64 protein-coding genes (1 of these 64 running past the window's edge) are annotated in these 115,343 nt (G+C 70.8%); 35 read left to right on the top strand and 29 right to left on the bottom strand.

Annotated elements, in window-relative coordinates:
- Window positions 1–170, top strand: partial view of a hypothetical protein gene (locus tag AC069H_RS12995; RefSeq protein ID WP_478232380.1) — the 3' portion only. Its footprint begins 85 nt before the window's first position; only the last 170 of its 255 coding nucleotides appear in the window; the start codon falls outside the window, past its left edge; its stop codon occupies window positions 168–170.
- On the opposite strand, the gene AC069H_RS12990 is transcribed toward AC069H_RS12995, so the two are convergent.
- Both AC069H_RS12990 and AC069H_RS12985 read right to left on the bottom strand, forming a co-directional pair.
- On the bottom strand, window positions 171–602 hold the full coding sequence (locus AC069H_RS12990; RefSeq protein WP_478229065.1) for a DUF6292 family protein: 432 nt from the start codon (window positions 600–602) through the stop codon (window positions 171–173).
- Window positions 603–702: 100 nt separating this feature from the next.
- Window positions 703–1,146: a MarR family winged helix-turn-helix transcriptional regulator gene (locus tag AC069H_RS12985; protein ID WP_478232568.1), complete on the bottom strand. Its 444-nt coding sequence runs from the start codon at window positions 1,144–1,146 to the stop codon at window positions 703–705.
- 104 nt (window positions 1,147–1,250) lie between these two features.
- Here AC069H_RS12985 and AC069H_RS12980 point away from each other — a divergent pair, with 104 nt between their 5' ends.
- Window positions 1,251–1,643, top strand: a complete 393-nt coding sequence (locus AC069H_RS12980) for a DUF5313 domain-containing protein (RefSeq protein ID WP_478232379.1) — start codon at window positions 1,251–1,253, stop codon at window positions 1,641–1,643.
- A 144-nt stretch (window positions 1,644–1,787) separates the two neighbouring features.
- Window positions 1,788–2,729: an RluA family pseudouridine synthase gene (locus AC069H_RS12975; protein ID WP_478232378.1), complete on the top strand. Its 942-nt coding sequence runs from the start codon at window positions 1,788–1,790 to the stop codon at window positions 2,727–2,729.
- Window positions 2,730–2,793: 64 nt separating this feature from the next.
- On the opposite strand, the gene AC069H_RS12970 is transcribed toward AC069H_RS12975, so the two are convergent.
- Window positions 2,794–3,399 (bottom strand): hypothetical protein, encoded by a 606-nt coding sequence (locus tag AC069H_RS12970; RefSeq protein WP_340682973.1) that lies wholly within the window; start codon window positions 3,397–3,399, stop codon window positions 2,794–2,796.
- 126 nt (window positions 3,400–3,525) lie between these two features.
- Here AC069H_RS12970 and AC069H_RS12965 point away from each other — a divergent pair, with 126 nt between their 5' ends.
- A complete protein-coding gene (locus tag AC069H_RS12965; RefSeq protein WP_478232377.1) occupies window positions 3,526–4,113 on the top strand; it encodes an ASCH domain-containing protein in 588 nt (195 codons plus the stop codon).
- Here AC069H_RS12965 and AC069H_RS12960 read toward each other — a convergent pair.
- Window positions 4,085–4,864, bottom strand: coding sequence for an alpha/beta fold hydrolase (locus AC069H_RS12960; RefSeq protein WP_478232376.1), 780 nt, complete (start codon window positions 4,862–4,864; stop codon window positions 4,085–4,087). The two genes, AC069H_RS12965 and AC069H_RS12960, sit on opposite strands and share 29 nt — an antisense overlap.
- 66 nt (window positions 4,865–4,930) lie before the next feature.
- Here AC069H_RS12960 and AC069H_RS12955 point away from each other — a divergent pair, with 66 nt between their 5' ends.
- Entirely contained in the window at window positions 4,931–5,557 is a 627-nt protein-coding gene (locus AC069H_RS12955; protein WP_478232375.1) for an alpha-ketoglutarate-dependent dioxygenase AlkB, read from the top strand.
- A 2-nt stretch (window positions 5,558–5,559) separates the two neighbouring features.
- Here the strand turns inward: AC069H_RS12955 and AC069H_RS12950 are convergent, their stop codons facing one another.
- Window positions 5,560–6,834 (bottom strand): cytochrome P450, encoded by a 1,275-nt coding sequence (locus tag AC069H_RS12950; RefSeq protein WP_478232374.1) that lies wholly within the window; start codon window positions 6,832–6,834, stop codon window positions 5,560–5,562.
- A 250-nt stretch (window positions 6,835–7,084) separates the two neighbouring features.
- On the opposite strand from AC069H_RS12950, the gene AC069H_RS12945 reads away from it, so the two are divergent.
- Window positions 7,085–10,210 (top strand): ATP-binding protein, encoded by a 3,126-nt coding sequence (locus AC069H_RS12945; RefSeq protein ID WP_478232373.1) that lies wholly within the window; start codon window positions 7,085–7,087, stop codon window positions 10,208–10,210.
- 312 nt (window positions 10,211–10,522) lie between these two features.
- Here AC069H_RS12945 and AC069H_RS12940 read toward each other — a convergent pair whose 3' ends face one another.
- The 6 genes from AC069H_RS12940 to AC069H_RS12915 form a co-directional block, all read right to left on the bottom strand.
- Window positions 10,523–11,374, bottom strand: coding sequence for an ABC transporter permease (locus AC069H_RS12940; RefSeq protein WP_340682979.1), 852 nt, complete (start codon window positions 11,372–11,374; stop codon window positions 10,523–10,525).
- Window positions 11,371–12,351: an ATP-binding cassette domain-containing protein gene (locus AC069H_RS12935; protein ID WP_340682980.1), complete on the bottom strand. Its 981-nt coding sequence runs from the start codon at window positions 12,349–12,351 to the stop codon at window positions 11,371–11,373. Before AC069H_RS12935 ends, AC069H_RS12940 begins: the two co-directional genes overlap by 4 nt.
- Window positions 12,352–12,373: 22 nt before the next feature.
- Window positions 12,374–12,946, bottom strand: coding sequence for an NADPH-dependent FMN reductase (locus AC069H_RS12930; RefSeq protein ID WP_478232372.1), 573 nt, complete (start codon window positions 12,944–12,946; stop codon window positions 12,374–12,376).
- Window positions 12,947–13,047: 101 nt separating this feature from the next.
- Window positions 13,048–13,947 carry an ROK family protein gene (locus AC069H_RS12925; protein WP_478232371.1) on the bottom strand — a complete coding sequence of 300 codons (900 nt, stop codon included), beginning with the start codon at window positions 13,945–13,947 and terminating at the stop codon, window positions 13,048–13,050.
- Window positions 13,944–15,353 (bottom strand): APC family permease, encoded by a 1,410-nt coding sequence (locus tag AC069H_RS12920; protein ID WP_478229054.1) that lies wholly within the window; start codon window positions 15,351–15,353, stop codon window positions 13,944–13,946. Before AC069H_RS12920 ends, AC069H_RS12925 begins: the two co-directional genes overlap by 4 nt.
- A gap of 573 nt (window positions 15,354–15,926) precedes the next feature.
- Window positions 15,927–16,760, bottom strand: a complete 834-nt coding sequence (locus AC069H_RS12915; RefSeq protein WP_478232370.1) for an alpha/beta hydrolase family protein — start codon at window positions 16,758–16,760, stop codon at window positions 15,927–15,929.
- 184 nt (window positions 16,761–16,944) lie between these two features.
- Here AC069H_RS12915 and AC069H_RS12910 point away from each other — a divergent pair, with 184 nt between their 5' ends.
- Entirely contained in the window at window positions 16,945–18,024 is a 1,080-nt protein-coding gene (locus AC069H_RS12910) for a J domain-containing protein (protein WP_478232369.1), read from the top strand.
- 154 nt (window positions 18,025–18,178) lie between these two features.
- Here the strand turns inward: AC069H_RS12910 and AC069H_RS12905 are convergent, their stop codons facing one another.
- Window positions 18,179–20,677, bottom strand: a complete 2,499-nt coding sequence (locus AC069H_RS12905; protein ID WP_478229051.1) for a M14 family zinc carboxypeptidase — start codon at window positions 20,675–20,677, stop codon at window positions 18,179–18,181.
- A gap of 235 nt (window positions 20,678–20,912) precedes the next feature.
- Between AC069H_RS12905 and AC069H_RS12900 the strand changes: the two genes are divergently transcribed.
- Together AC069H_RS12900 and AC069H_RS12895 are read left to right on the top strand one after the other, a co-directional pair.
- Window positions 20,913–21,602 (top strand): DUF998 domain-containing protein, encoded by a 690-nt coding sequence (locus tag AC069H_RS12900; RefSeq protein ID WP_478229050.1) that lies wholly within the window; start codon window positions 20,913–20,915, stop codon window positions 21,600–21,602.
- A 92-nt stretch (window positions 21,603–21,694) separates the two neighbouring features.
- Window positions 21,695–22,372: a class I SAM-dependent methyltransferase gene (locus AC069H_RS12895; RefSeq protein ID WP_478232368.1), complete on the top strand. Its 678-nt coding sequence runs from the start codon at window positions 21,695–21,697 to the stop codon at window positions 22,370–22,372.
- Here the strand turns inward: AC069H_RS12895 and AC069H_RS12890 are convergent.
- Entirely contained in the window at window positions 22,266–22,925 is a 660-nt protein-coding gene (locus AC069H_RS12890; RefSeq protein ID WP_478232367.1) for a hypothetical protein, read from the bottom strand. The two genes, AC069H_RS12895 and AC069H_RS12890, sit on opposite strands and share 107 nt — an antisense overlap.
- Complete coding sequence (locus tag AC069H_RS12885; RefSeq protein WP_478232366.1) at window positions 22,922–23,254, bottom strand: hypothetical protein; 333 nt, start codon at window positions 23,252–23,254, stop codon at window positions 22,922–22,924. Before AC069H_RS12885 ends, AC069H_RS12890 begins: the two co-directional genes overlap by 4 nt.
- A 362-nt stretch (window positions 23,255–23,616) precedes the next feature.
- On the opposite strand from AC069H_RS12885, the gene AC069H_RS12880 reads away from it, so the two are divergent.
- From AC069H_RS12880 to AC069H_RS12840, 9 genes are all read left to right on the top strand, one after another.
- Window positions 23,617–24,906, top strand: coding sequence for a helix-turn-helix transcriptional regulator (locus AC069H_RS12880; RefSeq protein ID WP_478232365.1), 1,290 nt, complete (start codon window positions 23,617–23,619; stop codon window positions 24,904–24,906).
- A complete protein-coding gene (locus tag AC069H_RS12875) occupies window positions 24,903–25,640 on the top strand; it encodes a hypothetical protein (RefSeq protein WP_478229045.1) in 738 nt (245 codons plus the stop codon). The genes AC069H_RS12880 and AC069H_RS12875 overlap by 4 nt, the downstream gene beginning before the upstream one ends.
- Window positions 25,631–26,227 carry a dCTP deaminase gene (dcd, locus tag AC069H_RS12870; RefSeq protein ID WP_340682993.1) on the top strand — a complete coding sequence of 199 codons (597 nt, stop codon included), beginning with the start codon at window positions 25,631–25,633 and terminating at the stop codon, window positions 26,225–26,227. The genes AC069H_RS12875 and dcd overlap by 10 nt, the downstream gene beginning before the upstream one ends.
- Window positions 26,211–27,293 (top strand): thiamine-phosphate kinase, encoded by a 1,083-nt coding sequence (locus AC069H_RS12865; protein ID WP_478229044.1) that lies wholly within the window; start codon window positions 26,211–26,213, stop codon window positions 27,291–27,293. Before dcd ends, AC069H_RS12865 begins: the two co-directional genes overlap by 17 nt.
- 365 nt (window positions 27,294–27,658) lie before the next feature.
- The gene (locus AC069H_RS12860) at window positions 27,659–28,471 is read left to right on the top strand and encodes an AfsR/SARP family transcriptional regulator (RefSeq protein ID WP_478232567.1); all 813 of its coding nucleotides are present in this window, start codon (window positions 27,659–27,661) and stop codon (window positions 28,469–28,471) included.
- A 750-nt stretch (window positions 28,472–29,221) separates the two neighbouring features.
- A complete protein-coding gene (locus AC069H_RS12855; RefSeq protein WP_340682996.1) occupies window positions 29,222–30,097 on the top strand; it encodes a helix-turn-helix transcriptional regulator in 876 nt (291 codons plus the stop codon).
- A 137-nt stretch (window positions 30,098–30,234) separates the two neighbouring features.
- Complete coding sequence (locus AC069H_RS12850) at window positions 30,235–31,044, top strand: 2-amino-3,7-dideoxy-D-threo-hept-6-ulosonate synthase (protein ID WP_478232364.1); 810 nt, start codon at window positions 30,235–30,237, stop codon at window positions 31,042–31,044.
- Window positions 31,041–32,144: a 3-dehydroquinate synthase II family protein gene (locus tag AC069H_RS12845; protein ID WP_478232363.1), complete on the top strand. Its 1,104-nt coding sequence runs from the start codon at window positions 31,041–31,043 to the stop codon at window positions 32,142–32,144. Before AC069H_RS12850 ends, AC069H_RS12845 begins: the two co-directional genes overlap by 4 nt.
- A 61-nt stretch (window positions 32,145–32,205) precedes the next feature.
- Window positions 32,206–33,549, top strand: a complete 1,344-nt coding sequence (locus tag AC069H_RS12840; RefSeq protein WP_478232362.1) for a class I adenylate-forming enzyme family protein — start codon at window positions 32,206–32,208, stop codon at window positions 33,547–33,549.
- Here AC069H_RS12840 and AC069H_RS12835 read toward each other — a convergent pair whose 3' ends face one another.
- A complete protein-coding gene (locus AC069H_RS12835; RefSeq protein ID WP_478232361.1) occupies window positions 33,550–34,344 on the bottom strand; it encodes an AfsR/SARP family transcriptional regulator in 795 nt (264 codons plus the stop codon).
- Between the two features lie 56 nt (window positions 34,345–34,400).
- Window positions 34,401–35,846, bottom strand: a complete 1,446-nt coding sequence (locus tag AC069H_RS12830; RefSeq protein WP_478232360.1) for an MFS transporter — start codon at window positions 35,844–35,846, stop codon at window positions 34,401–34,403.
- A gap of 295 nt (window positions 35,847–36,141) precedes the next feature.
- Between AC069H_RS12830 and AC069H_RS12825 the strand changes: the two genes are divergently transcribed.
- The 15 genes from AC069H_RS12825 to AC069H_RS12755 all read left to right on the top strand — a co-directional run bounded on the left by AC069H_RS12825 (window position 36,142) and on the right by AC069H_RS12755 (window position 53,850).
- Window positions 36,142–36,654: a flavin reductase family protein gene (locus AC069H_RS12825; RefSeq protein WP_478232359.1), complete on the top strand. Its 513-nt coding sequence runs from the start codon at window positions 36,142–36,144 to the stop codon at window positions 36,652–36,654.
- Window positions 36,651–38,237 (top strand): 4-hydroxyphenylacetate 3-hydroxylase family protein, encoded by a 1,587-nt coding sequence (locus AC069H_RS12820; protein ID WP_478229036.1) that lies wholly within the window; start codon window positions 36,651–36,653, stop codon window positions 38,235–38,237. The genes AC069H_RS12825 and AC069H_RS12820 overlap by 4 nt, the downstream gene beginning before the upstream one ends.
- Window positions 38,238–38,252: 15 nt before the next feature.
- Entirely contained in the window at window positions 38,253–39,905 is a 1,653-nt protein-coding gene (locus tag AC069H_RS12815; RefSeq protein ID WP_478232358.1) for a class I adenylate-forming enzyme family protein, read from the top strand.
- The gene (locus tag AC069H_RS12810; protein ID WP_478232357.1) at window positions 39,902–40,963 is read left to right on the top strand and encodes a methyltransferase; all 1,062 of its coding nucleotides are present in this window, start codon (window positions 39,902–39,904) and stop codon (window positions 40,961–40,963) included. Before AC069H_RS12815 ends, AC069H_RS12810 begins: the two co-directional genes overlap by 4 nt.
- Before the next feature lie 7 nt (window positions 40,964–40,970).
- Entirely contained in the window at window positions 40,971–42,950 is a 1,980-nt protein-coding gene (locus tag AC069H_RS12805; protein WP_478232356.1) for an FAD/NAD(P)-binding protein, read from the top strand.
- Entirely contained in the window at window positions 42,935–43,741 is an 807-nt protein-coding gene (locus AC069H_RS12800; protein ID WP_478232355.1) for an SDR family NAD(P)-dependent oxidoreductase, read from the top strand. The genes AC069H_RS12805 and AC069H_RS12800 overlap by 16 nt, the downstream gene beginning before the upstream one ends.
- A gap of 12 nt (window positions 43,742–43,753) precedes the next feature.
- On the top strand, window positions 43,754–45,412 hold the full coding sequence (locus tag AC069H_RS12795; protein WP_478232354.1) for an FAD-dependent monooxygenase: 1,659 nt from the start codon (window positions 43,754–43,756) through the stop codon (window positions 45,410–45,412).
- A complete protein-coding gene (locus tag AC069H_RS12790; protein ID WP_478232353.1) occupies window positions 45,409–46,830 on the top strand; it encodes a nitrosuccinate lyase in 1,422 nt (473 codons plus the stop codon). Before AC069H_RS12795 ends, AC069H_RS12790 begins: the two co-directional genes overlap by 4 nt.
- A 554-nt stretch (window positions 46,831–47,384) precedes the next feature.
- On the top strand, window positions 47,385–48,146 hold the full coding sequence (fabG, locus tag AC069H_RS12785) for a 3-oxoacyl-ACP reductase FabG (RefSeq protein WP_340683010.1): 762 nt from the start codon (window positions 47,385–47,387) through the stop codon (window positions 48,144–48,146).
- A gap of 3 nt (window positions 48,147–48,149) precedes the next feature.
- Entirely contained in the window at window positions 48,150–48,602 is a 453-nt protein-coding gene (locus tag AC069H_RS12780; protein WP_125674813.1) for a MaoC family dehydratase, read from the top strand.
- Between the two features lie 91 nt (window positions 48,603–48,693).
- A complete protein-coding gene (locus AC069H_RS12775) occupies window positions 48,694–49,716 on the top strand; it encodes a phosphotransferase family protein (RefSeq protein ID WP_478232352.1) in 1,023 nt (340 codons plus the stop codon).
- 136 nt (window positions 49,717–49,852) lie between these two features.
- Entirely contained in the window at window positions 49,853–51,076 is a 1,224-nt protein-coding gene (locus tag AC069H_RS12770) for an acyl-CoA dehydrogenase family protein (protein WP_478232351.1), read from the top strand.
- An 11-nt stretch (window positions 51,077–51,087) separates the two neighbouring features.
- On the top strand, window positions 51,088–52,269 hold the full coding sequence (locus tag AC069H_RS12765) for an acyl-CoA dehydrogenase family protein (RefSeq protein ID WP_478232566.1): 1,182 nt from the start codon (window positions 51,088–51,090) through the stop codon (window positions 52,267–52,269).
- On the top strand, window positions 52,266–53,381 hold the full coding sequence (locus tag AC069H_RS12760) for an acyl-CoA dehydrogenase family protein (RefSeq protein ID WP_478229025.1): 1,116 nt from the start codon (window positions 52,266–52,268) through the stop codon (window positions 53,379–53,381). Before AC069H_RS12765 ends, AC069H_RS12760 begins: the two co-directional genes overlap by 4 nt.
- An 82-nt stretch (window positions 53,382–53,463) precedes the next feature.
- On the top strand, window positions 53,464–53,850 hold the full coding sequence (locus AC069H_RS12755; RefSeq protein ID WP_478232350.1) for a DUF7715 family protein: 387 nt from the start codon (window positions 53,464–53,466) through the stop codon (window positions 53,848–53,850).
- A 3-nt stretch (window positions 53,851–53,853) separates the two neighbouring features.
- Here AC069H_RS12755 and AC069H_RS12750 read toward each other — a convergent pair whose 3' ends face one another.
- A complete protein-coding gene (locus AC069H_RS12750; protein WP_192745156.1) occupies window positions 53,854–54,471 on the bottom strand; it encodes a TetR/AcrR family transcriptional regulator in 618 nt (205 codons plus the stop codon).
- Between the two features lie 173 nt (window positions 54,472–54,644).
- Here AC069H_RS12750 and AC069H_RS12745 point away from each other — a divergent pair, with 173 nt between their 5' ends.
- Window positions 54,645–57,428, top strand: a complete 2,784-nt coding sequence (locus tag AC069H_RS12745; RefSeq protein ID WP_478232349.1) for an AAA family ATPase — start codon at window positions 54,645–54,647, stop codon at window positions 57,426–57,428.
- Window positions 57,429–57,636: 208 nt separating this feature from the next.
- Window positions 57,637–60,009, top strand: coding sequence for a BTAD domain-containing putative transcriptional regulator (locus AC069H_RS12740; protein WP_478232348.1), 2,373 nt, complete (start codon window positions 57,637–57,639; stop codon window positions 60,007–60,009).
- Window positions 60,010–60,084: 75 nt separating this feature from the next.
- Here AC069H_RS12740 and gntA read toward each other — a convergent pair whose 3' ends face one another.
- The 12 genes from gntA to AC069H_RS12680 form a co-directional block, all read right to left on the bottom strand.
- The gene (gene gntA, locus AC069H_RS12735) at window positions 60,085–60,789 is read right to left on the bottom strand and encodes a guanitoxin biosynthesis heme-dependent pre-guanitoxin N-hydroxylase GntA (RefSeq protein WP_478232347.1); all 705 of its coding nucleotides are present in this window, start codon (window positions 60,787–60,789) and stop codon (window positions 60,085–60,087) included.
- Window positions 60,786–61,544 carry a 4'-phosphopantetheinyl transferase family protein gene (locus tag AC069H_RS12730; protein WP_478232346.1) on the bottom strand — a complete coding sequence of 253 codons (759 nt, stop codon included), beginning with the start codon at window positions 61,542–61,544 and terminating at the stop codon, window positions 60,786–60,788. The genes gntA and AC069H_RS12730 overlap by 4 nt, the downstream gene beginning before the upstream one ends.
- A complete protein-coding gene (locus tag AC069H_RS12725) occupies window positions 61,541–62,287 on the bottom strand; it encodes a thioesterase II family protein (protein ID WP_478229019.1) in 747 nt (248 codons plus the stop codon). Before AC069H_RS12725 ends, AC069H_RS12730 begins: the two co-directional genes overlap by 4 nt.
- Window positions 62,284–63,342, bottom strand: a complete 1,059-nt coding sequence (locus AC069H_RS12720) for an HAD-IIIC family phosphatase (RefSeq protein WP_478232345.1) — start codon at window positions 63,340–63,342, stop codon at window positions 62,284–62,286. Before AC069H_RS12720 ends, AC069H_RS12725 begins: the two co-directional genes overlap by 4 nt.
- Entirely contained in the window at window positions 63,339–64,478 is a 1,140-nt protein-coding gene (locus tag AC069H_RS12715) for an acyl-CoA dehydrogenase family protein (protein WP_478232344.1), read from the bottom strand. The genes AC069H_RS12720 and AC069H_RS12715 overlap by 4 nt, the downstream gene beginning before the upstream one ends.
- A gap of 13 nt (window positions 64,479–64,491) precedes the next feature.
- Complete coding sequence (locus tag AC069H_RS12710; protein WP_007029786.1) at window positions 64,492–64,743, bottom strand: acyl carrier protein; 252 nt, start codon at window positions 64,741–64,743, stop codon at window positions 64,492–64,494.
- 129 nt (window positions 64,744–64,872) lie between these two features.
- The gene (locus tag AC069H_RS12705) at window positions 64,873–65,718 is read right to left on the bottom strand and encodes a 3-hydroxyacyl-CoA dehydrogenase family protein (protein WP_478232343.1); all 846 of its coding nucleotides are present in this window, start codon (window positions 65,716–65,718) and stop codon (window positions 64,873–64,875) included.
- Window positions 65,715–68,654: a type I polyketide synthase gene (locus AC069H_RS12700; protein ID WP_478232342.1), complete on the bottom strand. Its 2,940-nt coding sequence runs from the start codon at window positions 68,652–68,654 to the stop codon at window positions 65,715–65,717. Before AC069H_RS12700 ends, AC069H_RS12705 begins: the two co-directional genes overlap by 4 nt.
- Before the next feature lie 8 nt (window positions 68,655–68,662).
- On the bottom strand, window positions 68,663–77,395 hold the full coding sequence (locus AC069H_RS12695; RefSeq protein ID WP_478232341.1) for a type I polyketide synthase: 8,733 nt from the start codon (window positions 77,393–77,395) through the stop codon (window positions 68,663–68,665).
- A gap of 189 nt (window positions 77,396–77,584) precedes the next feature.
- Window positions 77,585–88,606: an SDR family NAD(P)-dependent oxidoreductase gene (locus AC069H_RS12690; protein WP_478232340.1), complete on the bottom strand. Its 11,022-nt coding sequence runs from the start codon at window positions 88,604–88,606 to the stop codon at window positions 77,585–77,587.
- A 33-nt stretch (window positions 88,607–88,639) separates the two neighbouring features.
- A complete protein-coding gene (locus AC069H_RS12685) occupies window positions 88,640–110,368 on the bottom strand; it encodes an SDR family NAD(P)-dependent oxidoreductase (protein ID WP_478232339.1) in 21,729 nt (7,242 codons plus the stop codon).
- Between the two features lie 24 nt (window positions 110,369–110,392).
- Window positions 110,393–114,730, bottom strand: coding sequence for a type I polyketide synthase (locus AC069H_RS12680; RefSeq protein ID WP_478232565.1), 4,338 nt, complete (start codon window positions 114,728–114,730; stop codon window positions 110,393–110,395).
- Window positions 114,731–115,343: the final 613 nt, after the last annotated feature.

The following is a 115,343-nucleotide window of genomic DNA, read 5'->3' as shown; positions in this document are numbered from 1 at the left end:
GCCCCCTGACGGTGACCGCGACCGGACCGGCGGACAACGGCGACGGCACCTGGCGAGTGGTCGCCGTCGCCGTCTTCGACCGGCGGGCGATCGGTCTCCGCGCGCCGAGGTTCCTGATCGGCAGGGAGATCACGATCGCGCTCGACGTCGTGCTCACCCCGCCGGGATGATCAGGCCCAGGCGGAAAGTTCCTTGGCGAGCGCGGACGGCCCGCCGGCGGTGCGCAACGTCGGCGCGCCGGGCCAGCAATCCTGGTGGTCGCCGGTGCGGAGGGTTTCGGCGAACCTGGCGACCAGCCGCGGCTGCGACGCCACCGTCCGGCCACCGAGGTAGGCGACGACGACGTGGTGATCGTCGTCCGAATGCGTCGCCACGGCGGCCGACCAGCCGTGTTCCTCGTGCCACATCAGGTCGACGTCGCGCTCGGGAAAGCCGGGAAGACGCCAATTCAGCCTCATCCTGGCGGTGACCGGACCGGCGAGGTCGACCGTGCACGCGTCCCTCCGTATCCCCAGTGCCGCGGCCACGTCCTCCAGGTAGGCGTTCAGCCTGGTCTTGAGCTCCAGACCTGCTTCCGTGGGCGCGGGGGTCGAGGTGGTCACGGTCCCTCATCTTCCTGTCACTTTGAGTTGGCGTGACGGGAATTACCCACCGCGGAGCGGCTTCACACCCTCATTTCGTCACACCACGGTTTCGGTTCGCTCAAGTCGTGGCTTCGATGACGCGGGTCAGTGCCTTGTGCAGCGCCTCCAGCTCGGAGACCTCCATACCGAGCTTCTCCACCACGCGATACGGGATCTTCTCCGCCTCCGCGCGCAACGCGCGACCGGATTCCGTCAGCTCGACCGTCAGCAGCCGCTCGTCCTCGGAGCTGCGCCTGCGCGTGACGTACCCGATCGTCTCCAGGCGCTTGAGCAGCGGTGACAGCGTCGCGGGCTCGGCACGCAGAGCGACACTCAGGTCCTTGACGGCCTGCGGGCCTCGCTCCCACAGCGCCAGCATGACCAGGTACTGCGGATGGGTGAGCCCATGGGGTTCCAGCAGCGGACGGTAGATGGCGATGACGCTGCGCGAAGCGACCGACAGCGCGAAACACACCTGACGCTCCAGCGCGAGCGGATCCTCGCCCAGATCGATCGACTTCATCTCCGGCCCCTCCGAGTTCATGCCGCCGATCCTAGCCGCGACGCTAACGTTTAGTGTGCTAATCATTAGTGTACTGTGGCAGCATCGACGGAAGGAGTCGCCCGATGCCCCGCAAGCGCCCGGACGTGTTCCGCTGGCTGTGGTACTCACTCGGCGGCAGGCTGCCCGAGCGCTACCAAGCCTGGATCCTCCACGACGCGACCACGGGAAGCTGGCGCTGGCGGCACGTCGCCCGCAGCACAGTGATGATCGCCCCGCTCTGCGCCGTATGGCTGCTCCTGCCCGGCCCGCTCACGCTGCGGCTGGCGATCGTGCTGATGGCCGCGCTCGTCGCGTACTTCTACTCGATGGCCTACATGGAGGAGAGCATCGAGCACCGGCTGGCCAAGAACGGCTTCCCGCCCGGTATCGGGCGCCGGACGCGCGCGGAGGCCGTCGCGGTCGCGGAAGCCGAGGTGACCGAGCGATACCTCGCGCGGTACCGGAACCAGACCTGATCTCCTGATACCTTCGGCGGGCGCCCGCCCCGGCACCGGCCCAGTGTTGCGACTGTGGCTTTCGCGACACACGCGCACAGCCGGCACCCCAGGAAGCCGCCCGCGACCAGGACGGACGAGCCGCCGCGGCTAGAGTGCGCGGTGATGAGACGCAAGCTCCGCCCGCCGCTCCCGCCCCGTCACGGGCTCGATCCCGCGAGGCTCAAGATGCCCGCCGAGGGCCCCTGGACGACGTTGCGGGAGCACCTCGTCGAGCGGCTCCCCCGGGTCGCGCCCGAGCGGATCGAGGAGATGCTCCGGGAGGAGCGCATCGTCGGGCTCGACGGGCCGCTGGGCGTCGATTCCCCGTTCGTGCCGGACTCGTTCATCTGGTTCCATCGCGACCTGCCCGACGAGGTCGAGGTGCCGTTCGAGGTCTCCGTCGTGCACCGCGACGAGCATTTCCTGATCGCCGACAAGCCGCATTTCCTCGCGACGATCCCGCGCGGGCGGCACATCCTGCAGACCGCGCTGGTCCGCCTGCGCCGTGAATTCGGCCTTCCCCAGCTCAGCCCCGCCCACCGGCTCGACCGGGTCACCGCGGGGCTCATCCTGTTCGTGATCACTCCCGAAGTCCGCGGCAAGTACCAGACGATGTTCCGGGATCGCCTGGTGCACAAGGAATACGAGGCGATCGCCCCCTACGACCCTGATGTCGTGCTGCCGCGCGAGATCAGCAGCCGCATCGTCAAGGAACGCGGAGTCATCGCCGCGCAGGAGGTCGACGGGCCGCCCAACGCGGAAACGCGCGTCGAGCTCATCGAGCACCGCGACGGCCTCGGCCGGTATCGCCTGATCCCCGCGACCGGCCGTACCCACCAGCTCAGGCTGCACATGAGCGGTCTCGGGTTGCCGATCCTCGGCGACGACTTCTACCCGGAGCTGACCGAAACCCCGCTCGACGACTTCACCGAACCCTTGCAACTGCTGGCAAAGGTCCTCGAGTTCACCGATCCGGTCTCCGGGGAACGCCGCCGGTTCGAGAGCAGGCAGACGCTCCAGGCGTGGACGGACCTCGACGCGTGGCGCCGCGGGCCCTTGCCGTGAAGGCCTCCTTACCTACCCTGAAGGTAGTGAAGGAGGCCTTCACGGACTTCGGCTCACGGAAGGCTTACTTCCGCCAGAACTTGATCCCGCTCCAGGTCACCTTGACCGGTCCGGCGCCACTCGCCGTCCGATAGGCGCCGAACTTGTCGTAGTAGCTCCCGCCGCTGCTGCTCACGGTCTGCTTCAGCGAACCGTTGATGTACACCTTGTGCGTGCTCCCGACCTGATGCACGGTGTTGACCCGCACGGACGTCCCGACGGTCGCCCCGCTCCCCAGCGTGTCCCCGCCGTGGACGGCGTAGAGCCGCCCGCCGCGTTCGACCGCGAGCATGAAGTACGGCCCGGCGGTCGGCGCGTCGCGGAAGGTCTGCTTCAGGCTGATCCGGGTGCCCGCCATGCTGGTGATCCGGAACGATCCCTCGAACTGCCGGGTCCCGCCGGTGTAGGTCGCGTAGCGCCGTTCCGCCCGCTGATCCCCGCTTCCGGTGGAGCAGGTCAGTTCGAAGTTCAGCCCGTCGACGGTGCCGCAGCCGCGTTCCTGGACGTTGAACGACGGGTTCTCCGCCGTCCACGGCCCGGTGCCGACCTGGGCGTTCGCCGGCATCGCCGACGCGATCAGGCCGAGCACGGCCGCCGCGGCCACCCCGGCGGTCCGAAGTCGTCTCCGCATCCTGCCTCCTGCACACTCAGGGCGGCGGTGATGGTCCAGACCAGGACCAGGCTGCGACTGTACGAGTGCGAGCCGTCATCGGACAAGACGTTGACGCCCCGGCGTCCCGCTGATTGGGTAACGACGGTGATCCTCTCCTTGACGGTCCTCGAAGGACTGGCGGCCGGGACGATCGACCTGGCCTTCCGGCGCTGGTCGAAACAGAACGTCCACCCTGGCGACGTGATGCGCCTGGAGGCCGGGGTGATCGAGGTCGTCTCGGTCGAGATCGCCGACCCCGCCGCCATCACCGACGCCGACGCCCGCCGGTCCGGCGCGGAGTCGGCGAACGCGGTGCGGGGCACGCTGCGCGGCCCCGCGGACGCCCCGGTGTACCGCATCGGCCTGCGCCACCTCGGCCCCGATCCCCGGCGCGCGCTCAGCGAGGACGCCGGACTGTCCGAAAAGGACTTCGAGGAGATCCGCCAACGACTGTCCAAGATGGACAGGCGACGCCCGTGGACGCACGAGACCTTGCGCCTCATTCACGACAATCCCGGACGCCGCGCCCAGGAGCTCGCCGATCTCCTCGGCCGCGAGAAGGATCCGTTGAAGGTCGACATCCGCAAGCTCAAGAACCTCGGCCTCACGCTCAGCCTCGAAGTCGGCTACCGGATCTCCCCGCGCGGCGCGGCGTACCTGCGTTTTACCGAGGATCCCGGTAAAACGCGCTGAGTTCCGGCGCGAGCCGTTCCGGCGGGACACTGTGGAACTCGCCGTCCAGCCCGACCTGCCGCGCCCCCGGCACCACCTTCGCGGCGACGAGAGCGGCGGCCTTCAGCCAGTCCGTACTGCCGTTGCTGTTCACCACCAGGACGGGTGTCGCGATCGACGCCAGCTCATCAGGCACATTCGAGTCCTTCATCACGAAGGCGTCGTAAACGAGCGTGGGCGCGAACGACCGCAGTTCGGGCCACATCGGCGTCTCCTTGGCCTCGGCGACAGCCTCCTCCGGGGAGCCGACCGCGGACATCATGAACAGGGCGACGGCGTCGTCCCACCGGTCCGCCGCGACCAGCTCGCGCATCTCGTCGGCATATCCCTCGGGGACTTCTTCCGTTTCGCCCCGATAGGGCGGCTCGAAAACCGACAACCGCGCAATCGGCACACCGGCCGCGGCGGCGAGGAGGGCAAGCGCGCCACCGGAGGAGATGCCGTGGACGATCACCGGCTCGCCGAGCGCGGCGACGACCGCGGCCAGGTCTTCGATCTCGCGCTCGACCGCGTACGGCGCGGTGTCCCCACTGCCGCCCCGGCCCCGGCGGTCGTAGGTCACCACGGAGAACTCGGAGGCCAGCTCCGCGACCAGCGGTTCGTCGCCGTGCCGGTCGTTGCCCGCGCCCGCGACGACGACCACGACGGGCCCCGCACCACGGCGTTCGAACACGATCGGCGTCCCATCGGCGGACTTCGCTGTGTGGATCATGTGAGCCATCGTGCCACTCGAACATCCGTTCGACAAATGGCCGGAACCGGGGTAGGTTCGGTTGCCATGACCCCCGCGCTTCAAGCCTCGCTGTTCGACGAGTGCGCCGCGCTCGGGCTGGGCTCGCTCGGCGGGCTCCGGCGCACCGAGCTGACCCGTGGCGCCTGGATCGACGTGCTCCCGGGCTGGCTCTCCGGCGCGGACGAGCTGTTCACCCGGCTCGCCGAAGACGTGCCATGGCACGCCGAAAGGCGGCAGATGTACGACCGCGTCGTCGCCGTCCCCCGGCTGTTGAGCTATTACCGCGAGGGCATGCCGCTCCCCCACCCGATCCTCACGGAGGCGAGGGAGACACTCTCCGCGCACTACGCGGAAGAGCTCGGCGAGCCGTTCGTGACGTCGGGCCTGTGCTTCTACCGGGACGGGCGCGACAGCGTCGCCTGGCACGGCGACGACACCGGCCGGTCCCGCACCGAGGACACCATGGTGGCGATCGTCTCGGTCGGCGCCGCCCGCCAGCTGGCCCTGCGGCCGCGTGGCGGGGGCGAGACCGTGCGGCACGCCCTCGGCCACGGCGACCTGATCGTCATGGGCGGCAGCTGCCAGCGGACCTGGGAACACGCCGTCCCCAAGACCGCCAAACCGGTCGGGCCGAGGATCAGCATCCAGTTCCGCCCGAGAGGAGTCGCCTGAGGTCAGTCCAGCAGCACGGGCAACGCGTCGACGCCGTAGACGATCGAGACCTTCCGGAAGCCCACCTGGTCCGGTTCGATCGCCAACCGCATCTCCGGGAACCGGCGCACCAGCGCGGGGTACGCGGTGCGCAGTTCCATCCTGGCCAGTTCGGCACCGATGCACCGGTGGATGCCCCAGCCGAAGGCGAGGTGCGACGTCGGCTCGCGGGTCGCGTCGAACTTCTCCATTTCCTCGCCGAGTTCGCCGTCTCGGTTCGCGACGCTGAGCGAGACCAGCACGATGTCGCCCTTCGCGATCCGGACGCCGGCGACCTCCATGTCCTCCTTGGCGAACCGCGGGAAGGCCATCTGCACGACGGTCAGGTACCGCAGCAGCTCCTCGACGAACCTGTGGACGGCCTCATCGTCGCCGCGGACGGTTTCGAACAGCGAGCGGTCCTTGAGCAGCACGAGCGCGCCGAGCGCGATCATGCTCGCCGTGGTCTCCAGCCCGCCGGTGAGCACACCGTCGGCGAGGCCCGCGAGTTCGCGGTCGTCGATCTCGTCGCCGTGCTCCTTGATGAGCATGCCGAGCAGGCCGTCGCCCGGGTTCTCGCGCTGTTTTTTGACGATCTCGTCCAGATAGGACAGTGACTCGGTCATCGCTCCGAGTGACGCACCCGCGCCACCGAAGAGGTCGAACCGGGCGGTGCTCAGCCGCTGGAAATCGTCGCGGTCCTCGTACGGGACGCCCAACAGTTCGCAGATCGTCAGCGACGGGATCGGCAGCGCGAAGGCCTCCCACAGGTCGACGGGACCGTCGGCCTTCGCCATCGCGTCGAGCTGATCGGCGACGATCTCGTCGATCCGCGGCGCCAGGCGCGAGAGCCGCCGCATGGTGAACTCCGGCGTGAGCAGGCGCCGAAGCCGGGTGTGCACCGGCGGATCGGCGAACCCGAGCCCGCCGGGGTTCTGGTCCTCGGTCACGCCCGCGTTCCCGACCAGGTTCGTGAAGTCGTTGCTGAACTCGCCCACCTTGCCGAGTACGGCCTTGGCCTCGTCGTAGCCGGTGACCAGCCAGCCGTTCATCCCGAACGGCAGGTCGAGCTTGCTGATCGGCTCCGTCGCGCGGATCCGGCCCAGCTCGGCCACCGGGTCGAGACCGTCGCGCTTGAGCGGCAGCAGCGCGTTGTCCGGGATGATCGACATCTTGGACAGGTCGAAACCGTTCTTCTGCTGACGCGCGAGGTAGCGGCGGCCGATCCATGCCAACACGCGCGAGCGAATGCTCCCCATACCCCGCACCCTACTCCAGCCGCTGACCACCTGACCTGGCACAACAGGCCGCCTTCGCCCGGCAGGACGCACGACGTCCTCACCCCGCCGTCCCACTCGATTAGTCACGTCCAGAAAGTCGGTTTTCCCGCCCGAGAGGTTCCCGGCGACCGGGAGACGTCCGTCACCGTCGGTCACGACGGACCGCGGGTAACGCCTGACATCGGGCGCGCGTCGTGAGATTGTCGGACCTTACTGGGAGGATTCGGACATGTCAGCCGCGCTCATCGGACGCGACCATCCCGCGGGGGTGCTCCGCGCGGAGATTTCCCGTGCCGCCGAAAGCCACGGCGGGCTGGTGCTGGTCACCGGCGAGGCCGGGATCGGCAAGACCACGCTCGTCACCGGCGCCGCCGAAGAGGCGAAGCGCCTCGGCGCCCTGGTGCTCAACGGGTCCTGCTGGGACTCGGCGAGCGCACCGGGCTATTGGCCGTGGACGCAGGTGGTCCGCGGGTTGCGGCGCGCGGTCGGGCAGGGCCGCTGGGCCGCGATGGCCGACAGCGAATTGGACGTCCTGCTCGGTGAGGCGCGCGGCGACGGCGCGGCCGACGGGTTCCGGCTGTACGACGCGGTGACGAGCGTGCTGGTGGCCGCCTCCCAGGACCAGCCGATCGTGGTGGTGCTCGACGATCTGCACTGGGCCGACGCCGCGTCGCTGCGGTTGCTCGAGTTCGCCGCGCAGCACACCTGGTTCGAGCGGCTGCTGCTGATCGGCACGTACCGGGACGTCGAGGTCGAGGCGACCGATCACCCGCTTCGCTCGCTCATGATGCCGCTCCTCACGAAGGCCACTTCGGTCACTCTCACCGGCCTCGAACCGGACGAGGTCGGCACGCTCATGACCAGGACGGCGGGCGCGGCACCCGACGACGCGCTGGTCGCCGAGGTCCATCGCCGCACCGGCGGCAACCCGTTCTTCGTCGAGCAGACGGCGCGGCTCTGGCACAGCGGCGGTTCCGCCGAGACCATCGCGCCCGGCGTGGCCGACGCCCTGCAGCGACGGCTTTCCCTGCTCCCCCAGCCGGTCCTCGATCTGCTGACCACCGCGTCGGTACTCGGCAGGGAGTTCCATCGCCGGCTGCTGGCGGGCGTGGCGTCGGCACCCGTGCCCCAGGTGGACCGGCTGCTCGACCAGGCCGTCGCGGCACGGCTGGTGGTGGTGCAAGGCCAAGGGCGCTTCGCCTTCGCCCACGACCTCGTCCGCGAAACGTTGTACGCGAGTCTGTCCGAGTCGGACCGCCGGAAGCAGCACGCCGCTGTCGTCGCGGCGGTCGGCGAGACGCCGGCGTCACGGGGCAGCCTCTTCGCCGCGGACCTGGCCCGCCACGCGCTGCTCGCCGGCCGGGAAGTCGATCCGGACGAGGCGATCGACCTGTTGCTGGCCGCCGCGGTCGACGCCACCGGCCGCATGGCGATCGAAGAGACGACCACGCACTACCGGCGGGCGATGGAGATCGCCGAAGACCGGCGGCGGAAGGCGGTCATCGCCCTCGAGCTGGGCGCGCATCTGACCCGTCACCACGAGACGGACGAGGGCAGACAGGTCCTCGACGAGGTCTCGGTGCTCATCCGTGAACTCGACGACGACGATCTCCTCGCCCGGCTGGCGCTGACCCTGGTCCGCGCCGACCACAAGAGCCTCCGGGTCGACGAGACGGTCGAGGTGCTCACCGAAGCACACGCGCGGCTGTGCGGCCGCGAGCCCGGACAGGAGCTCACGGTCGAGGAGATGACACAGGAACTCTCCGCGCACATCATGATGACCGCCCGCGACGACCACGACGATTCCGCGCTGTTGTTCGGTTTGTGGGCCCGGCACGACTCGATCTGGGGGCCGGGCAGCGCCGCGGAACGGGAACGGCTCACCGACGAACTGGTCGCCGTCGGCCGCCGCACGGCGAATCCGGAATTGGAGCACTACGCGGCGTCCTTCAAGTGGGTGGCGCAGCTCGAACAGGGCGATCCCCGGTATTTCGGGCAGTATCAGGAGTTTCTCGCCTTGGCGGCCACCGGCAGGGCCCCGAGTTCGCAGCTGGCTTCCCGGATCGACCAGGGCATCATCGCCACGCTTCAGGGCCGGTTCGCCGAAGCCGAGGCGTACATCCAGCAGGTGATCTCGTGCCACGAGGGGGACGAGCATCCCCATTTCGCCGATCTGAACCAGCTGCAGCTGTGGGTCCGGTGGTGCTTGGAGGGACGGTTCGACGAGCTCACCGGCCTGCACCGCGAGATCTCGCGCAGCGGGTACTCCTACGGCCGGATACTGGAGGCGATCACCGCGGCCCAGCGCGAGGACGCCGGGGAGGCCGTACGGCTCACCGATCTCGCGGCCGACGCGAAGCCGTATCCTCGCGACCTGGCGGCCTTGTGGTTGCGCTGCCAGGCGCATACGGCGGCGGTCTCGGGCGATCCCGAACGCTGTGAAGCGGCCCGCGCGCTGCTCGTGCCCTACAGCGGGGAGTGGCTGGTTTCCCTGTACGGCTGCGAGATCTCCGGCCCCGTCGACCTCTGGCTCGGCAGGCTCGACCTGGCGCAGGAACGCTGGAACGACGCGGTGAACCGGCTGCGCGGTGCCGTGCTCTCCGCGGATCGGCTCCGGGCCGCGGTCTGGGCGACCGAAGCCAAGTCCTGGCTGGCGAAGGCGCTGCTCGGCCGCAACCTCGAAGGCGACGCGGCGGCCGCGGCGGCCCTCCTGTCCGAGGTGACCGAAGAAGCCAGCGCGTTCGGCATGCGGCCGGTCGTGGCCAGGATGACGAGAGCACGTGAGGAGACGCGGGCTCCGGCCACGCCGAGGGCGGAGTTCCGTCGCGACGACGTCGTGTGGACCTTGCACTTCGACGGCGTCACCGCCCACCTCCCGGACTCGAAAGGCTTGCGGGACCTGCATTTCCTGCTCGGCAGGCCGGGTTCGGAGGTAGCCGCCGTCCGGCTGCTCGATCCCGAGGGTGGCGAGGTGGTCGTCGCCGCGAAGAGCCTCGGCGGAGACGCCGTCCTCGACGACGAGGCGAAGGCCCGGTACCGCGCGAGGCTCGACGAGCTGGACGAACTGATCGACACCGCGACCGGGATGGGCCAGGACGCACGCGCCGCGGCGCTGGACCGTGAACGGGACGCGCTGCTCGCCGAACTGCGGTCCGCGGCCGGGCTCGGCGGCCGCACCCGGCGGCTCGGGGACGAGGCGGAACGCGCCCGCAAGACGGTGACCGCGCGGATCCGGGACACCCTGCGCAAACTCGACGAGCAGCATCCGGCACTGGCGGCGCACCTGCGCGCGGCCGTCACCACCGGTTCCTCGTGCCGCTACGCGCCCGAAGACAAGGTTCCCTGGCGGCTGTGAGCGGCCAGGGACTCGTGAGTGGCCAGGACGGTTAGAGCCAAAGGTGTCTTAGGCACCTACGTGGATTCCGGCGGTGGTTGATCCCTGGCCCGGTCCGTGAGGGGCCTCCTTGAGGGACTCTGGGTTCCTCAAGGAGGCCTTCAAGGACTCGAAAGTCGCCACGTTCGCCCTACGAGTACCAGCAGTCACAGCGGCGGCGCGTGAAGGCCCCTTCACGTACTTGAGCGCGTAAGAACACCGGTACCGAGCCGGTCAAGCCTCGTGAGTGGCCAGGACGGTTAGAACCGTCCTGGCCACTCACGAGGCTGGGGCTCACTTGCGGTTGTAGAGCCGCATCGTCAAGGTGCCGAAGATCGCGAGGATGACCGCTCCGGCGATCAGCACCCAGGTGATCTCGCCGCCGTCCCAGTTGCCGTCCATCATCGAGCGGACCGCCGCGACCACGTGGGTCACCGGGTTGACGTCGACGAAGGCCTGCAGCCAGCCCGGCATCGTCTCCGGGTTGACGTAGATGTTGCTGAGGAAGGTCAGCGGGAACAGCACCATCATGCTGACCCCCATCACCGACTTCTCGCTGCGCAGCAGCAGGCCGAACATCGTCCAGATCCACGAGAACGCGAACGAGAACGCCAGCAGCAGGAGAATCGCGGCGGCCACGCCACCGAATCCGCCGGCGGGGCGGAAGCCCATGATCAGCCCGACGCCGAGGATCACCAGCGACGCGATGAGGTACCGCAGCATGTCGCCGAGCAGATAGCCGACCATCGCCGACGGCCGCCAGATGGGCAGCGTGCGGAACCGGTCGAAGACGCCCTTCTCGATGTCGGTGTTGACCGAAATTCCGGTGTACATGGTGATCATCAGGATGCTGCTCGCCATGATGCCCGGCAGCACGAACTGCAGGTACTGCGTCGGCGAGCCGGACAGCGCGCCGCCGAACAGGTAGGTGAACATCAGCGTCATCATGATCGGGAACGCCGTGACGTCGAACAGCTGCTCGGGCACGTGCTTGATCTTCAGCATCGCGCGCCACCCGAAGGTGACCGAAGTCGACAGCGCGCTGGGGCGCTGAGGACGGTTCTTCGCGATCAGGACGGCGGCGAGATCCTCCGCCTTCGGTGCCGCGAGAACGGGTTCGTTGTCTTTGACTGCCGTGGTGCTCAAGCTGCACTCTCCTCAGGCGTGGCGGTGCGGTCGGTCAGGGCCAGGAAGACCTCGTCGAGGCTCGGCTGGCCGAGGGAGAAGGTGTCGACGACGATGCCGGCGCGCGCGAGCTCGGACAGTGCGCGCGCGGCGTGCTCGGCGGCACCCTGTTCGGTGCTTTCGCCCGTGAGCCGCGCGGTGAGCGCGACCGGGTCCGGTTCCAGCAGCACCTGTGCCTCCAGGTTGCGGACGAGCAGCGCTTCGGCCTCGGCACGCTGGTCGGCCTCCCGAAGCCGGACGTGGATCGCGCCCGCGCCGACCGACGCCTTCAGCTGCCCCTTGGTGCCTTCGGCGATCACCTTGCCGTGGTCGATGACCGCGATCCGCGAGGCCAGCTGGTCGGCCTCGTCGAGGTACTGCGTGGTCAGCAGGACAGTGGTGCCGTGCCGCACGATCGCGCGCACGATGTCCCAGACCTGGTTGCGGCTGCGGGGATCGAGCCCGGTCGTCGGCTCGTCGAGGAAGAGCACGTCCGGGGTGTTGAGGATGCTCGCGGCGATGTCGATCCGCCGCCGCATCCCGCCGGAGTAGTTCTTCACCTGCCTGCCCGCGGCCTCGGTCAGGCCGAACGCCGCCAGCAGCTCCTCCGCCCGTGCGCGGGCGGCCGGTTTGCGGTGCCCGGTCAGCCTGCCGATCAGCACCAGGTTCTCGGTGCCGGTCAGGTCTTCGTCGACCGAGGCGTACTGCCCGGTCAGGCTCACCATGGACCGGACCGCGTCGGCCTCGCGGACGACGTCCTTGCCGAAGACGCGCGCTTCTCCACCGTTGGGGCGGAGCAGGGTCGCGAGCATCTTCACGGCGGTGGTCTTGCCGGCGCCGTTCGGCCCGAGGACGCCGTACACGGTGCCGGCGGGGACCTTCAGGTCGATCCCGTCGACCGCCCGGTTCTCCCCGAACACCTTGACCAGCCCCGAGGCTTCGATGGCCAGTTCACTCATTTTCGTTTCCTTTCAGAAGCATTCAGCAGACGTAGGGGCGAGCGGCGCGCGCTTCGCGCAGGGCGAGACCCCACCAGGCGAGCTCGTCGAGCAGGGTGGTCACGGCCTGTCCCTGCCCGTCGCTGTCGAAGGGGGTGCCGTCGCGGGCGAAGGTGCCGTCGAGGAGGTTGAAGGCCACGGTGTCGCGCATGGTCACCGTGTGCAGTTCGGTGAAGATCGTGCGCAACTGCTCCACGGCGTAGAGCCCTTGCGAGCGGTAGCCGTAGGAGACGAAACCGACCGGCTTCGCGCGCCACTCGTCGTAGGCGCAGTCGATCGCCTGCTTGAGCGACGCCGGGAAACTGCGGTTGTACTCGGGGGTGACGACGACGAACGCCTCGGCCTCGTCGACCAGCCTCGCGAACCGCTTCATGTCCGACGTCGGATGCTCCGGCAGCCCCGTGGGCAGGTCGAAGTCGACCAGGTCGAGCACTTCGGCGACGAGGTCTTCCCGGTTCTCCGCCCGGCCGGTGAACCACTTGCCGACGGCGTCCCCCACCCGCCCCTCGCGGGTGCTTCCGATGATCACCGCGACCCGCAGTGGACTGGTGTCCATGACCGACCTCCTCTCGCTTCACCCCTTGGGCGCGAGAAAGCCGCCGGACTTTCGCTAGATCGGATCTAGCGGGCGCCCGGCGGCTTCGGTCGGTGATCTCGCTAGGCGTCCAGCGCGATCGCGATCGCGCCCAGCAGGGACGCGTCCTGGTCGAATTTCGCCGAGACCAGTTCCGGCGGGAACGGCACGGCTTGCGCGAGCCGCTCGCGCAGCGCGGGCAGCAGGATGTCGGCCGAGCGCACCAGTCCCCCACCGACGGCGACGCGCTGTGGGTCGAGCGCGATGGCGAGGTTCGCGACGTGCATCGACAGTTCGTCGAGCGCAGCGCCGACCAGTTCCTTGGCCTGTGCGTTCTCCCTGGCGAGGCCGAACAGTTCACCCGCGGTCACCGGGCGGCCGAGCAGCACACTCGCCCGGCCGCCCAGCCCACGCCCACCGACGGCTTCCTCCAGTGGCGCCGCTCCACTGGCGAACCCGTCGGTGTCCTGCGGCGAGAGGAGGTTGTACCCGATCTCTCCCGCAGCGCCGTTGGCGCCGGCCAGCAGCCGGCCACCGACCAGGACCGCCGCGGCGATCCCGGTCCCCAGCGAGAGGAACACCGCCGGATCGGTGTCCGCCAGCGCCCCCCATCGCCATTCCGCGAGCGCCGCCGCCTTGGCGTCGGTGCCCACCTCGATCGGCACGCCCTCGAACTCGGCGGCGACGAGGTCGCGCAGCCGCAGTTCCTCCCAGCCCGGCACGTTGGGCGCGAGCAGGATGCGGTCCTCCAGCACGATGCCAGGGCTGACCACACCGATCGCGACGAGCCGGTCCGCGGCGCCTTCGTCGGCGAGCAGTTTCCGCGCGGCGGCGAGCGCGCGGCTCACCACCTGTTCGGCGCCCGCCTGCGCGTCGGTGTCCAGCCTCCGGGTGACCAGGAGGCTCCCGGACCGGTCGGCCAGCCCGATCGCGACCTTCGTGCCGCCGAAGTCGATCCCCAGGATCAGGTCTTCCCCCGTCACTTTCCGTTCCCCTCTGCCGCCCCCGCGAACGCTTCCTGAATTCCCTTGGGCCCGAACGGCCACACGCGCTCCGCCTTGGCATAGGCCAGGAACGCCGCCACGCCGAGCGCGATCCACCCCACCGAAAGCCCGATCGAAAGCCAGGTGGCGGAGAAGTAGATGTAGATCCAGCCGAGCAGCGCGATGACCGTCGGGATCGGGTAGAGCCCTTGCCGGTACGGCCGCTCCAGCTCCGGCCGCCGTCGCCGCAGCACGACGATCGCCGCGACCTGCGCGAGCGACTGGATGAGCACCAGCACCGTCACCGCCGCGTTGATCACCGCGGTCAGCGTGAAGAGCGAGCCGATCGCGGCGATGACGCCCATCGTCAGCACGCCGGCGGTCGGCAGGTTCAGCTTCGGGTGCAGCCTGGCGAACACCGGCAGGAACACCTTGTCGCGCGCCGCTTCGAACGGGACCCGCGAACCCCCGAGCAGGCCGGCGAACACCGAACCGATCGCGGCGATCACGATGAACACGGTGATGACCTTGGCCGCGCCCGTGCCCCACGCCTGTTCCAGCACGGTGGAGGCGACCGAAGTGGCGTTCTTCAGTTCCTCCAGCGGGATCGAGCCGAGCACCCCGAGCTGCAGCAGGAAGTAGAGGCTCATGATGCCGAGGATCGAGAGGATGATCGACCGTGGCAGCGTCCGGCCTGGGTCACGAACCTCGCCGCCGAGGTAGGCGCTGGTGTTGTAGCCGAGGTAGTCGTAGATGGCGATGATCAGGCCGGCGCCGAGCCCGGCCCAGAACGCGCCGCCGTCGAACGAGAACGCGCCAGGTGTGAAGGCGAACGCTTGCGCGCCGTCGAAATGGGTGAAGGCCGCGACGATCACCGAAAGGGCGGCGAACAGCATGATCCCGAACAGGACGGTGGTCAGCTTCCCGATCTCGCCGATCTTGCGGAACAACGCCAGCACGATCAGGACGATGACGCCGAGGCCGATGATCTTGCCGAGCGGCGTCGTCCCGCCGTCGTCGGCGACCCCGGGGACCAGGTACCCGAGGTACTGGACGAGCCCGATGATGCCGGTGGACATGATCAGCGGGATGAACAGCACCGCGCTCCAGGCGAACAGGAACGGCATGAGCCTGCCGGTACGGGAGCCGAACGCCTCGCGCAGATAGACGTAGGTGCCGCCGGCGCCGGGGAGGGCGGCGCCGAGTTCGGCCCAGATCAGGCCGTCGGCCAACGCGATGACCGCGCCGATGAGCCAGCCGAACATGGCCTGCGGGCCGCCGAGCGTCACCACCATCGCGGGGATGGTGACGAACGGGCCGATGCCGCACATCTGGGTCATGTTGATGGCGGTCGCCTGGAGCGGCCCGATCTTCCGCTCGAGCCCCGGCCGCGGGGATGAACTCAAAACGCGCCTCCCTGTTAGTTAGTAAAGTTTCTTAACATAATTTCGGGCGTGTCGGAAGGCCGGTCCGCAAAGTTGTCGTGCTCCGGTCCACCAAGCCGGGACGTATCAGGGAGCCGTCGGTCCGCGTCCTTGTCCGGAAGGACGTCTTCCCCAGGAACGGTGAGGTCCGTGAAACGGCTGTTCAGCGCGGCGATGGCGATCGCCGCACTCGGGTTCGCGGCGGCCTGCGGCGGGACCGACGGGCGGGCCGGACACCGGCCGCACTGAAGACACCCGTCCGCCTGGCGCCGTCGCCGGGAGCCCGATCAGGTAAAACAGCGACCTGCTCGGCACCGCCAAGAGCGCGATCGAGCAGAACCTCGAGCGTCTCCGCAAGAGTTCCGGCGGTGCGGCGTTTCGGTCGTGATCGTGGGCGAAGGGAACTGCATCCGCCCGAATCCGGTGAACCCGGGCGCGACGATCACGGTCCAGGCCAGTACGTCTTCGGCGTCGCGTTCGTGATCCCCAGACCGACGAGCTGCGCCTGGAATTCGGGCGTCCCGATGGGCCCCGCCGCCAGGCTGCTGACGCGGGTCAGCGCAGGTGGCGCTCCAGCCACTCGGTGACCGCTTCGTCGGCGACCTTCGCGATCGGCAGCTGCGGCGCGGGATCGATGCCCGGGTCTTCGGCGAGCGGGTGGGCGAGACCGGGGAGGCGACGTAACCGGACGTCTTCCGACACCGCGTACCGGGCACGCACCGCGTCGACGAGTTCGTCGGCGTCCGCGCGGAACGCGGGGAAATCCTCTTCGCCGCTGACGACCAGCAGCGGAACCTGCGGTTCCCTGGCCGAAATTTCACCCGATCGTGCGACGAAGTCGAGCTGATCCGCCGCCTGGTTCGCTTCGTCCGTCCACGTATAGGGCTGTTCCAGCATGGTTTCCACCACGCCGACCAGCGACCGCGCCCGGACGGCGGGGTTGACCAGCGCGGCGGCCCGCACCGGGATCTCCCTGGTGGCCAGGATCGTGAGCGCCACGGCACCACCGAGGGAACCGCCGACGACGGCCATCCGCGAGGTGTCGAAACCGAAGCGTTCCCGCAGTTCAGCCAGTGCGGCGGGGAATTCCAGCGCCGCCTGCCGGACGAACGGGTCCGCGTAGGCGAGCACCGCGTCACGGACGGCCCGTTCGACCACCGCGTCCATGCTGCCGTCGACCATTCTCGCGCCGCACAACGGCATTCCGAGATACACCCGCCACGCGGGCACCCCGGCCAGCGGCAGCGCGGCCGCGAACGCGGCGTCGGTGCGGGGCGCGTCGATCATGTGCCAGGCGACGACCACCGGCGCGGAGCCGCTGACCTCGGCCGATGGCGGCAGGACGGTGAACGGTACCCCCGCCGCCGTGCCCGTGACCGGTTCTCCCACCGCTGTCCCCCCTCGCGTGCTGTCGATCTCCACGATATCCAGGACGCAGCGGAGGCGGACCTCGTTCCGCCACAAGCGAAACAGTATGCCCGCGGGGTCACCCCGACGCGCCGCGGAGGTGGTTGCGGATGACCGGCGGCGGCCGAATAGTGTTGCGGCCCGGCCCTTTGGAGGTGAACCGCCCGTGCCCGATGTCGACTACTACGAGGTGCTCGGCGTGGGAAAGGCCGCCTCGGTCAACGAGATCAAGACCGCGTACCGGCGGCTGGCGAAATCGCACCACCCGGACACCGGCGGATCCGCGCTCACCTTCCAGCTGGTCCGCGAGGCCTACGACACGCTCAGCGATCCGATGCGGCGCGCCGGCTACGACGCGGGCGGCCGCTCGGTGCGCGCCCCGATCCGGCCGCGCCCGCGGCGTCGCTTCGGCGAAGAACCGGGCTACGAGCCCGAACCGGTCGTGATCGATCCGGACGACCTCGAATGGTGGGAATTCGCCGCGCAGGACGCGCGCGTGCGGCACGGGCGGCGGCGCGGGCCCGGGCACACCCCGGTGGTGGCGGCGGTCGGCGGGATGGTGCTGGTGCTGCTGCCGGTGCTGACCGGCGTCGGATTCTCGGCCCCCACGCTGATCGTCTGGCTGATCCTGACCGCCGGGACCGCGCTGCTCGTACAACGGCTCGCACGCGGCTACCTGGCGGCTTCCCGCGCCAAGACCCGGTTCGCCGCCGAATTCGGCGGGAAACGCGTGTTCGGCACCCCCGGCGTCGAGACCGACGAACTCGCCGAACGGCTCACCGCCGACCTGCTCGAGCGCTACCTGACCCGGCTGCCCGGCGCCCGGATCTTCCACGGCCTCTCGTGGCCGGATTCGGTGTTCGCCGACGTCGACCACGCCGTGTTGTGCGGAAAGCGGCTGGTGCTCATCGAATCGAAGCTGTGGCTGCCGGGGCACTACGAAACCGATGACGACGACCGTCTGCTGCGCAACGGCCGTGCCTTCCGCGGCGGTGGGAGCAGGCTGACCGAAAGCCTCGCCGAATACCGGCGGATCCTGCCGGGGGTCGCGTTGCGCGGGGCGATGATCGTGTACCCGAGCCGGACCGGTGAGATCACCACGGACCTCGAGGATCCCTCCCCCGCGCCACCCATGACGCCGGAACAGTTCCTGCACGAGATCGGCGGGTGGCTGGCGGCGGAGCCGTCCACTGTGGACTCGGCGACGATGCGGGTGGTGCGGGACCGGGTGGTCGGCACCGTCTGAGACAGCGGCAGCCCGCATTTCGTCCTCTGAATGCGGTAGTTGGCAACGTGAACTACCGCATTCAGAGGACGAAACGCATTCGGGGTCCAGCGCGTGAAGGCCCCCTTCCCTCGGCTGAGCCGAGGGAAGGGGGCCTTCACGCGCAAAAGAAGAACTACCGGACCGAGCGCTCCTTCTTGGCGCGCGCGGAACGGGTGCAGACCTCACCGACGTCGACCGTCTGGCCTCGGTCGATGTAGACGTCCGCCAGCCCGACGAGCTTGCCCTTCGGCGACGTACAGGTCAGCTGGTACGCCTCCTTGGGGCCGTAGGTCGGCGGGATCGGCGACTGGAACGACACTCCGCCGGTCCAGTCGTCCACAGCGGACGGATTCGCCTGCGAGTAGTTGACCAGCACGGCCGTGTAGTCCCCGGCGGGCGGGTCGTACAGGATCGCGTGCTCTTCCGTGGTCGAACCGTTCGCCGACGACGACACCATGTTGCCCGCGGAGTCGAAGACGTACAGGTCCCAGTCCGTGTCCTGGCTGGCCCACTTGACGTCGACGCTGAACTTCCCGTTGTCGACCTTGGGGAGCCCGTCGACGTGGAACGTGAAGCTCTCCGAAGCCGGGTCGGCCGGGTAGTTCGTGTTGATCGCCGGGACCCCGGCCGGGTTGACGGCCTGGATCGCGGGCTGCGCCGGACCCTGTGGCTCGCGGCCGTAGCGGCCCGCGACGTAGGGCCGGGTCGACGGGTTGATCGACCACGCGAACCGGCCGCCGGTGGAGGACAGCGACGAGTTCAGGTCGTCGGTGACGTAGATCGGCGGCTTCGTCGAGCCGTCCGGCTGCACCACCGGCGAGGTCGGCGTCTGGAACGTCTTGTGCAGCTTCAACTGGTAACCCTTCGGCGCCGTACCGATCAGCGTCGAATGGGCCGCCGGGTCGGCGGTGTTGGCCAGCATGTCGATGAACGCGGCCCGGTTGCCGCCCTTGCCCGCGCCCGCCGCGGGGGCGACACCGGTGTACTCGGCCACGACACCGTCGGCGAACGGCGGGTGGAACTCGTTCGGGCCGACCTCGAAGGTGAAGCCCCAGCCACCGGTGGCCCAGTACGACCAGTCCTCGGTCGAGCCGGTCGTGTCGTAGAGCGCCCACGACGGCTGGCTGGTGTACCCGTTGCGCGAGGCCATCTTGTCGCCGAGCGCCTTGTACGCCGGCTCGTCGAGCGGCGGGCGGACGGCGGCGACACCCGGGACACGCAGCACCAGGTTGGAGTAGGTGTGCAGCGTGATCAGGTTGGTCACCTGGCGGTTGGACACGATCGAGCGGATGTTCTGCGTCTCGGGCTCGGAGAACGGGCCGGAACCACGGAACGTGTCACTGCGCCACAGGGTCGACGCGCCGGCGCCGCCCCAGAAACCCGCGTAGTTGCGGTTCGGGTCGGTTCCGCGTTCGCGGCCCGCGGGGTTGGCCTTGCAGACACCGGTCGCGAATTCCTTGGGCGAGTCGTTGACGTTGCAGTTCTTGCGCTTCATTTCATAGTCGAACCGCGAGAAGTCACCCTTGGGCTCGGCCTCACGGGAGATTTCGAAGCCGTCGGGGTTGACGATCGGCACGATGATGTTGCGCGTCCGGCCGACCAGGCCGCGGATCTCGGCGTTGCCGCCGGTGTAGCCCTTGACCAGCTCGTGGGCCCATTCCATGGCGTGCTCGCCCGCCGGCCACTCCCGGGCGTGGTGCACGCCCATGGTGAAGTTGACGGGTTTGCCGTCCGCGATGTTCTTGACGTCGCTCGCGACCTCGAGGCCGATGACGTCACGGCCTTCCCAGGTCGGCTGCGGCAGCGTGAACGCCGTGACGAGCTTGGGGTTCTTGCGGGCCAGTTCCTTGACCTCGAACTGGTAGTCGTAGAGGTGCCGGTAGCTCGTACGCCCGGACGGCAGGGTGGAGCCCGGCGTCTTCGCGGCGTACTCACGGTCGGTCTTGGCGTTCTGGATCGACTTGGCCGAAAGGTCGGCCTCGACCACCTTCGACTTGAAGCCGTTGTCCGCCAGCGTCTTGCGGTCGGCGTCGTTGGCGAGGACGACCTCCACGCCGCTGGCGTCGGCCTTCTCGGTGACGTCGAGGCCGAGCCGGAGCAACTTGTCCTTGTCCTGCTTGGCCGGGGTTTCGACGCGGACCAGCTCGGCGCGCTGCGGCGCGTGCGCGGCACTGGTCGGTGTCCCCTGCGGCGTGAGGGCCAGGAAGTCGACCCCGAGCAGCGCGTCGCGCGTCTTGCCGTCGTACCGGCAGGTCTGCACGACCAGCTTCTGGTCCTTCTTCACGAAGCCTTCGGCGAGTTCGTGGCTGCGCAACGCGGCGGACGCGGCGACCACGGCGCCGGTGTCCTTGTCGAAGACCGCGAGGTCCCAGTCGCCCTCGGCGCCGCCACGAGGCGCGATCCGCGCCTGCAGCAGACCGTCCACTGTGGACGTGAACTCGCGCCGGTCGGTACCTGCCGTGCCCGGCTTCTGGAGCGCGGCGAAACAGGAACGCGCCACGGCCTGATTGGCCCGGACCACGTTGTCCGCGGCCACCGCCGTCGTGGCCGACGGAAGTGCCACGAAGGTGCCGGCGAGCACCAGGGTCGCCGCCGTCCATCCCGCTCTTCGCCGGTTTGGTGAATACCCCACAGACTGACCTCCTTGGACAGTCCGGTGACCGGGTGAGGTCACCGGTAGCGAGACCCTAGACCCGGGACACCGCCGGAGGGACCCGCCACAAGTCGCCTGCACCCCTTTCGGCCCAACGATCTCACCGACCGTGCCGGAACGATCACCGGCGTATGCGCCGCGGGTGGGGGTCATCCTGTCGATTCCGACAGGAAAGCCTAAGAAAACCTTCAGGTTGGGTGGTTACCTTTCAACCATGACGACGCCCCAGGTCACCACCAGGTCCCCGCTGGCCCTGCTGGCCGCCGTGGCCTCGGTCGCCGGCGGAGCGCTGCTGATCCTGCTCCTGCAGATCCTCCCCGCCACCAGCGACATCAGCCCGGTCCGCCGCACCATCAGCGAATACGCGCTCAGCGAGAACAAGTGGATCTTCGACGTCGCGGTCCTGCTGGTCGCGCTGGGCTCGGCGATCGGCTTCGGCGCGCTGATCCGCCGCAAGCACCTTCCCGTGCTGTCCGCGGCCTCGGTCTTCTGCGCTCTCTGGACGGTGAGCCTGGTGGTGATCGTGGCGTTCCCCAAGAACAACTGGGCGATCGGGCCGAGCATCGGCGGGACGGTGCACCGGATCGCGAGCGTCGTGGCCTTCGTCTGCCTGCCGCTGGCCGTGTGGTTCGCGGCGAAGGCCGTCTTCCCCTCCTCCCGCGCGCGGCGCGCCGTGACACGGGTGCTCGCGGTGGCGGCCTTGGCCTGGTTCGGTGTGATCCTCGGAGCGATCGTGATCTCGATGAACGGTGGCGAGCCCTGGTGGCGGGCGATCCCGCTCGGGCTGGTGGAGCGCGCGATGGCGCTGACCGGGCTGCTCGCGCTGGCGTCGCTGCTCATCCCCGCGCGTGTGGTCACCGCACCGGTGACCGAGCAGGCCGAAGCACTGGAGACAGCGTCCTGAACGCCGAACGCCTAGCCCGCGCCTGGGACGAAGCCGCCGACGGATACGAGGCGTACTACGTCCCCCGGTTCGCGCCTTGGGTCTCCGCGGCGGTGCGCGCCCTGCCCACCGAACTGCCCGACGGCCCCGTCTTCGTCCCGTGCTGCGGGACCTTCCCGGAACTCGACGTGCTCAGCTGGCACCTGCCCGGCCGCGAGATCGCCGGCATCGATCTGTCCGCCGGCATGGTCGCGAGGGCAAGGCGACGGGCCGCGGGCGATCCACTCGTACACGTCGTCGAGGGTGACGCCTCGGAACTCGAACCGGCCTCGGCCGCCGCGGTCGTTTCGGTCTTCGGCCTCCAGCAACTCCCCGAGCCCGACGCCGCACTCCGGTCCTGGGCGGCCGCGCTGCGCCCGGACGGCGTGCTTTCGGTCGTCTACTGGCCGCACAGCACCGAACCGGGCGGGCCGTTCACGGTGCTGTCCGACGTGCTCCGGGAACGTGTCCCCGCCGTCGACCGGTCCTGGGAGGAACGGCTCGTACCCGCGCTGGAGGGCGCCGTGCTCGAACGGGACGAGCCTTTGTCGTTCCCGATGGTCCACCCCGACGCGGACACGTTCTTCACCGCGCACACCCGGTCAGGGCCGATGCGGCCGCTGGCGGACGCGCGCGGCGAAGAGTTCATCGCCGAGCTGCGCGCGGAATTCCTGCGAAGGTCCCCGGCAGGGGAATGGCGGCACCGTCCGACTGCCCGGCATATCGTCGCGCGGGCGGCAGACCGGGCCTGACCTCGTCCTCTGCAGTGTCTTCGGCGTCCTTGCGCAAGCGTGCAGTACAGACCGAAAGGTGCACGACGTTGGCGCGCTTGTGATGGCGGTACACGTGGACGTCGGAGGCGAAGCACGCCGCGGCCAGCAAGGCCCGCCGCTGCTCGATGCGCTCGTAGCCGACGCCTGCCGGGCAGAACACGGTGACCTCGACCTCGTCGCCGCGCGGTTTGGTCCACAGGATCACCGGCAGCTTGCCGTCGAGCGTGCACACCCGGGCACGGGCGAACCCGGTCCGCAGCCGGTGCTGCACGACGATCGAGCGGAGCCGGTCGCGGAGGAATCGCCGCGCCGAGCGCCAGTAGAACAGCCAGTTCGCGGCACCGAACAGCACGACCGCGCCCCAGATCGGGCCGACCGCCTGGAAAAGCGAGATCAGCGCGTACGGGAGGACGAGTAGCGCGCCGATCTCGTATCGCCAGTGATAAAGGGCGGTGACCGGGTTCGGCCTCCTGACCACCGTGATCTCCCTGGCCAGCTCGGCGATCGCCTGGGGTTCCTGCCAACGGCTCATGGCCTTCCTCCTGTCCGTCCGGCGGTTTGCTCGGCGGCCACGGCCGCCGCGGGAATGGAGCGGACGACACCGGCACCGGCGCAGTCCGGGCAAACGGCGTCCTCATAGGGCCACCACCCCGTGCCTCCGCACGGCGCGCAGGCGTGGACGGTGTCCCAGCGGGGATCTCGGTAGACGCGGCGCCTGCTGTCCGGCACCCGCGTCACCTGCCAGCCGCGAGCGGCCGCGCGCGTGTCCTCGCCGGTCGCGAAGAGCCATTCGTGGAAGCGTTCGAGAAGTCGATCGAACCAAGATCGGGGCGCTGCCGTGTGGTTCTCGTGGTGGGACATGAGGTTCACCCCCGATACTGCGAAGCGCGGACTCGGGTCGGCACACACGACGCCTACTCGGGCATTCGTGTGGCCCGCAGGCGACGCGAACAGGTCAGATGCGCAGCGTCACATTCAGATGGCTGACAGCATCCGTTCTCCGGTCGTGCCCGGGTCGGACCGGTCCTCGTGGCCGGGTGGGTCACGCACACCAGGACCAGGTAGAACTGGGTCTGCCGCGACACTCGACACCTCGTGACACGACGTTGACCCACGCGCCAGCACGGTCCGATTCCCTTGCTGTACTCTCGCCGTTGTGTGCACGTTCAGTCACCGCCCTACATTGCCTACCAAAGGTAGGTAAGCCTGTGTCTAGTGCCTACATGAAGCCTACATCGGCCGGGCAGGGGCCGGTAAGCCCTGATGCGGAAACCGTTACCGCGTCGGGTGTCGGACGTGAGCTGCGGCGGCTGCGCAAGGCCGCGGGCGAAACGCAGGCGGAGACCGCCCGGATCATCGGCGTCACCAGGGCGAACCTGACCCAGTGGGAGACCGGGAAATACCTGCCGTCGGCGCACAACGCGCGTCAGCTCGACGATCACTTCCGCGCCGCGAACGCGCTGTTCACCCTGGTGGAGACGGCCCGTTCACCCCAGCACCACACTCCGCCCGCCCTCGGTGACGCCGCCGTCGTCGACACCTCGCGGTCACTGCTGGAGGTCTTCCACACCGTCGGCGCCAAACTCGCCGAGCGCCTGATCCGGGACGAGCACGGGAAACCGCTGGGCTGGCGGCACAACCTGCAGAAGAGCACCGGGCCGAAGGCGCTCAGCACCGCGTACGGGATCAACACCATGCTGGTGGTAGGCGATCCCTACATCGACCTACATACGCTTGCCGAAGACCTGTACCGGCTGCAATCCGCCCAGGGCTGGCGGGGCCGCGCGGGCGGCAAGCGGCCGGAGACGACCGCTTCCGTGGTGGATGCGCTCTTCCGCACCAGCACCATGTCCGCCGACGAAGGGCTGGAACAGCTCGAAGGGTCACTCGACCCGTACAGCAGGACCCGCCCCTACCTGTTGTCCGCCGTGTTGCACACGGCGGTCCGGCTCCGGCCGGACGCCCCGCTGACCGACCGGCTGATCGACGCCCTCCTGGCGGCCCGGCTCGACTTCGACGGCTCACAGCTGTGGCCGGAGAAGAACGAGGCCGGGCTCGTCGCCCCGGAGGCTTCGGTGGTGCACACCGCACGATCGGTCGTCGCCTTGCGGGAAGTCCTGCGCAGCCGCGAAGATCGCAATGACGTCCGAGAGGCGGCCGACGAAGCCACACAATGGCTCATCGACCGGTCGCATTCGGACGATGGCGTGGCCGAGGATCTCGAAAGGCCTCGTCCCGACGGAGAAGGAACGACCCGGATCATCATCCGGCACTTCACCGCAGCCTGGGTCGTCCAAGCGCTCGCCACCGCACCCTTCCTGCCACTCCCCCGGCTGAACCGGGCGCTCGGAACCCTTTGGGAGCGCTACGACGCCGATCAGGGACTGTGGGCCTGGGGAAGCGGCGACCTACCCATCTGGCAGACGTTGGACGCCGTCACCGCGCTCCGCGCGGCCGCCTTGGCCGCCGCCGGGCCCCCGCTCAGCCCTCCAGGAACTCCAGGAACTCCATGATCGACACCCCGCCCTCGACCCTCACGGCCGCGCCCGCGTTCCTCCGTAAGATCACCGGCAGCCGCCCCGGCCACGGCGACGCGGACCTTCCCTGGCTGCGCACGGTCGCGCACCGGGTACAGGACTCCCCCGGCACCTTCCTTTCGTGGCTCGAAGAAATCCTCGGCGACGAGGAAGCCGTCCGAGTCGCGGCGAAGCGTTCCTACTGGCATCCGAACGGATTCGCCAAAATGGTGCTCCACGCCTCTGCCGATTTCCGCATCCGGCTCCATGTCTGGCCGGAATCCGCGGAGCCGTCCCGCGGCGAGTCCAATCCGCACAGCCATCGGTGGGAATTCGCTTCGACCATCGTCGCGGGCGAAGGCCTGCACATGGTCGAGTTCCACGAAACGACCGAAGGCGGGAAGCCGTACGCCCGGTACCGCTACGGCGCCGATCCGGCGAATCCGGCCGCGTTGCTCGCGGACGGCGATGCCCGGCTCACCGCGGAGAAGACCCCGCACGTCCGGCTCGGCGACGTCTACTCGTGCGACACCGCCGTCGTGCACACCGTCCGGCCCATCGAAGCGGGATTGACCGCGACCGTGGTGGTCCAGGGACCGCACCGCACCAGCACCACGGTCGTGTACTGCGAGCCCGGCGAGTCCGACGACCAGCCCAACGGCGAACTGACCGAGACCGATTTCCGCGTCCTGGTCGGCGCCGTCGCGAAAGCGGTGGCGTCATGCCGTTGACCTGGCCCGCCCCGCGCCGCGGGATCCTGACCGACCGGGCCATCAAACGCGCGCACCGCACCGGGGAACTCGCGATCACCCCGTTCGAGCCCGGCCTCGTCCGTCCCGCCGCGATCAGCCTGCGGCTCGGACGTCAGGCGTTCGCGCTGGAATCGACCGGGACCGTCGACATCGCCGACCGGAGCACGTATCCGGAGCTCCGGCCGAAGGAACTCGACGCCGAAGGCAGGCTGCGCGTCGAACCCGGCGAAGTCGTTCTCGCCCCGACGCTGGAGAAGATCGGGCTTTCCGAGAAGCTCGCCGGGCTCGTCGACGGCACGAGCGACTACGCGCGGCTCGGCATCAGCGTCGTCCTGTGCGGTCAGGTCAGCCCTGGCTTCGGCAACGAGACCGGCGCCGTGCTGACCCTGGAAATCGTGAACCACCTGCGGCATCCCGTACTCCTGCACCCCGGAACGCGGATCTGCAACCTGATGCTGTTCGCTTCCACCGGAAGCGAACAGCCCTACGGCACGATGCCGAACAACTACTCCAGCGACCACAACGTCGCGCCGTCCCGATTGGCGGATCATGTCGGGCGTAACTGAACTCTCGCCGATCGGCGACGGCGTCCGGCTCGGCGACCTCGGCGAGCACGCGATCCTGGAGCACATCCTGCGGCCGCGCTACGGCGGTGTCCGCGGGTTCGGGGACGACTGCGCGGTCCTCGACGCCACGGAAGGGCTTCGCGGCGAGCTGGTCGCCACCACCGACAGCTGCCCGACGCCGCTGGTCACCATCCTGGGTGAAACGGACCCCTACCACGCCGGATGGCTACTGGCGACGATCAACCTCTCCGATCTGGCCGCGGCCGGGGCCACCCCGCTCGGCCTGGTCGTCAACTACACCCTGCCGAAGACGACCACCGCGGGCGAGTTCCGGCGGCTTCTCGACGGCGTGGACGACTGCACGAAGGTGCACGGCACCAAGGTCGTCGGCGGCGATCTCCGGGACGGCCCGGTCCGGCAGCTCACCGCGACCGCGATCGGCCGGTGCGTCCCCGGCGGGCGGCTCGGGCGCGCGGGCGCCGAAGCCGGCGACCGTCTGCTGCTGGTCGGTTCGCCCGGCTATCTCTGGGCGTACGCGCTGCTGGTCGAAAAGCAGGCACAGCTTCCCGGACCTCTCTTCGCGGACATCCGTGAGCGCGCCTGCCGTCCGATGGCCCAGGTGGCCGCTGGCAGGATCCTCGCCACGGCCGGGCTGGCACGCGCCGCCATGGACGTCTCCGACGGTCTCTTCCCGACCGTGCGAACCCTGTGTGGCGCCAACGGTCTCGGCGCGCGGATCACCACGGACTTCCGGCTGGACGACGCGCCCGCCGACGTCTGCGCGCAGTCGGGACTCGACCGGTTCGAGCTCGCGCAGGCCTGGGGCGACTGGACGCTCGTGGTCGCGGTGCGGGCGCAGGATGTCGCACTCGCCAAGAAGATCCTCGCCGGTGAAGGCGTCGCGGCACAGGAAATCGGCTCCCTCGTGCCCCGCGAGGAAGGCATTTCGCTGGACGACGGCGAACGCTGGGAAGGGATCGCGCAGGAGCGGTTCTCGCCCAGTTCCTGGCACGGCGGCGAGGTGCCGAAGCTGATCACCGAGGTTCTCGGCAGGCGCGCGGGCTGAGCCCCTGCGGGCGCGGAAACGATTGTTCCGCGCCCGCATTCACCAAAGGGCGCCTCAAAAGACATTGACAGTACCGGCGTCGATGCCGTTCCGTGAATACGGAAGATCACCGGGGTTCACGGTCGCCCGAAAACACGGGCGGCGCGGGTGTCACGCAAGGCCACGGTCGCCGCCATGAAGGAACGAATGGACCAGCCATCGGTAAATCCCACCACGCGTATGTCGCCGTGGGTCAGCGGGATGCCGCTTCTCCGCCCTTGGGAACACCCGTTCAGCCCAGAGCGTTCCTGCTAGGATAAAACGTAGGATGTTTGGCCGGTTTTTCGCCATGCGAGCATCATATCCATTGCGCATACGGGGGTACCATGAAGTTGCGTATACTTGGCCGTCTCTCAGTGACCGTGAATGGCGTCGACTACACGCCGACGGCACCCAAGTTACGACACCTTCTCGCATTGTTCATGATTAACTCCAACGAAGTCGTTTCGGTGGACTGCTGCATCGACGAATTGTGGCCGACGGACCCGCCCAAGAGTGCGTTGTCGACGCTGCAGACCTATACGCTGCAGTTGCGCAAGATCCTCCGGTCCATTCCGGCGAGCACCACCTCGCCGGACGCGACACTGGAACTGCGCACCCGGCACCAGGGGTATCAACTGGTGGCACCCCGGGAGAGCCTCGACAAGGAACTCTTCGACAGACTGGTCGAAACGGCGAGGGAAGAACTAGGACGGGACAACGTGCGCCGGGCCGCCACGCTCTTCCACTCCGCGCTGCGATTGTGCGAGGAGCCCGTTCTCGCCGACGTACGCCAGGGCCCCTCGATCGCCGCCTACCGGCTGGAAATCAAGGAGACCAGGTTCAGCGTCCTCGGCGAGCGCATCGACGCCGATCTCAGGCTGGGAAGGCACCGCGCGGTGATCGCCGAACTGCGGCAGCTCATGTGCGCCCATCCGATGGACGAGAACATCCACGCCCAGCTGATGGTGGCACATTATCGTTCCGGCCAGCGCGCGGAATCGGTGATGGTCTTCCATCGGCTCCGCCGCACTCTCGCCGAAGACCTGGGACTGGAACCCAGCCCACAGACGAAAAGGCTGTTCGAGGCCATTCTCAAAACCGACAAACTGCCCACCGGCGAAGTGCCAGACAGCCTGTCCGGCCTGCGGCTCGCCTGATAATCGTCGACCCGATGAGGAGGCAGCGGACTCGCCAACGAGACCGACACCTTCCAGCTGTCCATAAGGGACCTTTCCCGAGGGGGACGGCGCCCGATTAGCCCGATTTGCATGATTTCGCGACGGGTTAGCGAGTGACAAAGAAAGTGAGAGCCCAATGTCACGTAGCTTAAGTTGATCTTGGGCGAGGTTGACAGGTGGGTGAAGGCTCCCCTCGCCGCATCTGATGCGACGAAGGGGGTGCCTTCGGCCCTGGTCGCGGGTCGGGTTGGTCGTGAGTGGCGTTTCGGGTTCTAACCCGAAACGCCACCCACGACCCCCTCGCGCAATTGCCCCTCCGGGCATCAATCGGACATTGAGTCAGCGAAAAGTGTCACCGCCTGTCAGTCGGGGCAACCGAGCGCGTGACCTGCGGCAACCCTCACCGCTTACGATCCAGGCCCCCATCCAAGATCAACTTAAGCTAAGTGACATTGGATTAGAGCCCCCCTTGCCACTCACGACCTCACGCGAACCCGCACATAGGCATGAAGCAAACATCCAGCCGGCCGAAATGGTCCTTTGTGGACACTCGGAGCACGGTAGGAATCCGCCGGCCGGTCAGAACCACGCCACAAGGCCTCCTCCCCACCTTGAAGGGGCCTTCGGCTCACCTGACCGCGGATCCCGGTAGTGGTAATCGTCAGCCTAGTACTGGCATTACCAGCTTACCGAGGTTGTCGGCCGCGACGGTTCCGCCATAATGGGTAGGTGCAGGCAAGGAAGGAACTCAGCGATTTCCTGCGGTCCCGGCGCGATCGGCTGCGGCCGGAGGACGTGGGACTGACGTCCGTCGGCCGTCGGCGCACCCCGGGCCTGCGCCGTACCGAAATCGCCCACCTCGCCGGGATCAGCGTCGATTACTACGTGCGGATGGAGCAAGGCCGTGACGGGCGCCCGTCGCCCACGGTCCTGGAGGCGCTGTCGCGGGTGCTGGGTCTCGACGAAGACGAACGCGGTCACCTGTACACCCTCGCCCGCTCGGAACCGGCGCCACGGCGCGAGAACTCCGACGAGGAGGTCCGGCCGAGCGTGCGCAGGCTGCTCGAGCTGCTCAACCCGAGCACACCCGCGTTCGTCGTGGGGCGGCGTATGGAAGTCCTCGCCTGGAACGATCTCGCGGTCGCACTGCTCACCGATTTCGAGGCCTGCCGTCCCCCGTTGCGCAATATGGTGTGGCACGGTTTCTGCGATCCCGCGGCCCGGCAGTTGTACGTGGACTGGGAACAGATGGCCCGGCAGGAGCTGGCGCACCTGCGGGTGGCGGTCGGCCGCTACCCGGACGATCCCGGCATCGTCGCGCTGGTCGGGGAACTGTTCCTGAAGAGCGAGGATTTCCGGCAGTGGTGGGAGAACCACGACGTCCAGGACCGGAGCCACGGCCTGCGGGAGTTCGATCACCCGTTGGTGGGCAGGCTCGAATTGCACTATGAATCCCTCGCCGTCCCCGGCGTACTCGACCAGAAACTCGTGACCTACACCGCGGACAAGGGCAGCCCCTCCCAGGCCGCTCTCGACACGCTCGCAGCGGCGGCTGCCGAGACGAAGCGTGCGCACGGGGAGCGCGATCCCGCGCCGAGCGGCTGACTTCCGTCGATTTTCGCCCGATTCTTCAGCGTGCGCTGCCAGCCTGGCTGCAGGGAGACTCCCGCACCGCTCGAATGCCGGATGCGGAGCCCGTAGCCAAAGGCAGGTACTTCGGACACGACACGCTAGGCGGGCAGATGTCAGTCACTCTTCTCACCGGGAAATCACTACGCATGGCGCGCCTTTCCCGGCGCGCCGACAACAGATACCTCTTCGTGCCGCTCGACCACTCGATATCCGATGGGCCCATCGGCACCGCGGCGGCTTTCAATCGCTTGATTGAAGACATCTCGGACGGCGGCGGCGACGCGATCGTCGTGCACAAGGGCCGCGCGCGAATGGTCGATCCGGCCTCGCTGGGCGATTGTTCCCTCGTGGTACACCTTTCCGCCAGCACCACGCACGCCAGCGACCGCGACGCCAAAGTGCTCGTCGGTGGCGTCGACGAAGCGGTGCGGCTGGGCGCGGACGCGGTCAGCGTGCACGTCAACATCGGATCCGAGACCGAAGCAGCGCAACTGGCGGATCTGGGCGCCGTCGCTTCGGCCTGCACGAACTGGGGCATGCCGTTGCTGGCCATGATCTACCCCCGTGGCCCGCGGATCGGCGATCCGGGCGATCCGGAACTGCTCGCGCACGTGGTCGGCATCGCGGCCGACCTCGGCGCGGACATCGTCAAAACGGTGCTCGCCTCCCCCGCCGAGCGGATGGCCCAGGTAGTGCTGAGCTCACCGATCCCGGTCGTGGTCGCGGGCGGTGCCGCCGCCGAAGGAGGCCTCGCCGAGTTCGCCACCTCGGCGCTGGCGGCGGGTTGCCGGGGCGTGGCCGTGGGCAGGCGGGTCTTCGAAAGCCCCGACCCGCGCCACGCCGTGCGTGAACTGGCCGCGGCGATCCACGGCCCTCAGATGACCGACTCCCTGCGCAAGGAACTGGTTGGTGCCCCGTGAAATTCGCCTGGATCGATCTCCGTACCGTGCCCGACGCCCAGCGAGAGGCGGTCGTCGACGCGGCCGTGCACGCGAGGGTGGACGCCTTGGTGCACGACGACGTGCGCCTCCTCGACACCCTTCCCGCGACAGTCAAACGCGTTCTGGTCCGGCCGGACCAGAACGGCGCAGGCGAGGGTTTGGTGCACCTCCGCGCCGTGGGCGGGGAAGCCGACCTGAACGCCCTCAAAAGCGCCTGGTACGACGAAAAGACCGACATCGCCGGACTGGTGCACGTGCGTGACGACGCGACGCTGACACTCGCCTGCGAATCCGCGCGCTCACTGCCCTACACGGTGGTGGAATTCCGCGACCCGACGAAGATCCCGCTCGAAATCGTCATCGCGGCCGCGGACGGCTCGCCAGGGCGGCTGATCTGCCAGGCCGCCGATCTCGAAGAGGCGCAGATCATCGTGGACGTCCTCGAAAAGGGCTCCGAAGGTGTGTTGCTGGCGCCTCGCGACGCCAACGACGTCTTCGGCCTGATGGAGATCTTGCGGGACAAGACACCACAGCTGAGCCTGACCAAGCTGACCGTCGAGTCGATCGAGCACTGCGGGCTCGGCGACCGGGTCTGCATCGACACCTGCACCCATTTCGGCGAGGACGAGGGCATGCTGGTCGGCTCGTACTCTCAGGGTTTCATCCTGTGCTGCAGCGAAACCCATCCGTTGCCCTACATGCCGACGCGGCCGTTCCGGATCAACGCCGGGGCGTTGCACTCCTACGTGTTCGGGCTGGACAACCGGACGAACTACCTGAGCGAGCTCAAGGCCGGAAGCACGGTACTCGGTGTCGGCGCCGACGGCCGGACCCGCCGCATCGTGGTCGGGCGGATCAAACTCGAGTCCCGGCCGCTGCTGAGCATCAAGGCCGTTTCCGAAGAGGGCGTCGTCGTCAACCTGATCGTCCAGGACGACTGGCACGTGCGGGTCCTCGGTCCCGGTGGCACGGTGCTCAACGTCACCGAGCTCACGCCGGGCACGCAGGTACTGGGCCACCTGGCCACCGACCAGCGCCACGTCGGCTGGCCCGTCGGCGAATTCTGTCTGGAAAAGTGACCTCCGCCGGTCCCGCCCGGACGGCGAACCGGGCGGGACCGGCCTTCGGACGGTGGTGGGCATGAAAACGCGATCCTGGTGGGGAGAGGACCTTCTCGGCCGCGGTGCCGACGACGAACTCTGGGCGTACGGGGAACATGCCGTCACCCGCGGCCGCCTCCGCGCGGAGGTGGCCTGGCTCGCGGGCGTGTACCGCCATCACGGCATCGGGGCGGGTACCACGGTCGCCCTGCACGGGACCCCCAGTTTCACCCAGTTGTGGTCCGTGTTCGCGTTGTGGGAGCTGGGTGCGCAAGTCGCCCTGATCGAGCAGAAGACCTGCCTCGCCGAGATGACCTGTCTGCTCGGCCGGTGGCGTCCGCGGTATTTCGTCACCTTCGGCGGCAGCGGGCGCAGGAGCCGCCCGTTCACCGATGAATGCGAAGTGCTGGTGAGGCGGCTGCCCGACGGCGAACCCGCCTCGACCGGCCACTGTCTGCTCCAGCTCTCCTCGGGTACCACCGGAACGGGGAAGCTCATCGGCCGGACGCCGGAGTCGATCCTCGCCGAGCTCGGGCGGATCGCGGCGGTGGAAGGCGTTCCCGGACCGGGGGAACGGGTGCTGCTGCTGAACTCCCTCGCGCATTCCTTCGGCATGGTCGGTGGTGTCCTGCACGGGCTCGACACCGGGGCTTCCCTGCTGTTCCCCGCCCGCTCGTCGGCGGTGCGGACAGCGGACGTCGTCCTCGGTGAACCGCGGGACTTCGCGCGGCTCAGCGAAGAAACCGTCGCCCCTTTCACCTCGCTGCGCGCGGCGGTCTCCAGCGGAGACGTCCTGCATCACGATGTCTTCGACCGTTTCCTGGACCGGCACGGTGTGCGCATCGGCCAGGCCTACGGCACCACCGAGACCGGCGTGATCGCGATGGACGTCGCGGGCCGGTTCGCGGTCTCCGGTGTCGGGAAACCGGTCCCCGGGATCCGGGCCCGCGTCGCGGACGGCGTGCTGGACGTGCATCTGGCCCGTTCGCCGTACGTCATCGAGGCCGATCCCTGGTTCGGTGGCTGGCTCTCCACCGGTGACCGGGTCCGGCGGGACCCGGTCACCGGCTCGCTGCAGCTCCTCGGCCGGACCGAACGCGCCGGCGGGGACCACCGGGATCTGGACCTGCTCGAGATCGAACGGGTACTGGCGGCGCACCGCGAGGTCACCGACGTGATCGTTCTCGGTTCCGACGTCATAGAGGCCCACGTGGCCGGAACGACGGCGCTGGACCCGGATCACCTCGGGTCGTGGTGTCGCCGGCTTCTGGGAGCGGAGAAGACACCATCGCGTTACCACGTCCTTCCCGCGCTCCCCCGCACCACCAACGGAAAGTATCTGCGGGACCGGAACGCGCTCCGGACCGCCGGACGGTCTCGGTGACTATCCGGCGGAGATGAGGTCCGCGGCGAGACCGGCCGGTGTCGCCGCGGGCCCTTCCAGCACCGGATCGGCGAGCAGGATGGCCGTCTGGAGTTCGCTCAGCGCGCGGGAGCCTCTCTCGGCGGTGGCCAGGAATCGTTGATACACCGCCAAGGCGTCGGCCTGCCTGCCGCTGCGGTAGAGCGCCGTCATCAGATACGCGGTGAGCTGTTCCTCCGCCGGATGCCGGTGTACCAGTGCGGCGAGCTTGCCGAGCACCTGGCGATGACGGCCCAGCCGGAGCGCCAGGTCGACGCAGATCACGACGGCCTCCATGCGCTTCGATCGCAACCCGACCAGCGTCCGCTGGGTCCCTGGCCCGGTCTTGACGTCGACGAGTGCCTCGGTGCGCCACAGATCCAGTGCCTCGGTGATCACCCTGGCCGCTTCGCCGAGTTTCCCGTCCGCGCGCCGGATCCGCGCGAGCGCCACGAGCTTGTCGAACCGGTCGAGATCGAGTTCCATCGGCTCGGTGGTGAACAGATAGCCCGCGTCGGGACCGGCTCCGGTGGTACGCAGACGTCCCGCCGCGGGGCCGAGAGCCTTGCGCAGCTGCAGGATGTGCGTGTGCACGGTCGACACCGAACAGGTCTTCGATGCCCCGTCCCCGAGCTCTCTGGCGCACTGGGCGACGCTCACCTCGTGGTTGGCGTTCAGCAACAGCAGCGCCAGCAGCGTCCGCTGCTTCGGCGCCGAAGGCACGATCGGCCTTCCGTCGTGAACCACCTCGAGCGGGCCCAGCAAAGCGATCCTCACGGTGACTCGACTCCCTTCGATCTCTGTACTGGCGGTGATCCGGCGGTCCACGCCGCTCATCCGGTGACCGGGGTGCTCACCTCCGGCGCCCGATCGTCGGTGCGGCGGCCGAACAAGGCGGCGGTGAAGAGCGCGCCCACGACCACGGTGCAACTGATGACCAGGTAGACCGCGTGATATGTGGACAGGCGTTCGGACTGCTCCCCCGACCCGGAGAGCGCCGAGGCGAACGCCACCAGTGCGGCGATGCCGACGCTCGAGCCGATCTGCTGCGCGGTGATGTTGAACGCGCCGGCGACGCCGTGCCGCGCACCGGGGACGCCGGTGAGCGACGCCGCGGTGAGCGCGGTGTAGGCCAGTCCCTGCCCGATGGCCATCACCGCGACTCCCGGCAGGATATGTGTCAGGTAGTCGCCGTCCAGCGGAGTGCGGAGCCAGAGAGCGACGCCCGCGGCGAGCAGGAGAAGCCCGACGACGAGGACCCGCCGCTGACCGAACCGCGACAGCAGGCGGCCCGCGACGTTCGACGACACGGCCACGAGCAGGCTCATCGGGAGCACCGCCAGCCCCGACTGCAGGGGGGTGTAGCCGAGCATGCCCTGCATGTAGAGCGGCGCGAAGAACAGGACCCCGTTGAGCGCGAAGAAGAACAGGCCACCGGCGAGGGTCGCCGCCCGGACCGGCCGGGAACGCAGGATGCCGACCGAGAACAATGGCTCCGGCGCCCGGCGCTCCCAGAGCACGAAACCGACGATGAGAAGGATCGCCAGCAGTGCCGACACGACCGTGCCAGTGTCCGCGACGCCGACTTCGCCCGCCCTGGTCACCGCGAAGATGCCCGCCAGCAAGCCGGCGGTGACCATCGCCGCGCCAGGCAGGTCGACCGGACGCCGGTCTCCGGTCGAACTGGGCAGCAACGGCCGGATGCCGAGCAGGACCAGCGCGCTCATCACCGCGCTGAACGCGAACACCGCGTGCCAGCCGAACGCGCTGGTGAGCACTCCGCCGAGCACCAGGCCCACGCCGAAGCTCGCCGCGCCCACGGCGGTGTAGACGCCCAGTGCGCGGTTGCGCAGGCGGCCCGGTGGAAAGACCTGGAACAGCAACGCCATCGCCGCGGGTACGGACAAGGCCGCGCCCATCCCCTGCGCCGCCCTGGCCGCGATCAGCACCTCCGCCGTGGGCACGACGACCGGAGCGAGCGCGCCCACCGCGAAGACACCGATACCCGCCGCCAGCACCAGCCGTCTGCTGAAGACGTCGGCCAGCCTGCCGCCGAACAGCAGACAGCCCGCGAACGTGATCCCGTAGCCGGTCATCGTCCACTGGAGCAGGGCTTCGTCCATCCGCAGATCCCGCCCGATGTCGGGCAGCGCCGGGTTGACCACCGCCACGCTGCCGACGTCGAGCGCCACCGCCGCCGCGAGCAGGATCAGGGTCCACCACAGGCGTGGCGTGAAACCGGCGCCCAGTTCCTCGACGCGCGGCACTTGCTTGGTCACTAGAACGCTCCTCGAATGGTGACTGACGCGACAGCCCGGACCGATGCCGATCGATTCGGGGATTCGGCCAGCCTCGCAGGCCACGCGCCCCGCAGATAGTGCTCTGTCTTTCCTAGTAATCGGCGGGCTAGTCAACGAAATACCAGGAATCGCCGACGGGGCTATAGCGGACCTTGCTCGATTTTTCATCGGGCGTCGTGAGCATGGGTCACGTACCAGTCCGGCCAAGGAGGGAGATACCGGTGTCCGGCCAAGAACCTCACCCGCCTTTTCCCCGGCGAACCGGAAGTGGGCGGTGAACCGGGCGATCCACGGGCTCAGGGACTGTTTGGGCCAGTTCGCCACCGGCGTCACCGTGGTGACCGTTCGCCACGAAGGCGCCGTCCACGGTGCGACGGTCAACGCTTTCGCCTCGATTTCCCTCGAACCACCGCTCGTGATGGTCTCGCTGGACCGCCGCAGCAGATTGTGCGGGCGACTGGCGGGAGCTTCATTCGAAATCAACATTCTTTCGTCGTGGCAACAAGGAATCGCCCGGCATTTCGCGGGTAACGGCACGGATCCGGCAGCCGAGATCCGCTGGGACACGCTTCCGCATTCCCTCCGCCTCGCCGGCTGCGCCGCGTATCTGACCTGCGCGCCGTGGGCCTCCTACGACGGTGGCGATCACGTGCTCTACCTCGGCGAAGTACGGAACTTCGAGATCCGCGGCGGACCCCCGCTCATCTTCCACCGCGGTGACTTCCACGAACTGCGCCAGACCGCCACGCTCGCCCCCACCACCGACGGGACAGGAATTCTTCGATGACACTGCAGCAGGAAACCGCCGGTACGGCGAACGGCAGCCGCCCGGTCCCCCGGCCGATGAACGGGAAGGAATACCTGGAAAGCCTGCGCGACGACCGGGAAATCTACCTCTACGGCGATCGCGTCGCCGACGTCACGAAGCATCCGGCGTTCCGCAATTCCGCCCTGATGACCGCGCGGCTCTACGACGCGTTGCACGATCCGGCCAAACAGGACGTGCTGACCACGGCGACCGACACGGGAAGCGGCGGGTACACGCACAGCTTCTTCCGCACCCCGCGGAGCCAGCAGGATCTCCTCGACGATCGCGAAGCCATCGCCGAATGGGCGAGGCTCACCTACGGCTGGATGGGGCGGAGTCCCGACTACAAGGCGAGTTTCCTCGGCACCCTCGGCGCCAACGCCGACTTCTATTCTCCGTTCCAGGACAACGCCCGCCGCTGGTACCGGGAGTCCCAGGAGAAGGTGCTGTTCTGGGACCACGCGATCGTGCATCCGCCGGTGGACCGGCATCTGCCGTCCGAAGCGGTGAAGGACGTCTTCGTCCACGTGGAGAAGGAGACCGACAGCGGCCTGATCGTCAGCGGCGCGAAGGTCGTCGCGACGGGATCCGCGATCACCAACCTGAACTTCATCTCGCATTACGGCATGCCCATCAAGGAACGCGAATTCGCGCTGATCGCGACCCTGCCGATGACGGCGCCGGGGCTCAAACTCATCTGCCGCCCGTCCTACGCGGCCACCGCCGCGGTGATGGGCAGTCCCTACGACCATCCCTTGTCCAGCCGGTTCGACGAAAACGACACGATCTTCGTGATGGACAAGGTGCTCATCCCGTGGGAGAACGTGTTCATCTACGGCGACGCCGGCAAGGTTAACGAATTCGTCGCCGAATCCGGTTCACTGGAGCGGCTGACCTTCCAGAGTTGCATCCGGCTGGCGGTGAAGATCGATTTCATCGCCGGTCTCCTGCTCAAGGCGATCGAGATGACCGGGACCAAGGATTTCCGCGGCGTGCAGGCCCGGGCGGGCGAGGTCCTCGCCTGGCGGAACCTGTTCTGGGCCCTCAGCGAGGCGATGGCCCGGAATCCTCGGGAGTGGCGGGACGGGTCACTGCTGCCACGGAAGGACTACGGGCTCGCGTACCGCTGGTTCATGACCCTCGGCTACCCGCGGATCAAGGAGATCATCGAGCAGGACGTCGCCAGCGGCCTCATCTACGTGAACTCGAGCGCGGACGACTTCAAGAACCCCGCGATCCGCCCCTATCTCGACAAGTACGTCCGCGGTTCGAACGGGCACGACGCGGTCAGCCGGGTGAAGCTGATGAAACTGCTGTGGGACGCGATCGGCACGGAGTTCGGCAGCAGGCACGAACTGTACGAGCGCAACTCCTCGGGGAACCACGAGTCGATCCGGACCGAGATCCTCGCGGCGCAGACCGAAAGCGGACAGGTCGACGGCTACAAGGGCTTCGCCGAGCAGTGCCTGCGTGAATACGACCTCGACGGCTGGACGGTGCCGGACCTCGACTCCTTCGACGAGCTGAAACACGTCATGCGCGGCCTGGGCCGTAGGTCTTGAGCCGGGAGGGACATCGTGTATCTGCTGGGAACGCACCGGTCCGTCACCGACCGGCTGAAACTTTCGACCCGTCGTGATCTGGGTGCGGGGAACTTCTTCTGGCACGTCTGCGAAATCGCCCGCGACCTCGACCGGCCGCTGCTCTTCCGGCACGAGGGCGGCGGGAAGACATCGGGCCATTCCCTAGGCGGACTGCGTGACCGGGTGCTGCGGTGCGCGCGGTGGTACGCCGAAGAAGGGGTGAAACCCGGAACACGGGTCGGCGTCCACCTGACTGACGGGATCGCCGGTTTCGTGCACCACATCGCGATCACCGCGCTCGGCGGGGTCACCACGCTCACCAACCCGCGGATGCCGCCGGAGACCGCGGCCCACTATTTCGCCCGCACGGACACCACGCTCGTGGTCACCGACCTCGAACGACCGGCCACGGACGGCACGCGGTTCGTCGGCGAGGAAGCGGTCGGCGTTCCCGGGGACGGCCCGGCTCCGCCGCTGCCGGATCGGCACCGGCACCGAGACGACGACCTGGTGCTGATCTCCCATTCCTCCGGCACCACCGGTGTACCCAAGCCGACGGCCTTCGCGCACCGCACGTTCTCCGTCGGCAAACGGGAACGGCTCTGGAAGTTCCCTTCCCTGCGAACGGATCGGATGCTCACCGCGCTGCCGCACAGCCACTCGTCCGGGATCAGCTACCTGAGCCTCGCCCTGATGCTCGGACTGCCGACCATGCTGGCCGACGGGACGTCGGGCGCGGCGGTCGCGGCGGCGATGAACGCGTTCGAGCCCACACTCGTGCTCGGCTTCCCCGGTACCCTCGCGGAGTTGCCGATCGGCGCGCTGACAACGGAAGCCGCCGACGCCGTCCACACCTGGATGGGCATGGGGGACGCGTCGCACGAACGCCACATCCGCCCGTTGGTGGCACTCGGTCATACCCGGACGAACGGCGCCGTGACCGCCGGTTCGACCTATGTGGACGGTCTCGGTTCGTCCGAAATGGGCATGGTGCTGTTCAAACACGCCTACACCGCCGACTCCACCACTTACGCGCGGGCGATCGGCAAGCCGGTACGGGTGGTCCGCGAGGCCGCAGCCCTCGACGACGCGGGCCGGGTCCTGCCGCCGGGCCGGGCCGGCCTGCTGGGGGTGCGCACGCCGAGCGTCACCCCGGGATATGTGAACGACGAGACGCTGAACCACCTGGCCCGCCGCGGCGGCTTCTTCCTCACCGGCGACGTCGTGCGCCACGACGAGAACGGGACCTGGTACCACCTCGACCGGACGCCGGATGTCATCGAGACCGTCGATGGCCCGGTGTACAGCCTGCCGGTGGAAGAGGTCGTGCTCAACGAGACGAAGGCCTTGGACGCCGCCGTGATCGCGGTGGCCGATCCCGCCGTCCCGGACCGGTCGCTGCCCGCCGCCGTGGTGCTCTTCGGACACGGCGATCCGCCGGGCGCCGAGGAGATCCGAGCCTCGTGCAACCGCGCGCTCGCGCGAGCGGGACTCGCGGAACTCGCCGCCGTGGTCGTGGCCGGCTCACGGAGCGATTTGCCGGTGGGGGTCACCGGGAAGGTGCTCAAACGCGAGCTTCGGGAAAGGCATCGGGAACTCCTCACCCGCACGTCGAGCAGTGCCGAACAGAAGGGACGGAACGGATGACCGTGGTCGACGCCGACGTGGCCGCCGGGAACGGGACGGACGAGACGGCCGCGCGCGCCGTGGTCGACATCGTCACCGGGACCTGGCGTTCACAGGCACTCTACGCGGCGGTCGCGCTCGGTCTGCCCGATCACCTCGCCGAGGGGCACGTCACGAGCGCTTCCCTGGCCGCACGCGCGCAAGCCGACCCCGACGGCGTGCTCAGGCTGATGCGGTTGCTCGTCGCGATCGGCGTGTTCGACGGCGACGACCGCACCGGCTACCGGCTTACCCCGATTTCCCGGCTGCTGCGCACCGGCACCTCGACGTCGATGCGCGAGATGTGCCGTCTCTACGGTGAGGAGTTCCATCAGGCCTGGGGTTCGGTCGTCACCGCGGTGCGAACGGGGCGTTCCGGCTTCGAGCACGCTTTCGACCGCACGCTCCACGAGTACCTCGCCGAGGTACCGGGGGCGGGGCAACGCTTCCTCGACGCCATGAACGCCGGGAGCGCCTTCTTCGCGGACGTCCCCAAGGCGTTCGACTTCTCGCGCGGGAAGACGGTCGCGGATCTCGGTGGCGGCAGCGGCAACCTGCTGTCCACCGTGCTGGAGACCCATCCCCATCTCCGCGGGCTGCTGGTGGACAAGGAGCACATGCTGCCGGTGGCCAGGAACCAGCTCGTCGCGCGCGGCTGCGCGGACCGCTGCGAAGTGGTGGCGGGAGACATCTTCCGTGCCGTTCCCAAGGGCGTCGATTTCTATCTGCTGTCCCGGATCCTGCAGGACTGGGACGACGGCGAGTGCATCACGCTGCTCACGCACTGCCGCCGCGCCATGGCGGACGAGTCCGCGCGGGTGCTGATCCTGGAGCGGGTCATCCCCGATTCCGGGACCGAGGTCCTGCCGCTGCTGTGGGATCTGCACCTGCTGATGATGGCGGGCGGGCGGGAGCGGACCCTGGCGAGCTACGAGTCCATTCTGGACGGTGCGGGTCTCCGGCTCGAGGCCGTCCATCCACTGGCACTGGAGACCAGGTTGCTGGTCGCGGCGCCGGTGGCGCCGGGCCGGTCCCGGTGACGACGTCATGCGGATCTGCATCATCGGCCTCGGCCCCCGTGGACTCTCCGTGCTGGAACGGTTGTGCGCCAACGCGTCCGTCCTGGCGCCCGCCGACCGAGAACTCGTGGTGACCGTCCTCGACTCGCATGTGCACGACGGCGGGCAGGTGTGGCACCGGCGCCAGGATCCGAAACTGCTGATGAACACCGTGGCAGCCCAGATCACCATGTTCCTCGACGACACCGTCGAGGCGGCGGGCCCGGTACTGCACGGCCCGAGCCTTCACGACTGGGCGAGGTCGATCGCGGCCGCGCCGTCGTCCGCCGACATCCCGGACGGCGTCCACCGGGAGGCCGCGCTGCTCGGGCCGGACAGCTATCCGTCGAGGGCCTTCTACGGCTCGTATCTGTACTGGACCCTGCGGCGGATCGTCAGGACCGCTCCGGCCTCGGTGCGGATCGTGCTGTGCGCGGAGAAGGCCGTCGACCTGCGGGACGCCGAAGACGGTTCGCAGCGCGTCTGGCTGTCCGGCGGAACCGTGCTCGACGGTCAGGACGCCGTGGTGCTCACCCAGGGCCATCTCGACACGCTCCCGGACCGTGAAGAGTCGGCGATGGCGCGGTTCGCCAAGCGGCACGGTCTGCGCTACCTCCCGCCGGGCAACCCGGCGGGCGCCGCGCTCGAAGACATCGGGCCGGGTGAAACCACCGTCCTCAGAGGAATGGGACTGGCCTTCTTCGACTATCTCGCTCTGTTCACCGAAGGAAGGGGCGGACGTTTCCTCCGCACCGCCGACGGGCTGGTCTACCGCCCGTCCGGCCGGGAGCCACGGCTGGTCACGGGATCCCGGCGCGGCGTTCCGTATCACGCACGCGGCGAGAACCAGAAGGGCGCGTACGGCAGGCACGAGCCGTTGTTCCTTACCCCGGCGGTGCTCGAACGGTTTCGCGGGCGCGCGGAGCCCGCCGACTTCCGCGTGGAAATCTGGCCGCTCATCGACCGCGAGGTCCGCACCGTCTTCTACGGCGCGCTGGTGCGCGACCGCGGATCACCGGAGAGGGCGCGGGAGTTCACTCGCGCTTTCGTCACGGCGGCAGGCGATCGGCCATCGCCGCCCGTGCTCACGGATCCGCTGGCGCCGGCACCATCGGCTCGGGAAGAACGAGTGCTCGCCGAATTCGGGCTCGAGGAACGGTGGGACTGGCGCCGCGTGGCGTATCCGATCCCGGAGGCCGGGCTCACCGGCACCTGCCGGTTCCGGCGATGGCTACGGTCCTATCTGGACGAAGACATCGCGGAAGCGAAGCGCGGCAATGTGTCCAGCCCGCTCAAGGCCGCACTCGACGTGCTCCGGGACCTGCGCAACGAGATCCGGCTCGTGGTCGATCACGGCGGCCTCTCCGGCGACTCCTACCGTGACGACCTCCAGCGCTGGTACACGCCGCTGAACGCGTTCCTCTCGATCGGTCCGCCGGTGCGACGCGTCGAGGAGATGGCGGCGTTGATCGACAGCGGCGTGCTGAGCGTCCTCGGTCCGCAACTGCGCGTGCGGGCCTCGCCGGACGCCCGCCGGTTCATCGCGAATTCGGCGCGGGTACCCGATGTCACCGAGATCGCCACCACCTTGATCGAGGCCCGCCTGCCCGAGGCCGACCTGCGGCGGACCCAGGACCTGCTGCTGCGGAACCTGCTGGCACGAGGCGAATGCCGCCTTCACCGGATCCCGATCACCCACGGCGGTTCCTATCCGACCGGCGGCCTCGCCGTCACCCGCCGCCCGTATCGCCTGGTGGACCTCAGCGGGAGGCCGCACGCCCGCCGGTTCGCCTTCGGGGTACCCACCGAGACCGTCCACTGGGTGACGGCGGCGGGAATCCGGCCCGGCGTCAACTCGGTCATCCTGACCGACGCCGACGCAGTGGCCAGAGCCGCTCTGCAGATCGCGCTGCCGAACTCACCGTCATCCCGACCGAAGGAATCAGGAGAATCATGGATCTACAGCTGACCGGCCGTGTCGCGGTGGTCACCGGTGCTTCCAAGGGGATCGGACTCGCGATCGCCCGGACACTGCGCGAGGAAGGCGCCCGTGTCGTCGCGGTGTCACGGAAGAGCAGCCCCGAACTCGACCTGCTCGCCGGGGCCGGGCTGACCCACGTCGCGGCCGACCTGATGGATCCCGACGCGCCCGCGGACGTCGTGGCGCGGGCGGCGGACCTCTACGGCGGCCTCGACATCCTGGTGAACAACGCGGGCGGGCCACCACCGGGGGTGATCCTGCCGCGCTCCTCGTTCCTGGACGCGACGGACGAGGAATGGCGGAAGATGTTCGAGTTCAACCTGTTCTCCGCCGTCCGCGCCATCCGGGCCGCGTTGCCGCTGATGATCGAGCGTGGTGGCGGATCGATCGTCAACATCTCCTCGTGCAACGCGCGGCAGCCCTCCCCCATCAACGTCGACTACGGCGCCGCCAAGGCGGGCATGAACAACGTGAGCAAGGTGCTCTCCGAGGAGTTCGGTCCGCAGGGCATCCGGGTGAACGTGGTCTCCCCCGGTCCGGTCCGCACGGCGTGGTGGACCGACGAGGGCGGCGTCGCGGACCTCTTCGCGGCCAAGACCGGGACGGACCCCGAAACCGTGATGACCGAGGTCGTCCCGGAGATGATGCGGCTGGCGACCGGCCGGATCGCCGACCCGGGCGAGGTCGCCGCCCTGGTCGCGCTGCTGGCCTCGCCCCTTTCCGCCAACACCACCGGGGCGGAGTTCGCGGTGGATTCCGGATTCGTCAAGACCATCTGAGGCGGAACGGCCATGAACTCTCCGGTGAGGACCCCGGTCGCCATCGTGGGCGGCGGACCGGTGGGCCTGTTGCTCGCCTTGTTCCTCGACCGGCACGGCGTCCGGTCGGTGGTGTTCGAACTCGCCGAGTCCACTTCGGACCAGCCCCGCGGCAGCACGCACAGCGCCCGCAGCATGGAGCACTACCGGCGGCTCGGCCTGGCGGGTGAGGTCCGCGAACTCGGCCTGCCTTGGGACCACTCGACGGACATCGCGTTCTACACCCGCTACAACGGGTTCCGGCTCGCCCGCAATCGCCGCCCGGCCGTGCGGGACCTGCTGCGCCAGGTCGCCTCGGGGCCCCGCACGGCGCAGGTGCCCGAGCCCATGCACCGCGCCAACCAGATGTACGTCGAACGGCTGCTCTACCGCCGGGCTCGCGCCGCGGCGAACATCGAGCTGCGGTTCGGCTGGCGGGTGACCGGGATCGCCGCCGACCCCGGCGGTGCCGACATCCTCGCCGAGGACGCCGGCGGCCGGGTCCAGGCCTGGCGGGCGGGCTATGTCGCGGGGTGTGACGGTGCCCGCGGCGTCGTACGGGGCCACCTCGGCGCTCGGTACGCCGGAGCGGACCGCGTCGAGCAGGAGGTCCTCGGCGGCCGCACGGTCGCTGCGCATCTGCGGATCCCCACGCTGTACCGGGACTTCCTCGTCGACGGCGGGGCGTGGAGTCACTGGGCGGTGAACACCGATCTGGTGCTGAACCTCATCGCGCTCAACGGCAAGGACGAGTTCTTTCTGCTCACCAGCTCGGTCGACCCGGACTCGGCACCCGACGACGCGCTGGTCTCGGCGGTACGGCGGGCGGCGGGCGCGCCGATCCCGGTCACCGTGCTCGCCAGACGGCCGTGGACGTCGGGGATGGCGCTCGTCGCCGACAACTTCGGCACCGACCGGGTGTTCCTCGCCGGAGACGCGGCACACCTGTTCACGCCGAACGGCGGGTTCGGGATGAACACCGGACTGGACGACGCGGCGAACCTGGCCTGGAAGCTGGCCGCCGCGGTACAGGGCTGGGGCGGACCAGGGCTGCTCGCGTCCTACCACCACGAACGACGGCCGGTCGCGATCCGCAACACCGGCGCCGCGCGTGAACTCAATCTGGGTCTGGCGAACGTCGCACGGCCCCACTGCGTGGAGCAGGACACCGCCGAAGGCAGGGCGGAACGCCGTCGGCTCGGCCGGATGCTGGCGGACTACGGCGACCGGACGCTCGACACCCTCGGTGTCCAGCTCGGCGCGCGGTATGACGGTTCCCCGATCGTCGACGGCCAGGACACCCCACCCGCGGACTCTCCCGACACCTACACCCCGAGCAGTGTGCCGGGCGGGCGGGCACCGCATCTGTGGCTGGACGACACACGCGTCAGCGGCAGCTCGCTCTTCGACCACTTCGGCGTCGGCTTCACCCTGCTCCGGCTGGGGCCGAAGGCGCCGCCCGCCAACGGTCTGCGCGCCGAGGCGGCACGGCGGAACATCCCCCTCAAGGTGCTCGACCTGCCCGATCCGCTGGCCCGCGACCTCTACGAAAGGGATCTGGTGCTGATCCGTCCCGACCAGCATGTGGCGTGGCGAGGCAACGGTCTCGACCGCCCCGACCGGCTCCTCACCACCGTGACGGGCGGACGATGAACGCCCTCGACTCCGGGCTGCTCGCCCCGGCGCGGGCCGGGACACCGGTGGAAGCGGCGACGTCCGACGAAGCCTGGCTCCAGGCGCTCTTGGACGCGGAGGTCTGTCTGGCCCGTGTCCAGGCCGGACTCGGCGTCGTCCCCGAGGAAGCCGCCGAACGGATCGGCGAGATCGCCCGGGCGGAGGCCGTCGACCTGGTGAGTCTTGCGAGGCGGAGCCGTGAATCCGCGAACCCCGTGGTGGCGCTGGTCGCCGACCTGAGCGCGCTGGTCGCCGAGAGCGATCCGGAGGCCGCCGAGTACGTCCACCGTGGGTCGACCAGCCAGGACATCGCCGACAGTGCCGCGATGCTGTTCGCACACCGGGCCACCGGCCTGCTGCTGGCCGAACTGGAGCGAGTGACCGAGGGACTGGCCAGGCTCGCGGAGGAACACCGGAACCTCGTCATGCCGGGGCGCACACTGGCGTTGCAGGCGGTACCGGTGACCTTCGGCCTGAAAGCGGCAGGCTGGCTTCAGTCGGTAGCGGCCGCCGCGGACGGACTCCGCCGGGTGAGGGACACGCTTCCCGCTCAGCTCGGCGGCGCCGCGGGCACACTCGCCGGCTACGTCGAGTTCGCCCGTCTGCGGTTCGGCGAGGACACCGGCGCCGCGCGCGTCGAACGCTATCCCGAAGACCTCCTCACCGGGTTCGCCGACGCGCTGGGCCTCGCCACACCGGTGCTGCCATGGCATACCGCCCGCGCCCCGCTGGCGGAACTGGGTTCGTCGCTGGCGGTGGTCTCCGGGGCGCTCGGCAAACTGGCCATCGACGTCCAGACGCTGTCCCGCACGGAAATCGGCGAGGTATCGGAACCCGCGGGCGCCGCGCGGGGCGTGTCTTCGGCGATGCCGCACAAACGAAATCCGGTACTGTCCACCCTGATCCGAGCGGCCGCGCTCCAGGTGCCGCCGCTCGCCCTGATCCTGGCCCAGTCCATGCTCGCCGAAGACGAGCGGCCAGGCGGCGCGTGGCACGCCGAGTGGCTGCCGTTGCGAGACTGCCTCCGGCTGGCCGGAGGTGCGGCCACCACCGCCGCCGAACTCGTGGAAGGCCTGGTGGTGCATCCGGACCGGATGCGGGAGAACCTGGACCGCACCGGCGGCCTGCTGGTGACCGAGCGGCTGGCCGCGGTGCTGACACCGTCGTTGGGACGGGTCGCGGCGAAAGCCTTGATGACCGAAGTGGCGGCCGAAGCCACGCGCACGGGCCGTTCGCTCCGCGAGACACTGCTGGCCGGCCCGCCCCTCGCCGCCCGCTTCGACGGCGAGGATCTGGCCGGGCTCTTGGCTCCGGAGCGGTACACCGGCGCGGCCGCCCGGCTGGTGGACCGGGCGCTGGCCGACTACCGGCAGCGCCGATCGAGTCTTCGTGAGTGACGTTATCGAGGGATGCGGCAAAGGGGCCGGCACCTCAGCGGTGCGCGTTCTTCCGCCTGGGCCCTGGTTCTCATGTCGCGAACGACTCGCGACAGAAACCCGGCCGCGGTCGTGTCGTCCATCCAGTCACGCGTGTCGTCCGCCGGATCACGAGTGTCGTCCGGTCAGTCACGCGAAACCGCCGCCGCCGAACGACGCTTCGGCGGTGACCTGCCGGACGCTCCCTCCCCCGGCGGCCGCTCGGGCACGGCCGAAGCGACCTGCGCGCTCGTCACTCCGAGCACGGTCACCAGGAGCAGACCGGTCAGGGCATGGCCTCTTCGGCGCGTGTGGCACCTCCGTTTGCGCTCATATCGGCGCGCCGAGGCTTTCGGAAGTGCAGGTCGAAGCGCTGGACGTCGGGACGATCAGGTTGTCCGGAGTATCCGTTCGGACACCGGCGGCATCCACAGTGATGACGATCACAGCGAGACTCCATGCCCGGCATCCCTACAAACCGACCGCTCAGTACGGCAGACTCGACGTCACTTCAACTCGACGACGAGGAGTCACCCGTGACCGAACACCCCTCCCGTGTAGCGATCGTCACCGGCGCCGGCCGCGGCATCGGCGCGGCCGTGGCCGAACGCCTCGCTTCCGACGGGTTCGCCGTCGGACTGCTGGATCTCGACGAGGCAGGCGTCAAGCAGGGGGCCGAAGCGATCGTCGCCGAGGGCGGCAAGGCCGTCGGTGTCGCGCTGGACGTCAATGACGCCGCACAGGTCGAAGCCGCGGTGACGCGGGTGGCCGAGGAGCTCGGCGCGCCGACCGTGCTGATCAACAACGCCGGCATCACCCGCGACAACCTGCTGTTCAAGATGACCGAACAGGACTGGGACTCGGTGCTGGGCGTGCACCTGAAGGGGTCGTTCCTGATGACCCGCGAGGTGCAGAAGTACCAGACGCAGGAGAAGTGGGGCCGCATCGTCAACCTCTCCAGCACCTCGGCGCTGGGCAACCGCGGCCAGGCCAACTACTCCGCGGCCAAGGCGGGCATGCAGGGCTTCACCAAGACCCTCGCGATCGAACTGGGCAAGTTCAACGTCACCGCGAACGCCATCGCCCCCGGGTTCATCGCCACCGACATGACCGCGGCGACCGCCGAGCGGATCGGCATGTCGTTCGAGGACTTCAAGGCGGCGGCCGCGTCGCAGATCCCGGTGCAGCGCGTCGGCACGCCCGAGGACATCGCCAACCTCGCGTCGTTCCTGGTGAGCGACGGCGCCGGCTTCATCTCCGGCCAGGTCATCTACGTCGCCGGCGGACCGAAGGACTGAGCCATGCGCGAATTCGCCTCCCTGCAGGAGTTCGAGAACGCCGTCGGCGAGCACTTCGGCCACAGCGACTGGCTGACGCTCACCCAGGACCGGGTGAACCTGTTCGCCGACGCCACCGACGACCACCAGTGGATCCACGTCGACGTCGAGAAGGCGGCCGAAGGGCCGTTCGGCGCCCCGATCGCCCACGGTTTCCTGACGCTGTCGCTCATTTCGGGCTTCGTCGGGAAGCTCTACCGCGTCAACGGGCTCAAAATGGGCATCAACTACGGGCTGAACAAGGTCCGGTTCCCCCAGCCGGTCAAGGTCGGCGCGAAGATCCGGGCGGGCGCCGAGCTGGTCGAGGTCACCGACGTGGCAGGCGGCAAGCAGGCCGTCGTCCGGTGGACGATCGAGATCGACGGCGAGCCCAAACCGGCGTGCGTCGCGGAGATGGTCGTCCGGCTGATCGCCTGAGAGGGTGAGGTCCGGCACCTCGCCGGACCACCCCTACCCGACATACCGACTGGTCGGTACTGTAACCGGAAAGCGAGCCGCTGGAGGCACCATGAACCAGTCCGACCTGCCGGGCCTCGACCTGGCCAGGCTCAAGGCCCATCTGGACGAGCACCGGCCGGGTCTCGTCCAGGGCGACCTGAGCGGCCAGGTCGTGGAAGGGGGCCGGTCCAACCTCACCTACATCGTGGGCGACGGCCGGTCCCGCTGGGTGGTCCGCCGCCCGCCGCTGGGCCACGTCCTGCCGACCGCGCACGACATGGGCCGCGAATTCCGGGTGATCTCCGGACTGCGCGGCACGGCGGTCCCGGTGCCGGAAACCGTGCTGCTGTGTGAATACACCGACGTCATCGGCTCGCGGTTCTACGTGATGGAGTTCGTGGAGGGCACCCCCTTCCGCTCGGACACCGAACTCGCCGCGCTCGGCCCGGCCCGGACCAGGGCGATCGCGGAGGAACTGGTCGACACCCTGGTCGAATTGCACGCCGTCGATCCGGAATCGGTGGGGCTGGGCGACTTCGGCCGCCCGGAGGGCTTCCTCGAACGCCAGCTGCGGCGCTGGAAGAAGCAACTCGACGGCAACCGCAGCCGCGACCTCCCCGGCGTCGACGAACTCCACGACCGGCTCGCCTCGTCGGTCCCCGAATCGGGCAGGCCGTCGATCGTGCACGGCGACTACCGCCTGGACAACGTGCTGGTGAACGCGGACGACCGGATCACCGCGGTGCTGGACTGGGAGATGTCCACCCTCGGCGACCCGCTGACCGACCTCGCGCTGCTGGTGGCCTACGCCGAACGCGACAAGGTCTCGCTGCAGTTCGTGTCCAACGCCAGCTCGGCGCCGGGCTACCCACGCAACGACGAGGTCATCGCGCGGTACGCCGAACGTTCCGGCCGCGACGTCTCCCGGCTCAACTGGTATGTGAGCTTCGCGTTCTTCAAACTCGCGGTGATCCTGGAAGGCATCCACCTCCGCTACAGCAAGGGACAGACCGTCGGCGCCGGCTTCGACGGCATCGGCTCGGGCGTCGTCCCGTTGATCGCGCACGGCAACGAGACTCTCAAGGCCGAATGACGGGACGTGCGATGACTTGCTCGAAAGGTGGCCAAGCGGCGCGCCGCTCTCGTCGCGAACGAGAGAAGTCATCGGAAGCCGCAGCCCGGCTACGCATTCGTCGACGCGCCCCTGAAAACAAGGAAGAGGGATAGAGATGGACTTCGCCTTCGACGCGAAAACCGAGGAACTGCGGAGAAAGCTCCTCGAGTTCATGGACTCGCACATCTACCCGGCCGAGGCCGTCTTCGAGCGGCAGCTGGCCGGGCGCGACAGCGAATGGTCGCAGCCGCCGATCGTCGAAGAGCTGAAGGCCGAGGCCCGCGAGCGCGGGCTGTGGAACTTCTTCCTCCCCGGTGACCACGGCGCGGGGCTGACGAACCTGCAGTACGCGCCGCTGGCCGAGATCACCGGCCGCAGCCTCCGGCTCGCGCCGACCGCGCTGAACTGCGCGGCGCCGGACACCGGGAACATGGAAGTCCTCACCATGTTCGGCACCGACCAGCAGAAGAAGCAGTGGCTCCAGCCGCTGCTGGACGGCGAGATCAGGTCCGCGTTCGCGATGACCGAGCCCGACGTCGCCTCCTCCGACGCGCGCAACATCGCCACCAGCATCCGCCGCGACGGCGACGAGTACGTCATCAACGGCCGGAAGTGGTACATCTCCGGCGCGATGAACCCGAACTGCAGGATCTTCATCGTGATGGGCAAGACCGATCCGGACGGCCCGCCGCACAAGCAGCAGAGCATGATCCTGGTCCCCCGCGACACTCCAGGCATGACCGTGAAACGCGGTATGCACGTGTTCGGCTACACCGACGGCGATCACGGCGGCCACGCCGAAGTGGTCTTCGAGGACGTCCGCGTGCCCGCGGAGAACCTCATCGCCGGCGAGGGTGACGGGTTCGCCATCGCGCAGGCCCGCCTCGGTCCCGGCCGGATCCACCACTGCATGCGTGCCATCGGCATGGCCGAACGCGCGCTGGAACTGATGTGCCGCCGGGCGCTTTCGCGCGAGACCTTCGGCAAGCCGATCGCCGAACAGGGCGTGGTGCAGGACTGGATCGCCGAGGCCAGGGTCAAGATCGAGCAGCAGCGCTTGCTGGTGCTCAAGACCGCGTGGCTGATGGACACCGTCGGCAACCAGGGCGCGCACACCGAGATCCAGGCGATCAAGATCTCCACGCCGATCACCGTCGAGTGGATCCTCGACAAGGCCGTGCAGCTGTTCGGCGCGGGCGGCGTCAGCCAGGACTTCCCGATCGCCGAGATGTGGGCGCAGGTGCGGACGCTGCGGCTCGCCGACGGCCCGGACGAGGTGCACAAGCGCTCGCTGGCGCACCGTGAACTGAAGAAATATCGCGGGGAGGCCTCACGGTGACATTCAAGAACATGACCACTGTGGACGATCTCAAGCGGCGCGTGGCCGATCTGCTGGCCGCGTATCCGCCGGAAAGCACGCCGCGTCAAGACTTCCTCGACGCGCGGTTCGACGCCGGACTGGCGTGGATCCACTTCCCCGAAGGTCTCGGCGGCCTGAACGCACCGCGTTCGCTCCAGTCCGTCGTGGACAAGGAGCTCGCCGCGGCGGGCGCACCGGACAACGACAAGCGGCGGATCGGAATCGGTCTCGGCATGGCCGCGCCGACCATTCTCGCCTTCGGCACACCCGAACAGCACCAGCGCTTCCTACGTCCACTGTGGACCGAGCGCGAGGTGTGGTGCCAGCTGTTCAGCGAGCCCGGCGCCGGATCCGACCTGGCCGCGCTGGGCACCCGCGCGGTACGCGACGGCGACGACTGGGTGGTCACCGGGCAGAAGGTCTGGACGTCGGGCGCGCACAAGTCCCAGTGGGCCATCCTGGTCACCCGCACCGATCCCGACGTGCCGAAACACCGTGGCATGACGTACTTCCTGTGCGACATGACCGCTCCGGGCGTCGAAGTCCGGCCGCTGCGCCAGATCACCGGGGAGGCCGAGTTCAACGAGGTTTTCCTCAGCGAGGTCCGCATCCCCGACGCGCACCGCCTCGGCGCGGTCGGCGAGGGCTGGAAGGTCGCGCAGACCACGCTGATGAACGAACGGGTCGCGATCGGCGGCACCGAGTTCCCGCGCGACGGCGGCATGGTCGGCGTCGTCGCGGAAACCTGGCGGGAGCGCCCGGAGCTGCGCACGTCCGAACTGCACGACAGGCTGCTGAAACTGTGGGTGGAGGGGGAAAGCCTGCGCCTGGTGAGTTCGCGGCTGCGGCAGCAGCTCGCCGCGGGCGCGCCGGGACCGGAAGGTTCCGCGGTCAAGGTCGCGTTCTCCGAACTGAACCAGGCCGCGTCCGGGCTGGAGATCGAGCTGCTCGGCGACGAGGGCCTGCGTTACGACGACTGGACGATGCGTCGTCCCGACGGCGTGAACTTCCTCGGCCGCGAGGCCGGTTACCGCTATCTGCGCGCGAAGGGCAACTCCATCGAGGGCGGCACCTCGGAGATCCTGCGCAACATCATCGCCGAGCGCGTGCTGGGGCTGCCGTCCGAGCCGCGGATCGACAAGGACGTCGCCTGGAAGGACCTGCCCCGATGACCGACCTGCTGTATTCCGAGGTCGAAGAGGACCTTCGCGCCAGCGTCCGGGCTCTGTTCTCCGACCGCGCGGAACCGGCGGCCCTGATCGCCAGGACCGAGACGGCGGAACCGTACGACCTGAAGTTGTGGCGCACGCTCGCCGCCGACCTCGGCGCGGCGGGCCTCGCCGTCCCGGAGGCGCTGGGCGGGCACGGCGCTTCGGCGCGGGAAGTCGCCGTCGTGATGGAGGAACTCGGGCGCAGCGTCGCCCCGGTCCCGTACCTCGGCAGCGCCGTCCTGGCGACGTCGGCCCTGCTGGCGGCCGACACGTCACAGGCGGAAGTGGCCGAAACGCTCGGGAAACTGGCCGCGGGCACGCTCATCGGCGCCCTGGCCGTCCCGCTGTCGGCCGCGCCCGGCGCCGAGTTCCCCTCGACGGTCACCGCGGCCGCCGACGGCACGGTCAGCGGCCGGGTCCGCAGCGTCGCCGACGCTTCGGTGGCCGAACTGATCGTCGTTCCGGCGGTGGGACCCGACGGCCCCGGCCTGTACACGGTCGACGCTTCGGCGGCGGGAGTGACGGTCGCCGAGGCGATTTCCCTCGACCTCACCCGGCGCATCGCCGACGTCACCTTGGAGAAGGTTGCCGCGAAGCGTGTCGCCGGCCCCTCGGTGGCGGCGTCCGCGCTGGACACGGCACTCGTGACCGCGGCGGGGCTGCTCGCCTCGGAACAACTCGGGATCGCCGAATGGGCGCTGACCGAAACGGTGCGCTATCTCAAGGAGCGCTACCAGTTCGGCCGTCAGGTCGGTTCGTTCCAGTCGCTGAAGCACCGGTTGGCGAACCTGTACACGGATCTGGTCAACGCCAGGGCGACCGCGCGCTACGCCGCCGACTGCCTGGCCTCCGGCGACGACATCGCGATCGCCGTCGCGGTCGCGCAGGCCCGCAACTCCCCCATCGCCGTCCACGCCGCCGAAGAAGCGATCCAGCTGCACGGCGGGATCGGCATGACCTGGGAGCACCCCGCGCACCTGTACCTGAAGCGCGCGAAGAGCGACGAGATTGCGTTCGGCACTCCTGGGCGGCATCGCGCCGCCCTCGCGCCGCTGATCGACCTGCCGGCCTGATCTCCCCGGCGGGGTCCGTCCCGGAAAGTGTCGGACCCTGCCGGTAGACCTGTTCGAACATCAGATCGAACAGGGAGTCATCATGAAACTGCTCGTGGCCACCTCGAAGACCCAGGGCACCCGGAAAACCGACTTCGACCACTGCGTCGAGGGCGAGCTGCTCTGGATCGCCCCGTGCTGTGACGACGGCGAGCGCTCGCCCGATTCCGATTGCGGCTGTGGAAGGGCGTTCGGCGGCCTGAGTTCGCACCGCGGGACGACGACGGCGCTCGTCGCGGAACTGCCCGGCTTCACCTATTCCGACTACGCCGAAGCGTTGCGGTCGAGTCTGGCCGCCCAAGGCTGGCCACCCGAAGCCGCCGAAGAGCTGGCGGCGGGCTTGCTCGCCTTCGCCTCCGGATGGGAGGTGGGAACGGTGCTCGAACGCCGCAACGACTGTTTCGCCGAGCGGCTCGTGCCCGCGGGCTGAGCACTACTCGGGTCGCAGCGCGGCCAGCAGGAGATCGGCGAAGTGGTCGCCGATCTGGCGGGCCGAGAGCGCGCCGCCGCGCCGGTACCACGATCCGAGGTGGTGCACCGACCCGAAGAAGAAGTCGACGATCACGTCGGCCGGTTTGTCCGCGCGGAACTCGCCGGACTCCTGGCCTTCCTCGATCAGCGTGCGGAACCGCTCGTGGTACTTGCGGCGTTCCGCGCGGACGGCCTTCTGCTTCTCCACGCTGAGCTGGTGCATGGACTGCATGAAGATCGTGTTGTCGTCGAGGTTGTCGATCGTGCTGACGACGACGTCGGAGGCGGCGGAACGCAGCCGTTCCCGCAGCGGAGCCTCGCTCGAGACCACTTTTTCCAGTTGCTCGGTCTGCGCGCGCAGCACCCGGGCGTAGATCTCGTAAAGGAGGTCGTCCTTGGAGCCGAAGTAGTGGTACATCGCGCCCTTGGTGACCCCGGCCGCCTCGACGATCTCCTGCACGGAGGTGCGGTCGAAACCCTTCTTGGCGAAGAGCTTCGTGGCGTGCGACAGCAGACGGCGCGGGACGGCGGCCTGGTCCTCACCGCCGGCCTCGGCCTTCCTGGTGGTCGCTCGTGTCATGGCCGGCCCCTTCTCGTGCGGACACTCAGCATACCGGCCGGTTTGTCGACGGCCGGAGAAGCGCCGGTTCCCGGGAAGGATTACCGGCCACTGGGCGCCTGGGAGGGCCTCGACCGCCCGGTTCATACGGTTGGGTGACGGCCAGCCGGGCCCCGTCCTGGTGAACTGGGCATATGAGCACCAGGCACCCGGGCACCGGGACGGGATCGCGGGCGGACGTCCGCGTCGAGGAGGTCGGAGCCCTGCGAGACGGAGTCGCTCTGGGCACGACCCCGCTGACGGTGCTCGCCGGGGAGCCGGGTTGCGGCCGCGGCACGGTACTGGACAGGCTCGCCGAGGAGCTCACCCCGTCGGCCAAAGTGCTGGTGCTGCGGCTGGCCAAGCTCGACCGGACACTCCCGTACGGGGCGATGTTCCGGCTTCTCGTCCTTCTCGGCGGGGACCGGGCCGAGGAGGAACCCGCGCGGCGCTCGGTGCTGGCCATGCTCGCCAGGGCGGGCGAGACCACGCCGACCCCGGAGACCGTCGCGAAGATCGCGACCGCCGTGTTCGCGCTTCTCCGCGTCCAGACCCCATTGGTGGTCCTGGTCGACGACGCGCAGTGGCTCGACGAGCACACCGCCCGGCTGGTGAGCGCGCTGCTGCACCGTTGCACGGCGGAGACACCGATCAGCGTGGTCGCGACAGTGCGGACAGGCGCGGGAGACGACCTGTCCGAGAGCCCCGCGCTGAGAGGAGCCTTCGCGCGGCTCCGGGCGAGCGGGCGCGCGAAGTCGCGGTTCCTCCGGCCGCTTTCGCGTGCGCAATCGCGGTCACTGCTGACGGGACTGGTCTCGGCCCTGCCGGACGATGGCCTGGTGAGCGAGCTGCACACCGCCGCCCGGGGCAATCCCGCCGCCCTGACCGCGCTCGTGCACGGCTACCGGAAGGCCGGAGCGCTGCGGATCATCGACCGCACCGCGTACCGCGTCGAGCGGGTCGACCGGCCGGTGGCCACCGAGGACCATCCGCTCCTGCTGGCGGTGGCCGAGGCCGGTGGCGGCGTCAGGGAGGTGGCCGAGACGATGGCGATGCTCTGCCCGCTCGGCGCCGCCGCACCCGGCCTGGCCGCGACCGCGCTCGGATGGCGTGAAGACGATCTGCGGGCGGTGCTCGACAGGCTTGTCGCCGAACGTGTCCTGGTGCGGCGGCACGACGGCGGGCATCGGTTCCGGGTCCCCGCCGTGCGTGACGCCTTGCTGACCAAGATCGGGCCGTACGCCTCGCGCAGCCTGGCCGCTCAAGCGGTCCAGGCGGTGTGGTCCGGCTCCGCGTCCGTCTCGGATCCGGATCTGGTGCTCGACTGGATCACCCAGGCCGGGTCGCTCGTCGACACGCGCCGCGCGGCGGACGAACTCCTCGAAAACGGCAAGCGGGTCCTGTTCACCGACGGCGCGAAGGCGGAACGCTGGCTCCACGCGACGCTGTCCTGGGTGACCGAGCCGCCGGCGCGGACGGTCGTGCTGATGCTGTTGAGCGCGGCGAAGGCGTTGCACTACCGGGCGGCCGAGGCCGGGGACTGTGCGCGGCAGGTGCTCTGCAAGCATCTCGGCCACCTCGAACCCGCGGAGGCACAGGAACTTTCGGTCCTGTTCATCTCCGGGCTCGCCGCCCGCGGTGACCTCGGTGAACTCGCCGAAATCGCCGCGGGCGCGTCGCCGGTGCTGCCGGACGACCCGGCACTGATGGTGATCAACCGCGCGTATGCCCTGGTACTGAGCCATCGCTGGATCGAGGCGCGCGACCTCCTGGAGCGGGCGCGCGCGGTGTGGACCGGCAGCAACCACATCACCGCCGACTTCGGCACGATGTTCCTCGCGGCCTGCGGCGTCGTGCTCGGCGACACGTCCCAGCTGCACACGCTCATCGCGCATCCGGAACTGTGGCGTTCCGGGCATCTTCCGCAGTACAACATCGAACAGCGCCGGTTCGAAGTGGAGATGCTGCTGCAGTTGGGAGAACTCCGGCAGGCGCGGCGGCTGATCACCGACGCCGGGATGCCCTTGGACCAGTTGCCGGGACCCAACCTGTTCGCGCTGAACTACCTCGGCGGTGACTGGGCCGAGGCGATGGAACTGGCCCGGCGGACGATGCTGGGCGGCACCGATCCGGCTCGGCCGCTGCATTGCCTGCTGACGCACTGCGCGATCCGGCTCCTCGGCGCGCAGGGCCGGCTCGCCAGGGCCAGGGCGCTGGCCGCCGACAGCCGCCCGGCCGGGATACAGCACACGATCGACCACGCCGAATCCACCGTGCTCGGCGAACTCGGTGACACCGAGGGCGCCGACGCGTTGCTGTACTCCGCCGCACGCAGCGCCGACGCGGGCGGCTACCTCCTGGGCACCGAAGACCTCTGGGCCGACCTGGCGCGCTCCGCGCTGGCGCGGAACAAGCAACGCGAAGGTGAACATTGGGTACGGCGCTCCGCGCGCACGGCGACCCAGCTCGACACCGCCCGCGCGCACCAGAACCACTACCTCGCCCGCGCGGCGGTCCATCGCGAACCCGCCTCGGCCCGGCGCGCCGCGGCCATCGCGCGCGAACGCCGGGAGGTTCCCTACGAGTCGGCGATGACCCTCCTGCGGGCAGGGCTCGCCGGGCACCGGCCGGAGCGGTCATGGACCGAGGCGTACGAACTGTTCGGCGAGGTCGGTGCCTGGTACTGGCGCGGCCGCGTTCGGAAGTTGTTGCGCGACAATGGCTTCGCCGGACCCGGCCGGACGGAGACGACCGCCGAGAACGAACGCCTGCTGGCGATCCTCGTCGCCGAGGGCCTCACCAACCGGCAACTGGCGGTCGTCCTCGAAACCAGTGAGAAAAGCGTGGAAGGCAGGCTCAGCAGGCTTTTCTCACGGACCGGGTACACGTCCCGGGTGGAACTCGCGGCGGCGATCCTGACCGGCGACTACCTGACCTGACCCGACGCATTCAGAGGACTGATTGCGAGAGTGGTGCGCGCGTCTAGCAGGTGCGAACGTCCACAGTCAACACATCGGGCGGTAACTGGCATCGTTCTCGGGTGCCACTGGCACCGAGCCAGTATCCGCGCCGCGGCGTTGTCCGTGGGCGGGGTGCGGGGCCACGGTGGAGATCGTCTTCGCAAGTCCCGAACAAGGTGGTGACCCTGTGCGTTTCGACCTCCTCGGCCCCTTCAACGTCGTGCACGACGGACGTCCGGTCGTGTTGCGCGGGGCGACCCAGCGAGCCGTGCTCGCCTATCTGCTGTTGCGGCACAACGAGGTCATCGCCACCAGCACGTTGCTGCAGGCGATCTGGGCGGACGAGATCCCCGCCACCGCGCGCAAGATGGTGCAGAACGCCGTTTCGGGGCTGCGCTCGACGCTGGCCCAGCGCACCGGCGCCACCGAGCAGGCGATGCTGCTCACGCACGCGCCCGGTTACCTGCTGCGCGTCGACAGCGAGCAGGTCGACGCCGCCCGGTTCCGGCGGCTCGCCGCCGAAGGGCGGACGGCGCAGGCGGCCGGGAATGTCGAGCGGGCCGTGTCGGCTTATCGTGACGCGCTCTCGCTGTGGCGTGGCCCGGTGCTCGCCGACCTCACCGAGACCGGTGTGGTGTGGCCCGAGCTGGTCGCGCTGGAGGACCAGCGGATCGCCGTCCACGAGGACCTTTTCGGCTTGGAGCTGGACCGCGGACACCACCACGAGGTGCTCACCGATCTGCGCGGGCTGGCGGAGGCCAACCCGAACCGCGAGCGGCTCAACGCCCAGCTGATGACCGCGCTCTACCGCTGCGGCCGTCACGTGGACGCGCTCGAGGTCTACCGCGCGACGCGCGCCAGCCTCGCCGAAGGGCTCGGCCTGGAACCGGGCAAGGAGTTGCGCGAGCTGGAACGCGCGATCCTCCAGCACGACGAAACCCTGCTCACCCGGCGGCCGGATCCGGCGCCGCGTCCCGAACCCGAGCCCGCCCCGGTGGCCGAGCCACTGCCGTTCACGCCCGCACCGGTGATCGCCTTGCCCCGCACGGAGCCCGTCGAGAGCGAGCGGAAGCCGGTCGTCGCGGTCGGGGTCGCGCTCGCCACGCCGGACGACGATCCCGAAGAGGCCGTGGAGGCGCAGGCGCGGTTGCGGACCGTCGTCGAGGAGGAGGCCATCGCCGCGGGCGCGCATCTGCCCGGCGAGTCAGGGCCGGTGGTGCTGGCTCTGTTCGGTCTCCCCCGGACCGGTGACGACGACGCCGTCCACGCGACCCGGACGGCGTTGCGGATCCTCGACCGCCTGGCCACCGCCGGGATCGCGACCCAGATCGGTGTCGACAGCGGGGACGTTCTCGTCGAGTTCACCGCCGCCGGCCCCGGACAGGTGGCTGGCCCCGTCCTGGACCGCTGTGTCCGCTCGGCGCTACGCGCGCCCGAAGGCCGGATCCGCGTCTCGGACGCGGTCCGCGAAGCCTCCGAGCCCGCCGTGGTGCACGAAGCATCCGAAGACTCGCCTGGCTGGTGGCACGCCGTCTCGGCCCGTCAACATCCGATCGCCGAGCCCGCCGATCCCCGCGGCTTCGTCGGCCGTGACCACGACCGCGATCTGCTGAACCACCTTCTCGGTTTCGTCGAGCGCGGCGGGCGCCCGCATCGGGTGACCGTGTTCGGCGAGCCCGGGATCGGCAAGACACGGCTCCTCGCCGAGTTCGCCGAAACCCTCGCCGAGCGGCCCCGCATCCGCGTGCTGGACGCCGGGGCCGACGTCGCCGAGGCGTTCGCCGTCGTTCCCGGGCTGCTCCCCCAGACCGCGTCCCGGCTGCGCACTGAGGGCGGCGATGCCGCGCTTCGGGCCGCTGCCACCGAACTGACCTGCTACGGGCCGCTGGTGGTGCTGGCCGATGACCTGCACCGCGCCGACGCCGAGACCCGCGACTCCGTCGACCGGCTCGGTGAAGCGTGTGCGGGACTGCCGGTCCTGATCGTCGCCTCCGCACGGCCCGGGCTGCTGGAAGCCGAACACGGCGAGCGATGCGGCACGACGGTGACGCTGGCCCCGCTGGCCGACGACGCCGTCGGCAAGCTGCTCGACAAGCTCCTGCCCGGTACCGCCCGGCTCATCCGCGGCAGGCAGGAGCTGATCGCCAGGATCGGCGGCAACCCCCGGTTCGCGCACGCGTACGCCGAGGAGGTACACGGCCGCACCACCCCGTTTCCGGGACTCGGCCAGGCGATGACGCCGCCGTTGGTCCGCCGGACGCTCGCCGCGCAGCTCGACAACCTGCCCGCCGCCGAGAAGTCGCTGCTGAAGGCGGCCAGCCTCGCCGGGGACGCCTTCACCGCCGAAGACGTCGCCGCGGTCTGCGGCCGCGACACCGCCGAGATCGAGGGGACGCTGTCCCGGCTCGCGAGCCTCGCGGTGTTGCGCCGGGAGGACGACGCCGGCTACACGTTCCGCCGTGCGACCCTGCGGGAGCTGGTCTACCAGCGGATCCCGCGCGCGACCCGTACCGCGCTGCTCCGGCGCCCGGTCCCGCGCCGCGTCGAAGCCCTCGCCTGACGGCTGGCCTGAACGTAGTGAAGGCCTCCTTGCCTACCCTGAAGGTAGGCAAGGAGGCCTTCACGGACCGGGGAATCAGCCGGTGGGGCGCTGCATGACGTCCGAGGTGTACTTGACCGAAGAAGGCTCGTGCCGCGAAGTGAACGGGCACTTCCAGTCCTCTTCGGTCATCCGTCCGGAGAAGTGCCGGGACGGCATCTGGTACTCGTAGGTGGTGAAGCTCGGGTTGACCGAGCCGTTGTTGGTCGTCTCTCGTTTGCGGATCGCGTCCTGCATCGAGAAGAACTTGTCGCCCAGCAACATGAACTGCATCAGCGAGTTGAACGCGATCGCGGGCCGGGAGAACCGGCGGCTCGCCCGTGACGAACCCGGGTGCATGCCGACGACGAAGAACGAGTGCCCGGCGACGTGGAACCCGAAGTTCGGTTCGTCGGGGTCCGAGGTGGCGCCTTCGTCGAGGCCGTAGGTGCGGCTGTCGATGTCGTGGATGAGCTGGAGGTGGCGCCACAGCAGGCGTTCGTACTCCTCCTCGTCGAGGACGCCGCCGGGCTCCTCGAAAGTGGACACGAATGTGCGGAAGCTCTTGTCCGACAACGTGGGCCGGATGTCGCGGGCATAGCCGAGCATGTCGCGGTAGTGGGCACGCGCCGACTCCGGATCGCCCAGCGCCGGGTAGTGGCCGTGGACGATCGAGCCCTTCTTCAACGCCGCGCGAGCGCCGAGACAGCTGAACTCCGTGGTCTGGATGAACGCTTCGAGCTCCGCTTTCGGGTCGCTCATTTCACTCCGCCTTTCCGGTGCCCCCCGGCCGTTCGCCGCCTGCCGGGAAGCCAGTCGAAGGCGCGCACGGTGACCGGGCGCGCCGGGACGGCCAGCGCGGCCGCGTTGCCGGCGCCGGCGTCCAGTTCCGTGATCGTCCATTCAGGACGGTCTTCGAGGGCGACGTCGCCGCCGGTGAGGGTGAAGGAAGGTCCCGGCAGTCCGGCCAGTCCGGTGCCGTCGACCTTGAGGTAGGCCTCCTTGCAGGTCCAGTACCGGAAGAAGGTCAGCGGCTCGCGGACGGCGGCGGCCTCTTCCGGGCGCAGTGTCCGCGCGGCCAGGCCGTCGTGGTCGACCTCCCGGACCTCCTCGACGTCCACGCCGACCCGGACCCCGGCCGCGACCGCGACCAGCGCCAGCGCGCCGGACCGGGACAGGCTGAACTCGATCCCCGTCACGCCCGCCAGTGCCGGGCGGTCGCCGTCGCGGGTGAACCGCAGCTCGGACGGCGGGGTGCCCGTGTACGACGCGAGGATGTCGCGCAGCGCGACATGCGCGGCCAGGAAACGGGCCCGTTCCGCGTCCACCGTGATCGCGGCGGCCCGGCGCAACTCGTCTTCGGAGAGCGCGCCGAGCAGGCCGTAGGCCTCGGACGAGCCCGGGGCGAGCACCCGCGCGAGGGCGATCCGCCAGACGTGCACGTCCCGGCCGGGGCGGAGCCGTTCGCCCAGCGCGCCCGAGGGCTGCTTCCACGCCGAGAACCACTGCGTGGTCATCGGCCCAGCTTCCGGTGGATCACGTCCAGCAGTTCCGGCACGTGCTGCTCGAGGTAGAAGTGCCCGCCCGGGTAGGTCACCATCGTCGAGTCGGTGGCGAGTTCGAGCCACGCCGCCAGTTCGTCCAGATCGGCCCGCGGATCGCGGTCGCCGCCGAACACGGTCAGCGGCACCGGCAACGGCTCCCCCGGGACATGGCGGTAGGTCTCGTTGACCGCCAGATCGGCCCGCATCAGCGGCAGGAACATCGCCAGCAGTTCGCGCTCGCGGCGCAGGACGTCCGGCAGGCCGCCGAGGGCGTGCAGTTCGGCGGCGAGCCGCTCGTCGGGCAAAGCCCGCAGCTGGAGCCGGGTGTCGGGCAGCTGCGGGGCCGCCCGCCCTGACACGAACAGATGCTTCGGCAGCGTGGCCCCGCGCTCCGCGAGCCTGCGGGTGAGCAGGTACGCGGTCAGGGCGCCGACACTGTGCCCGAAGAACGCGAAGTCACCGGTGAGCACATCCCCGAGCCCCTCGATCGCCGCCTCGACAAGGCTTTCGACGTCTTCGTGCGGTGTCTCGCGACCGCGTTCGGCACGGCCGGGCAGCTGGACCGGCAGGACGACCAGCCTTTCGCCCGCCGCGAGGACCCATTCCCGGTAGACCGCCGCGCTCGCTCCGGCGTGCGGGAAACAGAACAGCTTCGTCGCCTCGGCAGGCGGGATCCCGCCGGGCAGCCAGGGACATGCCGTGCTCGGAGCGGTCATCGCAGCTCCATCGTCAGATAGGGCGGCGGTGGCTGGATCGTGCTCAGATCGGACTCCAGGACGAGCCGGTCGCCGTCCCGCGAGATCTCGGTGAAGCCCGCGAACGCGTAGGTCACGTACATGACCCGGTTACGGCCGGTCTCGACGAAGTCCGCGCGCAGTTTCGCGCCGTCCTCCTTCGCCAGTCCCATGATGTGGTTGAGCAGCACGGTGCCGACCCCGCGCGACATCACGCGGCACGACATCAGCATCATCCGCAGATGCCAGGCCGGCGCGCCGCGTTCGGCCAGCGCCAGGCCGATCTTGCCGTAGCCGCCGTACTTGTCGGAAAGGGAGGCTACGAGCAGGACGTGGTCGGGCGAGGTGCGCAGCTCGTCCAGCTCGTCGTAGGAGTAGGTCCGGCCGGTGGAGTTGAGCTGGTTGGTGCGGACGGTCAGTTCCTCGGCCCGCTGCAGGTCCTCCCGCTGGGCACGCGCGATCGTGAACTTCATGTCCAAAGTGGACAAGAACTCCTCGCTGGTGCCCTCGTGATCCTGTTCGACCTGCTCCCGCACGGCGGCAGCGCGGTAGAGTTCGCGGCGCACCCGCGACTCGTCGGTGACGAACTTCGGCCGGAACTCCTCCGACGCCAGTGCCTCCCCCAGCTTCGCCACGTCGACGGTCTTGACCGAAGGCAGCGCGTGCGCGACCTCGGCCAATTCGAACGGCTGGTCGTCGACGAACGCGATCGCGTCGAGACCGATGTTCAGCGACTTCGCGATCCTTTCCACGGAACCGGATTTGGGGTTCCAGCTGATCTGCGGGTACAGGAAGTACTCGTCGAGCCCGGCCGCCTTCAGCCGCGTCATCGCCGCTTCGTGGTCGTTGCGGCTGGCCACCGAATGCAGGATGCCCAGTTCGTCGAGCCGCTTGATCTCCGCCACGACCTCCGGCCGTACGGTGACCTCGCCGTCTTCCAGCAGCGTGCCGTCCCACAGCGTGTTGTCGAGATCCCACACCACGCATTTGATCCGGCCCCGCTTGGGTTTCTCCAGCACTGTGCTGTCTCTGATCATCCCGGCACCTCCCGATACGCCTCGTCCGCGATGGTCAGCTCCTGGATCTGGGTGCTGCCCTCGATGATTTCCATGACCTTCGCGTCGCGGTACAGGCGCGCCACCGGGTAGTCGGGGCCGCAGCCGTTCGCGCCGTGGATCTGGACCGCGTCCGAAGCCGCCTTGGCCGCGGCCGTGGACGCGAAGTACTTGGCCACCCAGGTCGCCATGATGGTCGCCGGATCGCCCGCGTCCTTGAGCCGCCCGGCCTTCTCGCACAGCAGGCGCGCGGCGTCGCGCGCGGTGACCATCTCGCTGATCTTGGCGCGGATCTGCGGCAGATCCCGCAGCAGCCCGCCGCCCGCCGAACGCGCCGACGTGTAGGCGGCCGACGCGGCGAGCGCCGCCCGCACGATCCCGACCGAACCGCACGCCACGCTGTAGCGCCCGAGGTCGAGCGCGCCGGTCATCACCGTGCCCGCGGCCCAGCCCGGCGGACCGACCAGCGCGGACGGGTCGAGCCGGACGTCGTCGAACTCGATGGTCGCCAGCATGCTCGCCGTGGTGCCGAGCATGTGCCGGACCGGGGTCACCCGGACCCCCGGATGATCCGAGGGCACCAGGAACGCGCTCATCCCGGTGGCCGTGCCGGCGAACACCAGCAACAGCCCGGCGACCTGGCCGCCGGTGATCCAGGTCTTGCGCCCCCGCAAAGTCCAGACGCCGTTCTCGGCGACGGCCACGGTGCCCGCGGCCGTCGAGTCGCTACCGCTGAAATCCGGCTCGGTCAGGCAGAACGCGCCCAGCGTCGCGCCGTCGGACAGGGCGGGCAGCCAGCGCTCGCGCTGCTCGTCGTCGCCCCAGCGTTGTACTGTCGCGGTCACCATCGTGTGCACGGTGAGCAGGCTCCGCAGCGAAGAACAGCCGCGGCCCGCCTCCTCGTGCAGCCGCCCGAGGGTGACCATGTCCAGCCCGGCGCCGCCGGCTTCGACGGGGAGGAACGGGGCCCACAGTCCCAGCTCCCCCACCCGCCTCAGCACCTCCGGGGGGATGTGCTCGGCCCGGTCCCACGCGTCCGCGTGCGGGCCGACCTCCTCGTCGACGAAACGCCCGATCACCTCGACCGCGGGCGTTTCGGGCCGTGTCCTCGCCCTCACGTCGTTCTCCCGTTCAGTGCGCGGCCGCGGCGGTACGCCGCTCGACCAGCTCGGTCATCCGCGTGACGGTGCGGAAGTTGTCCAGCTTCAGTTCCTCGTTGGGGATCCGGGTGGCGAACGCCTTTTCGATGAACATGACCAGCTCCATCGCGAACAGGGAGTTCACGAAACCCAGCGCGAAGATGTCCTGCTCGTCGGTGAACGACAGGCTGGGGAACTTCGCGCCGATGAAGCCGCGGATCTCGCCGCGGACGTCCTGCGACATGGTGGATGCCTTTCTCGCGTAGGTGGGTAAGGCGTGGGTGGCGTGATGACTCAAGGTGGTCGTGAGTGGCGATTCGGGTTCTAACCCGAATCGCCACTCACGACCAGCCGGGCCCACGTCAGCCGCCGCTCAGCCGCTGTAGTTGTAGAAACCCTTGCCGCTCTTGCGCCCGTGCAGCCCGGCCGCGGTCATCTGCTTGAGCAGCGGGCAGGGGCGGTACTTGCTGTCGTTGAACTCGTCGTAGAGGACCTCGACGCTGTAGAGGATCGTGTCGACGCCGATCAGGTCGGCGGTCTCCAGCGGGCCCATCGGGTGCCCGAAGCAGCCGCGGAACACCTCGTCGACCGTCTCCGCGTCCGCGACCCCTTCGTGCACCAGGAAAGCGGCCTCGTTGACGGTGAGCATCAGCACGCGGTTGGAGACGAACCCGGAGGCGTCGTTGACCGGGATCGGCTTCTTCCCCATCGACAGCAGCAGCTCGCGCACGATGTCCTTTGTGGACTCACTGGTGTGGTAGCCGGGGATGAACTCGCACGAAGGCTTCATCGGCACCGGGTTCATGAAGTGCACCCCCATCACCTTGTCCTGGCGCCGGGTGAGCGCCGCGACCTTGGTGATCGGGATGGCGGAGGTGTTGACGACGAACACGGTGTCGGCCTTGCAGGCCTCGTCGAGTTTCGGGTACAGGCGGGACTTGAGGTCCCAGTTCTCGGTGATGTTCTCGATCACCACTTCGGCCTCGGCGAGCAGGGCGAGCTCGGTGCCGAAGGTGATCCGGCCGAGTACGGCGGCCGCGTCGATCTCGGGGCCGCCGAGCATGCGGCTCATCCGGCATTCGAGTTCGATCCGGTCGCGGGCGTCGGCCAGTTTGCCCGGGTCGACGTCGATGAGCACGACCTCGTGCTCGCTGGTGGCGAGGTTCTGCGCGACCCCGGTGCCCATCACACCGGCGCCGACGACTCCGACGAGGGTCATCGTTCCTCCTTGGCTGCGTTGCTCGTGGTCAGGTCCAGCACGCCGTCGAGCCGGCCGTGGGCTGCCCGGACGGCGTCGGCGCCGCCGGGGTGCTGGTCGGCGAACACGACGGTCGCGCCCAGTTCGGCGCCCAGCCGGGTGGCCAGGTCGCGGGCGGTGACGTCCAGTTCGCCTTCGATCAGGTAGACCGGGGTCTCGGCGGACCGGGCGCCGAGCGCGACGTCGGTGGCGGCCCGGGTCGGCTCGATCCAGTAGCGGTCGCGCTGGAACGGATAACCCGGCAACGTGGTCTTCCGCGGGTCGCGGCCGTCGTGATAGGCCCGCCAGTCGATGTCCGCCCCGGAAAGCCAGGCGCGGCCGAGCGCTTCGGTGAGCACGGCCGTGTCCTGGCGGGGGTCGGCTTCGCCGGGCAGGGTCGGAACCAGCAGCGGCCACGAGGTCTGCGGGAAATCGGGGTGACCGCGGAACATCGAGCCGAGCGACTGCCCGGCTCCCAGTTCCAGCAACACGGTATCCGGGGAAAGACTGGCAAGATGCTCGATCATCGCCGCGAACCGCACGGGACGGCACATGTGCTCGGCCCAGTAGCCGGGATCCTTCAGCTGTTTGAGCGTGATCGGCGCGCCGGTGACGTTCGACAGGTAGGGCACTTCCGGTTCGCGCGGCGTGAGGTTCTTCCGCGCCCACGCCGTCAGTTCGGCGGCGGCCGGGCGCAAGGCCCGCGAGTGGAAGGCGTGCGTGGTGCGCAGTGGCCGCGCCGGGACGCCGTGTCCGGCGAGTTCGGCGGCCAGCCTTTCGACGCCGTCGCCCGCGCCGGACACGACGATCATCCGCGGCCCGTTCACCGCGGCGACGTCGACGCCGAACGCCGTCACGTCGCCCACCAGCGCGGTGAGTTCGGCGGCCCCCAGCGGGACCGCGGCCATCGCGCCTTCCGGCAGCTTCTCGATCAGCTTCGCGCGGGTGGCGACCAGCGCGGTGGCCTCTTCCAGGGTCAGCGCGCCCGCGAGGGTGGCGGCGGCGAACTCGCCGACGCTGTACCCGGCGAGCACGGACGGCTGGACTCCCCAGGCGCGCAGCAGGCGGCCGAGCGCGTAGCCGAGGGTGAACACTGCGGGCTGGGTGACCGACGGAGCGGCGTCCTCGCTGTCGGTCGCGCGGCCCAGCAGACGGGCGAGGTCGCCGCCGTCGGAACCGCGAGAGCCGTGCAGGCTCGTCGTCGGGTCAGTGCCGAGATGCGCCTTGAACAACGCGGCGCATTCGTCGACAGCGGCTTTGAACTCCGGCTCGCTCTCGTAGAGCCCGCCCGCCATACCGCGGTACTGCTCGCCGACCCCGGCGAGCAGGAAGCCCGCCTTGCGCGGCTTCGAGTCCGCTTCGGCGACCACGCGGGTCTCGGACACGAGTGCGCCGGTCGCCTCGTCCACAGAGGACACGACCGTCATCCGCCGGTGCTCGAAAGCCTTCCGTCCGTTGTGCAACGTGTAGGCGACGTCGGCCAAATCCGTCCACTCAGGACTGGAGGCGGCGAGCCTGCCGGTCATCGCGTCCGCCGCTTCGGAGGTCCGCGCGGACCACACGAGCAGCTGGTGCGGACGCGCGGGCGGACGCTCCGGGCAGTCCTCCGGCGCTTCCTCGATGACGACGTGGGCGTCGGTGCCGCCGAAGCCGTACGCACTGACGCCCGCCAGCCGGGGCCGCTCGCCGCGCGGCCAGTCGCCCAGTTCGTTCTGCACGACGAGTTTGTCACCGCTGCGGGCGAGCTGCGGGTTGGGCTTCTCGAAGTTGACCGCGGGCGGCAGCTTCTCGTGGTGCAACGCCAGCGCGGCCTTGATCAGCCGGGCGACACCGCCCGCCTGGTTGATGTGCCCGAGGTTCGCGTCGATCGAGCCGAGGGTGACCCGCTCGACGCCATCGACGTCGAAGATCTTCTGCAGTGCGGAGATCTCGGCGACGTCACCGAACGGGGTGCCCAAAGTGGACACTTCGATATGGTCGATCTCGTCGGGCTCGACGTCGGCGGCGGCCATCGCCTCCGCTACGACGGCGGCCTGGCCGGGAACGCCCGGCAGATTGAACCCCTGCCGCGCGCGGTTGCCCTCGTGGTGGATGGCCCAGCCCCGGATCACCGCGTAGACGCGGTCGCCGTCGGCCAGCGCGTCCTCCAGCCGCCGCAGCACGACGACGCCGAGACCGTTGCCGGGGACCTTGCCGTTGGCGCCCGCGTCGAGGATCCGGTTGATGCCGTCGGGCGCGAACCGGCTGCCCTCACGGTAGAGGTAGCCCGGTTCCTGAGGCACCACAACGGAAACCGAACCGGAGACGACCAGGTCGGATTCGCCGGTGAGCAGGCTGGAACAGCCCTGCGCGACGGCGGCGAGAGCGGTCGAACTACAGCTCTGCACGCTGACCGACGGGCCGGTCAGGTCGAGCGCGTACGACAGCCGGGACGCGAGCAGATCCTTCTCGTTCTGCAGGATCAGCTGATCCGGGCCGACGGTCAGCGCGGTGACGTCGTTGGACAACAGGTTCGACAGCAGGTACGTACTCGGGGCACCGCCGGCGAACACCCCGGCGAGGCCTTCGATCCGGTCCGGGTCGACACCCGCGTCCTCCAGCGCGTGCCACGCGCATTCGAGGAACAGCCGGTGCTGCGGGTCGAGGAGTTCGGCGTCGGCGCGGCTGTAGTCGAAGAAGTCGGCGTCGAAGCGGTCGATACCGGGCAGCAACCCGGCCGCGGGGACGAACGCGGGATCGTCGGCCACTTCGGCGGGAACACCCGCGGCCAGCAGCTCGGCGCGGGTCATCCGGGTGATGCCGTCGCGGCCGGCGCACAGATCGGCCCAGAACTTGCCGATGTCGGGCGCGCCGGGGAAGTTCCCGGCCATGCCGACGATCGCGATGTCGTCGCCGGTGTCCCGTTCTCGCGTGGTCATGGGGTGGTTCACCTTCCGGTCCGGCTCGGGCGCTTGCGGAGCTTCGCGGTGCGGGCGCGGCGGCGCTCACCGCGGGCGGAGACGTCTTCGGCGGGCTCGGCGGCCACCTGCGGCGCGCCGGGTTCGCCGAGGAGCGTGACGAACTCGGCGATGGTCGGTTTCTCGAACAGGCTCGCCGGGGCCAGTTCGACGCCGAACTCCTTGGCGACGCGGCCGATCAGCACCAGGCCGATCAGCGAAGTACCACCGAGGTCGAAGAAGGGGTCGTGCACGCCGACCTGTTCCAGGCCGAGGCAGTCGCACCAGGCGGCGGCGACCCGCTCTTCGGCCGGGGTGCGCGGGGCGACGTACGCGGTGCGCAGATCGGGCCGCGGATACCGCTCGCCGGTGGGGATCGCGGCGTCGGCGCCGACCAGCGCGTCGACCGAACCCATACGGGCGAGCGCCGCCAGCACGTCGGCCAGCGGGAGCGGCAGCACGGTCACCAGCGGCTCGCCGGAGACGATGATCCGCGAGAGCAGTTCGGTGCCTTCTTCGGCGCCGATGCCGAACTCCTCGCGGAACTTGCGGGAGCCCTCCTGCGCTTCGGCGGAACCCGAGAGCCCGGACGCCGTCCAGGCGTCCAGCTGCCAGGGCCCCCACGCGACCGACACGACCTGCTTGGCCGGACCACGTCCTCCTGCCGAGGCCGAGGCGACCCCGTCGAGGAAGGCGTTGGCGGCGGAGTAGTCGATCTCCCCGACGCCGACGGTGAGCGTCACCGTCGAGGAGTACAGGACCAGCAGGTCGACCGGTTCGACGCGCAGCGCCTCGGTCAGGGCGAGGGTGCCGTCGACCTTCGGCGCCAGCACCGCGGCCGCCTGCTCACGCGTCTTGTTCTGCAGCAGGCCACCACCGGCGATCCCGGCCGCGTGCACCACACCGTCGAGGTACCCGAAGTAGCCGCGGACCTCCGCCAGCAACGCCGCGGCCTCGCCGGGGGCGCTGACGTCGGCGCGCAGGGTCAGGACGTCGGCGCCGAGGGCGCGCAGATCCCGGACCGCCAGCAGCACTTCGCTCGTGCGGTCGTCGACGCCGTGGTCGGAGATCCAGTCGTCCCAGGTCTCCTCCGGCGGCAGGTCGGACCGGCCGGCCAGCGCGAGGTTCACGCCCAGCGGCGCGAGCCGCCGCGCCAGCGCGAGGCCGAGGACACCGAGCCCGCCGGTGATCAGGTAGGTCCCACCGGGCTTCCAGGCCAGCGAGTCGTCGACCTCGGGCAGCTCGACGACGTCGAAGCCGCGCAGCCAGCGGCGCCCGCCGCGCCAGGCGGCGACCGCGACTCCGTCGACAGTGTCCACAGTGGACGCAGCCAGGAGGTCGAGCTCGTGGAGGGCCTGGGCGACCTTGCCCCCGGCGCGGTCGAAGTCCGCGTACTGCGCGTGGACCAGCGGGTACTCGGCGGCGATCGCGTCGGCCGTGGCGGCGATGGTCGGGGCGAAGGCGTCGGTGGCGTCGCCGCCGAGGACGTCGAACCCGTTGCGGCCCAGGGCGAGCAGGTCGACGCGGCGGCCCGCACATTCGGCACCGATCGCCTTGCCGAGCTCCAGGAGACTGTAGAAGCCGGACTCGAGATCGCTCGTGGTGAGGCCGTAGGCGTGCACGATCCGCAGCGGGCCGTCCCCGGCGAGCACCTGGCGGTCCATCTCGGAGGCGACCGTGACGCGGTGCCCGGCGGCTTCCGCGGCGGCCGCGAAGTCGTCGGTGAAGGCACCCGGCTCGGCGAACAGGACCAGGTCCCCCGGCGTCGCGGGGACTCGGCGAGTGGTGTCCCGGTGCCACGTCGGAGTGTGCGCGGCCAGACCGGCGCGAACGGGCGTCTCCGGCTCGGCGGCGGACATCTGGTTGAGCGACCAACCCGAGCCGCGCGAGGCGACCTCCGGCCAGTAGCGGGTGCGCTGGAAGCGGTAGCCGGGCAGCGAAACGAACCGGCGGTCCGGTCCCGCGCCGTCCGCCCAGCCGATCTCGACGCCGTGCTCCCACAGCGCGCCGAGCGCGGTCAGCCAGGCACGCCGTCCGGCACCGGCCACCGGCTCCGGCAGCAGCGAGACCACCGGCGTCTGCGGCAGGTAGCGTCCGGCCGCCTCGGCGCCGTCGTCGCCGAGACCCGCCTCGACGAGGACTCCGGCGTATTTCGCCAGTGCCAGCAGGCCGTCTTCGAAGCGGTCGTCCGCGATCCGCCAGTGGGCCGGGTCCGCGGCCTCGGCGGCGGTGAGCACCGTGCCGGTGCGGGGCGAGATCACCGGCGCCGTGGGCGTTCCCACCCGTGGGACCGGCCCGCCGAGCGCGAGTTCGAGGCCTTCGGCGAGCCCGAACAACCCGCCCGCGACGGCGGCGGCGCATTCGCCGGTCCCGCGTCCGAGCACCACGGCCGGTTCGAGGCCCCATGCGGTCAGCAGCCGGCAGAAGGCGTACTCGACGGCGAACACGACGGCTCGTTCGTCGGCCTCGGCCGTGCCGTAGAGCGCGCCGAGGAGGTCGGCCCGGCCGTCCAGCAGAGCGGCGCATTCGTCGATCGCGGCACGGAAAGCGAGTTCCGTGCGGTACAGCTCGTCGGTGGCGCCCTGCCAGGCGCGGCGGGTGCCGGGCAGCAGGAGACCGAAGCGCCGCTTGTCGGTGACGGCCGAGCCGCCGGTGACCGCGCGCAGTGCCGTGACGGCGTCGGCGTGGTCGCGCACCAGCACCGCCTTGCGGACCGGCAGTGCGCTACGCCCGGCCTGAGTCGTGAAGGCGACGTCGGCGAGTTCGAGGTCTTCGGTCAGGTGGTCGGCCAGAGCCTCGGCGTTCGCGCACAGCCCGGCTTCGCTCTGCCCGGACACCGTGAGCAGTTGCCATTCCGGGCCCGGCGCGGGCATCGGAGCGGGCGCCGCCTGATCGAGGACGAAGTGGACATTGGAGCCGGACCAGCCGAACGAGCTGACGCCCGCGCGCAGCACCCCGTCGGCGTTGGCCGGGAAGGGACGCGCCTCGGGAACCGGGCGGACCGTGCCGTCCACGGTGACCACCGAGTTCGGCGTGTTCAGGTGCAGGTTGCCCGGCAGGGTGCCGTGTTCCAGCGACAGCACGGTCTTGATCAGCCCGGCCATCCCCGCCGCGGCGAGCGTGTGGCCGACGTTCGTCTTGACGGCGCCGACGTAGAGCGGTTCGGGCGCGTTCCGCTCGCCGAAGATCTCACCGAGGGCGGTGAACTCGATCGCGTCGCCGAGTTGTGTGCCGGAGCCGTGTGCCTCGACGTAGCCGACCTCGTCGGGGGTGACCCCGGCGTCGGCGAGCGCCGCGCGGATGACCGCGTTCTGCGCCGCGCGGCTGGGCGCGGTGAGCCCGTTGCTGCGGCCGTCCTGGTTGGTCGCGGTGCCGCGGATGACCGCGCGGGTCCGCCTGCCCGGGCCGACCTCGCCCGCCCGGCGGAGCACCACGACGCCGCCGCCCTCACCGATGACGTAGCCGTCGGCGCTCTCGTCGAAGGTCTTGGTGCGGCCGTCGGCGGCCAGCATGCTCATCTTGCAGGACTGGATGAACACGTCCGGGTTGATCATCGCCGAGGCCGCGCCGACGATCGCGATGTCGCATTCGCCGCGGCGGAGGCTCTGCACGGCCAGGTGCGCCGCGCTCAGCGCCGACGAGCAGGCGGTGTCGACGGTCAGACAAGGCCCGCGAAGGTCGAGCAGATGCGCGATGCGGCCGGCGGCGGCGGAAAGCGAGCTGCCGAGCCCGAAGTAGGGGTCGTCGGCCGCGTCCATGCCGTCGGCTTCGAGCTGCCGCATGCTGTACTGCATGGTGTCGATCAGCCCGGCGAACACGCCGGTGCGGCTGCCGCGCAGTTCGTCGGCGGTGAGCCCGGCGTCTTCGATGCCTTCCCACACCAGTTCCATGAGCAGGCGGAAGGTCGGGTCGAGCCGCCGCGCTTCCTGCGGTGAGAGGCCGAAGAACGCCGCGTCCCAGCCAGCGATGTCGTCGACGAACGCACCCTGCTGCGTGTACGCCTTGCCCGGCGCGGTGCGGTCGGGGTCGTAGTAGTCGGCGGCATTCCAGCGATCCGGCGGCACCTCGCGGACCAGATCCTTGCCCTGGACGAGGTTCTCCCAGAACTTCTCCGGGGTGTCGCTGCCACCGGCGAAGCGGCAGGACAGACCGACGACGGCGACGTCCTGGCCTGCGGCGGCCGGTCCGGTCACGACGGTCCGCGACTCCTGGGCCACGGGGGTGAGCGCGGCCAGCAGATGCGCGGCGAGCGCGGCCGGGGTGGCGTGGTCGAACACCATCGTCGGCGGGAGCGCCAGCCCGGTCTCGGAGTTGATCCGGCCGCGCAACTCGATGGCGGTGAGCGAATCGATGCCCAGTTTCGTGAACTGCTGCCCGGCCGGGACACCGTCGGTGTGCCCGAGGACGGCGGCCGTGTGGGTCAGGACCAGTTCGGTGAGCGCGCGTTCGCGTTCGGCCTCGGGCAGTCCGGCGAGCCGGGCTCGCCACGCGTCGGCGGCTTCGGCGCCTTCCTCGGCGCGGGCGGCTTCGGCCTCGGCGATGGCGACGACCTCGGGCAGGTCGGCCAGCAGCGGGCTCGGCCGCAGCGTGGCGAACGGCGGGGCGAACTTCTCCCAGGTCAGTTCGGCGACGGTCAGCGCGGTCTCGTCCCGGTCCAATGCCTGCCCGAGCGCGACCAGGCCGATCTCCGGTGCCATGGCCGGGACGCCGAGACCACTGAGCAGTTCGTCGAGGTCCGCGCCGACACCCATGCCGACCTCGCCCCAGCGACCCCACGCGATCGACGTCGCGGGGAGCCCGTTCGCCCGGCGGCGCTGCGCGACCGCTTCGAGATACGCGTTCGCGGCACCGTAAGCACTTTGGACCGCGTTGCCGATGGAAGCGGCGATCGAAGAGAACAGCACGAAGGCGTCGAGATCGAGCCCGTCGGTGAGCTCTTCGAGGTTGCGCGTCCCGGCGACCTTCGGGCGGAGGACGTCGGCGTAGCGCGTGCGGTCCATCGACTCGATGAGGCCGAGTTCGAGCACGCCGGCGAGGTGGAAGACCGCGCGGAGATCGTCGCGGATCGGCTCGACGACGGCTGCGAGGGCGTCGCGGTCGGCGACGTCGCACGCGGCGATGGTGACGCGATCCCCGGCCAGTTCCGCCGCGCCGGGAGCGTCTTCTCCCTGGCGGGAAACGAGAACGACGCGGTCGGCGCCGTGGTCGACCAGCCAGCGGGCGACGATGCCGCCGAGTCCGCCGGTTCCGCCCGTGACGAGCACGGTGCCGCGCGGCTGCCAGGACCGCTGGGGCTCGGCGGGCTCGGCGTGAGCGAGCCGCCTGCCGAAGGCGCCAGCGGCCCGGACGGCGACCTGGTCCTCGCCGCGAGGGCCGGTGAGGACGCCGCGCAGCAAGGCGACGGTCCGCTCCCCCGCCTCGGCCGGGACGTCGACGAGGCCGCCCCACGCCTGCGGGTTCTCCAGCGCGGCCGCGCGGCCGAAGCCCCACAGCTGGGCCTGGGCGGGCGAATCCGGCGCGTCGTGGGCGCCGGTCGAGACCGCGCCCCGGGTGAGCGTCCACAGTGGACCTTGCGGGTCGCGGGCGGTCAGCTCCCGCACCAGGGTCATCGTGGCCTCGGCGCCGAACGAGAGCCCGTCTGTCTCGGTCTCGTCGAGGGCCAGCAGGGACAGGATGCCGTCGAAGGTCTCGTCCGGCAGGTCCACGCGATCGGGCTGCTCGACGACGAGCCGCCGCACCTCGGCATCGGACAGGGCTTCGGCGGCGGTCTCGATCCACGGATGTTCCTGGGCCGAGGTGACGAGCAGCCAGCGGCCGGTGGCCGTGGTCGCCGCGGGGGTGAAGGGCTGCCAGCGGACGTGGTAGGCCAGCGAAGCCGCTTCGGCCGACAGCGACCGGGCGCGGCGGTAACGCGACAACGCGGGCAGTACCGTGCCGAGCGGCGCTTCGATGTCGGACAGCTTCAGCTCGGCGGCGAACTCGCCGACGTCGCCCGATTCGACGACCGACCAGAACCGGCCGTCCTCAGCGGCGGTGAGCAGCGTGCCCGGGTCCTCCAGCCAGAAACGCTTGCGCTGGAACGGATAGGTCGGCAGAGTGACGACTCGCGCGCCACTACCGCCGAGGTAGGCGGCCCAGTCGACACGGGCGCCGTTGGCGTGGATCAGGCCCAGCGCGGTGACGAGCGTGGCGGCCTGGTCGCGGTCCTTGCGCTGGGACGCGGCGAACACAACGCCTTCAGGGCGGACCGAACGCCCCATCGGGGTGAGCGCGGCGTCCGGGCCGAGTTCGAGGAAGGTCGTGACGCCTTGGCCGTGCAGGGTTTCCACCGCGTCGGCGAATCGGACGGTGCCGCGGACGTGCTCGGCCCAGTACGCCGGATCCGTGAGGCGGTCGGCGAGCTCGCCGGTCAGGGTCGAGACGACCGGGATCGTGGGCTCGCGGAAGGTCAGGGTCCGCGCGACGGCGGCGAAATCGGCGAGCATCGGCTCCATCAGCGCCGAGTGGAAGGCGTGGGACACCGAAAGCCGGGTCGTGCGGCGGCCGGGGAAGCGTTCCGCGACGGCCGTGGTCGCCGCCTCGGCGCCGGACAGGACGACCGCACGCGGGCCGTTGACCGCCGCGAGGGCGACGTCGGCCGACAGGTACGGGCGGACGTCGTCCTCGGTCGCCTCCAGCGCGATCATCGCGCCGCCCTCGGGCAATGCCTGCATCAACCGGCCGCGAGCAGCGACCAGGCGAGCCGCGTCCTCCAGCGAGAACACGCCGGCGACATGGGCGGCCGCGATCTCGCCGACCGAGTGCCCGGCGAGGAAGTCGGGGGTGACACCCCAGGAGGCGACGAGCCGGAAGAGCGCGACCTCGAACGCGAACAGGGCGGGCTGGGCGAATTCGGTGCGGTCCAGGTGCGCCGCGTCGGTGCCGAAAACGACGTCCCGGACTCCGGGCAGGTGTGCGCAGGCCTCGTCGAAGGCCTCGGCGAACACCGGGAAACACTCGTGGAGACGGCGGCCCATGCCGAGCCGCTGTGAACCCTGGCCGGTGAACAGCACGGCCAGCCGTCCCGCGGTGTCGCTGCCGGTGACCGTGCCCGCTTCGCCGCCCGCGAGGGCGCGGAGACCGGCAGCCAGCTCGGCGCGGTCGGCACCGGTGACGACCGCGCGGTGCTCCATGGTGGCGCGGGTGGTGGCCAGCGAGAGCGCGACGTCGACCGGTTCGGCGCCCGATTCGTCCACAGTGGACAACAGGGCGCCGGCCTGCGCGCGGACGGCCGCGGGCGAGGCACCGGACAGCACGTACGGAACCACCGGCGGCGCCACGATCTCGCGCTCCTCGGCGGCGTCTTCGGCCGGCTGTTCGAGGATGACGTGCGCGTTGGTGCCGCTGATGCCGAACGACGACACGCCCGCGCGGCGCGGCCGGTCCGTCGCGGTCCACGGCCGGGCCGTGTCGAGCAGTTCCACGGCACCGGCGGACCAGTCGACGTGCGGGGACGGCGCGTCGACGTGCAGGGTGGCGGGCAGCTTGGCGTGGCGCATCGCCTCGACCAGTTTGACGATGCCGGCGAGACCGGCGGCGGCCTGGGTGTGGCCGATGTTGGACTTCACCGAGCCCAGCCACAGTGGCGCTTCCCGGTCCTTGCCGTAGGTGGCCAGCAGCGCCTGTGCCTCGATCGGGTCACCCAGCGCGGTCCCGGTGCCGTGTGCCTCCACGACGTCCACAGTGGACGCTTCGATTCCGGCGTTCGCGAGCGCGGCGCGGATCACGCGTTGCTGCGACGGCCCGTTCGGAGCGGTCAGGCCGCTGGAGGCGCCGTCGGAGTTGACCGCGCTGCCGCGGACGAGCGCGAGGACCGGATGGCCGTTGCGGCGCGCGTCGGACAGCCGCTCCAGCACCAGCATCCCGGCGCCCTCGGCCCAGTTGGTGCCGTCGGCGGCGGCCGCGAACGGCTTGCAGCGGCCGTCCGGTGCGAGCCCCCGCTGCCGCGAGAACTCGACGAACGCACCCGGCGTCGCCATCACCGTGACACCGCCGGCCAGCGCCAGCGTGCACTCCCCCGACCGCAGCGCGCGGGCCGCGAGGTGGACCGCGACCAGCGACGACGAGCATGCCGTGTCGATCGACACCGACGGCCCTTCGAGGCCGAGCGCGTAGGAGACGCGGCCCGACACGACGCTGCCGGAAGTGCCGATGCCGAGGTAGCCCTCGTGCTCTTCGGGTAACGCGGTCAGCCGTGACGCGTAGTCGGTGAACCCGACCCCGGCGAACACCCCGGTGGCGCTGCCCTTGAGCGAAAGCGGGTCGATCCCGGCCCGCTCGACGGCTTCCCACGCCGTCTCCAGCAGCAAGCGCTGCTGCGGGTCGGTCGCCTCGGCCTCCCGCGGCGAGATGCCGAACAGCTCGTTGTCGAATTCCGCGGCGTCGTGCAGGAACCCGCCCTCACGGACGTAACTGGTGCCGGGCACGGACGGGTCGGGATCGTGGATCGCGTCGGTGTCCCAGCCGCGGTCGGCCGGGAACGGCGAGATCGCGTCACCACCGCCGTCGACCAGCTCCCACAACTGTTCCGGGGTGCGGACACCGCCGGGGAACCGGCAGCTCATCGCGACGATCGCGATGGGCTCGGTCTCCTTCTCCCGCGCGTCCGCCAGCTCGCGGCGGCTCTCCCGCAGGTCGGCCGCCATCCGCTTGAGGTAGTCGACGTACTGCTCTTCCGAAGGCATGTCACGGCTCCTCAATGTCTGTAGTGAACTCGCTATCGCGGCGGCAGGGCGCCTTTCCCTCGCTCGTGACACGGACGACCGGACAGCGCCCTGCCGACGTCGATCGAGGTCGCGGGTTCACGCGTCTGGTCACCTTTCCGAGAGATGTGTCAGCTCCGCCGGCTGGCTCCTGAATGGATGGGGGCGGTCTCAGCGCGGGCCGAATTCGTCGTCGATCAGCGCGAGGAGGTCGTCCGGTGAAGCTGCGTCGAGGTCTGCGTGGGCGGGCTTCTTCGCCGCCCAGGCCGACAGCAGCCGCTTCAGCCGTCCGTCGATCTCCGTGTCGCCGGGGTCGGCGCCGTCGAGCAGGGCTTCGAGCCGGGTGATCTGTTCGGTCACCGCGGCGGCCGCGCCGGTCTCGGGTGCGAGCTCGGTCTGGAGGTATTTCGCCAGCGCGTCCGGCGCCGGGTAGTCGAAAACGACCGTCGTGGGCAGGGTGAGGCCGGTCGCGGCGGCCAGCGCGGTCCGGAACTCGACCGCGGTGAGCGAGTCGAACCCGAGGTCGAGGAAGCCACGCCCGGGGGCGATCGCGGCCGCCCCGGCGTGCCCGAGCACGGCCGCGGCCTGCCCGCGCACCAGGTCGAGCAGCGCGCGTTCCTGCTCCGCTTCGGCGAGCCCGGCGAGCTTGGCCCGCAGCGCGCCAGCGTCGGCCGCCGAGGCGGTGCGCCGGACCGCGGGCACCAGGTCGCGCAGAACGGCCGGCAGCTGCCCGGCCGCGGCGGCGTCGGCGAGACCGGCCTTGTCGAGTTTCACTGGGACCGAGGCGGCCACGTCCGCGGCCAGTGCGGCGTCGAACAACGCCAGGCCTTCGTCGGTGCCCAACGCGGGGAAACCGTTGCGGCTCAAGCGTTGCCCGGCCTGTGTACCCAGCGCGCCGCCCATGCCGTCCGCCCAGCGGCCCCAGGCCAGCGAGCGGGCGGGCAGGCCGAGGGCACGGCGGTGCACGGCGAGACCGTCGAGGAAGGCGTTGGCGGCGGCGTAGTTGCCCTGACCCGCGTTGCCGAAGACCCCGGCGGCCGAGGAGAACAGGACGAACGCCGCGAGTTCGTGCCCCTTGGTCAGCTCGTGGAGGTGCCAAGCCGCGGCGGCCTTGGGATCGAACACGGTGGCGAGCCGTTCCGGGGTGAGCGCGCCGACGAGACCGTCGTCGAGGACGCCCGCCGCGTGCACGACCCCGCTCAGCCGGGGGATCCCGGCCAAGAGGCCTTCGACGGCGGCGCGGTCGGCGACGTCGCACGCTTCGACGCGGACGTGCGCGCCGAGAGCCGTCAACTCGCCGGACAACTCGGTCGCGCCCGGGGCGTCGGGACCGCGGCGGCTGGTGAGCACCAGTTCCGTGACGCCGTGCGCCCGCACCAGGTGCCGCGCGAGCTGGGCGCCGAGCCCACCGGTGCCGCCGGTGACGAGCACCGCTCCCCCGGCCAACACCGGAGTCTCGGTGGTGTGAGCATGCACCAGCGAGAGCTTCGGCGCGTACAACTTGCCTTCTCGCACCAGCAATTGGTCTTCGCCGGTGGCCAGCGCCTTGCCGAGGAGCGTGGTGTCACCGTCGCCGTCGACGAGGACGAACCGGCCGGGGTGCTCCGACTGCGCCGCGCGCACCAGTCCCCAGACCGCGGCGGCGGCCGGATCCGCACCGTCCTCTTCGGACAGTGCGACGGCGCCGGCGGTCAGGACGACCAGCCGGGTGTCCGCGTACGCCGGGTCCTGGAGCGCGGTGAGCACGATCGCCGTGGCCGAACGCGCCGCGTCGGCCACGTCACCGGCCGGTTCGGCTAGTTCCAGGACCACGGCGCCGGGCAGCTCGGCGCCGACGTCTTCGAGACGGGCCCAGGACAGTTCGGCGTCACCCGCCGGGACCGGCGACCAGACGATCCGGTGCAGCGACTCGCTGGGCGTCGTCACCGCGGCCGGGCGCTCCCCGAAGGTCACCTCGGCGGACAGCACCGGGGCGCCCGCGAGGTCGAACACCGCCAGCTCCCCCGCCGGGCTCAGGTGCGCCCGGACGGCGGTGGCGCCGGTGGCGTGCAGGGTCACGTTCCGCCAGGCGACCGGCCAGCCGTGGCCGGCCAGGACCGGGTCGAGCAGGCTCGGGTGCAGGCCGTACAGCTGCGCGGAGTCGTCCGGCAGGGTCAGCTCGGTCAGCGGCCCGTCCGGGGCCGACGGCGCCGGGGCCAGGGTGGTGACCAGGAATCCGGTTCCGTGCCGTTGCCAGCCTTGCCCAGCGCGGGTGTGGATCGAGACCGGGCGGCGGCCACCGTCGTCCGCACCGACGGCGACCTGGACCTCGCGGTCCCCGGTCAGCGGTGCCTCGACCGCGAACTCGGCCAGGGTGCCCGCGCCTGCCTCGTCACCGGCGCGGATCGCCAGTTCGACCAGCAGCGTGTCCGAGGCGTCGGCGGGGAGGACGCCGGTGCACAGGACCGAACCGTCGTCCGCCGACGCCACGGCGTTGGCCAGCACCGGATGGCGCAGGCCGCCGGCGACGCGCGCCACGGCGGGTTCGCGCAGCCAGTACCGCTCGTGCTGGAAGGCGTAGGTCGGCAGGTCGACGACACGCGGTTTCGCGGGGGCGAAGAACGCGGCCCAGTCGACGTCGACCCCCCGGACGTGCAGGCGGGCCAGCGCGGTGACCGCCGTCGCCGGCTCGTCCTTGTCGTCGCGCAAGGCGGGGATCGCCTCGCCGGTGCTCGCGGCCAGCGCCGAAAGCACCGCCGCCGGGCCGATTTCGAGGAAGGTGGTCACGTTCTCGGCCGAGAGGGCGGTCAGCGCGTCGGCGAACCGGACCGGCTCCCGCACGTGCCGCACCCAGTACGCGGGATCGGTCAGCTCGGTGGCGACGGCGCCGGTGACGGCCGAGACGACCGGGATCGACGGCTCGGCATAGGTCAGGCTCCGCGCGACTTCCGCGAAGTCGTCGAGCATCGGGTCCATGAGCGGCGAGTGGAACGCGTGGGAGACGTCGAGCCGCTTCACCTTGCGGCCGCGGGCCTCCAGCGCCGACGCGGCCGCCAGCACCGGCCCCTCCGCGCCCGAGAGCACGACGGCGTCCGGGCCGTTGACCGCCGCGACGGCCACGCCGAACTCGGCGACCTCGGCCTCGGTGGCCTGCACGGCGACCATCGCGCCGCCTTCGGGCAGCGCTTCCATCAGCCTGCCTCGCGCTTCGATCAGCTTCGCCGCGTCTTCCAGCGAGAACACGCCCGCGACGTGGGCGGCGGCGATCTCGCCGATCGAGTGCCCGGCGACGAAAGCCGGGCGCACGCCCCACGACTCGAAGAGCCGGTGGAGCGCGACCTCCAGGGCGAAGATCGCGGGCTGGGCGGTCCCGGTCCGGCTCAGATCACCGTCGAGCGGGAGCAACGCCGCGATCTCGTCGTAAGCCTCGGCGAAGGCGGGGAAGGCTTCGTAGAGTCCCTGCCCCATGCCCAGTCGCTGCGAGCCTTGACCGGTGAACAGGAAGGCCAGGCGGCCGGACGCGGGTTCACCGGTGACGACGCCCTGAGCGGATCCGCCCGAAGCCAGCGCCCTCAACCCCGCGCCGGCCTCGCCGACGACGACCGCGCGGTACTGGTGCTGGGTGCGAGTGGTGGCGAGCGAGTAGCCGACATCAACAGTGGCGTCCACTGTGGACAATCGGAAAGCCTGCGCCGCCAATGCCGCCGGAGTACGTCCGGAAAGCACCAACGGCAGAACGGGCAGCGTTCCCGAAGACTCGGGCTCGGGTTCGGCCGGGGCCTGTTCGAGGACGACGTGGGCGTTTGTGCCGCTGATGCCGAACGACGACACCCCGGCGCGACGCGGGCCGCCGGTCTCCGGCCACGGCGTCCGCTCGGTGAGCAGCGCGATGTCCCCGGCCGTCCAATCGACGTGCGGCGTCGGCTCGTCCACGTGCAGGCTCGCCGGGACGATCCCGTGGTTCATCGCCTCGACCATCTTGATGATCCCGGCGACCCCGGCGGCGGCCTGCGTGTGGCCGATGTTGGACTTGACCGAACCGAGCAGCAGCGGCCGCTCGCGGTCCTGGCCGTAGGTCGCGAGCAGCGCCTGCGCTTCGATCGGGTCGCCAAGCGGAGTGCCCGTGCCGTGCGCCTCGACGACGTCCACAGTGGACGCCTCGACCCCGGCGTTCGCCAGCGCCGACCGGATCACGCGCTGCTGCGAAGGTCCGTTGGGGGCGGTGAGCCCGTTGGACGCGCCATCCTGGTTGACCGCGGAACCCTTGACGACCGCGAGGACGCGGTGCCCGTTGCGGCGGGCGTCGGAAAGGCGTTCCAGTACCAGGATCCCGACGCCTTCGGCCCAGTTGGTGCCGTCGGCGGCCCCGGCGAACGGCTTGCAGCGGCCGTCGGGCGCCAGCCCGCGCTGCCGCGAGAACTCGACGAACATGTCGGGCGAGGCCATCACGTTGACGCCGCCCGCCAGTGCCAGCGTGCACTCCCCCGACCGCAGCGACTGCGCGGCCAGGTGCACGGCGACCAGCGAAGACGAGCAAGCGGTGTCGACGGAGACGGCCGGGCCTTCCAGACCCAGCGAGTAGGCGACGCGTCCGGAGACGACGCTGCTGAAGGAAGCGGTGCCCAGAAAACCCTCGACCTGCTCGGGAATCGCGCTCAGCCGCGAGATGTAGTCGTTGGACAGGGCACCCGCGAAGACACCGGTGCTGGTGCCGCGCAGGGAAGCCGGATCGATGCCCGCCCCCTCCAGCGCCTCCCACGCGGTCTCGAGTACCTGGCGCTGCTGCGGATCCATCGCCAGCGCTTCCCGCGGTGAGATCCCGAAGAACTCGGCGTCGAAATCGCCCGCGTTGTACAGAAAGGCGCCCTCGGACGCGTAGGTGGTGCCGCGGTGATCGGGGTCCGGATGGAACAGCGAGTCCAGCGGCCAGTCGCGGTCGGCCGGGAAGTCCCCGACGCCGTCGCGGCCCTCGGCGACCAGCTGCCAGAGCTCGGCGGGTGAGGTGACCTCGCCCGGGTACCGGCAGCCCATGCCGACGATGACGACCGGATCGTCGTGGATACCGGCCCCGGTCGTGGCGGGGGTGACCACGACCGGGGCCGGCGTCTCGTCCCCGACGAGTTCGCCACGCAGGAAGATCTTCAGCGCGTCGGGCGTCGGGTGGTCGAAGACGAGCGTCGCGGGCAGCCGGAGACCGGTGGCGGCGCCGAGACGGTTGCGCAGTTCGACCGCGGTGAGCGAGTCGAAGCCGATTTCGTTGAACGCGCGGGTCGCGGCGATCCCGGCCGCGTCGGCGTGCCCGAGGACCAGCGCGACCTCACGGCGCACCAGGTCCAGCAGGAGTTCGTCCCGGTCCGGCGCGGACAGCCCGGCGAGCTTGCGCCGCAGTTCGCCCGCCTGCTCGGCGGTGGCGGTCTTCGCCTTGGCACGGCCGGAACCGCCGACGAGCGCGCGGATCAGCGGGGAGATCGGGGCGTCGCTGCCGCGGACGGTCGCTCGGTCGAACTTGAGGCCGAGCAGGACGGCGTGGTCGAGGCCGACCGCGCGGTCGAACATCGCCAAGCCCTCTTCGGGATCGATTGGCGGGAAACCGCTGCGGCGCATACGTTCTTCGCCCGCGTCGCCGAGTTCGCCTTTCATCCCGCCGGACCACAGGCCCCACGCGACGGACTGCGCGGCCAGGCCTTCGGCGCGACGGCGGGTGGCGAGGCCGTCGAGGAAGGCGTTGGCGGCGGCGTAGTTGCCCTGGCCGGGGTTGCCGAGCACACCGGCGGCGGAGGAGAACTGGACGAACCAGCGCAGCGGCAGATCCGCGGTCAGCTCGTGCAGATGCCAGGCCGCGTCGGCCTTCGGGGCGAGGACGCGGTCGAGGCGTTCGGGATTCAGCGCGTCGATCGGGGCGTCGTCGAGGACACCGGCCGCGTGGACGACGGCGGTCAGCGGGTGCTCCGCCGGGATCGAAGCGAACAGCGCGGCGACGGCTTCGCGGTCCGCGCTGTCGCACGCGGCGATGGTGACGGTCGCGCCCAGCGCGGTCAGCTCTTCGGACAGCTCAGCCGCGCCTGGGGCGTCCGGGCCGCGGCGGCTGGTCAGGAGCAGATGCCGGACGCCGTACTCGGCGATCAGATGTTTGGCGAGCAGGGCGCCGAGACCGCCGGTGCCGCCGGTGATCAGGACAGTGCCGCCGGGCTCCGGCCCGCGCGGGATGGTCAGCACGACCTTGCCGATGTGCTTGGCCTGACTGAGCAGCCGGAACGCCTCCGGCGCGCGGCGGACGTCCCAGACCCGGCGCGGCAACGGCTTCAGCACACCGCTCGCGAACAGCTCCAGCACTTCGGCCCACATGCGGGAGAACTGCTCCGGGCCGGCCTCGATGAGGTCGTAGGGCCGGTAGTGCACACCGGGATGCTGTGAGGCGACCTCGTCGGGGTCACGCAGTCCGGCCTTGCCCATCTCCAGGAACCGGCCGCCACGCGGCAGCAGCCGCAGGGACGCGTCGACGAAGTCACCGGTGAGCGCGTCGAGGACGACGTCGACCCCGCGGCCTTCGCTGGTGGCGAGGAAGTGCTGTTCGAAGTCGAGGGTGCGGGAGTTCGCGATGTGGCCGTCGTCCAGCCCGGCTTCGCGCAGCACGTGCTGCTTAGCCGGGCTGGCGGTGCTGTAGACCTCGGCGCCGAGATGGCGGGCGATCTGGATCGCCGCCATACCGACGCCACCGGCGCCCGCGTGGACCAGGACGGACTCCCCCGCCTTCAGTCCGGCGAGTTCCTTGAGACCGAAGTAGGCGGTGAGGAACACCAGCGGCACGGACGCGGCTTCCTCGTCCGTCCAGTTCTCGGGGATGCGAGCGCACATCGAGCGCTGCGCGGTGGTGATGGAGCCGATGCCGCCGATCGCGACACCCATCACGCGGTCGCCGGGCACCAGATCGTCCACTTCGGACCCGACCTCGGTGACCACACCGGCGATCTCGTTGCCGAGCGGCCCGGGCTCGCCTTCGAACATGCCGAGGACGTTGAGCGCGTCGCGGAAGTTGAGACCCGCGGCGGCGACGGCGACCCGGATATGCCCGGGTTTCAGGGGTTCGAGGGCCTGAGGGCAGGATTCGAGCCGCAGTTCCTCCAGCGTTCCGCGAGCCGCCATGCCGAGGCGCCAGGCGGGTTCGGCGGGCGGGCTGAGCTCGTCGGCGCCGGGGACCGAGCCGAGCCGAAGCGCGGCGAACACACCGTCGCGCAAGGTCAGCTGGGGTTCGCCGGTCGCCAGCGCGGCGGTGAGTTCGGTTTCGGTCAGATCGCCGGTCTCGGTGTCGACGAGGACGACCCGGCCGGGGAGTTCGCTCTGCGCCGAGCGGCCGAGGCCCCAGACCGCGGCGGCGGCCGGATCGACCCGGCCAGGGCCGATGGCGGCGCAGGTGACGAGGACGAGTTTCGCGTCGGCGAAGCGATCTTCGGCGGAGAACTGCTGCAGGACGGCGAGGACCTCACGGGTGGCGATGCGGGCACCCGCCGGGTCGGTGAACACCGGGAGCACGACCACCGGCGGAACGGCGCCGCCGCCGACCCGCCCGTGATAGGCCCACTCGACCGGCGCCGGTTCGGCGGGGGTGGGCAGTGGCGTCCAGTCGAGGCGGAACAGCGAGTCGAGACCGGGGGCCGCCGAGGTGACGGGGGCGAGTTCGCGCAGGGTCAGGGAGCCGATGGTGACGACCGGTGTTCCCGTTCCGTCGGCGGCGCGCAGGGTGACGGCGCCGGACGGTCCCGGCGTGAGCTTCAGCCGCAGCGCGGACGCGCCGGTGGCGTGCAGGGTGACGTCCTGCCAGTGGAACGGCAGCTTGGCGCCGCCCGGTTCCCCGGCCAGCAGACCGATTGTGTGCAGACCGGCGTCCAGGAGCGCGGGGTGGAGACCGAAGCGCTCGACGTCGGCCTTCGCGGTGTCTTCCGGCAGCGCGGTCTCGGCGAAGATCTCCTCGTCCAGCCGCCAAGCGGCCTTGAGTCCCTGGAAGGCCGGGCCGTATTCCAGTCCGGCGGCGGCGAACACCGGGTAGACGTCGGCGACGTCGATCGAGACGGCGTCACGGGGCGGCCACTCGGCGAGGTCGAAACCGGCGGCCGGAGCCTGCGGCGCCAGGGTTCCCGAACCGTGCAACGTCCAAGCGCCTTCCCCGGCGCGCGAGTACACGGCGACGGCGCGACGGCCGCTTTCGTCCGGCCCGGCCAGGACGACCTGGACGTCCAGCGGACCCGCCAGGACCATCGGCTCGCGCAGGGTGAGTTCTTCCAGGTGCGCGCAGCCGGCTTCGTCCCCGGCTCGTAGCGCGAGCTCGACCAGGGCCGTACCCGGCACGATGACGGTGCCCGCGACCGCGTGATCGGAAAGCCAGGGATGGGTGGACGGCGAGATCCGGCCGGTCAGCACGACCCCGGCGCCGTCGGCGAGCGGAACAGCCGCGCCGAGCAGCGGGTGAGCGGCGTCGGCCAGGCCGAGCCCGCCCGGGTCGCCCGCGCCGCGGCCGCCGCGCAGCCAGTAGTTCTCGCGCTGGAACGGGTACGTGGGCAGATCGACCGTGCGGGCCCCGGTGCCCTCGTAGCACGCGGTCCAGTCGACGCGGGCGCCGCGGACGTGCAGTTCGGCGAGCACGGTCATCGCCGTCCGGGCTTCGGCGCGGTCCTTGCGCAGCACCGGGACGACGAGGGTGCCTTCGGGCGGCAACGTCCGAGCGGCCATCCCCGCCAGCACCGCGTCCGGGCCGATCTCGACGAACCGGGAAACCCCTTCGCCGCGCAGGAATCCGACTCCGTCGGCGAACCGCACCGGCTGCCGGACGTGGCGCGGCCAGTAGCCGGGCACGGTGACCTCGCCGGGACCGGCGAGACGGCCGGTCACGTTGGACACCACCGGGATCGACGGCGTCCCGTGCGGGATCTCCGCGGCGATGGCGCCGAATTCGGCGAGCATGCCGTCCATCCGCGCCGAGTGCGACGCGTGAGAGATGTTGAGCCGCTTGATCTTCCGGCCGCGTTCGGCGAATTTCGCGGCGAGGGCCTCGGCGGCGGCTTCCTCCCCGGAGACGACGACCGAGTCGGGGGCGTTGAGCGCGCCGATGGCGAGACCGTCGGTCAGTTCGGCGGCGACCTCCTCCTCGGTGGCCTGGACGCCGATCATCGCGCCGCCCGGCGGCTGGGCCTCCATCAGGCGTCCGCGCGCGGTGATCATCCGCGCGGCACCGGCCAGGTCCCAGACCCCGGCGACATGGGCCGCGGCCAGCTCACCGGCGGAGTGGCCGACGACGTAGTCCGGGTGGACGCCCCACGACTCCAGCAGCCGGAAGAGCGCGACCTGCAGGGCGAACATCGCGGGCTGCGCGAAGGTCATCCGGTCGAGCAGCTTCTGGTCGTCGCCGAAGACGACGCCTGCCAGCGGGCGGTCGAGGTGCGGGTCGAGGGCGGCGCACGTCTCGTCGAAGGCGGCGCGGTAGGCGGGGAAGGTGTCGTACAGCTCGCGACCCATGCCGCAGCGCTGGGAACCCATGCCGGAGAACAGGAACGCGGTGCGCCCGAGCAGCGGCTCGCCGGTGACGACGCCGGGAGCGGGCTCTCCCTCGGCGAGCGCGGTCAGCCCGGACGCGAGGTCTTCCCGGGTGCTGCCGACGATCGCGGCGCGCGACTCCAGCGCGGTCCGGGTGGTGGCCAGCGACCAGCCGAGGTCGAGCGGATCCACACTGTCCACTGTAGACAGAAGCTGCGCGGCGGCGGCCTTCAGCGCGGCCGGACCGCGAGCCGAAAGGGACCACGTCTGGACGGCGGGCGCGGTCCGTTCCGGTTCGGTGTCCTCGTTGTGGGGGGCCTGCTCCAGGATGACGTGCGCGTTGGTGCCGCTCATGCCGAAGGACGACACCCCGGCCCGCCTCGGGCGCTCGCCGGTCTCCCACGGCCGGGGTTCGGTGAGCAGTTCGACGGCTCCGGCCGTCCAGTCGACGTGCGGTGAGGGCTCGTCGACGTGGAGAGTGCGGGGCAGCACGCCGTGCCGCATGGCCTCGACCATCTTGATGATCCCGGCGACCCCGGCGGCGGCCTGGGTGTGCCCGATGTTCGACTTGACCGAACCGAGCCACAGCGGGGTTTCCCGCTCGCGGCCGTAGGTGGCCAGCAACGCCTGCGCCTCGATCGGGTCGCCGAGGGTCGTGCCGGTGCCGTGCGCCTCCACGGCGTCGACGTCGGCGGCGGTCAGCTTGGCGTTCTTCAGCGCGGCACGGATGACGCGTTGCTGGGCCGGCCCGTTGGGCGCGGTCAGGCCGTTGGACGCGCCGTCCTGGTTGACCGCCGTTCCCCTGAGGACGGCGAGGATCCGATGCCCGTTGCGGCGCGCGTCGGACAGCCGCTCCAGCAGGAGCATGCCCGCGCCCTCGCCCCAGCCGGTGCCGTCCGCGCCGGCGGCGAACGCCTTGCAGCGCCCGTCCGGCGCCATCCCGCGCTGGCGTGAGAACTCGACGAACGTCTCCGGCGTGGCCATCACCGTGACGCCGCCGGCCAGTGCGAGCGAGCACTCCCCCGACCTCAGCGCGTGCGCCGCGAGGTGGACCGCCACCAGCGAAGACGAGCACGCCGTGTCGATCGTGACCGCCGGGCCCTCCAGCCCGAGGGTGTACGACAGCCGGCCCGACAGCACGCTGTTCGACGAGCCGGTGCCGAGAAACCCTTCGACCTCTTCGGATTCGCCGTCGAATCCGGAGACGTACTCGGTGCGCATGGCCCCGGCGAACACCCCGGTGGCGCTGCCCTTCAGCGCCGCCGTGTCCAGCCCGGCCCGTTCGAAGGTCTCCCAGGTGACCTCCAGCAGCAACCGCTGCTGCGGGTCCATCGCGAGCGCTTCCCGCGGCGAGATCCCGAAGAAGCCCGCGTCGAATTCCCCGGCGTCGTGCAGGAATCCGCCCTGGTCGCTGTAGGTGGTGCCCCGGTGTTCCGGGTCCGGGTGGTAGAGCCCGTCGGTGTCCCAGCCCCGGTTCGCCGGGAAGCCCGTCATCCCGTCCCCGCCGCCGTCGACGAGGTCCCACAGTCCTTCCGGCGAGGTGACCCCGCCCGGGAAGCGGCAGGCCATGCCGATCACGGCCAGCGGTTCCGAGCCGCTTTCCTCGGCCTCTCGCAGACGGCGCCGCGTCTCGCGCAGTTCGGCGGTCAGTCGCTTGAGGTAGTCGAGCGTCCGCTCGTCGGTCGTCATGACGGTGGTCCTCCTCGCGGCGGCGGGCCGGGGTCAGAGTTCGTTGTCCAGCAGGGCGAACATGTCGTCGATGGTGTCCACTTCCAGATCCGCGTCGCCGCCGGACGACGGCCGCGTCCGGTCCTGCCACAGGGACACCAGGTTCCGCAGCTTCGCCTCGACCTCGGCACCATCCGCGCTCGTCAGGTCCACAGTGGACAGTTCAGCGGCGAGCCGGTCGATTCCCGATGCCAGCCCGGTTTCCGCGGCCGGAACGACTTCCGACTGCAGGAACTTGGCGAGATCGTCCGGGGTCGGGTAATCGAAGATCAGCGTCGCGGGAAGGCGCAGCCCGGTGGCCGCGTCGAGCCCGTTGCGCAGCTCGACCGCGGTCAGCGAGTCGAAGCCCAGTTCGGTGAACGCCCGGCCCGGCTCGATCGAATCCGCGCCGTCGTGCCCGAGCGCGGACGCGGCCTGGCCGCGCACCACCCCGAGCAGCACCAGTTCGGCGTCCGCCTGCGAAAGCCCGGCGAGCCGTCGCTTGAGCCCGTCGGCCTGCGCCGCGGCGTCCACCGGTGCGGCACGCCGCACCGAGCCGCGCACGAGACCGCGCAGCAGCGGCGGCACCGGTCCGGTCATCGTGCGGAGCCCGGCGACGTCCAGCTTCACCGGCACCGAGACCGGTTCCGCCAGGCCGGTGGCCAGGTCGAACAGCTCCAGTCCCTCGGCGGGATCGAAACTGCCGACCCCGTCGCGACCCATGCGGTCCGCGTCGGCGGAGTCACCCATGCCGTCGGCCCAGAGACCGAACGCCAGCGAGGTCGCGGGCAGGCCGAGACCGCGCCGGTGGTGCGCGAGCCCGTCGAGGAAGGTGTTCGCCGCGGCGTAGTTGGCCTGCCCCGGCGCGCCGAGCACCCCGGCGGCCGAGGAGAACAGGACGAACATCGTCAGGTCGTGCCCGCGGGTCAGCTCGTGCAGGTTCCACGCCGCGTCCACCTTGGGCCGCAGCACCTTCCCCAGCCGCTCGGGGGTGAGCGCGGTGAGCAGGCCGTCGTCGAGGACGCCGGCCGCGTGCACCACGCCGGTCAGTTCCGGGGTGCGGTCCAGGACCGCGGCGAGCGCGGCGCGGTCGGCGGCGTCGCACGCCTCGATCCGCACGGTCGCGCCCAGCCCGGTCAGTTCCGCCGCCAGTTCGGCCGCGCCGGGCGCGTCCGGGCCGCGGCGGCTGGTGAGCACCAGGTCCTTGACGTCGTGCCGGGTGACCAGATGCCTGGCCAGCACCGCGCCAAGACCACCGGTGCCGCCGGTGACGAGCACCGTGCCGCCGACCGGGCGGCGCGGCACGGTCAGCACGACCTTGCCGACGTGCTTGGCCTGCGACAGGAAGCGCAGCGCCTCCGGGGCCCGGCGCAGATCCCAGGTGCGGATCGGCAGCGGGGTGAGCGCGCCCTGGTCGAACAAGGCGATCAGCTCCTCCCACATCTGCGCGATCCGGCGGTTGCCCGCGTCGATCACGTCGAACGCCTGGTAAGTCACACCGGGATGGTGCCCCGCGGCGCCGCCGTCCGGACGGACGTCGGTCTTCCCCATTTCCACGAACCGCCCACCGCGCGGTAACAGGCGCATCGACGCGTCGATGAAGTCGCCCGTCAGCGCGTTGAGGACCACGTCCACGCCCTTGCCATCGGTGGTCTCGCGGAACCGCTCCTCGAAGTCGAGCGTCCGCGAAGACGCGATGTGGTCGTCGGCGAGCCCGGCGGCGCGCAAGACGTCCCACTTGCCCTCGCTGGCGGTGCCGAACACCTCGGCACCGAGATGCCGCGCGAGCTGCGTGGCGGCCATCCCCACGCCACCGGCGGCGGCGTGGATGAGGACCGACTCGCCCTTCTTCAGCGCGCCGAGATCGGTCAGCGCGTAGTAAGCGGTGAGGAACACCAGCGGTACCGACGCGGCCTCTTCGAACGTCCAGCCCTCGGGCATCCTGGCCAGCAGATCCCGGTCGGCGAAGGTGAGCGGGCCGAACCCGCCGTGCACCAGGCCCATCACGCGGTCACCCGGCACGAGGTCGGTCACCTCGGCCCCGACGTCGGTGACGACACCGGCGGCCTCGTAACCGATCCGGCCGGCGTCGCCCGGGTACATGCCGAGCACGTTGAGCACGTCGCGGAAGTTCGTCCCGGCCGCCCGGGTGGCGATCCGGACCTCGCGCGGCAGCAACGGTTCGAGCACGTCCGGGTACGGCTCGAAGGAGAGCCTGTCGAGGGTGCCCTTGACGACGCTGTCGAGGCGCCAGGCCGGTTCGTGCCACGGCGGCGCGAGATCCGGCGACGACGCGGCGGTCAGCAACCGGGCGGCGTGGACGACGCCGTCCCGTACGGCCAGCTGGGTTTCGTCGCCCAGCACGGCCAGCGCGGTGTCGACGTCGGCCTCGGCCGCGTCGAGCAGCACCAGCCTGCCGGGGTTTTCGGACTGGGCACTGCGGACCAGGCCCCATACCGCGGCCGAAGCCGGTTCGACAGTGTCCGAAGTGGACACGGCGACCGCGTTCTCGGTGCGCACCACGAGGATGGTGTCCTTCTCCTCGGCCAGCCATTCCTGGAGCTTCGCCAACGTGCTCCGCAGAAGCGCGTGGGTGGCCGCCGGGGTCTCGCCTGCTCCCGGCACCGCCGAGAGCAGTTCCGTCGCCGAAACCGGTGAGCCGGACGTGACCGGGGACCAGCCGAGCCGGAACAGGGCGTCCGAAGTGGACGGAGCCGCCGGGCCGAGATCCGTGACCTCGCGCAGCAGCAACGATCCCACCGTCAGCACGGGTGCTCCGGCGCCGTCGATGAGCTCCAGCCGCACCGAGTCGGTCCCGGAGGCGGCGACCCGGACCCGGGCGGCGGTGGCGCCGGCCGCGTGCAGGACGACGTCACGCCAGAGGAACGGCAACCGGGTGGTCTCGGCGTTCCCCGGCAGCAGGCCGATGGCGTGCAGCGCGGCGTCGAGCAGGGCCGGGTGCAGGCCGAACTTCCCGGCGTCGGCATGCGCCACCGCGGGCAGTTCGAGGTCTGCGCAGACCTCCTCACCCAGGAGCCAGGCGGCGGTGAGGCCCTGGAACACCGGCCCATACTCCAGGCCCGCGTCGGCGAGCCCCGGATAAAGCTCGGTGACGTCGAGGCTTTGCGCCCCGGCAGGCGGCCACGCGGTGTCCTTGGCCGCCGGAGAGGCGTCGCCAGGGGCGAGCAGGCCGGTCGCGTGCTCCGTCCACGGAGCCCCGTCGAGCCGGGAGTGGATCGACACCGGACGCCGTCCGTCGTCGTCCGCGGCCCCGACCACGACCTGCACGGCGAGCCCGCCGGTCTCGGGCAGCACCATCGGCGCGGCGATGGTCAGTTCGGCCACGCGAGCGCAGCCGAGTTCGTCGCCCGCCCGGACGGCGAGTTCGACCAGTGCCGCGCCGGGGACCAGCACGGTGCCGAGCACCGCGTGGTCGGCCAGCCACGGCTGTGCCGCGCGGGAAAGCTTGCCGTACCCGACCAGGCCGTCCTCGCCCGCCGTCGGCACGGTCGCCCCCAGCAGCGGATGCCCGGCCGCGGCCAAGCCCAGCCCGGCGGCGTCACCGGCGATGGCGGGCGGGTCGAGCCAGAACCGCTCGCGCTGGAACGCGTACGTGGGCAGCGGGACGGCGTGGGCGCCGGTGCCGTCGAAGAACGCCGTCCAGTCGACCTCGGCACCCGTCGCAATCAGTCGGCTGAATGCGAGGGCGGCGGTCTGCCGTTCGTCGCGATCCTTGCGCAGCACCGGGACGAACATCGCGTCGGGGGCGCTGTCGAGACCCATCGCGGAGAGCACGCCGTCCGGGCCCAGTTCGGCGAACCGGGTGACGCCCGCTTCGGCGAGCGCGCGGACGCCGTCGGCGAAGCGGACAGGTTCGCGGACGTGCCGGACCCAGTAACCCGGGTCGGTCCACTCCGCCGATTCGGTGACCGTGGAGACGACCGGGATCCGCGGTTCGTGGTAGTCCAGGGACGCGGCGACTTCGGCGAACTCCGCCAGCATCGGCTCCATCAGAGAGGAGTGGAACGCGTGCGAGACGACCAGTGCCTTGGTGCGGCGGCCTTCCGTCGCGAACGCCTCGGCCACCGCGCGCACCGGACCGTCCACACCGGACAGAACGATCGCCTGCGGCCCGTTGACCGCGGCCAGGCAGACCTCGTCGGACAGGTACTCGCGCACCTCGTCCTCCGACGCCTGGACCGCGACCATCGCGCCGCCTTCCGGCAGCGCCTCCATCAACCGGCCGCGAGCCTCGACGAGTTTCGCCGCGTCCTCCAGCGAAAGCACTCCCGCCACGTGGGCGGCGGCGATCTCGCCGATCGAATGCCCGGCCAGGAAATCGGGCCGGATGCCCCATGACTCCACGAGCCGGAACAGCGCCACTTCGAGGGCGAAGATCGCGGGCTGCGCGGTACCGGTGCGGTCGAGATCACCATCGAGCGGGAGCAGCGCGGCGACCTCGTCGTACGCTGCCGCGAACACCGGGAATGCCTCGTAGAGTCCTTGGCCCATGCCGAGCCGCTGGGAACCCTGACCGGTGAACAGCAGCGCGAGTTTGCCTTCGGTGGCACGGCCGGTGACGACCTCCGGCGTGGTCCGGCCGCCGGCGAGCGCGGCCAGCCCGGTGCGCAGCGCGTCGGCGTCGCCGGTGAGCACCGCGCGCCGCTCGAACACGGTCCGGGTGGTCGCCAGCGCGTAACCGATGTCGACCGGGTCGGCGAATCCGACGGTGCCGAGCAGCCGTCCGGCCTGCGCTCGCAGCGCGTCTTCGGTGCGGGCGCTGAGCACCCACGGCAGCAGCGACGGCGATGCCGGGGTCCGCGCGGGCACCGAAGGTTCGGGGACCTGCTCCAGGATCACGTGCGCGTTGGTGCCGCTGATCCCGAACGCCGAGACCGCCGCGCGCCGGGGACGGCCCGCCTCCGGCCACGGTCGTGCCTCGGTGAGCAGCCGGACGTCGCCCGCTTCCCAGTCGACGTGCGGGGACGGCTCGTCGACGTGCAGGGTGGCGGGCAGGACGCCGTGCCGCATCGCCTCGACCATCTTGATGATCCCGGCGAGACCGGCGGCGGCCTGCGTGTGCCCGATGTTGGACTTCACCGAACCCAGCCACAGCGGTTCTTCGCGGTCCTGGCCGTAGGTGGCCAGCAGCGCCTGCGCCTCGATCGGATCGCCCAGCGCCGTCCCGGTGCCGTGCGCCTCGACAGCGTCCACAGTGGACGACTCGACGCCCGCCGCGGCCAGCGCGCGGCGGATCACCCGCTGCTGCGAGGGTCCGTTGGGAGCGGTCATGCCGTTGGACGCGCCGTCCTGGTTGACCGCGCTGCCGCGCACGACCGCCAGCACGCGACGTCCGTTGCGGCGCGCGTCGGAAAGCCTTTCCAGGAGCAGGAAACCCGCGCCCTCGGCCCAGGCGGTGCCGTCGGCCGCGGCCGCGAAAGGCTTACAGCGGCCGTCCGCGGCCAGGCCGCGCTGACGCGAGAATTCGATGAACGGGTTAGGGCTGGCCATCACGGTCGCGCCGCCGACCAGCGCCAGGCCGCATTCACCCGAGCGCAGCGCCTGCGCCGCCCAGTGCAGGGCGACCAGCGAAGACGAGCACGCCGTGTCGACCGAGACCGCCGGGCCTTCGAGCCCGAAGGTGTAGGCGACCCGGCCGGTCAGCACGCTGCTCGCGCTGCCGGTCCCGAGCAGGCCTTCCATCCCGTCCGGGGTGGCGGCCAGCCGGGAGGCGTAGTCGTCGTACATGACGCCCGCGAACACACCGGTGGCGCTGCCGCGCAGCGAGACGGGGTCGATCCCGGCGCGCTCGAACGCTTCCTGCGCGGTCTCCAGCAGCAACCGCTGCTGCGGGTCGACGGTGACCGCCTCCCGTGGCGAGATGCCGAAGAACTCGGCGTCGAAGTCGGCGGCGTCGTGCAGGAAGCCGCCCTCGCGGGCGTAGCTGGTGCCGGGGTGGTCGGGGTCCGGGTGGTAGAGCCGGTCGAGGTCCCAGCCGCGGTCGGACGGGAACGGCGTGATCGCGTCGGTCCCCTCGGCGACCAGGCGCCACAGGTCCTCCGGCGAGCTCACGCCGCCCGGGAACCGGCAGCTCATCGCGACGATCGCGATGGGCTCGCCGGGCTCGGCGACCCGGACCGGCTCGGCGTCCACAGTGGACTCTTCACCGGCCAGCTCGGTACGGATATGGGTGGCCAGCGCTGTCGGGTTCGGGTGGTCGAACACCAGCGTCGCGGGCAGCCGCAGACCGGTCGCCTCACCGAGCCGGTTGCGCAGTTCGACGGCGGTGAGCGAATCGAAGCCGAGTTCGGTGAACGCGCGACCGGCCTCGACCGACGTCGCGGTGCCGTGTCCGAGCACGTCGGCGACGTGGCCACGGACGAGGTCGACCAGCTGCGAGAGCTGGTCGGCGGGGGCGAGGCGGCTCAGTGTGGCGGTCAGCCCGGCGGCGGCCGCGGCGTTGGCCGCGCCCCTCCGCTTCGGCACCCGGACCAGACCACGCAGCGCGGGGGCGGGCTCACTCGTGCGGGCCAGCGTGCGCAACGTCGCCAGGTCGAGCTTGACCGGAACCGGGACCGGCGTCGAGGCGGCCAGCGCGGCATCGAACAGCGCCAGGCCTTCTTCGTCGGTCAGCGCGCCGAAGCCGGCGCGGGCCAGACGGTCCACATCGGACTGACCGCCCATGCCGCCTGCCCACAGGCCGTACGCCAGCGAACGAGCGGGCAGGCCTTCCGCGTGACGGCGGCGCGCGAGGTCGTCGAGCAGGGCGTTGGCGGCGGCGTAGCTGGCCTGCCCCGGACCACCGAGGATCCCGGAAACCGAGGACACCAGGACGAACTGGGTCAACGGCCTGCCGAGGGTGAGGTCGTGGAGCGCGAGCGCCGCCTCGGCCTTGGGCCGCAGCACGGTGTCGAAGCGCTCCGGGGTCAGCTCGGTGACGACGCCGTCGTCGAGTACACCGGCGGCGTGCACGATGCCGGTGAGGTCGTCGATCCCGTCGAGCAGCGCGGCGAGCGCGTCGCGGTCGGTGACGTCGCAGGCGACGACGTCGGCGCCGAGTTCTTCCGCCAGTTCCGCGGCGCCGGGAGCGTCGAGGCCGCGGCGGCTGGTGAGCACCAGCCTGGTGACCTGTGGCGCCAGGTGCCGGGCGATCGCGGCGCCTACACCGCCGGTCCCGCCGGTGATGAGAACCGTGCCCTCGCCCCAGATCGCGGGTTCTCCCGCCGTGGCACGGGCGAGCCTCGGGACTTCCGTGACGCCGTCGCGGATCCGGACCTGCGGTTCGCCGGTGGCCAGCGCCTTCGCCACGTCGTCACCTTCGAGGACGACGAACCGGTCCGGGTGCTCCGACGCGGCGGTGCGGACGAGACCGCGGACGGCGGCTCCCGCCGGGGTGTCGCCGGTGCACACCACCATGCGCGTTCCACCGTCGGCGAGGAATTCCTGGATCGCGGCCAGGGTCGCGGCCAGCGCGGCACGCGGATCACCGTCCGGCGCGGTGAAGACCTGGACGTCTTCGCTGGTCTCGCCGTCGGCGGGGACCTCGACCCAGGTCAACTCGTACAGCGAGTCCGTGCCGCGCTGCCTCGGTGCCTCCGCGGCCCGGACCGCGACCGTGCCGATCGTGGCGACGGGCGCACCGGTGGTGTCGGTGGCCAGCAAGGAGAATCCGGAGCCGGCGGGCGTGACCCGGACGCGCAACGCGGTGGCGCCGGTGGCGTGCAGGGTGACGTCGCCGAACAGGAACGGCAGGCGGGTGCCCTCCCCCGGCGTGAGCCCCAGAGTGTGCAGCGCGGCGTCGAGCAGTGCCGGGTGCAGGCCGAAGCCGTCGACTTCGGTTCCCTCGGGCAGTTCGACCTCGGCGAACACGGTGTCACCGTCGCGCCAGGCGGCGGTCAGCCCGCGGAAGGGCGGGCCGTAGTCGAGCCCCGCCGCCGCCATGTCCGCGTAAAGCCCGTCGAGGGAGATCGGCTCGGCGGCGGGCGGCCACTCGGTGAGGCCGGACGGCGCGGCGGCCGCCCCGGGAGCGAGGGTGCCGGTGGCGTGCTCGGTCCACTCCCCTTGCGGGGCACGGGAGTGCACCGAAACCGGGCGGCGACCGCCCGTGCCCGCCGCACCGACGAGCACCTGGACGTCCAGCGCGCCATGCGGCGGCAGCACCAGCGGCGCGGCCAGGGTCAGTTCCTCCACGCCTCCGCAGCCGGCTTCGTCACCGGCGCGGACCGCGAGTTCGAGCAGCCCGGTACCGGGGACGAGCACTTCGCCGAACGCGGCGTGCCCGGCCAGCCACGGATGCGTGGCGACCGAAAGCCGTCCGGTGAGGACCCAGCCGTCGCCGTCGGCGAACGGCACGGCGGCACCCAGCAGTGGATGCCCGGCGGCCTGGAGCCCGGCCGTGGTGACGTCACCCGTGCCGCTTCCGGCGGCGAGCCAGAACCGGCGGCGGTCGAACACCGACGTCGGCAGGTCGACGGCACGGGCACCGGTCGGGCGGAACACCGCGGCCCAGTCGACGGGGACACCGCGGGTGTACGCGGCGGACACCGTGGTGAGCGCGGTCTCCGCCTCGTCACGGTCGGCGCGCAGGAACGAAGCCGCGAAGGTGTCCGGGCCGTCGTCCGCGAGCGCGGTCAGCACGGCGGCCGGGCCGACTTCGAGGAACCTGGTCACCCCGGCCTCCCGCAGCCACGCGAGACCGTCCGAGAACCGGACAGTGGCACGGACGTGTTCGACCCAGTACTCCGGCTCGGTGACCCGTGCCGCAGGTTCGCCGTCCACTGTGGACACGAAAGGGATCACCGGGGCGGAGAAGTCGAGTTCCCGCACCACGGCGGCGAACTCGTCGAGCATCGGCTCCATCAGTGCCGAGTGGAAGGCGTGCGAGACGTCCAGCCGCTTCGTGCGGCGGCCGAGCTTCTCGAACTTCTTGGCCAGTTTGAGCGTCGGCGACGCGGCACCCGAAAGCACGACCGCGTCGGGGCCGTTGACGGCGGCCAGCGACACCTTCGGCGTCAGGTGCTCGCGCACCTCGTTCTCACTCGCCTGGACCGCGACCATCGCGCCGCCCTCGGGCAGCGCCTCCATCAACCGTCCGCGCGCCTCGACGAGCTTGGCCGCGTCCTCCAGCGAAAGCACGCCCGCCACATGCGCGGCCGCGATCTCGCCGATCGAATGCCCGGCCACGAAGTCGGGCGTGATGCCCCAGGACTCGGCGAGCCGGTACAGCGCGACCTCCAGCGCGAAGATCGCGGGTTGCGCGGCACCGGTGCGGCTCAGGTCACCGCCGACCGGGAGCAACGCCGCGACCTCGTCGTAAGCGGCGGCGAACGTCGGGAAGGCGGCGTAAAGCCCTTCGCCCATACCGAGACGCTGCGATCCCTGACCGGTGAACAGGAACGCCGTCCGCCCAGGCAGTACGCGCCCGGCGACGACGGACGGTGTGGCCGCGCCTTCGGCCAGCGCTGCGAGGCCGGTGCGGAGATCCGCGTCCGTGGCGCCGAGCACGACCGCGCGGCGTTCGTGCGCGGTGCGGGTCGTGGCGAGCGCCAGGCCGACGTCGACCGGCTCGCCGTCACGGTCGAGCAGGCGCCCGGCCTGCTCGCGCAAGGTGTTCTCGGCGCGGCCGGAGAGCACCCACGGCACGAGCGCGGGAGCCACGACCTCGCGCGGGGCAGGCGTTTCGGTCGGAGGCTGTTCGAGGATGACGTGCGCGTTGGTCCCGCTGATCCCGAAGGACGACACGGCGGACCGCCGCGGCCGCCCGGTCTCCGGCCACTCCCGGCCTTCCGCGAGCAGCTCGACGTCACCGGCTTCCCAGTCGACATGCGGCGTCGCCTCGCCCAGGTGCAGCGTCGGCGGCAGGACACCGTGGCGCATCGCCTGGACCATCTTGATGATCCCGGCGACGCCCGCCGCGGCCTGCGTGTGGCCGAAGTTGGACTTCACCGAGCCGAGGTACAGCGGTTCACCGTCACGCTCGCGGCCGTAGGTGGCCAAGAGCGCCTGAGCCTCGATCGGGTCGCCCAGCGTCGTGCCGGTGCCGTGTGCCTCTACGGCGTCCACAGTGGACGACGGGACACCGGCGGCGGCCAACGCCTGGCGAATCACTCGCTGCTGCGAAGGACCGTTCGGGGCGGTGAGACCGTTGGACGCGCCATCGGAGTTGACCGCCGAGCCCTTGACGACCGCGAGCACGCGGTGTCCGTTGCGGCGCGCGTCGGAAAGCCGTTCCAGCACGAGCATCCCGGCGCCTTCGGCCCAGCCGGTGCCGTCGGCGTCGGCCGAGAAGGACTTGCAGCGGCCGTCGGCGGCGAGGCCGCGCTGACGCGAGAACCCGATGAAGGTCTCGGGCGTCGCCATCACCGTGACACCACCGGCGAGCGCCAGCGAGCATTCCCCCGACTTGAGCGCCTGGGTCGCCCAGTGCAGGGCGACCAACGACGAGGAGCACGCGGTGTCGACCGAGACCGCCGGTCCTTCCAGGCCGAGGGTGTAGGCGACGCGGCCGGACAGCACGGAGCCCGAGGTACCGGTGCCGAGGAAGCCCTCGACGTCATCGGGAACGTCATTGCCGAGCCGGGTGCCGTAGTCGTGGTACATGACGCCGGCGAACACGCCGGTCGGGCTGCCCTTGAGCGACGTCGGATCGGTGCCGGAGCGTTCCAGCGCCTCCCACGCGACTTCGAGCAGCAGGCGCTGCTGCGGGTCCATCGCGAGCGCTTCCCGGGGCGAGATCCCGAAGAACTCCGGATCGAAGTCGCCCGCGTCGTGCAGGAATCCGCCCTCGCGGGTGTAGGTCTTGCCCGGCTGGTCGGGGTCGGGGTCGTAGATGCCGTCGACGTCCCAGCCGCGGTCCTCGGGGAACCGGGTCACGCCGTCACGGCCGCCGGCGACGAGGTCCCACAGTTCTTCGGGCGACGTCACCCCACCCGGGTAACGGCAGGCCATGCCGACGATGACGATCGGGTCGCCGTCGGCGCGGACGGCGGTGAAGACCGGGGTCGCCTCGGCGGGTTCGTCGAGCAGTTCGGCGAGCAGGAATTCGGCCAGCGCCACCGGGGTCGGGTGGTCGAAGGTCAGCGTCGCCGGGAGCCGCAGTCCGGTGACCGTGCCGAGCCGGTTGCGGAACTCGACCGCGGTGAGCGAGTCGAAGCCGAGGTCACCGAAGGCGCGGTCGGCTTCGACGGCGTCCGGGCCGGTGTGGCTGAGGACGTGCGCGGCTTCGGTGCGGACCAGCTCGGTCAGCAGCCGCGTGCGCTCACCGGCGGGCACGCCCGCCAAACGCTGGCGCAGTCCCGCGGCTTCCGCTTCCTCCGCCGCACGGCGGCGTCGTGGCCGCACCAGGCTCCGGAGCATATGCGGTACCTCGGTCTCCGCCCGCAGCGCGGCCAGATCGAGCTTGGTCGCGACCGGGCGCGGGTTGTCGCCGAAGGCCAGCAGATCGAACAGCTCCAGCCCGGCTTCGATGGGCAGTGCCGCGCCACCGCGACCCTCGCCCATGCCGGTTTCCCAGAGGCCGTAGGCGATCGACGTGCCGGGAAGGCCCTGGGCGCGCCGGAGGGTGGCGAGCCCGTCGAGATAGCCGTTGGCGGCCGCGTAGTTCGCCTGGCCGGGAGCGCCGAGGGCGCCGGCGATCGAGGAGAACGTGACGAACAGCTTCAGGTCCGTGGTCAATTCGTGCAGATGCCGTGCGGCGACGGCCTTCGGTCCCGCCACGGCGGCGAGCCGCTCGGGGGTCATCGCGGAGAGGACACCGTCGTCGAGGACGCCCGCCGCGTGCACCACACCACTGAGCGGCGGCTCGGCGAGCGCGAGCACGGACTCCAGCTGAGACCGGTCGGCGACATCGCAGGCGGCGATCGTCACCTCAGCGCCGAGCGCGGTGAGGTCTTCCCGCAGGGTTTCGGCGCCGGGAGCGTCCGCGCCCCGGCGTCCGGCCAGCAGCAGATGCCGGACGCCGTGCCGCTCGACGAGCCGCCGGGCGACGTGCGCGCCGAGCCCACCGGTACCGCCGGTGACCAGCACGGTGCCATCGAGGGTCCAGTCAGGATCGGCGGTGGCGCGGGCCCGTGTCAGGCGGGGCACGCGCGGGCCGTCGTCGGTGAACGCGACTTCGGGCTCACCGGTGGCGGCCGCGATCCGGGCATCGCCGGTGCCGTGGACCAGGACGAACCGGTCCGGGTACTCGGCCTGCGCGCTGCGTACCAGCCCGGCGACGGCGGCGTGCTCCGGGCTGTCACCGGTGAGGTGCACGACGAGCCGGTCTTCAGCGGTCTGCAACGCCTCGAGAGCGGCCTCGACCGATTCGGCTTCGAACACGGCGACGTCTTCTGCCTGCGACGGCAGTGCGACGGGAATCCAGTCGATACCGAACAGCGCGTCGGAGGCGGCACTGGGCAGCGGCCCGTCGCCGACCGGGCGCAGGCTCAGTGACGCGACCGAGAGCACCGGAGCACCGGTGCCATCGGTGACCCGCAAGGAGACCGCGTCCTGACCGGCCGGGGCGAGCCGGGCCCGCAGGGTGCCGGCGCCGGTGGCGTGCAAAGCCAGACCGGCCCAGGAGAACGGCAGCCGTGCCGGGCCGCCGGTCAGGCCGACGGCGTGCAGGACGGCGTCGAGCAGGGCCGGATGCAGCCCGAACCCGCGGACGTCGGTGCCCTCGGGCAGCGCGACCTCGGCGAAGACCTCGTCGCCCTGGCGCCAGGCGGCGCGCAGCCCGCGGAACGGGTCCCCGTAGGTGAGCCCGGCCTCGGCGAGCGTGGAATAGAAGCCTTCCAGGTCAATGGGTTCCGCGCCGGACGGTGGCCATTCCGTCGTCCCGGCGGGTTCGTCGGCGGCCGTGGTCAGCGAGCCGGTGGCGTGCAACGTCCATTCGCCGTCCTCGATGCGGGAGTGCACCGCCAGTGTCCGGCGGTCGTCACCATCCGAAAGGGACACTCGCAGCTGCACCGGGGCCGAGGTGAGCACGAGCGGTGCCTGCAGCGTCAGTTCTTCGACGGTGCCGCAGCCGACCTCGTCCCCCGCCCGCACGGCCAACTCGGCGAACGCGGTACCGGGCAACAGAACGGCGTCGCGGACGCGGTGCCCGGCCAGCCACGGCTGTTCGTCGAGCGACAGCCGTCCGGTGAGCACGAGCCCGCCGCGTTCGGGCAGCGCGACGGCGGCGCCGAGCAGCGGATGGTCGAGCGCGCCGAGGCCGAGCGCGGTGGCGTCGCCGGAGCCCGGCGGGGCCAGCAGCCAGAAGCGGCGGCGCTGGAACGGATACGTGGGCAGGTTCACCGGCCGCGCGCCGCTGCCGTCGAAGAAGCGGTCCCAGTCGACGGGAGCACCCGCGGCGTGCACGGCGCCCAGCGCGGTCATCGCGGTCCGGGCCTCGTCGGAGTCCTTGCGCAGGGCGGGCACCCCGCCGTCGACCAGCGCGCTGAGCACGGCGTCGGGACCGAGTTCGAGGAACGTCGTGGCGCCCTCGGCGGTCAACGCCGCGAGACCGTCGGCGAACCGCACGGTTTCGCGGACGTGGCGCACCCAGTAGCCAGGGTCGGTCAGATCCGCCGATGCGGTCACCGTGGACACGATCGGGATCCGCGGTTCGCTGTATTTCAGGGACTCGGCGACTTCGGCGAACTCCGCCAGCATCGGCTCCATCAGCGCCGAGTGGAACGCGTGCGACACCACGAGATGCTTGGTACGGCGGCCTTCCTTCGCGAACCTGTCGGCGACCTCGCGGACCAGACCGTCCACACCGGACAGAACGATCGCCTGCGGCCCGTTCACCGCCGCCAGACAGACCTCGTCGGACAGGAACTCGCGCACCTCGTCCTCGGACGCCTGCACCGCGACCATCGCGCCCCCCTCGGGCAGCGCCTCCATCAACCGGCCCCGCGCTTCGACGAGCTTCGCCGCGTCCTCCAGCGAGAACACCCCGGCGACGTGCGCCGCCGCGATCTCGCCGATCGAATGCCCGGCCAGCAGATCGGGGGTGACGCCCCAGGACTCGAAGAGCCGGAACAGCGCCACTTCGAGCGCGAAGATCGCGGGCTGCGCGGTTCCGGTGCGGTCGATGTCGCCGTCGAGCGGGAGCAGCGCGGCGACCTCGTCGTAAGCCGCCGCGAATGCGGGGAAGGTCTCGTAAAGGCCTTGGCCCATACCGATGCGCTGGGAACCCTGGCCGGTGAACAGGACGGCGAGCCTGCCGGTGACCGCACGACCGGAAACGACGTTGGCGGCCCGGCCAGTGTCGGCGAACGCGGCCAGCCCGGCGCGCAGCACCGACGGGTCTGCCCCGACGACGACCGCGCGACGTTCGTGCGCGGTGCGGGCGGTGGCGAGCGTCCAGGCGACGTCGAGCGGGTCGGCGGTCAGATCCGCGAGCCGCGCGGCCTGCGCCCGCAGGGCTTCCTCGGAACGCCCGGAAAGGACCCAGGGCAGCATCGCGGGCCGGACGGCCGGCTCGGTCTCCGGCGCGGGAACGTGTTCGAGCACGACGTGCGCGTTGGTCCCGCTGAACCCGAACGAGGACACCCCCGCCCGGCGCGGACGGCCGGTCTCCGGCCAGCCCGCGGACTCGGTCGCCACGCGGATCGCGCCGGTGTCCCAGTCGACCTGGGCCGAGGGCGCGTCGACGTGCAGTGTCGCGGGGACGACGCCGTGCCGCATCGCCTCGACCATCTTGATCACCCCGGCCACGCCTGCCGCGGCCTGCGTGTGCCCGAAGTTCGACTTCACCGAGCCGAGCAGCAACGGCTCTTCGCGATCCTGGCCGTAGGTGGCGAGCAGCGCCTGGGCTTCGATCGGGTCACCCAGCCTGGTCCCGGTGCCGTGCGCCTCGACGACGTCGACGTCCGAAGTGGACAGTCCAGCGTTGGCGAGCGCCTGGCGGATCACGCGTTGCTGCGAAGGCCCGTTCGGTGCGGTGAGACCGCTGGACGCGCCGTCCTGGTTGACCGCGGAGCCCTTGAGCAGCGCGAGAACCGGGTGGCCGTTGCGGCGCGCGTCGGACAGCTTCTCCAGCAGGACGAATCCGGCACCCTCACCCCAGCTGACGCCGTCGGCACCGTTGGCGAAGGCCTTGCAGCGGCCGTCGACCGCCATCGCGTTCTGCTTGCTGAAGTCGACGAACGGGTCGGGGTTGGCCATCACCGTGACCCCGCCCGCCAGCGCGAGCGAGCACTCCCCCGACCGCAGCGCCTGGCTCGCCAGATGCATCGCGACCAGCGACGACGAGCACGCCGTGTCCACCGACACGGCGGGCCCCTCGAACCCGAAGGTGTAGGAGACGCGGCCGGACATCATCGCGCCGGACGTCCCGGTGCCGAGGAAGCCTTCGACCTCCTCCGGGATCTTCGTCAGCCGGGAGGCGTATTCGTGGTAGATCGCGCCGGTGAAGACGCCGGTGTCGCTGCCGCGCAGCGTGCCCGGCGGGATACCCGCGCGTTCGAACGCCTCCCACGCGATCTCCAGCAGCAGCCGCTGCTGCGGGTCCATGGCGAGGGCTTCGCGGGGCGAGATGCCGAAGAACTCCGGGTCGAAGTCGCCCGCGTCGGGCAGGAATCCACCGGTCCGGGTGTGCGAGACACCCTGCTTGCCCGGCGTCGGGTCGAACAGCGCCGCCAGGTCCCAGCCACGGTCGGCGGGGAACTCCGTGAGCCCTTCGCGGCCCTCGGCCACGAGACGCCAGAGGTCTTCCGGCGTGTTCACGTCTCCGGGGAACCGGCAACTGGTCGCGACGATCGCGATCGGTTCGCCGTCGTCGGTGACACGGGCACGGGTGCGCGGTCCGGCGGCGAGGTCGCCGAGCAGTTCGGAACGCACGTAACCGGCGAGCGCGACCGGGGTCGGGTGGTCGAAGATCACCGTCGACGGCAGCCGCAGCCCGGTCACGGAGCCGAGCCGGTTGCGCAGCTCGACCGCGGTCAGCGAGTCGAAACCGAGGTCCATGAAGCCGCGGCCGGGTTCGACGGTGGCGGCGGTGACGTGCCCGAGCACCAGTGCGACCTGAGTGCGGACGAGGTCCAGCAGTTCGCGGTCCTGGTCGGCCTCGGTCAGCCCGGCGAGCCGCCTGGCCAGCGAGGAGTCCTGTCCACCGCCCGATTTCGCGGTCCGGCGGCCGGGTTTGACCAGCGCGCCGAGCAGCGGCGGGAGCGGTCCGGACGCGGCGAGCACCGGCAGATCCAGCTGAACAGGGATCGCGAGCGGCGCCCCGGCGGCGATGGCGGCGTCGAAAAGCGCGAGGCCGTCCTCGACGGCGAGCGCGGGAGTCCCTCCGGCGCGCAGTCGCGCGAGGTGGGCTTCGCCGAGGGTCTCCGCCATGCCCGCGGCCCACGGTCCCCAGGCCAGCGACTGCCCGGCGAGACCGAGCGAACGGCGATGCGCGGCGAGACCGTCGAGGTAGCCGTTGGCCGCCGCGTAGTTGCCCTGCCCCGGCGCGCCGAGCACACCGGCGGCGGAGGAGAACGTGACGAACAGGTCCGGGTCACCGGAGAGTTCGTGCAGATGCCGTGCGGCGCCGGCCTTCGGGCCGAGCACGAAGTCGAGCCGCTCCTGGGTGAGCGCGTCGATGGTGCCGTCGTCCAGGACACCGGCGGCGTGGACGACACCGGTCAGGTCGACGCCGTCCAGCAGCGCCACCACGGCATCACGATCGGCGACGTCACAAGCGACGACGTCGACTTCGGCGTCGAGTTCGCGGAGTTCGCCGACCAGTTCCCGCGCGCCCGGCGCGTCCAGGCCGCGCCGGCTGGTGAGCAGAAGCTTCCGGACGCCGTGCGCGGTCACGAGATGGCGGGCGATCAGGGCGCCGAGACCGCCCGTGCCGCCGGTGATCAGCACCGTCCGGCCCGGGTCGAGCGCCCGCGGCATGGTGAGCGCGACCTTGCCGATGTGCTTGGCCTGGCTGAGGAACCGGAACGCTTCCCTGGCCTCGCGGACGTCCCACGTCCGGGTCGGCAGCGGGACGAGCGCGCCCGAGTCGAACAGGGCGGTCAGCGCGTCCCACATCCGCGCGGTCCGCTCCGGTCCGGCGTCGATCAGGTCGAAAGCCTGGTAGTGAACACCTTCCGGCTCGCGGATGTCGGTCTTGCCCATCTCCAGGAACCGGCCGCCCGGCGCCATCGTGCGGATCGAGGCGTCGACGAAGTCCCCCGCGAGCGCGTTCAGCACCACGTCGATGCCGCTGAACCTCTGCTCGAAGTCGAGCGTGCGGCTGGAGGCGATGTGCGCGTCGTCGAGACCGGCGTCGCGCAGCACGTACTGCTTGCTCTCGCTGGCGGTGCCGTAGACCTCCGCGCCCAGGTGGCGCGCGAGCTGGGTCGCCGCCATTCCGACACCGCCGGCGGCGGCGTGGATCAGGATCGACTCGCCCGGCCGCAGATCGGCCAGGTCGACCAACGCGTAATAAGCGGTCAGGAACACCAGCGGCGTCGAGGCAGCCTGCTCATAGGTCCAGTCCGCGGGTTTGCGGGTGATCATCGGCCGCTCGGCGACCGCGACCGGACCGGCGCCGCCGGAGACGAGGCCCATCACCTCGTCGCCGGGCCGCAGGTCGGTGACGTCGGCGCCGACCTCGATGACGGTCCCTGCGAACTCGCTGCCGAGCAGTCCGGCCTCGCCGGGGTACATGCCGAGCGCGTTGAGCACGTCACGGAAGTTGAGCCCGGCCGCGCGGACGGAGACCCGGACGCCCTGCGGCCCGAGCTGCTCGTCGGGCAGCGGTTCCAGCGTCAGATGGTCGAAGGTGCCCTTGCCGGACAGGCCGAGCCGCCAGTTTCCAGGCGGTGGGAGCAGACGGCCGGTCGACTCGGGCGTGACGAGACGCGGCACGCGGAGTTCGCCGTCGCGGACGGCGATCTGCGGCTCACCGGAGGACAGTACGGCGTCGGTCAGCTCGCCGGCGTCAGCGAGCAGGAACCGGTCCGGGTGCTCGGACTGCGCGCTGCGCACCAGCCCCCATACCGCGGCGGCCACCGGGTCCACATCGGACTGTCCAGTGTGGACAAGGAGTTTCGAGGCGGCGAAGCGGTCTTCGGCGAGGAAGGTCCGGAGGACGTCCAGCGTGGCACCGGTGACGGCGTGCACGTCGTCACCCTCGGCGCGATACACGACGACCTCAGGAGCCTCGCCACCGACGTCGGCGAAGTGCGCCCAGCTCGGGGCTTCGGTTTCCGGTGTGGCGATCGGACGCCAGGCCAGCTCGTACAGCCCGTCGCGAGTGGCCGCCGGACGCAGCTGTCCCGCCGAAACCGGGCGGACGACCAGGGAGCCGACGGTGGCGACCGGTGCACCGGTCCCGTCGGCCACGCGCAGGCTGACCGCGTCGGCGCCGGACGGGGTGAGCCGGACACGCAGCTCGGCCGCGCCGGAAGCGTGCAGGACGACGTCGCTCCACGCGAACGGCAGGCGAGCGGGGCCGTCACCCTCGGCGAGGGCGTGCAGCGCCGCGTCCAGCAGCGCCGGGTGCAGACCGAACCGGCCCGCCTGGTCCCGGGCGGCCTCGGGAAGCGAGACCTCGGCGTAGGTGTGCTCGCCGTCGCGCCACAAGGAACGCAATCCCCGGAAGATCTCGCCGTACTCCAGGCCGGCAGCGGCCAGCTCGGCGTAACGGCCTTCGAGGGACACGGCTTCGGCACCGGGCGGCGGCCACTCGGTCAGCTCCCAGTCCGGCGTGGAAGCGGCCGGGGCGAGCGCGCCCGTCGCGTGCAGGGTCCACTCCCCCGCGCCGTGCGGGCGCGAATGCACGGTGAGCGGGCGGTGCCCGGACTCCTCCGGCGTCCCCGCCCACAGCTGCACCTGGACCGCGCCGCTTTCCGGGAGCACCAACGGGGTTTGCAGGGTCAGTTCTTCCAGTACCGCCAAGCCGGTTTCGTCGGCGGCGCGTACGGCGAGCTCGACCAGCGCGGTGCCCGGCACGACGACCTGGCCGTGCACCACGTGGTCGGCCAGCCACGGATGCGTCCGCAGCGAGAGGCTGCCGGTGAACAGGAACCCGCCCGCGTCGGCGACGGAAACGGCCGCGCCGAGCAGCGGGTGGTCGAGCGAGCCGAGGCCGAGACCGGCCGCGTCACCGGCGGTATGCGTCGCGGGAAGCCAGTAGAACTCGCGCTGGAACGGGTAGGTGGGGAGTTCGACCGGGCGCGCGCCGTCGAAAGCGGCGGCCCAGCGGACCTTTCCGCCATGGACGTGCACGGCGGCCAGCGCGGCGACGAAGGTCTCGGGTTCGGGCCGATCGCGGCGCAGCACGGGCACGAACAGGCCCTCGGCGCTTTCCTGACCCGCGGCCGAAAGGATGCCGTCCGGACCCAGTTCGAGGAAGCGGGTGACGCCCGCGTCGGCCAGCGCGCCGATCCCGTCCGCGAATCGGACGGCTTCGCGCACGTGCCGCACCCAGTAGGCCGGGTCGAGGATTTCCGCGGTGTCGGCGATGCGGCCGGTGACACCCGCGATCAGCGCGATCTTCGGTGTCTTGTAGGTGACTCGGCGGGCGACGGCGGCGAAGTCGTCGAGCATGCCGTCCATCTGCGCCGAGTGGAACGCGTGGGACACCGCGAGCTGCTTGGTCCTGCGGCCCTGCCCGGCGAACACCTCCGCGACGGTCCGCACGGCGTCCTCGGTACCGGAGACGACGATCGCGCGCGGTCCGTTGACGGCCGCGACATCCGCTCCCGCGACCAGTGCGGCACGGACCTCGTCCTCGGTCGCCTCGATCGCGCACATCGCGCCGCCACGCGGCAAGGCGCCCATCAAGCGGCCACGCGCGGCGATCAGCGCGGCCGCGTCCTCCAGCGACCAGACACCCGCGACGTGCGCGGCGGCGAAGTCGCCGACGGAATGCCCGATCAGGAAGTCCGGGACCACTCCCCAGGATTCGACCAGCCGGTAGAGCGCGACCTCCAGCGCGAACAGCGCGGGCTGGGCGTTCGCGGTGTCGTTCAGGGCGTCGGCGTCGTCACCGAAGACGATCTCGCGCACGCCCGGCAGCAGCTCGCAGACCTGGTCGAACGCGGCGGCGAACACCGGGTACGCCTCGTACAGCTCGCGGCCCATGCCGAGCCGCTGCGAACCCTGCCCGGTGAAGCAGACCGCGAGACCGCCGTCGGTCGCTTCACCGGCGCCCGGCTCTCCTTCGGCGATCGCCGTCAGACCGGCGCGCAACGTCTCCTCGTCCCGGCCGGTGACGACGGCGCGGTGTTCGAAGGTCGACCGGGTCGCGGCCAGCGACCAGCCGATGTCCGCCGGGTCGCCCTCGACGTCCAGCAGCGCGCGGGCCTGGGCGCGCAGCGCCGCCGGAGTCCGGCCGGACAGCACCCACGGCACCACCGGCGGGACGACATAGTCCACTGTGGACTCTTCGGCCTCGGGTGCCTGCTCCAGCAGGACGTGGGAGTTGGTGCCGCTGATCCCGAACGACGAGACACCCGCCCGGCGGGGCTCCCCCGCCGGCCAGGGCCGGGCGGAGGTCAGCAGCTCGATCGTTCCCGGCGACCAGTCGACCTGCGGGCTCGGCGCGTCGACGTGAAGGCTCGCGGGGAGGATTCCGTTGCGCAGGGCCAGGACCATCTTGATGATCCCGGCGACCCCCGCCGCGGCCTGGGTGTGCCCGATGTTCGTCTTCACCGAACCGAGCAGCAGCGGACCACGTTCACCGCGGTCGCGGCCGTAGGTGGCTTGCAGGGCCTGGACCTCGATCGGGTCGCCCAGCGTCGTACCGGTGCCATGCGCCTCGACGACGTCCACGTCCTTTGTGGACAGTCGAGCGTCGGCCAGTGCCTGACGGATGACACGCTGCTGTGACGGCCCGTTCGGCGCGGTGAGACCGTTGGACGCCCCGTCCTGGTTGACCGCCGAACCGCGCACGACGGCCAGGACCGGGTGGCCGTTGCGCCGGGCGTCGGAAAGTCTCTCCAACACGATCATGCCGGCACCCTCACCCCACGCGGTGCCGTCGGCCCCGGCGGCGAACGCCTTGACCAGGCCATCGCGGGCGAGACCGCGCTGACGGGAGAACTCGATGAACGCGTCCGGGCTCGCCATCACGGTGGCACCGCCGGACAGCGCGAGGTCGCACTCCCCCGCGCGCAGCGCCCGGACGGCGAGGTGCAGCGTGACCAGCGACGCCGAGCACGCCGTGTCGACGGTGACCGACGGGCCTTCGAGCCCGAGCACGTAGGAGATCCGTCCGGAAAGGACGCTGCCCGAGATACCGGTGCCGAGGTAGCCCTCGACGCCTTCGACGCCCTTGGGCAGATCACGGCCGTAGTCCTGGCCGTTGGTGCCGACGAAGACGCCCGCGCGGCTGCCGGACAACGAGGTGGGGTCGATCCCGCCGCGTTCCAGCGCCTCCCACGACGTCTCCAGCAGGAGCCGCTGCTGCGGATCCATCGAGACGGCCTCACGCGGCGAGATCCCGAAGAACTCGGGATCGAATTCCCCGGCGCCCTCGACGAATCCGCCTCGGTCGACGTAGCTGGTGCCCAGGTGGTCCGGGTCCGGGTCGACGAGCGCGCCGACGTCCCAGCCGCGATCTTCGGGGAACCCGGTGATCCCGTGCTCCCCGGCGGTCAGCAGTTCCCAGAACCGCTCCGGCGTGCGGACGCCGCCGGGGAACCGGCAGCCCATGCCGACGATCGCGATCGGTTCGGCGGCGCGGTCCTCCAGCGCGGCCAGCCTGCCGCGCGTGCGCTGCAGTTCGCCGGTGACTCGCGTCAGGTAGTCGCGAAGCTTGTCGTTCTCACCCACGGTGTCCCCACTCATCGGTCGAGGTCGCGTGCACCCGGCTCAAGCGCCGAGTTGCCGGTCAATGAAGGCGAAGAGTTCGTCGTCCGAAGACGGCGTGAAGCCGGGGCCGTCGAGGCTCTCGGCGAGTTTCCGCAGGCGGGCGCCTGCTGTCGCGTGCTCGTCGCCGCCCGGGTCGAGGCGGCTCAACGCGGCTTCCAGTCCGTCGAGCAGGCCCTCCACGTCGTCGTCCGTCCCGGCGAGCTCCTGCCAGAGGTAGGCGGCGAGGGCCTGCGGGGTCGGATGGTCGAAGACGAGCGTCGCGGGCACGGCGAGGCCGGTCGCGGCGTCGAGCCGGTTGCGCAGTTCGACCGCGGTGAGCGAGTCGAAACCGAGTTCGGTGAACGCGCGGTCCGGGCCGATCGCCGACGTGTCCGGATGGCCGAGCACCTTGGCCACGGTCTCGCGGGCGACCTTCAGCAACAGCCGTCGCTGTTCGGGTTCGATCAGTCCGCTCAGCCGCGACCGCAGATCCGCCACCGGCGCTTCCGCGGCCGCGGTTTCCGGTCGCGGCAGCTCGGCGAGCATCGGCGCGGCGCGGAAGTCCTCGAAGAACGACGGCCAGTCGAAGTCGGCGACGGTGACACAGGTGTCGCCGGCGGCGATCGCCCGGACGAACTCCTCCGCCGCGGACTCGGGGGTCATCGGGCGCAACCCCTTGCGGCGGACGGCGTCGTCGACCGCCTCGGCCATACCACCCTCGGCCCACGGGCCCCAGGCGATCGACACCGCCTTGACGCCCTCGGCCCGCCATCGCGTCGCGAGCGCGTCGAGTTCCGCGTTCGCGGCGGCGTAGGCGGCCTGACCGCCGTTGCCGAGCACCCCGGCGACGGACGAGAACAGGACCAGCGCGTCGAGGTCCTTCGTCAGCTCCCGCAGATGCCGCGCGGCGGTCACCTTCGGCCGGGCGACGGCCTCGAACCGCTCCGCGGTGGCGTCGTCCAGCAGGGCGTCGTCGAGGACTCCGGCCGTGTGCACGACCACGCGGAGATCGTTCAGGCTTGTGACCACTGTGGACAGTGCGTCCCGGTCGGCGGCGTCGCAGGCGTGGATGCCGACGCGGGCACCGAGACCTTCGAGCCGTTCGCGCAGCTCCGCCGCACCCGGCGCGTCTTCGCCACGACGTGAGAGCAGTACGACGTGTTCCGTCCCGGCGCGGGCCAGCCGTTCGGCCACGAGCGCTCCCAAGGCTCCGGTGCCACCGGTGATCAGCGCGGTTCCGGAGGTGGTCCACGGCGCACCGGACGCGGGGGCGGCGGGGACGAACCGGCGGGCGAAGATCCCGTCGGCGCGGATCGCGACCTCGTCCTCGGGGCCACCGAGCACGTCGCGCAGCCGGGCGGCCTCGTCCGTCTGCTCGGGCAAGGTCACGCAACCACCCCAGCGGCGGGGCTGCTCGATCGCCGCGACCCGCGCGACCGCGGCGACGCCGGGATCGCTGGTGGCACACCACACCTTCGCCGGGGTTTCCCGCAGGAGAGCGGCGAGTGCGGCACCGTCCGCCGGGAACGCGAGGACCGGGCCGGTCTCCGGGACTTCAGTCACCAGCGGCGCATCGAGCGCCTGCGCCGCGGCTTCCGCCCATGCGGTGCGTTCGGGGGCGTAAACGGTCCAGGCTTCCCGCGTCGTCACCGGCTCCATCGGGCGCCAGACGACTTCGTACCGCCGGGCCGGAGGTGCGGTCCGCTCGGCGGCGAGCCAGAAGTGGTCCCGCCGGAAGGGATACGTCGGCAAGTCGACACGGGTGGCACCGGTACCGTCGAAGATCCGGGCCCAGTCGAGCCGCACCCCGGCGGTGAAGAGCTTTCCTCGCGCCAGGTCCGCGGCGGCGGCTTCGTCACGATCTTTCCGTTGCGTGGCGATGAAGACACCGTCGCTGACGCAGTCGGCGCCGAGCGCGGTCAGGGAGGCGTCCGGCCCGATCTCGACGAAGCGCCGGACACCGCGTGCGTGCAGGCTCGCGACGCCGTCGGCGAACCGGACGGATTCGCGCACCTGCCGCACCCAGTACTCCGGGTCGCGGACGTCACCGGAGACGATCGGGATCCGCGGCTCGGCGTACGTCACGCTCTCGGCGACCTCGCGGAAGTCGTCGAGCATCCCGTCCATCATCGCGGAGTGGAAGGCGTGGCTGACCGAAAGCCGCTTGGAGCGGCGGCCGGGGAAGGTTTCGACCACCGCGGTGACCGCCGCCTCCTCACCGGAGAGAACCAGGGACGAAGGACCGTTGATCGCGGCGATGCTCACGCCGTCGGGCAGGTCGAGTTCCGCTTCGGTGGCCTGCAACGCGACCATCGCGCCGCCCTCGGGCTGCGCCTGCATCAGCCTGCCGCGAGCGGCGACCAGCCGGGCGGCGTCCTCGAGCGACCACACCCCGGCGAGGTACGCCGCGGCGAGCTCGCCGATCGAGTGCCCGAGCAGGAAGTCCGGTTCCACCCCCCAGGACCGCACGAGCTCGGCCATCGCGACCTCGAAAGCGAACAACGCGGGCTGCGCGACGTCGGTCCGGTCGATCCTGGTCTGGTCTTCGCTGGCGAGGACTTCGGCGAGCTTGAAGCCGGTGTGCGCGTCGAGCCGGTCCGCGACGCGTTCGAAGGTCTCGGCGAACACGGGGAAGGCCGCGGCGAGCCCGGCGCCCATCGCGAGCCGCTGCGAGCCCTGCCCGGTGCAGAGGAAGGCCAGCTTGCCGCTGCCCGCACGGCCGGTGACGACGCGGGGCGCGGACTCACCGCGCGCCAAGGCGCCGAGGCCGGCACGGAGTTCGTCTTCGTCGGCGCCGGTGACGACCGCGCGATACGGCAGCGGCGTCCGGCCGGTGGCCAGTGACCAGGCGATGTCCGCGGGGTCTCCGCCGGTCTGGAGCAACCGGTCCGCCAGTTCGGGCAGCGCGGCTTCGGTACGCGCGGACAGCACCCACGGGACCCGGGCTCGCCCCGCCGCGGTTTCGGCGGGGGCAGGCTCCGGCGCCTGGCGGAGGATGACGTGCGAGTTGGTGCCGCTGATCCCGAACGACGACACCGCCGCCGCGCGCGGGCGGCCGGTCTCGGGCCAGGGCCGGTGCTCGGTGAGCAGCTCGACCGCGCCGGAATCCCAGGCCACGTGCGGGGACGGCTCGTCGGCGTGCAGGGTGCGCGGCAGCTCGCCGCGGCGGAGCGCCTCGACCATCTTGATGATCCCGGCGACCCCGGCGGCGGCCTGCGTGTGCCCGATGTTCGACTTGACCGACCCGAGCCACAGCGGGTTTTCCCGGTCCTGGCCGTACGTGGCGAGCAGGGTGTCCGCCTCGATCGGATCGCCGAGCCTCGTGCCCGTGCCGTGCGCCTCGACGACGTCGATGTCCGAAGTGGACAGTCGGGCGCTCGCCAGCGCGGCGCGGATCACGCGTTGCTGGGACGGTCCGTTGGGCGCGGTGAGCCCGTTCGACGCCCCGTCGGAGTTGACCGCGGAACCCTGCACGACGGCCAGCACCCGGTGCCCGTTGCGGACGGCGTCCGACAGCTTCTCCAGCAGCAGGACTCCGGCGCCCTCGCCCCACCCGGTGCCGTCGGCGCCCGCACCGAACGACTTGCAGCGCCCGTCCGGGGCCAGCCCGCGCTGGCGGGAGAACTCGACGAACGTGTCCGGGACCGCCATCACCGTCGCGCCGCCCGCCAGCGCGAGCGAACACTCCCCCGCCCGCAGCGCCTGCGCGGCCAGGTGCACGGCCACGAGCGACGACGAGCAAGCCGTGTCGACCGACACGGCCGGCCCCTCGAAGCCGAACGTGTAGGCGACGCGGCCGGAAAGCACACTGCCGGCGGTGCCGGTGCCGAGGAAGCCTTCGACTCCTTCGGGCAGCTCGGAAACGCCGACTCCGTAGTCGTGGTACATGATCCCGGCGAACACGCCGGTCGCGCTGCCCTTCAACGCCGACGCGTCGAGCCCGGCGCGTTCGATCGCCTCCCAGCTGATCTGCAGCAGGAGCCGCTGCTGCGGATCCATCGCGAGCGCTTCGCGCGGCGAGATGCCGAAGAACTCGGGGTCGAATTCGGCGGCCTCGTGGAGGAATCCGCCTTCACGCGCGTACGACGTGCCAGGGTGGTCGGGGTCGGGGTGGAACAGCTCGGCGAGATTCCAGCCGCGGTCGGCGGGGAACCCCGAAACCGCGTCGCGACCGGCGGCCACCAGATCCCACAACGCCTCGGGCGAATCGACCCCGCCCGGGTAGCGGCATCCCATGCCGATGATCGCGACCGGTTCCCTCGCCGCGTCGGCGAGTTCACGGTTGCGCGCGGCCAGCCTGCTGTTCTCCTTGACCGACTCCCGCAGCGCGGTCACCAGTTCTTCGGGTGTCGCCATCAGATTCTCCGGACCGGACGAGACGGACGCAGCTCGGGCATGGCCTCATCCTGGGCGGGGGCACCGCTTGTCCCGGGCGCTGTTCGCCACCCCGGCCCCATTGCCCGGTAACCGGAGGCCCACTGCCGGCGCTCGTACTCGGGTGGCCTGACGGGCGGGGCGGGTTCGCGAAAGCCACAGTGACCCCGTCCGCGTCAGCCTCAGCGATCACCGCTGTGGTCCCTGGTACCTGGTACCTGACCGCAAAAGTCCGTGAAGGCCTCATTGAGGGACTCTGGGTCCCTCAATGAGGCCTTCACGGACTTGCGATCACCACAATCGCCACAGCAGCCTTAGCTGTCACAATGAGCGCGTGAAGGCGCCCTTCCCTCGGCTCAGCAAAGGAAACTCGCCCTTCGCCTCCCCGTTGCGACCATGACAGCGGTCCGTGAGGGCCTCCTTCCCACCTCGAAGTCAGGGTCCCGGCAAAGTCGGATAGCTGCGGTGGTCGTGGGGGGGGGGTTGGGGTTTCCCCCCAACCCCCCCCCCCCCCCACCCCCCCCCCCCCCCCCCCCAAGCCGGGTGGTCCCCCCCATTCTTTCCGTGAGCTAAGCAACCCCACACGGCCACCCCCAGA

The organism is Amycolatopsis sp. NPDC043887 (assembly GCF_056435665.1).
This window is presented reverse-complemented; position numbering and strand designations above follow the sequence as displayed.

Coding starts and splice junctions, on each gene's coding strand:
- AC069H_RS12985 (WP_478232568.1), bottom strand. CDS start 1,146: ATGAAGTCGATCGATCTGGGCGAGGATCCGCTCGCGCTGGAGCGTCAG.
- AC069H_RS12980 (WP_478232379.1), top strand. CDS start 1,251: ATGCCCCGCAAGCGCCCGGACGTGTTCCGCTGGCTGTGGTACTCACTC.
- AC069H_RS12975 (WP_478232378.1), top strand. CDS start 1,788: ATGAGACGCAAGCTCCGCCCGCCGCTCCCGCCCCGTCACGGGCTCGAT.
- AC069H_RS12970 (WP_340682973.1), bottom strand. CDS start 3,399: ATGCGGAGACGACTTCGGACCGCCGGGGTGGCCGCGGCGGCCGTGCTC.
- AC069H_RS12960 (WP_478232376.1), bottom strand. CDS start 4,864: ATGATCCACACAGCGAAGTCCGCCGATGGGACGCCGATCGTGTTCGAA.
- AC069H_RS12955 (WP_478232375.1), top strand. CDS start 4,931: ATGACCCCCGCGCTTCAAGCCTCGCTGTTCGACGAGTGCGCCGCGCTC.
- AC069H_RS12950 (WP_478232374.1), bottom strand. CDS start 6,834: ATGGGGAGCATTCGCTCGCGCGTGTTGGCATGGATCGGCCGCCGCTAC.
- AC069H_RS12945 (WP_478232373.1), top strand. CDS start 7,085: ATGTCAGCCGCGCTCATCGGACGCGACCATCCCGCGGGGGTGCTCCGC.
- AC069H_RS12935 (WP_340682980.1), bottom strand. CDS start 12,351: ATGAGTGAACTGGCCATCGAAGCCTCGGGGCTGGTCAAGGTGTTCGGG.
- AC069H_RS12930 (WP_478232372.1), bottom strand. CDS start 12,946: ATGGACACCAGTCCACTGCGGGTCGCGGTGATCATCGGAAGCACCCGC.
- AC069H_RS12900 (WP_478229050.1), top strand. CDS start 20,913: ATGACGACGCCCCAGGTCACCACCAGGTCCCCGCTGGCCCTGCTGGCC.
- AC069H_RS12890 (WP_478232367.1), bottom strand. CDS start 22,925: ATGAGCCGTTGGCAGGAACCCCAGGCGATCGCCGAGCTGGCCAGGGAG.
- AC069H_RS12885 (WP_478232366.1), bottom strand. CDS start 23,254: ATGTCCCACCACGAGAACCACACGGCAGCGCCCCGATCTTGGTTCGAT.
- AC069H_RS12880 (WP_478232365.1), top strand. CDS start 23,617: ATGAAGCCTACATCGGCCGGGCAGGGGCCGGTAAGCCCTGATGCGGAA.
- AC069H_RS12875 (WP_478229045.1), top strand. CDS start 24,903: ATGATCGACACCCCGCCCTCGACCCTCACGGCCGCGCCCGCGTTCCTC.
- dcd (WP_340682993.1), top strand. CDS start 25,631: ATGCCGTTGACCTGGCCCGCCCCGCGCCGCGGGATCCTGACCGACCGG.
- AC069H_RS12865 (WP_478229044.1), top strand. CDS start 26,211: ATGTCGGGCGTAACTGAACTCTCGCCGATCGGCGACGGCGTCCGGCTC.
- AC069H_RS12860 (WP_478232567.1), top strand. CDS start 27,659: ATGAAGTTGCGTATACTTGGCCGTCTCTCAGTGACCGTGAATGGCGTC.
- AC069H_RS12850 (WP_478232364.1), top strand. CDS start 30,235: ATGTCAGTCACTCTTCTCACCGGGAAATCACTACGCATGGCGCGCCTT.
- AC069H_RS12840 (WP_478232362.1), top strand. CDS start 32,206: ATGAAAACGCGATCCTGGTGGGGAGAGGACCTTCTCGGCCGCGGTGCC.
- AC069H_RS12820 (WP_478229036.1), top strand. CDS start 36,651: ATGACACTGCAGCAGGAAACCGCCGGTACGGCGAACGGCAGCCGCCCG.
- AC069H_RS12810 (WP_478232357.1), top strand. CDS start 39,902: ATGACCGTGGTCGACGCCGACGTGGCCGCCGGGAACGGGACGGACGAG.
- AC069H_RS12805 (WP_478232356.1), top strand. CDS start 40,971: ATGCGGATCTGCATCATCGGCCTCGGCCCCCGTGGACTCTCCGTGCTG.
- AC069H_RS12800 (WP_478232355.1), top strand. CDS start 42,935: ATGGATCTACAGCTGACCGGCCGTGTCGCGGTGGTCACCGGTGCTTCC.
- AC069H_RS12795 (WP_478232354.1), top strand. CDS start 43,754: ATGAACTCTCCGGTGAGGACCCCGGTCGCCATCGTGGGCGGCGGACCG.
- AC069H_RS12790 (WP_478232353.1), top strand. CDS start 45,409: ATGAACGCCCTCGACTCCGGGCTGCTCGCCCCGGCGCGGGCCGGGACA.
- AC069H_RS12780 (WP_125674813.1), top strand. CDS start 48,150: ATGCGCGAATTCGCCTCCCTGCAGGAGTTCGAGAACGCCGTCGGCGAG.
- AC069H_RS12775 (WP_478232352.1), top strand. CDS start 48,694: ATGAACCAGTCCGACCTGCCGGGCCTCGACCTGGCCAGGCTCAAGGCC.
- AC069H_RS12770 (WP_478232351.1), top strand. CDS start 49,853: ATGGACTTCGCCTTCGACGCGAAAACCGAGGAACTGCGGAGAAAGCTC.
- AC069H_RS12765 (WP_478232566.1), top strand. CDS start 51,088: ATGACCACTGTGGACGATCTCAAGCGGCGCGTGGCCGATCTGCTGGCC.
- AC069H_RS12760 (WP_478229025.1), top strand. CDS start 52,266: ATGACCGACCTGCTGTATTCCGAGGTCGAAGAGGACCTTCGCGCCAGC.
- AC069H_RS12755 (WP_478232350.1), top strand. CDS start 53,464: ATGAAACTGCTCGTGGCCACCTCGAAGACCCAGGGCACCCGGAAAACC.
- AC069H_RS12750 (WP_192745156.1), bottom strand. CDS start 54,471: ATGACACGAGCGACCACCAGGAAGGCCGAGGCCGGCGGTGAGGACCAG.
- AC069H_RS12745 (WP_478232349.1), top strand. CDS start 54,645: ATGAGCACCAGGCACCCGGGCACCGGGACGGGATCGCGGGCGGACGTC.
- gntA (WP_478232347.1), bottom strand. CDS start 60,789: ATGAGCGACCCGAAAGCGGAGCTCGAAGCGTTCATCCAGACCACGGAG.
- AC069H_RS12730 (WP_478232346.1), bottom strand. CDS start 61,544: ATGACCACGCAGTGGTTCTCGGCGTGGAAGCAGCCCTCGGGCGCGCTG.
- AC069H_RS12725 (WP_478229019.1), bottom strand. CDS start 62,287: ATGACCGCTCCGAGCACGGCATGTCCCTGGCTGCCCGGCGGGATCCCG.
- AC069H_RS12720 (WP_478232345.1), bottom strand. CDS start 63,342: ATGATCAGAGACAGCACAGTGCTGGAGAAACCCAAGCGGGGCCGGATC.
- AC069H_RS12710 (WP_007029786.1), bottom strand. CDS start 64,743: ATGTCGCAGGACGTCCGCGGCGAGATCCGCGGCTTCATCGGCGCGAAG.
- AC069H_RS12705 (WP_478232343.1), bottom strand. CDS start 65,718: ATGACCCTCGTCGGAGTCGTCGGCGCCGGTGTGATGGGCACCGGGGTC.
- AC069H_RS12700 (WP_478232342.1), bottom strand. CDS start 68,654: ATGACCACGCGAGAACGGGACACCGGCGACGACATCGCGATCGTCGGC.
- AC069H_RS12695 (WP_478232341.1), bottom strand. CDS start 77,395: ATGCCTTCGGAAGAGCAGTACGTCGACTACCTCAAGCGGATGGCGGCC.
- AC069H_RS12690 (WP_478232340.1), bottom strand. CDS start 88,606: ATGACGACCGACGAGCGGACGCTCGACTACCTCAAGCGACTGACCGCC.
- AC069H_RS12685 (WP_478232339.1), bottom strand. CDS start 110,368: ATGAGTGGGGACACCGTGGGTGAGAACGACAAGCTTCGCGACTACCTG.